Source organism: Halpernia humi (assembly GCF_900108025.1).
GTDB classification, from domain to species: domain Bacteria; phylum Bacteroidota; class Bacteroidia; order Flavobacteriales; family Weeksellaceae; genus Halpernia; species Halpernia humi.
In genome coordinates this window covers 230,686-346,028 of the sequence record NZ_FNUS01000002.1, presented here as the reverse complement: position 1 = coordinate 346,028, position 115,343 = coordinate 230,686, and the positions used below count along the sequence as shown (strand labels likewise).

At 33.2% G+C, this 115,343-nt stretch carries 113 protein-coding genes and 3 tRNA genes (2 of these 116 only partly in view); 52 read left to right on the top strand and 64 right to left on the bottom strand.

The window, feature by feature from the left end:
* Both C4S29_RS06570 and C4S29_RS06565 read right to left on the bottom strand, forming a co-directional pair.
* Positions 1-190, bottom strand: the start of a protein-coding gene (locus C4S29_RS06570) for an L-threonylcarbamoyladenylate synthase (protein WP_103913341.1). It extends 767 nt beyond the left edge of the window; 190 of the gene's 957 nt are visible here — the first part of the coding sequence; its start codon is at positions 188-190; the stop codon falls past the left edge of the window.
* A gap of 3 nt (positions 191-193) precedes the next feature.
* Positions 194-1,030 carry a DUF6671 family protein gene (locus tag C4S29_RS06565; protein WP_103913340.1) on the bottom strand — a complete coding sequence of 279 codons (837 nt, stop codon included), beginning with the start codon at positions 1,028-1,030 and terminating at the stop codon, positions 194-196.
* A gap of 297 nt (positions 1,031-1,327) precedes the next feature.
* Between C4S29_RS06565 and C4S29_RS06560 the strand changes: the two genes are divergently transcribed.
* A complete protein-coding gene (locus C4S29_RS06560) occupies positions 1,328-3,271 on the top strand; it encodes an ABC-F family ATP-binding cassette domain-containing protein (RefSeq protein ID WP_103913339.1) in 1,944 nt (647 codons plus the stop codon).
* Here the strand turns inward: C4S29_RS06560 and C4S29_RS06555 are convergent.
* Positions 3,268-4,143 (bottom strand): DUF4846 domain-containing protein, encoded by an 876-nt coding sequence (locus tag C4S29_RS06555; protein ID WP_103913338.1) that lies wholly within the window; start codon positions 4,141-4,143, stop codon positions 3,268-3,270. The two genes, C4S29_RS06560 and C4S29_RS06555, sit on opposite strands and share 4 nt — an antisense overlap.
* A 352-nt stretch (positions 4,144-4,495) precedes the next feature.
* Here C4S29_RS06555 and C4S29_RS06545 point away from each other — a divergent pair, with 352 nt between their 5' ends.
* From C4S29_RS06545 to C4S29_RS06530, 4 genes are all read left to right on the top strand, one after another.
* Positions 4,496-5,824: a hydroxymethylglutaryl-CoA reductase, degradative gene (locus C4S29_RS06545; protein ID WP_103913336.1), complete on the top strand. Its 1,329-nt coding sequence runs from the start codon at positions 4,496-4,498 to the stop codon at positions 5,822-5,824.
* A gap of 167 nt (positions 5,825-5,991) precedes the next feature.
* Positions 5,992-6,378, top strand: a complete 387-nt coding sequence (locus tag C4S29_RS06540; protein ID WP_103913335.1) for a DUF423 domain-containing protein — start codon at positions 5,992-5,994, stop codon at positions 6,376-6,378.
* Positions 6,379-6,524: 146 nt separating this feature from the next.
* Positions 6,525-6,767 carry a hypothetical protein gene (locus C4S29_RS06535; protein ID WP_103913334.1) on the top strand — a complete coding sequence of 81 codons (243 nt, stop codon included), beginning with the start codon at positions 6,525-6,527 and terminating at the stop codon, positions 6,765-6,767.
* 141 nt (positions 6,768-6,908) lie between these two features.
* Positions 6,909-7,166 carry a zinc ribbon domain-containing protein gene (locus C4S29_RS06530; RefSeq protein ID WP_103913333.1) on the top strand — a complete coding sequence of 86 codons (258 nt, stop codon included), beginning with the start codon at positions 6,909-6,911 and terminating at the stop codon, positions 7,164-7,166.
* Positions 7,167-7,311: 145 nt separating this feature from the next.
* On the opposite strand, the gene C4S29_RS06525 is transcribed toward C4S29_RS06530, so the two are convergent.
* From C4S29_RS06525 to greA, 7 genes are all read right to left on the bottom strand, one after another.
* Positions 7,312-7,385, bottom strand: a tRNA-Met gene (locus tag C4S29_RS06525).
* 51 nt (positions 7,386-7,436) lie between these two features.
* The gene (locus tag C4S29_RS06520) at positions 7,437-8,723 is read right to left on the bottom strand and encodes a TlpA family protein disulfide reductase (RefSeq protein ID WP_103913444.1); all 1,287 of its coding nucleotides are present in this window, start codon (positions 8,721-8,723) and stop codon (positions 7,437-7,439) included.
* Between the two features lie 64 nt (positions 8,724-8,787).
* A complete protein-coding gene (locus tag C4S29_RS06515) occupies positions 8,788-9,030 on the bottom strand; it encodes a hypothetical protein (protein WP_233740499.1) in 243 nt (80 codons plus the stop codon).
* Between the two features lie 31 nt (positions 9,031-9,061).
* On the bottom strand, positions 9,062-10,972 hold the full coding sequence (locus C4S29_RS06510) for a T9SS type A sorting domain-containing protein (protein WP_103913332.1): 1,911 nt from the start codon (positions 10,970-10,972) through the stop codon (positions 9,062-9,064).
* Positions 10,973-11,094: 122 nt separating this feature from the next.
* Positions 11,095-12,258: an ATP-dependent Clp protease ATP-binding subunit ClpX gene (gene clpX / locus C4S29_RS06505; protein WP_103913331.1), complete on the bottom strand. Its 1,164-nt coding sequence runs from the start codon at positions 12,256-12,258 to the stop codon at positions 11,095-11,097.
* A 38-nt stretch (positions 12,259-12,296) separates the two neighbouring features.
* The gene (locus tag C4S29_RS06500) at positions 12,297-12,686 is read right to left on the bottom strand and encodes an HIT family protein (protein ID WP_103913330.1); all 390 of its coding nucleotides are present in this window, start codon (positions 12,684-12,686) and stop codon (positions 12,297-12,299) included.
* 24 nt (positions 12,687-12,710) lie between these two features.
* A complete protein-coding gene (gene greA / locus C4S29_RS06495; protein ID WP_103913329.1) occupies positions 12,711-13,181 on the bottom strand; it encodes a transcription elongation factor GreA in 471 nt (156 codons plus the stop codon).
* A 97-nt stretch (positions 13,182-13,278) separates the two neighbouring features.
* On the opposite strand from greA, the gene C4S29_RS06490 reads away from it, so the two are divergent.
* Together C4S29_RS06490 and dtd are read left to right on the top strand one after the other, a co-directional pair.
* Positions 13,279-13,731, top strand: a complete 453-nt coding sequence (locus C4S29_RS06490) for a Rieske (2Fe-2S) protein (RefSeq protein ID WP_103913328.1) — start codon at positions 13,279-13,281, stop codon at positions 13,729-13,731.
* Between the two features lie 10 nt (positions 13,732-13,741).
* Positions 13,742-14,191 carry a D-aminoacyl-tRNA deacylase gene (dtd, locus tag C4S29_RS06485; RefSeq protein ID WP_103913327.1) on the top strand — a complete coding sequence of 150 codons (450 nt, stop codon included), beginning with the start codon at positions 13,742-13,744 and terminating at the stop codon, positions 14,189-14,191.
* Between the two features lie 256 nt (positions 14,192-14,447).
* Here dtd and C4S29_RS06480 read toward each other — a convergent pair whose 3' ends face one another.
* The 4 genes from C4S29_RS06480 to nusB form a co-directional block, all read right to left on the bottom strand.
* Positions 14,448-15,743 carry an APC family permease gene (locus C4S29_RS06480; RefSeq protein ID WP_103913326.1) on the bottom strand — a complete coding sequence of 432 codons (1,296 nt, stop codon included), beginning with the start codon at positions 15,741-15,743 and terminating at the stop codon, positions 14,448-14,450.
* A 239-nt stretch (positions 15,744-15,982) separates the two neighbouring features.
* Positions 15,983-16,303 carry a preprotein translocase subunit YajC gene (gene yajC, locus C4S29_RS06475; RefSeq protein ID WP_103913325.1) on the bottom strand — a complete coding sequence of 107 codons (321 nt, stop codon included), beginning with the start codon at positions 16,301-16,303 and terminating at the stop codon, positions 15,983-15,985.
* A gap of 10 nt (positions 16,304-16,313) precedes the next feature.
* Positions 16,314-16,790 carry a DUF1573 domain-containing protein gene (locus tag C4S29_RS06470; RefSeq protein WP_103913324.1) on the bottom strand — a complete coding sequence of 159 codons (477 nt, stop codon included), beginning with the start codon at positions 16,788-16,790 and terminating at the stop codon, positions 16,314-16,316.
* Positions 16,791-16,881: 91 nt separating this feature from the next.
* Entirely contained in the window at positions 16,882-17,790 is a 909-nt protein-coding gene (gene nusB / locus C4S29_RS06465; protein ID WP_103913323.1) for a transcription antitermination factor NusB, read from the bottom strand.
* 59 nt (positions 17,791-17,849) lie between these two features.
* Between nusB and C4S29_RS06460 the strand changes: the two genes are divergently transcribed.
* From C4S29_RS06460 to C4S29_RS06450, 3 genes are all read left to right on the top strand, one after another.
* A complete protein-coding gene (locus tag C4S29_RS06460; RefSeq protein ID WP_103913322.1) occupies positions 17,850-19,511 on the top strand; it encodes an ABC transporter ATP-binding protein in 1,662 nt (553 codons plus the stop codon).
* Between the two features lie 101 nt (positions 19,512-19,612).
* Positions 19,613-19,948, top strand: a complete 336-nt coding sequence (locus tag C4S29_RS06455) for a DUF3276 family protein (RefSeq protein WP_103913321.1) — start codon at positions 19,613-19,615, stop codon at positions 19,946-19,948.
* 204 nt (positions 19,949-20,152) lie between these two features.
* Positions 20,153-21,064 (top strand): c-type cytochrome, encoded by a 912-nt coding sequence (locus C4S29_RS06450; RefSeq protein ID WP_103913320.1) that lies wholly within the window; start codon positions 20,153-20,155, stop codon positions 21,062-21,064.
* Here the strand turns inward: C4S29_RS06450 and C4S29_RS06445 are convergent.
* From C4S29_RS06445 to C4S29_RS06420, 6 genes are all read right to left on the bottom strand, one after another.
* On the bottom strand, positions 21,061-22,185 hold the full coding sequence (locus C4S29_RS06445; protein ID WP_103913319.1) for a DsrE family protein: 1,125 nt from the start codon (positions 22,183-22,185) through the stop codon (positions 21,061-21,063). The genes C4S29_RS06450 and C4S29_RS06445 overlap by 4 nt on opposite strands.
* Before the next feature lie 166 nt (positions 22,186-22,351).
* Positions 22,352-22,425 (bottom strand) — tRNA-His (locus C4S29_RS06440).
* 38 nt (positions 22,426-22,463) lie between these two features.
* Positions 22,464-23,183, bottom strand: a complete 720-nt coding sequence (gene bshB1 / locus C4S29_RS06435; protein WP_103913318.1) for a bacillithiol biosynthesis deacetylase BshB1 — start codon at positions 23,181-23,183, stop codon at positions 22,464-22,466.
* A 70-nt stretch (positions 23,184-23,253) separates the two neighbouring features.
* Complete coding sequence (locus tag C4S29_RS06430) at positions 23,254-23,553, bottom strand: type II toxin-antitoxin system RelE/ParE family toxin (protein WP_103913317.1); 300 nt, start codon at positions 23,551-23,553, stop codon at positions 23,254-23,256.
* The gene (locus C4S29_RS06425) at positions 23,541-23,765 is read right to left on the bottom strand and encodes a hypothetical protein (RefSeq protein WP_103913316.1); all 225 of its coding nucleotides are present in this window, start codon (positions 23,763-23,765) and stop codon (positions 23,541-23,543) included. The genes C4S29_RS06430 and C4S29_RS06425 overlap by 13 nt, the downstream gene beginning before the upstream one ends.
* Positions 23,766-23,934: 169 nt before the next feature.
* Complete coding sequence (locus C4S29_RS06420; RefSeq protein ID WP_103913315.1) at positions 23,935-24,216, bottom strand: hypothetical protein; 282 nt, start codon at positions 24,214-24,216, stop codon at positions 23,935-23,937.
* Positions 24,217-24,562: 346 nt separating this feature from the next.
* On the opposite strand from C4S29_RS06420, the gene fumC reads away from it, so the two are divergent.
* On the top strand, positions 24,563-25,957 hold the full coding sequence (fumC, locus tag C4S29_RS06415) for a class II fumarate hydratase (RefSeq protein ID WP_103913314.1): 1,395 nt from the start codon (positions 24,563-24,565) through the stop codon (positions 25,955-25,957).
* Positions 25,958-26,095: 138 nt separating this feature from the next.
* On the opposite strand, the gene C4S29_RS06410 is transcribed toward fumC, so the two are convergent.
* The 9 genes from C4S29_RS06410 to C4S29_RS06370 form a co-directional block, all read right to left on the bottom strand.
* Complete coding sequence (locus C4S29_RS06410) at positions 26,096-26,806, bottom strand: hypothetical protein (RefSeq protein ID WP_103913313.1); 711 nt, start codon at positions 26,804-26,806, stop codon at positions 26,096-26,098.
* A gap of 32 nt (positions 26,807-26,838) precedes the next feature.
* The gene (locus C4S29_RS06405; protein WP_103913312.1) at positions 26,839-27,546 is read right to left on the bottom strand and encodes an ABC transporter ATP-binding protein; all 708 of its coding nucleotides are present in this window, start codon (positions 27,544-27,546) and stop codon (positions 26,839-26,841) included.
* An 18-nt stretch (positions 27,547-27,564) separates the two neighbouring features.
* On the bottom strand, positions 27,565-29,028 hold the full coding sequence (locus C4S29_RS06400; RefSeq protein ID WP_103913311.1) for a DUF5687 family protein: 1,464 nt from the start codon (positions 29,026-29,028) through the stop codon (positions 27,565-27,567).
* 47 nt (positions 29,029-29,075) lie between these two features.
* A complete protein-coding gene (locus tag C4S29_RS06395) occupies positions 29,076-30,725 on the bottom strand; it encodes a DNA repair protein RecN (RefSeq protein ID WP_103913310.1) in 1,650 nt (549 codons plus the stop codon).
* 70 nt (positions 30,726-30,795) lie between these two features.
* On the bottom strand, positions 30,796-31,701 hold the full coding sequence (gene porD / locus C4S29_RS06390) for a type IX secretion system protein PorD (protein ID WP_103913309.1): 906 nt from the start codon (positions 31,699-31,701) through the stop codon (positions 30,796-30,798).
* Positions 31,702-31,894: 193 nt separating this feature from the next.
* On the bottom strand, positions 31,895-33,094 hold the full coding sequence (gene coaBC / locus C4S29_RS06385) for a bifunctional phosphopantothenoylcysteine decarboxylase/phosphopantothenate--cysteine ligase CoaBC (RefSeq protein ID WP_103913308.1): 1,200 nt from the start codon (positions 33,092-33,094) through the stop codon (positions 31,895-31,897).
* 188 nt (positions 33,095-33,282) lie between these two features.
* Positions 33,283-33,606, bottom strand: coding sequence for a DNA-directed RNA polymerase subunit omega (locus C4S29_RS06380; protein ID WP_103913307.1), 324 nt, complete (start codon positions 33,604-33,606; stop codon positions 33,283-33,285).
* A gap of 41 nt (positions 33,607-33,647) precedes the next feature.
* The gene (locus C4S29_RS06375; protein ID WP_103913306.1) at positions 33,648-34,643 is read right to left on the bottom strand and encodes an outer membrane protein assembly factor BamD; all 996 of its coding nucleotides are present in this window, start codon (positions 34,641-34,643) and stop codon (positions 33,648-33,650) included.
* 100 nt (positions 34,644-34,743) lie between these two features.
* On the bottom strand, positions 34,744-35,370 hold the full coding sequence (locus tag C4S29_RS06370) for a TetR/AcrR family transcriptional regulator (protein WP_103913305.1): 627 nt from the start codon (positions 35,368-35,370) through the stop codon (positions 34,744-34,746).
* 80 nt (positions 35,371-35,450) lie between these two features.
* Between C4S29_RS06370 and C4S29_RS06365 the strand changes: the two genes are divergently transcribed.
* From C4S29_RS06365 to rnpA, 3 genes are read left to right on the top strand one after another with little or no spacing between them, the layout of a single operon-like run.
* On the top strand, positions 35,451-36,077 hold the full coding sequence (locus tag C4S29_RS06365) for a TatD family hydrolase (RefSeq protein ID WP_103913304.1): 627 nt from the start codon (positions 35,451-35,453) through the stop codon (positions 36,075-36,077).
* Between the two features lie 6 nt (positions 36,078-36,083).
* Positions 36,084-36,818: a tRNA threonylcarbamoyladenosine dehydratase gene (locus C4S29_RS06360; RefSeq protein WP_103913303.1), complete on the top strand. Its 735-nt coding sequence runs from the start codon at positions 36,084-36,086 to the stop codon at positions 36,816-36,818.
* Positions 36,815-37,180: a ribonuclease P protein component gene (gene rnpA / locus C4S29_RS06355; RefSeq protein WP_103913302.1), complete on the top strand. Its 366-nt coding sequence runs from the start codon at positions 36,815-36,817 to the stop codon at positions 37,178-37,180. Before C4S29_RS06360 ends, rnpA begins: the two co-directional genes overlap by 4 nt.
* Positions 37,181-37,249: 69 nt before the next feature.
* Here rnpA and C4S29_RS06350 read toward each other — a convergent pair whose 3' ends face one another.
* From C4S29_RS06350 to C4S29_RS06305, 10 genes are all read right to left on the bottom strand, one after another.
* Positions 37,250-39,019 (bottom strand): hypothetical protein, encoded by a 1,770-nt coding sequence (locus C4S29_RS06350; protein WP_103913301.1) that lies wholly within the window; start codon positions 39,017-39,019, stop codon positions 37,250-37,252.
* Complete coding sequence (locus C4S29_RS06345) at positions 39,019-39,585, bottom strand: LptE family protein (RefSeq protein ID WP_103913300.1); 567 nt, start codon at positions 39,583-39,585, stop codon at positions 39,019-39,021. Before C4S29_RS06345 ends, C4S29_RS06350 begins: the two co-directional genes overlap by 1 nt.
* Positions 39,586-39,609: 24 nt before the next feature.
* The gene (locus tag C4S29_RS06340; protein WP_103913299.1) at positions 39,610-40,899 is read right to left on the bottom strand and encodes a sigma-54 interaction domain-containing protein; all 1,290 of its coding nucleotides are present in this window, start codon (positions 40,897-40,899) and stop codon (positions 39,610-39,612) included.
* Between the two features lie 155 nt (positions 40,900-41,054).
* Positions 41,055-42,491 (bottom strand): tRNA (N6-isopentenyl adenosine(37)-C2)-methylthiotransferase MiaB, encoded by a 1,437-nt coding sequence (miaB, locus tag C4S29_RS06335; protein ID WP_103913298.1) that lies wholly within the window; start codon positions 42,489-42,491, stop codon positions 41,055-41,057.
* Positions 42,492-42,586: 95 nt separating this feature from the next.
* A complete protein-coding gene (locus C4S29_RS06330) occupies positions 42,587-43,318 on the bottom strand; it encodes an energy transducer TonB (RefSeq protein WP_103913297.1) in 732 nt (243 codons plus the stop codon).
* A gap of 9 nt (positions 43,319-43,327) precedes the next feature.
* Entirely contained in the window at positions 43,328-44,047 is a 720-nt protein-coding gene (locus C4S29_RS06325) for an energy transducer TonB (RefSeq protein WP_103913296.1), read from the bottom strand.
* A gap of 15 nt (positions 44,048-44,062) precedes the next feature.
* Positions 44,063-44,761: a hypothetical protein gene (locus C4S29_RS06320; RefSeq protein WP_103913295.1), complete on the bottom strand. Its 699-nt coding sequence runs from the start codon at positions 44,759-44,761 to the stop codon at positions 44,063-44,065.
* Between the two features lie 10 nt (positions 44,762-44,771).
* Positions 44,772-45,971 (bottom strand): diaminopimelate decarboxylase, encoded by a 1,200-nt coding sequence (lysA, locus tag C4S29_RS06315; protein WP_103913294.1) that lies wholly within the window; start codon positions 45,969-45,971, stop codon positions 44,772-44,774.
* A 226-nt stretch (positions 45,972-46,197) separates the two neighbouring features.
* Positions 46,198-47,442 (bottom strand): 3'-5' exonuclease, encoded by a 1,245-nt coding sequence (locus C4S29_RS06310; RefSeq protein ID WP_103913293.1) that lies wholly within the window; start codon positions 47,440-47,442, stop codon positions 46,198-46,200.
* A 68-nt stretch (positions 47,443-47,510) separates the two neighbouring features.
* Positions 47,511-49,031 (bottom strand): helicase HerA-like domain-containing protein, encoded by a 1,521-nt coding sequence (locus C4S29_RS06305; protein WP_103913442.1) that lies wholly within the window; start codon positions 49,029-49,031, stop codon positions 47,511-47,513.
* Positions 49,032-49,145: 114 nt separating this feature from the next.
* Between C4S29_RS06305 and C4S29_RS06300 the strand changes: the two genes are divergently transcribed.
* From C4S29_RS06300 to C4S29_RS06250, 11 genes are all read left to right on the top strand, one after another.
* Positions 49,146-49,514, top strand: coding sequence for a hypothetical protein (locus C4S29_RS06300; RefSeq protein ID WP_146063267.1), 369 nt, complete (start codon positions 49,146-49,148; stop codon positions 49,512-49,514).
* A gap of 71 nt (positions 49,515-49,585) precedes the next feature.
* The gene (locus tag C4S29_RS06295; protein ID WP_103913291.1) at positions 49,586-51,604 is read left to right on the top strand and encodes a TonB-dependent receptor domain-containing protein; all 2,019 of its coding nucleotides are present in this window, start codon (positions 49,586-49,588) and stop codon (positions 51,602-51,604) included.
* 50 nt (positions 51,605-51,654) lie between these two features.
* Positions 51,655-52,098, top strand: a complete 444-nt coding sequence (locus C4S29_RS06290) for a hypothetical protein (protein WP_103913290.1) — start codon at positions 51,655-51,657, stop codon at positions 52,096-52,098.
* Between the two features lie 183 nt (positions 52,099-52,281).
* Positions 52,282-52,662, top strand: coding sequence for a sulfite exporter TauE/SafE family protein (locus C4S29_RS06285; RefSeq protein ID WP_103913289.1), 381 nt, complete (start codon positions 52,282-52,284; stop codon positions 52,660-52,662).
* Positions 52,663-52,680: 18 nt separating this feature from the next.
* Positions 52,681-54,087, top strand: coding sequence for an MBL fold metallo-hydrolase (locus tag C4S29_RS06280; protein ID WP_103913288.1), 1,407 nt, complete (start codon positions 52,681-52,683; stop codon positions 54,085-54,087).
* A gap of 3 nt (positions 54,088-54,090) precedes the next feature.
* Positions 54,091-54,711: a methyltransferase domain-containing protein gene (locus C4S29_RS06275; RefSeq protein WP_103913287.1), complete on the top strand. Its 621-nt coding sequence runs from the start codon at positions 54,091-54,093 to the stop codon at positions 54,709-54,711.
* Positions 54,712-54,727: 16 nt separating this feature from the next.
* The gene (locus C4S29_RS06270) at positions 54,728-54,931 is read left to right on the top strand and encodes a YgaP family membrane protein (protein WP_103913286.1); all 204 of its coding nucleotides are present in this window, start codon (positions 54,728-54,730) and stop codon (positions 54,929-54,931) included.
* The gene (locus C4S29_RS06265) at positions 54,916-55,146 is read left to right on the top strand and encodes a DUF6132 family protein (protein ID WP_185116948.1); all 231 of its coding nucleotides are present in this window, start codon (positions 54,916-54,918) and stop codon (positions 55,144-55,146) included. The genes C4S29_RS06270 and C4S29_RS06265 overlap by 16 nt, the downstream gene beginning before the upstream one ends.
* Entirely contained in the window at positions 55,143-55,454 is a 312-nt protein-coding gene (locus C4S29_RS06260) for a rhodanese-like domain-containing protein (protein ID WP_103913285.1), read from the top strand. The genes C4S29_RS06265 and C4S29_RS06260 overlap by 4 nt, the downstream gene beginning before the upstream one ends.
* Before the next feature lie 10 nt (positions 55,455-55,464).
* Positions 55,465-55,659, top strand: a complete 195-nt coding sequence (locus C4S29_RS06255; protein WP_103913284.1) for a hypothetical protein — start codon at positions 55,465-55,467, stop codon at positions 55,657-55,659.
* A 52-nt stretch (positions 55,660-55,711) separates the two neighbouring features.
* Positions 55,712-56,011 (top strand): thioredoxin family protein, encoded by a 300-nt coding sequence (locus C4S29_RS06250; protein ID WP_103913283.1) that lies wholly within the window; start codon positions 55,712-55,714, stop codon positions 56,009-56,011.
* Between the two features lie 353 nt (positions 56,012-56,364).
* Here C4S29_RS06250 and C4S29_RS06245 read toward each other — a convergent pair whose 3' ends face one another.
* Positions 56,365-57,159, bottom strand: coding sequence for a DUF2797 domain-containing protein (locus tag C4S29_RS06245; protein ID WP_103913282.1), 795 nt, complete (start codon positions 57,157-57,159; stop codon positions 56,365-56,367).
* An 84-nt stretch (positions 57,160-57,243) separates the two neighbouring features.
* Between C4S29_RS06245 and C4S29_RS06240 the strand changes: the two genes are divergently transcribed.
* From C4S29_RS06240 to msrA, 8 genes are all read left to right on the top strand, one after another.
* Positions 57,244-58,272, top strand: coding sequence for a GDP-mannose 4,6-dehydratase (locus tag C4S29_RS06240; RefSeq protein ID WP_103913281.1), 1,029 nt, complete (start codon positions 57,244-57,246; stop codon positions 58,270-58,272).
* Between the two features lie 106 nt (positions 58,273-58,378).
* Positions 58,379-58,600 carry a DUF2795 domain-containing protein gene (locus C4S29_RS06235; RefSeq protein WP_103913280.1) on the top strand — a complete coding sequence of 74 codons (222 nt, stop codon included), beginning with the start codon at positions 58,379-58,381 and terminating at the stop codon, positions 58,598-58,600.
* Positions 58,601-58,705: 105 nt separating this feature from the next.
* The gene (gene secA / locus C4S29_RS06230) at positions 58,706-61,777 is read left to right on the top strand and encodes a preprotein translocase subunit SecA (RefSeq protein WP_103913279.1); all 3,072 of its coding nucleotides are present in this window, start codon (positions 58,706-58,708) and stop codon (positions 61,775-61,777) included.
* 205 nt (positions 61,778-61,982) lie between these two features.
* Positions 61,983-62,282, top strand: a complete 300-nt coding sequence (locus tag C4S29_RS06225; protein ID WP_103913278.1) for a hypothetical protein — start codon at positions 61,983-61,985, stop codon at positions 62,280-62,282.
* Positions 62,282-62,731 carry a hypothetical protein gene (locus tag C4S29_RS06220; protein ID WP_103913277.1) on the top strand — a complete coding sequence of 150 codons (450 nt, stop codon included), beginning with the start codon at positions 62,282-62,284 and terminating at the stop codon, positions 62,729-62,731. The genes C4S29_RS06225 and C4S29_RS06220 overlap by 1 nt, the downstream gene beginning before the upstream one ends.
* Before the next feature lie 636 nt (positions 62,732-63,367).
* Positions 63,368-63,766, top strand: coding sequence for a hypothetical protein (locus tag C4S29_RS14845; protein ID WP_146063266.1), 399 nt, complete (start codon positions 63,368-63,370; stop codon positions 63,764-63,766).
* A 462-nt stretch (positions 63,767-64,228) separates the two neighbouring features.
* On the top strand, positions 64,229-65,227 hold the full coding sequence (locus C4S29_RS06210) for an ROK family protein (RefSeq protein ID WP_103913275.1): 999 nt from the start codon (positions 64,229-64,231) through the stop codon (positions 65,225-65,227).
* Between the two features lie 104 nt (positions 65,228-65,331).
* Entirely contained in the window at positions 65,332-65,985 is a 654-nt protein-coding gene (gene msrA, locus C4S29_RS06205; RefSeq protein WP_103913274.1) for a peptide-methionine (S)-S-oxide reductase MsrA, read from the top strand.
* A gap of 92 nt (positions 65,986-66,077) precedes the next feature.
* Here the strand turns inward: msrA and C4S29_RS06200 are convergent, their stop codons facing one another.
* Positions 66,078-66,425: a hypothetical protein gene (locus C4S29_RS06200; RefSeq protein WP_103913273.1), complete on the bottom strand. Its 348-nt coding sequence runs from the start codon at positions 66,423-66,425 to the stop codon at positions 66,078-66,080.
* Between the two features lie 487 nt (positions 66,426-66,912).
* Between C4S29_RS06200 and guaB the strand changes: the two genes are divergently transcribed.
* A complete protein-coding gene (guaB, locus tag C4S29_RS06195; protein ID WP_103913272.1) occupies positions 66,913-68,373 on the top strand; it encodes an IMP dehydrogenase in 1,461 nt (486 codons plus the stop codon).
* 161 nt (positions 68,374-68,534) lie between these two features.
* On the opposite strand, the gene C4S29_RS06190 is transcribed toward guaB, so the two are convergent.
* Positions 68,535-69,299, bottom strand: a complete 765-nt coding sequence (locus C4S29_RS06190) for an amidohydrolase (RefSeq protein ID WP_103913271.1) — start codon at positions 69,297-69,299, stop codon at positions 68,535-68,537.
* 107 nt (positions 69,300-69,406) lie between these two features.
* Between C4S29_RS06190 and C4S29_RS06185 the strand changes: the two genes are divergently transcribed.
* The 3 genes from C4S29_RS06185 (at position 69,407) to C4S29_RS06175 (ending at position 71,435) form a co-directional block, all read left to right on the top strand.
* Complete coding sequence (locus C4S29_RS06185) at positions 69,407-69,847, top strand: DUF6646 family protein (RefSeq protein ID WP_103913270.1); 441 nt, start codon at positions 69,407-69,409, stop codon at positions 69,845-69,847.
* Positions 69,848-69,948: 101 nt separating this feature from the next.
* Positions 69,949-71,286 carry an RIP metalloprotease RseP gene (gene rseP / locus C4S29_RS06180; RefSeq protein ID WP_103913269.1) on the top strand — a complete coding sequence of 446 codons (1,338 nt, stop codon included), beginning with the start codon at positions 69,949-69,951 and terminating at the stop codon, positions 71,284-71,286.
* A gap of 75 nt (positions 71,287-71,361) precedes the next feature.
* Positions 71,362-71,435: transfer RNA gene (locus C4S29_RS06175), tRNA-Asn, on the top strand.
* A gap of 261 nt (positions 71,436-71,696) precedes the next feature.
* Here C4S29_RS06175 and C4S29_RS06170 read toward each other — a convergent pair.
* Positions 71,697-71,933, bottom strand: coding sequence for a hypothetical protein (locus tag C4S29_RS06170; protein WP_103913268.1), 237 nt, complete (start codon positions 71,931-71,933; stop codon positions 71,697-71,699).
* 185 nt (positions 71,934-72,118) lie between these two features.
* On the opposite strand from C4S29_RS06170, the gene C4S29_RS06165 reads away from it, so the two are divergent.
* From C4S29_RS06165 to C4S29_RS06155, 3 genes are read left to right on the top strand one after another with little or no spacing between them, the layout of a single operon-like run.
* Positions 72,119-73,537, top strand: a complete 1,419-nt coding sequence (locus C4S29_RS06165) for an ELWxxDGT repeat protein (RefSeq protein ID WP_103913267.1) — start codon at positions 72,119-72,121, stop codon at positions 73,535-73,537.
* A gap of 6 nt (positions 73,538-73,543) precedes the next feature.
* A complete protein-coding gene (locus tag C4S29_RS06160; protein ID WP_103913266.1) occupies positions 73,544-76,384 on the top strand; it encodes a SusC/RagA family TonB-linked outer membrane protein in 2,841 nt (946 codons plus the stop codon).
* 4 nt (positions 76,385-76,388) lie between these two features.
* Positions 76,389-77,810 (top strand): RagB/SusD family nutrient uptake outer membrane protein, encoded by a 1,422-nt coding sequence (locus C4S29_RS06155; RefSeq protein WP_103913265.1) that lies wholly within the window; start codon positions 76,389-76,391, stop codon positions 77,808-77,810.
* An 84-nt stretch (positions 77,811-77,894) separates the two neighbouring features.
* Here C4S29_RS06155 and C4S29_RS06150 read toward each other — a convergent pair whose 3' ends face one another.
* Together C4S29_RS06150 and C4S29_RS06145 are read right to left on the bottom strand one after the other, a co-directional pair.
* Positions 77,895-78,917, bottom strand: coding sequence for a T9SS type A sorting domain-containing protein (locus C4S29_RS06150; RefSeq protein WP_159969831.1), 1,023 nt, complete (start codon positions 78,915-78,917; stop codon positions 77,895-77,897).
* A 140-nt stretch (positions 78,918-79,057) separates the two neighbouring features.
* A complete protein-coding gene (locus C4S29_RS06145) occupies positions 79,058-80,074 on the bottom strand; it encodes a T9SS type A sorting domain-containing protein (RefSeq protein WP_159969830.1) in 1,017 nt (338 codons plus the stop codon).
* A 96-nt stretch (positions 80,075-80,170) separates the two neighbouring features.
* Between C4S29_RS06145 and C4S29_RS06140 the strand changes: the two genes are divergently transcribed.
* Complete coding sequence (locus C4S29_RS06140) at positions 80,171-81,343, top strand: cytochrome-c peroxidase (protein WP_233740498.1); 1,173 nt, start codon at positions 80,171-80,173, stop codon at positions 81,341-81,343.
* A 157-nt stretch (positions 81,344-81,500) separates the two neighbouring features.
* Here the strand turns inward: C4S29_RS06140 and C4S29_RS06135 are convergent, their stop codons facing one another.
* The 7 genes from C4S29_RS06135 to C4S29_RS06105 all read right to left on the bottom strand — a co-directional run bounded on the left by C4S29_RS06135 (position 81,501) and on the right by C4S29_RS06105 (position 92,178).
* Positions 81,501-82,943: a glycoside hydrolase family 30 protein gene (locus C4S29_RS06135; RefSeq protein WP_103913262.1), complete on the bottom strand. Its 1,443-nt coding sequence runs from the start codon at positions 82,941-82,943 to the stop codon at positions 81,501-81,503.
* 98 nt (positions 82,944-83,041) lie between these two features.
* Positions 83,042-84,496 (bottom strand): glycoside hydrolase family 30 protein, encoded by a 1,455-nt coding sequence (locus tag C4S29_RS06130; RefSeq protein WP_103913261.1) that lies wholly within the window; start codon positions 84,494-84,496, stop codon positions 83,042-83,044.
* 16 nt (positions 84,497-84,512) lie between these two features.
* Complete coding sequence (locus tag C4S29_RS06125; RefSeq protein WP_103913260.1) at positions 84,513-85,580, bottom strand: glycoside hydrolase family 16 protein; 1,068 nt, start codon at positions 85,578-85,580, stop codon at positions 84,513-84,515.
* Positions 85,581-85,650: 70 nt separating this feature from the next.
* Complete coding sequence (locus C4S29_RS06120) at positions 85,651-86,619, bottom strand: hypothetical protein (protein WP_103913259.1); 969 nt, start codon at positions 86,617-86,619, stop codon at positions 85,651-85,653.
* A 10-nt stretch (positions 86,620-86,629) separates the two neighbouring features.
* Complete coding sequence (locus tag C4S29_RS06115) at positions 86,630-87,622, bottom strand: hypothetical protein (RefSeq protein ID WP_146063264.1); 993 nt, start codon at positions 87,620-87,622, stop codon at positions 86,630-86,632.
* 132 nt (positions 87,623-87,754) lie between these two features.
* Complete coding sequence (locus tag C4S29_RS06110) at positions 87,755-89,257, bottom strand: RagB/SusD family nutrient uptake outer membrane protein (protein WP_103913439.1); 1,503 nt, start codon at positions 89,255-89,257, stop codon at positions 87,755-87,757.
* An 11-nt stretch (positions 89,258-89,268) separates the two neighbouring features.
* On the bottom strand, positions 89,269-92,178 hold the full coding sequence (locus tag C4S29_RS06105) for a SusC/RagA family TonB-linked outer membrane protein (RefSeq protein WP_103913257.1): 2,910 nt from the start codon (positions 92,176-92,178) through the stop codon (positions 89,269-89,271).
* Between the two features lie 228 nt (positions 92,179-92,406).
* Here C4S29_RS06105 and C4S29_RS06100 point away from each other — a divergent pair, with 228 nt between their 5' ends.
* Complete coding sequence (locus C4S29_RS06100; protein ID WP_103913256.1) at positions 92,407-93,159, top strand: NUDIX hydrolase; 753 nt, start codon at positions 92,407-92,409, stop codon at positions 93,157-93,159.
* A 189-nt stretch (positions 93,160-93,348) separates the two neighbouring features.
* Positions 93,349-95,793: a DUF5686 family protein gene (locus C4S29_RS06095; protein WP_233740497.1), complete on the top strand. Its 2,445-nt coding sequence runs from the start codon at positions 93,349-93,351 to the stop codon at positions 95,791-95,793.
* Positions 95,794-96,250: 457 nt separating this feature from the next.
* On the opposite strand, the gene C4S29_RS06090 is transcribed toward C4S29_RS06095, so the two are convergent.
* From C4S29_RS06090 to rplU, 3 genes are all read right to left on the bottom strand, one after another.
* On the bottom strand, positions 96,251-97,474 hold the full coding sequence (locus tag C4S29_RS06090) for a T9SS type A sorting domain-containing protein (RefSeq protein WP_103913254.1): 1,224 nt from the start codon (positions 97,472-97,474) through the stop codon (positions 96,251-96,253).
* A 98-nt stretch (positions 97,475-97,572) separates the two neighbouring features.
* The gene (gene rpmA / locus C4S29_RS06085; RefSeq protein WP_103913253.1) at positions 97,573-97,830 is read right to left on the bottom strand and encodes a 50S ribosomal protein L27; all 258 of its coding nucleotides are present in this window, start codon (positions 97,828-97,830) and stop codon (positions 97,573-97,575) included.
* 9 nt (positions 97,831-97,839) lie between these two features.
* The gene (gene rplU / locus C4S29_RS06080; RefSeq protein ID WP_103913252.1) at positions 97,840-98,475 is read right to left on the bottom strand and encodes a 50S ribosomal protein L21; all 636 of its coding nucleotides are present in this window, start codon (positions 98,473-98,475) and stop codon (positions 97,840-97,842) included.
* Between the two features lie 343 nt (positions 98,476-98,818).
* On the opposite strand from rplU, the gene C4S29_RS06075 reads away from it, so the two are divergent.
* The 3 genes from C4S29_RS06075 (at position 98,819) to C4S29_RS06065 (ending at position 102,208) form a co-directional block, all read left to right on the top strand.
* Positions 98,819-99,910, top strand: a complete 1,092-nt coding sequence (locus tag C4S29_RS06075) for an acyltransferase family protein (protein ID WP_103913251.1) — start codon at positions 98,819-98,821, stop codon at positions 99,908-99,910.
* Positions 99,911-100,000: 90 nt separating this feature from the next.
* Positions 100,001-100,612, top strand: a complete 612-nt coding sequence (locus tag C4S29_RS06070; RefSeq protein WP_103913250.1) for a DUF502 domain-containing protein — start codon at positions 100,001-100,003, stop codon at positions 100,610-100,612.
* A gap of 219 nt (positions 100,613-100,831) precedes the next feature.
* Positions 100,832-102,208, top strand: a complete 1,377-nt coding sequence (locus C4S29_RS06065; protein WP_103913249.1) for a tryptophanase — start codon at positions 100,832-100,834, stop codon at positions 102,206-102,208.
* Positions 102,209-102,214: 6 nt separating this feature from the next.
* On the opposite strand, the gene C4S29_RS06060 is transcribed toward C4S29_RS06065, so the two are convergent.
* Positions 102,215-102,733, bottom strand: a complete 519-nt coding sequence (locus C4S29_RS06060) for a DUF6646 family protein (RefSeq protein ID WP_103913248.1) — start codon at positions 102,731-102,733, stop codon at positions 102,215-102,217.
* A 114-nt stretch (positions 102,734-102,847) separates the two neighbouring features.
* Between C4S29_RS06060 and C4S29_RS06055 the strand changes: the two genes are divergently transcribed.
* From C4S29_RS06055 to uvrB, 4 genes are all read left to right on the top strand, one after another.
* Positions 102,848-103,390: a hypothetical protein gene (locus tag C4S29_RS06055; RefSeq protein WP_103913247.1), complete on the top strand. Its 543-nt coding sequence runs from the start codon at positions 102,848-102,850 to the stop codon at positions 103,388-103,390.
* A complete protein-coding gene (locus C4S29_RS06050; protein ID WP_103913246.1) occupies positions 103,387-103,758 on the top strand; it encodes a BlaI/MecI/CopY family transcriptional regulator in 372 nt (123 codons plus the stop codon). The genes C4S29_RS06055 and C4S29_RS06050 overlap by 4 nt, the downstream gene beginning before the upstream one ends.
* 2 nt (positions 103,759-103,760) lie before the next feature.
* Positions 103,761-105,176 carry a M56 family metallopeptidase gene (locus C4S29_RS06045; RefSeq protein ID WP_103913245.1) on the top strand — a complete coding sequence of 472 codons (1,416 nt, stop codon included), beginning with the start codon at positions 103,761-103,763 and terminating at the stop codon, positions 105,174-105,176.
* 472 nt (positions 105,177-105,648) lie between these two features.
* Positions 105,649-107,640, top strand: a complete 1,992-nt coding sequence (uvrB, locus tag C4S29_RS06040) for an excinuclease ABC subunit UvrB (protein WP_103913244.1) — start codon at positions 105,649-105,651, stop codon at positions 107,638-107,640.
* Between the two features lie 108 nt (positions 107,641-107,748).
* On the opposite strand, the gene C4S29_RS06035 is transcribed toward uvrB, so the two are convergent.
* The 3 genes from C4S29_RS06035 to C4S29_RS06025 all read right to left on the bottom strand — a co-directional run bounded on the left by C4S29_RS06035 (position 107,749) and on the right by C4S29_RS06025 (position 109,640).
* Positions 107,749-108,477, bottom strand: coding sequence for a hypothetical protein (locus C4S29_RS06035; protein ID WP_103913243.1), 729 nt, complete (start codon positions 108,475-108,477; stop codon positions 107,749-107,751).
* A gap of 117 nt (positions 108,478-108,594) precedes the next feature.
* A complete protein-coding gene (locus C4S29_RS06030) occupies positions 108,595-109,317 on the bottom strand; it encodes a hypothetical protein (protein ID WP_103913242.1) in 723 nt (240 codons plus the stop codon).
* Complete coding sequence (locus C4S29_RS06025) at positions 109,314-109,640, bottom strand: PadR family transcriptional regulator (RefSeq protein ID WP_103913241.1); 327 nt, start codon at positions 109,638-109,640, stop codon at positions 109,314-109,316. Before C4S29_RS06025 ends, C4S29_RS06030 begins: the two co-directional genes overlap by 4 nt.
* 93 nt (positions 109,641-109,733) lie before the next feature.
* On the opposite strand from C4S29_RS06025, the gene ruvC reads away from it, so the two are divergent.
* Positions 109,734-110,288, top strand: coding sequence for a crossover junction endodeoxyribonuclease RuvC (gene ruvC, locus C4S29_RS06020; RefSeq protein ID WP_103913240.1), 555 nt, complete (start codon positions 109,734-109,736; stop codon positions 110,286-110,288).
* A gap of 99 nt (positions 110,289-110,387) precedes the next feature.
* On the opposite strand, the gene C4S29_RS06015 is transcribed toward ruvC, so the two are convergent.
* The 3 genes from C4S29_RS06015 to aspS all read right to left on the bottom strand — a co-directional run bounded on the left by C4S29_RS06015 (position 110,388) and on the right by aspS (position 113,984).
* Entirely contained in the window at positions 110,388-111,323 is a 936-nt protein-coding gene (locus C4S29_RS06015; RefSeq protein ID WP_103913438.1) for a dihydroorotate oxidase, read from the bottom strand.
* Between the two features lie 178 nt (positions 111,324-111,501).
* Positions 111,502-112,116 carry an NYN domain-containing protein gene (locus C4S29_RS06010; protein ID WP_159969829.1) on the bottom strand — a complete coding sequence of 205 codons (615 nt, stop codon included), beginning with the start codon at positions 112,114-112,116 and terminating at the stop codon, positions 111,502-111,504.
* Between the two features lie 116 nt (positions 112,117-112,232).
* On the bottom strand, positions 112,233-113,984 hold the full coding sequence (gene aspS, locus C4S29_RS06005) for an aspartate--tRNA ligase (RefSeq protein WP_103913238.1): 1,752 nt from the start codon (positions 113,982-113,984) through the stop codon (positions 112,233-112,235).
* Between the two features lie 238 nt (positions 113,985-114,222).
* On the opposite strand from aspS, the gene C4S29_RS06000 reads away from it, so the two are divergent.
* Positions 114,223-114,894, top strand: a complete 672-nt coding sequence (locus C4S29_RS06000) for a DUF937 domain-containing protein (RefSeq protein ID WP_103913237.1) — start codon at positions 114,223-114,225, stop codon at positions 114,892-114,894.
* Positions 114,895-114,930: 36 nt separating this feature from the next.
* Here C4S29_RS06000 and C4S29_RS14980 read toward each other — a convergent pair whose 3' ends face one another.
* Together C4S29_RS14980 and C4S29_RS05990 are read right to left on the bottom strand one after the other, a co-directional pair.
* Positions 114,931-115,185, bottom strand: a complete 255-nt coding sequence (locus C4S29_RS14980; protein ID WP_103913236.1) for a 30S ribosomal protein THX — start codon at positions 115,183-115,185, stop codon at positions 114,931-114,933.
* A gap of 88 nt (positions 115,186-115,273) precedes the next feature.
* On the bottom strand, positions 115,274-115,343 hold the end of the coding sequence (locus tag C4S29_RS05990) for a DUF2480 family protein (RefSeq protein WP_103913235.1). Its footprint extends 440 nt past the window's final position; 70 of the gene's 510 nt are visible here — the last part of the coding sequence; its start codon lies beyond the right edge, outside the window; its stop codon occupies positions 115,274-115,276.

Below are 115,343 nucleotides of genomic sequence, written 5' to 3'. Positions count from 1 at the left end.
ATTCTTCAATACTTTTTAGATGAACAATTAAAGGATTAAAAAGTGGTCTTTTTTTTATATTAAAAATATTATTTATTGCTTTTTCACTAAAAATATTACCGGCCAAACCATAAACGGTCTCGGTAGGAAAACCAATCACACCATCATCTTCTAATATTTTAACGGCTAAATCTAAATCTTTACTAATCATTTTTTATGGATTACATATATCGCAAAATTCTGCACTTTGAACAAAAACTTTATTCGGAAAATATTCTTCTTTACTAAAACTGCATTTTTTACATGAATAAATATAACTTAAGGTTCCTTTAGTTGGAAAATGGCATTCTTCACATGGCAAACCTTTTTTAACTTCGATGACCGAAAAACCTGGTATTTTACAATTTGGGCATTTAGAATGTATCTGTTTTACCAAATCAAGCGTTGCCTTCTCAATCACTTTCATACGTGTAGGATTATAAAGCGCCCTCATATCTGTCTCTGCATACACTTTTCCGTCTTCACCACTTAATTTCTGATATGCTAAATCTAAGTCGTATGAATCTGTAATTCCTTTTACGATATTCGAAAAATCATTTTTATCTTTTCTTAAAATTAAAGCATGCGCCGGAAATCCTACATTATTTGCGAATTCATGTAATTCTTTTTCACAATTTACAAATTTCGCATTAAAATTAGTTTCAAGACTAAGATTTCGACCAATAATTTCAAAATTATTTTTTTTATCAATAAAAATAACAAATTCATCATCGGCATATGAAAAAAACACTGTTGGATGCGGCCCAAACGAACCTTCGCTCGCAACCGCCAAATCACAATTAGAATATTCCATTGCTTGAAGACATTTTTTTCTAACCGTCTTAATCGGATCTTCTTTCCGTTCAATCTCGCCAGTAAACGTACCCAATTCGTCAGTATCAAAATTGCTAGAAACTACACAATTTACGCCTAATTCTTTTTCTAGCAAAGGCGCAATCACTTTTTCCTTTTCATGTTTAGTCACAATTAATAAGGTTCGTCCTTGAAACATAAGTCTTAAATTAAATCATTAGAAATTGCTTCACAATTCCCAACAGCAACTATATAATTAAAATTTCATTTGCAAAAATGAATAAATTTATTCATTAATTATTATTTATATGTTTTATATTTCTCATAAATTACATTAATACCTTTACATCAAATTGATTGATATATATTGCATTTTATCATCAATCAAATCAATTTTAAGACATATTTAAAGATAAAATAAAAAGCATTTTCAAATCCCTTGAAAATCACTACTTTTGCAAATTCAAAAAACAGTTTAATTTTAAATTTTTAAAGCGTGCTTTCAGTTCAGGGCTTAGGTCTTCATCACTCGGGAAATTATTTATTTTCAAACGTAAATTTTACCATCAAAAAAGATGATAAAATTGGTCTTGTTGGGAAAAATGGTGCCGGAAAATCAACGCTTTTAAAAATGTTTACCGGCGGAATTAACTTCTATGAAGGCACAATCGTTCCCGAAGGAAATATTACCATCGGTTTTTTAAAACAGGATTTAGATTTTGTAAAAGGAAGAACCGTTTGGGACGAAACCATGCAGGCTTTTGAACAAATCAATTTACTTAAAAATGAACTGGATGAAGTTAATGAACAACTAGCAACAAGAACCGACTACGAAAGTGATGATTATGCGCAACTCATCCAAAGAATGACGGATTTGAATGATTTGTTGATGCATCACGACGCTTATAATCTTGAAGGCGACGTAGAAAAAGTGCTTTTTGGTCTCGGTTTTAAAGCCGATGATTTCAAAAAAATTACTGATGAATTTTCCGGCGGTTGGAGAATGCGAATTGAACTGGCAAAATTGTTACTTCAAAAAAATGATTTATTACTTCTCGATGAGCCAACCAACCATTTGGACATGGAATCCATCATTTGGCTGGAAGATTTTCTTAAAACTTACAATGGCGCGATTGTTTTGGTAAGTCACGATAAACAGTTTATGACGTCGGTTTGCAACCGCACTTTTGACATCAATAATAAAAAAGTGGATGATTATAAAGCCAATTATTCCAAATATTTGGAACTAAGCAAAGAGCGAAAAGAAAAGCAGATTCAGGCGAAGAAAAATCAGGATGTGGAAATCAAGCAAATGGAAGACAACATCAACCGTTTTCGCGCGTCTGCTACCAAATCTTCTTTTGCCCAATCTTTAATTAAAAAATTAGATAAAATTGAACGCATTGAAGTGGATAACGAAGATGTTTCTAAATTCAATATCCGTTTCGTGCAAAGCATTGTTCCCGGAAAAGTGATTTTTGAAGCCAAAAATTTAGGAAAATCATACGGCGATAAACAAGTTTTTGATGGCGTAGATTTCTTTGTAGAGCGTGGTGAAAAAATTGCTTTGCTTGGACAAAATGGACAAGGGAAAACCACTTTAGCCAAAATTTTATCGGGTGAAATTAAAGATTATACTGGCGAATGGAATCTTGGTCACAACGTAAATATTGGTTATTTTGCACAAAACCAAGAAGAAGTTTTAACGCCAAATAAAACCGTTTTAGAAGAAGCGGAAGACGCTGCAACCGAAGAAACGCGACCAAGAGTTCGGGATTTATTGGGAAGTTTTCTCTTCCAAGGCGACGATGTAACGAAAAAAACGAAAGTACTTTCCGGTGGGGAAAGAAACCGTTTGGCTTTGTGTAAATTACTTTTGCGTCCGTTCAATGTTTTAATTATGGATGAGCCGACGAATCACCTGGATATTCAGTCCAAAGAAATTATAAAACTGGCTTTAAATAAATATGAAGGCACTTTAATTGTGATTTCCCACGACCGTGAATTTCTTCAAGGTTTGGCTGATAAAATCTTCGAATTCCGTGATGGAAGAATGAAAGAATTCCTTGGTAACATTGATGAATACTTAGAATACCGACAAAAGGAAAGCATCCGAGAGATTTCTGCGGAACGTTCTAAATTGCAATTGGAAAAAGATGCAAACTCGGTTTCTGCGAAAAAAATTGCAGTTGAAAAACCATCAACCGACAACCACCAACCGACAACTTTAGTTAGCAAAGAGCAGAAAAATCTCATCAATAAAATAAAAAAAGTAGAAGAAAAAATTACAGAATTGGAAACTGAAGTTGAAACTTTAGAAAAATCTTTTACCACAGAAAATCCTTCAGAACAAACTTTAGAAAATTACAATTCTAAAAAAGAAGAATTGAATTTGGCTTTGGAAGAATGGTCGTTTTTGGCGGATCAAGTTGAGGTTTAAAAACTCCTAAAATTAGTAGGTTTAAATAAATACCGTGCAGTTTCTGTTTCGGTATTTTTTGTGTCTAATTTATACCAAGGCGAAATTTCTGGCTGAAAAGAATTTTTCACAATATGAATGGATTGAGCAGGTGTATAACCTTCGCCAAGCAAAAATAATTTTTCTTTTTTATCATTTTCCGCGACTGCTGCAATAAAAACGACGTGTCCCGGACTTCCTGCTGTGATTAAAATATCACCAGTTTTTAAACTCGAAGTTTTTAAAACAGGAAAAGTTTCTTTATTTAATGAAATAGTTCCCGCATAATTAAAAATTAAATCTAAATATTTTCTGAAATTTTGGTAAGAATCATCAAATTTTTCAGTTGTTTTAAAACTTACTTTGTTTCCATTTACAAAAGCACGAGCGCCGTTCTTGTAATCATTCCAGGTCATCAAATCGCCGTTGGTAAAATGGAATTTTATGTCATTAAATTGTTTGGTTTTATAAAGATATTCAGCTCTCAATCTAATAACAGCATCGGCGCATTGTTGCAAATCTTTTGTTCCAGTATCAATATCAAAAATAGCTTCATGCAAATTTTGAGTGGAAATTGGCGCTCCATCATATTTTAAAATCTTACTTCCGTATGGTTTAAGTTTAAAATTTTCAATAAAAGCGCCAAAACTGCCTTCTTTTTCAGTATTTAATTTAAAATTTTCTGGCGGAAAAAATCGGTCTTTTATGGTTAAACCGTTTTTATTAATTAAATTTTTAACTTCTGAGGTTTCTTTTATTTGAGAACTTTTAGAGATATTTGAAACAGAATTTGATTCTTTTTTATTACAATTTATAAAAATCAAAAATAGAAGTAAAAGCCGTAAATTTTTCATGTTTAAATTTAATGAAAATAATCTTCAAAACGAGTAACCTTGTAAAGGTTTAAAACCTTTACAAGGATTTTCAAAACGTTAAATTCCAGTTAAAATTGCTGCGAATATAGAAGTAAAAACCAAAAGTTTTTCATATTTAAATTTAATGAAATTTTTTGATTGATTTATATTTGGATGATTTATTTTTTAAAAGAGTATTTGACATTCCGAAGAAATTTAGGCGGCTTAGATTCCTTCGGAATGACAAAATGGTGGTAAATTTAGACAAATTGAATCATCTGAATTTTAAACTAAACCTTAATCTAAACCTCATCCTAAAATTCCTTATCTTTGAAATTCAAATTCAATTTCTATGAATCACACGCCGGTAGAAGGTTTTTCTAAATTATCAAAAGAGCAAAAAATCGATTGGTTATTACAGGAATATTTAAATAATAACGAAGATTACAAAAAAGTTTTAGAACAGTATTGGAATGAAGATGCAGCCTTGCAAAAACTGCACGATGAGTTTTCTGAAAACACCATTTCCAATTTTTACATGCCTTACGGAATTGCGCCAAACTTCCTCATAGACGGAAAATTACTCGCACTTCCAATGGCGGTTGAAGAAAGTTCTGTCGTTGCAGCGGCGTCAAAATCTGCAAAATTCTGGTTGAATAAAGGTGGTTTTAAAACTACCATCATCAATACAGAAAAATTGGGTCACACGCATTTTATCTTAAATGTTGAACCGCATAAAGTGTTGCATTTTTTTAATTTTAAATTAAAGAAAAAATTGTTTGAAGCCACAGAAGCGATTACCAAAAATATGCGAAATCGCGGCGGCGGCATTTTAAATATAAAACTGATTGACAAAACCGCAGATCTAGAAAATTATTTCCAACTGAAAGCGAGTTTTGACACGGTGGATTCGATGGGCGCAAATTTCATTAATTCTTGTCTTGAACAGTTTGGAAAAACTTTGAAGGAAGAAGTTTCAAAGAATGATGAATTCACGGAAGAAGAAAAAAATTCTTTACAAATTGTGATGAATATTCTGTCGAATTATACGCCGCATTGCATTGTAAGAGCCGAAGTTTCCTGCAAGATTGAAGATTTAAAAGACGACAGCGGAATTTCTAATGAAGAATTTGCTTGGAAATTTAAACAAGCCGTAACCATTGCAGAAATTGAACCTTATCGCGCGACCACGCACAACAAAGGCGTAATGAACGGCGTAGATGCAGTCGTAATAGCAACTGGAAATGATTTTCGGGCAACGGAAGCGTGCGCACATGCTTTCGCCGCAAAAACGGGAACTTATAAAAGTTTGACGCATTGCACAATTGATAATGGAATTTTTAGATTTTGGATCGATTTGCCTATTTCTGTCGGCGTTGTCGGTGGTTTAACTAATTTGCACCCTTTGGTGAAATTTTCTTTGTCGCTTTTGGGAAAACCTTCCGCGCAAGAATTGATGAGTATTTTGGCAGTTTCCGGTTTGGCGCAAAATTTTGCTGCGCTGCGTTCTTTGGTGACGACGGGAATTCAAAAAGGGCACATGAAAATGCATTTGCTAAATATTCTAAACCAAATGGGCGCAACGGAAGATGAAAAAGCCCATTTCGTGAATTATTTTAAAGATAAAACCGTGTCTCACCATGAAGTTATTGACGAGTTTAACAAAATGAGAAATCAATAATATGTTTGGATTAATATTAAGTTTCGCGATTCTTTCTTTCGGATTTTATTTAAGAGCCACTACAAATCCTGGCTTTCAAAGTTCTAAAAAATTCGCGTGGATTTTTATAGTATTGGGAATTCTCACATTTATCGGCAAACTAACCCTAATGTTTTTAAAAAAATAGAATGAAAACTTTTACATTAATATTCGGTGCCGTTTATGGCTTAATTTCAGTAATTCTTGGTGCTTTTGGTGCGCATTTATTTAAAAAAATGCTTACGATAGAAAAACTTCAAAGTTTTGAAACTGGTGTTCGTTACCAAATGTACGCGGCTTTTTTCCTGTTAATCATCGGCTTTTTCTTGAAATTTGAATCAGGCACGGAAAAGTGGATTTCCATTTTAATGATTGCGGGAACATTTCTTTTTTCCTTCAGTATTTATCTTTTGGCATTTAATGAAACCATCAATTTACCCTCAAAAATAATTGGTCCGATCACACCACTTGGCGGACTTTTTATGATTATTTCCTGGGGAATGTTGATTTGGTATTTTGTGAAAAATAAGTTTTGATGAAATTTTTAATTTGCTTTGTTTTCTTATTATTTTTTGGAACCACTAATTCTCAGAAAAAGGTAAAGAATGACTATAAATCAAAAGAAATCAATTGAATCTTTTCTTATAAAAAAGATATAAAACATCTATATATTGTAGATAGTTTGATACTTTATAAAGATAAAACATTTTATAAATCTAATTTAAATGTACATTATGATGAAATTAGCAGAGATGATTATTATGGGAATTGGGAATTATCACCAAATAAATTATTTTTAGAAATTACGAGATGTGATTCTTGTAAAAAATATTATATGCCATCTCAAATTATTTATCAAATAAAACAAGACAAACTGATTCCATTTGAACACAAATATGAAATTTTAAAATTACAATCTAGATAAAACTTTCTCGACTAAATTAAGTTGCCTTAAAAATCTGAAAATCAAATTTTATATAATTTATTTACATAAAATCTAATGCAAGTACAATCTTTTTAAGTACTTCTTTTTTACTTACAATAACTATTGTTTCATTGAAATCATATGTTTTATATTTTTGGCATCAATAAGCGACTAAAAGGAAAAGTAGAGCGAAGCATTTACTTTGAAGGCGAAATGTCTAATGCGGTTATAAAAGTATACCGCTTTTATTTCGAATTATTTTTTATTCCGTTATTTCCTTTGCACAAAACGTACAGCATTTATATACCAAAAACCGACACTTACTTTGAAAATAATTATTTTTCTAAAATGCCGGCAAAATTATTAGATATATGTAAGGATGCTGGCAGAAATTTTTAAGTTAAATACGGTTTAAACTTTGTAATTTTTCCAGATAAACAAATAACATGACACTTGAGTTCCACCGCAACTAATTTAATAACTACATTTATTAAATGAAAAATCCGCATATACTTAAAATAAATATAATGCGGATTAATTCTTGTAGCGAAGACGGGAATTGAACCCGTGACCTCAGGGTTATGAATCCTGCGCTCTAACCGACTGAGCTACCTCGCCTTATTTTTCGGTGGTGCAAAGATAAAAAATTATTGCGAGTTAAAAAATATATTATTTTAAATTTAAGAAATTAAGCACATCGCCCACATGATTGGGTTTTGCTATGATTTTATTATCTTGATCTAAAATATAATAAGTCGGTGTGGCGTGTACATTATAGGTTTCTGCGTAGGTGCTATTCCAGCCGCGAAGTTGAGCATCATTTATCCATGGTAAATCTTTAATTCTTCTCTCGTAAGAATCTTTGTCATTATCTACTGATAGGCCAATAATTTGGATATTTTGTGCCTTCATTTGCGCATATTTTTCTATTAATTTGGGAATTTCTGCTTCGCAATGTGAACATGTAGATGCCCAAAACAATATTATTTTTTTTGATGCTTTTACGTCATAAATAGATTTTGCTTTTGTATTGAAAGCATTTGTAAAAGTATAGTTCGCGAATTTAGCACCTATTTCCAAATTTTTACTGATGGCAATTGTACCTGCAAGCCTATCATTTATTGTGCATTTTAAATTCATGGCTTCGGCTAGATACTTCGCTTTGAGGTCTGCCATATCATAAGTATCAAAAATCTCGATTAATTCAGACAAAACGGTTTGGCCACGAGGTGTTTCAATATTAACGGCATTCAAAAGATTATCTATTGATTTAGAGACATCTGCTTTAGGTGCATTATTAAGGTAAGATACCAAAATAGGCTTTAATAGAGAAGAGGTTTCAAGCATTTCGCTAGAATTTGCAATAAAATTAATGATGTCTTTTTCTTCTACTTTTGGTGTTGTAGCGTCTGGCGCTAAAAACTTTTTATAATTTGAATTGTAAAAATCTATAAAAGGATGTTTACTTGCATCATAAGTAATATTTTGAGATAATCTCACAATTTCTTCGTTGATTGCAGTTTTAAAAGGTGACTTTGAAGTATAAAAATCATTCATTTGATAAAGAGCTGGCAAAATAATTTCCTTTTTACGCTGAATATCTTGAATATCATTCATAGTTTTGTTGGTTTCGTCAATATAGTTGACTTCTGATATTTTGTCTCCTTTCATCAGATATGAAGCTTCTATATTTTTATTTTCAGAGATTAGGTTTACCGAATTATTACCTTCAGGAATATAAACGCGAAGCATTCCTACATAAGAATCTGGGACTTTAAAAACCCATTTATTTTTGCTATTCACTGCCTTAGAAGAGAGTACGTCTTTAGACCCATTTAAAGTATATAAATATGCGTCTGAACCAGCCTTAGATTGTGCAGAACTCAAAGTAACTGTGAATTGTGCGTGTATGATAGCAGAAATAAATAATGCTACTAAAATAATTAAATTTTTCATGCTGTAAATATAAAAAATCCCACAGAAAATTCTGCGGGATTTAAAGTTAAAGTATCTTAAATAATTAATTTTTAACAAATTTAATTTTTTTGTAAAAATAGCCAATTAAAAAAACTGCTGATAAAAAAAGTACTATCTGATACATATCAATTGGTGAGGCTGCAATACCAGGTCCACCTGTTCCTCCTCCTCCAACACCTGGGGCTGGTGGCGGGGCAATTGGTTCACTTGCACTTAATGTGTTAAATAATATACTAACAAGTAGTAATAAAAAAACGCCTATTTTATTTGTAAAATTCTTTTTCATTTCGATTTTCTTAATGTGTTTCTATTACTATTTATCTTATTATTTTTGCAACTGCTATTTCTCCTTTTTCAGAAGTTGCTGTTACCACGTATGCTCTATTATCTTTGTTAAGTTGTATAACAAAATCTTGAGCAGTAGAAACATTTTTCTTTGAAAGAACTAATTTTCCACTTGCATCATAAACTTGGATTTGTGCTTTGTTCCAATTAGGATCGAATCTCACAATGTAATTATCGATTGCAGGATTATAAGTAATTTGTGTTCTATTCGCTTTTATAGTGGCGCCATCTGTACCTAGAACACCATCTGGTTTGCCATAATACAAAGAATAGTTATCTGCAGTTACAGGGATAGACTCGCCTTGTGAAATTTCTGCCACTGAACCATTTGCTGCTCTATAATAGAAACCCACACCAGTTGAAAGATCAGAATTACCATCGGGCAATAGCGCTTCATTTTCTCTAATTTGAAATTTTAGAGTTTTAATACCTGTGTTATAAAGCATCATCGGAACTGCTTTTCCTTTAAAGTTTTGCTCATTTACCTCGTTGATATACAACCAATATTTGTTTTCATAATTTGGATCAATACCACCATCGGTTGCATTTTCTTCAAAAGTCCCTATTACATTATCAGAGTTATTTACAACCTGCGTATTTAAAGCTGGATTATAGCCAGAAACACCATTGTTATAAACCACAAAGTAAGTGCGGCCCATTTCATTGCCATCAGCATCAAGAGCTATAACGCCTAATTGTTTTACTGTAGAAGTATTTGCGTTTGCATTTCTTGCTGCAGTTACCGAATATGCAGTTGCAGGATTTCTTGCTGTATCTTTAAACCTTCTTAATTTATCAAAATTCAAATTTAATGTAGCGGGTGCAACGGCAGCATTACCATCTGCAAGTTTAATAACGAAAGTCTGCAAAGGTCTAATAATTAAATTATCATAATCACCTACTGCAACACGAGGGTTACCTGTTGAAAATGTAAGATATTGTCCGGTTGTACTAAAAGTTCCCGTTGTATTACTTCTAATATATTTACCAGGTGAAAATCTAATACCTTGAATATTGCTGATGTAATTACCATCGTTTGTAAGATCGCCTCCAGTTTCAACTTTATATATACCAGATAAATCTATATTAGTTAAATAAGGATTGGAATACTGATAAATATTTTTACCGTAATCACCTGTCCATGCAGTTGCAACAAAAGGATCTTGCAAGTAACTGTTAAAATATTCATTATAAATATTTTTTCCAAATCCATTTGTACCAAAACTAGGTACATTTGAATTTGCACCAGTCAAAGTTACAGAGACACCTTCCGCAACGGGTCTACCAACTAATTTAAAAACACCAGTAGGACTACTAAAAGGTGTTGAGAAATTAATTCCTTTTGTACCCAGCATATAATAGGCCGCTGGCTCTGTCATTGCAGTATATACATCAGTATTTGCTGCCACAACATTGGGCGCATCATACTTCAAAATTTCGTTTTGTGAATATCTAATGTTAGAAAAACTTTTACCCAGTTCACTCCCTAACGAATATAGTGTTTTTTGATAAAACGGCATTCCACTTTGTTGGTAAGAACCACCATCTTCGCCTCTATATTCTTTGGTTAAGTTACCCGATAAATTAGTTTGCGTAATGCCACTAATATAAAGTTGCCCATAGTTTGCAGCATCTGTATATTTCAGCACAAAATTAGTTGCTGCTGCGGTTTGAAATTTATCTGCGGAAGAACCAACAATCATTATGTTACCATAATTATCAACTTCTCCGCTTCCAACTGTCTGAAAACCGCCGCCGTTATAGACTAAAGCATTGCTTTGAACCGTAACTAAAGCACTATTTCCTACGTAAGTTAACGGAACTTGCGCACAAATGCTAATGCCAAATAAGACTGCGCTTACTGATAATAAATATTTTTTCATCTGATTGTATTTTAAAAACAAAACTCTTAAAAGAGAATATATTTAGCTACAAAAATATAGTATTTTTATTAATCAGCAAAATATTAAGTCAAAATTATGGCTAAAAGGGTCTAAACACTGTTTTAAAGCTGTAGATTTTTATCTAAAGTGTCTATATCATACATATAATTTTCTAACACTTTTTCTGTTGTTCCCCGCAAACCTCTTGCGCCCAATCCTTTTTCTAAAGTCTCTTCTACAATTTTCATTATACTTTCTTTTGAGAAATTTAGATTTACACCATCCATTTTAAATAGTTCAACATATTGATTTACGATTGAATTTTTTGGCTCAGTCATAATTCTCATCATTGTTTCTTTTGTGAGTTTATCTAAATATGTAATAATCGGGAAACGGCCCAAAAGTTCTGGTATTAATCCAAATGTTTTTAAATCTATTGCGTTTAACTGGCTTAATATATAATCTTCCTCCTCAATTTTATTTAATTTTTCTGCGCTAAAACCTATCGCTTGCTTATTGAGTCTTCGTTCGATAATTTCCTTAATCCCATCAAAAGCGCCGCCTGCGATAAACAGAATATTTTGCGTATTCACTTGTATGTATTTTTGGTCTGGATGCTTTCTTCCCCCTTGTGGCGGTACATTCACAATACTACCTTCCAAAAGTTTCAGCAAACCTTGCTGCACGCCTTCACCAGAAACATCCCTCGTCAAACTTGGATTATCAGATTTTCTCGCAATTTTATCAATTTCATCTATAAACACGATTCCCTTTTCCGCCCTTTCCACATCAAAATCCGCCACCATCAAAAGCCTAGATAAAATACTTTCCACATCTTCTCCCACATAGCCCGCTTCCGTTAAAATCGTGGCATCCACAATACAGAAAGGCACATTTAATTCCCTTGCTATTGTTTTTGCTAAAAGCGTTTTTCCCGTTCCAGTTTCGCCAATCATAATGATGTTGGATTTCTCAATCTCCACTTCCCGATTCTCATCTTTCGCGTGCAACAATCTTTTATAATGGTTATAAACAGCTATAGACATTTGCTTTTTTGCCTGCTCTTGCCCGATGACGTATTGATCTAAAAATTTCGTGATTTCTCGCGGTTTTTTTAGTTCCTCTAAATTTTCGGCTGGTGCAAACTTGCTTTTCCCTTCGCCTTCTTTTACAATTGCGTGCGCTTGTTCGATGCAGTTTTCGCAGATAAATCCTTCTTTGCCAGAAACCAGCATTTGCACTTCATTTCTTTTTCTACCGCAAAAAGAACATTGGTTTGAATTCATAATATTTTTAAATTAAAAATCAGCCATTCAACTAATTTTTATGCATTTTTAATTAAGTTTTTTGTTCGTTCGTATTCATCTTTTGAAAATTTTAAACGAACATTTTTAAAATTCATATCATCCATTTTATTTAATGGAATAAGATGAATGTGTGCGTGAGGAACTTCCAGACCTACTACGGCAAGCCCAACTCTTTTACAAACAATTGCTTTTTCTATTTTTTTCGCGACTTGTTGCGCAAAACCAAACAATTCTTTAAAATCTTCACTTTCAATATCAAAAATTTTATCGGTTGGTTTTTTGGGAATTACCAAAGTATGACCTTCCACCAACGGCATTGCATCTAAAAAAGCCAAAAATTTCTCATTTTCCGCAATTTTATAGGCAGGAATTTCACCGTTGATGATTTTTGTAAAAATTGTTTCCATTTTTTAATCTCTATTTTCAAAAAATTAAATGCTAATATTTAAAATTTCAAAGGATAATTTATTACCATTTGGCAAAACTATCTCTGCAGTTTCTCCAATTTTTTTGTTTAATAAACCTTTTGCAATCGGTGTACTGATGGAAATTTTCCCCACTTTAATATCACTCTCATTATCGGGAACCAAAGTGAATTTTTGCTCTTTTTTTGTGTCTTTATTCAATAAAGTAACCGTCGTCAACATAGAAACTTTTGACGTATCGAGATTCGTTTCATCTATAATTTTAGCATCTGCTAAAATATTTTTTAGTTTAGAAATACGCATTTCTAGCATGCCTTGTGCTTCTTTGGCAGCATCGTATTCAGCGTTTTCAGATAAATCACCCTTATCGCGTGCTTCTGCAATTTGCTGTGTAATTCTTGGTCTCTCAATGGTTTCCAACTGCTCCAATTCGGTTTTCATTTTAGTAAAACCTTCCTGTGTTACATAATTTGCCATTTCTTTTTTTGTTTAATGTGGATAAAAAAAATAATCCGACATTTGCCGGACAATATCTTTTCTTGATTTGTAGTTACAAAGATATAAATTTATTTTAATGAAAACGAATACTTACCATTTTATAAATACAATAATACTGATTTTCAGCGCTTTAATAATCACTAATGCTTGTGGTAACCGAGAAGAAACAGTAAGTTGCTTCCCAAACTCACCCATAAATGTGACTTTAAATTTAAGCCTTCCTGCTTATCAAAACCTTCAAAATGTGGGCGGCTATATTTATGTAAATGAGCAAAGTAGCGGCACGAGAGGTTTAATTGTCGTTCGTTCTACCAATTCTTTTAAAGCGTACGACAGAAATGCACCACACATTTGTCCGGATACAAACACCACTTTAGAAGTTCGAAACACTACAAAAATTGTTTGCCCAAAAGACGGCGCAGAATGGATATTAATTACGGGTGAACCGGTAAAAATTTCTCAAGTTCCACCAAAAACTTATCCTGTAAATTATGATTCTTCTACGAATACTCTAACTATTTATAATTAAATTTAACTAAATGAAAACCGTTATCCAAAGAGCTTCTGAAGCAAAAGTAGAAGTTGAAAACAAAACTGTCGGTAAAATTTCAAGAGGTTTTCTGCTATTAATTGGCGTGGATGAACAAGACGAAAAAGAAGATGCGGATTGGCTCATTCGAAAAATATTAGATTTAAGAATTTTCAGCGATAATGAAGGAAAAATGAATCTTTCCATAAAAGATATTTCCGGTGAAATCCTTTGCATTAGCCAATTTACTTTAATCGCAGATTACAAAAAAGGCAACCGACCTTCTTTTATAAAAGCTGCAAAACCACAAAAAGCCTTAGATTTATTTAATTATTTTAAAACCGAAATTGCAAAATCTGGTTTAAAAATTGAAAGTGGCATTTTCGCGGCAGATATGAAAGTGTCTTTGGTAAATGATGGACCGGTCACTTTGGTTTTTGATAGCAAAACGAAAATTTAATTTAAAAAAATATTTTTAGAAATAAGATTTAAAATAGTACTTAGAAAATTAAGTTTTAAAAGAAAAAATTTACTTGTATAATTAAACCACCATTTTGAATTTCCGTAGGAATCTAAGCCTTAAAAATATTGCATATATTCCAACGGAATAAAGATAATTCTAACCTTGCTATTAAAAACAAAACTTTACGCGTCCGTATTTAAACCAGAAAAAAACCTGTGTCATCTGCAAAACTTGCGAGAGCATATTTCCAAAATTATTTTGAATTTTTTGAACGATGTTTCTGATAAAAATATTCCGCTACAAAGCAAAAAATAATAATTCCTGCAGCAGTAAAAATCCCCACTTGATTATCGGAATACTGTTCAATAATTAGAGAAACAACGGCAATTCCACACAAAATAAAACCAATTAAAGGAATTACTTTATTACCGTTAATATCTTCAGATTTTTTAAAAGCCACAAAATTTACCACGCCAAAAATTAAAATAAATGAAATACTTCCGGCTGTAGAAATACTTTCGATTTTTAAAATATTGGTTAAAATTAATGTAGAAACTGCGGTAATCATTAAGCCAATCGGTTTTGCCCAAAACTGGTACAGAAAATTTTTTGGTAATTCTTCGTCTTCGGCAATTTCGTAATTCACGCGACTACCGCCCAAAAGTGACGCATTTATCGCCGAAAAAGTGGAAATAAGTGCCGTTATTGTGATGATTACGAAACCCGTTTGTCCCAACATTGGTTTTGCGGCTTCGGCTAAAACGTAATCTTTTGCCGTGGAAATTTCTTTAAAAGGCAAAGTTCCGACCGTAATAATAGCAATTAAAATATAAAGCAAAATCACAAATCCCACGGCAATATAATAAGCACGCGGAATATTTTTTTTCGGATTTCTAATATCCGGTGCTGCATTAGCAATGAGTTCAAAACCTTCATAGGCCACAAAAATCACCATTCCGCCGGCAAATAATTTGATGGGATTTTCCCAGTTTTGAATATTTAATTGAGATATATTTTCATTTCCAATCAAAGCATAAGCGCCCAAAGCTACAAAAGTGACTAGAATTACTAATTTTATCACAACCGCAAAAGATTCTACTTTCCCGACAATTTTGATGCTGTAATAATTAATACCAGTCGCAAAAATAATAATAGCTGAAGCATAAATATGAAAATTCATTCTACCTTCCGGAAAAATTTTAAATAAATTGGGCGCATAAGAGCCAAACGCCGAAGCGTAAAGCGATAGCATAATGATGTAACTGATCCAAAGCAAATTATTCACGCCACCCGAAAAAACTGTTTTCCCAAAACCTTGATTGATAAATTTCACAGTTCCACCATTATCCGGATAAGCGCCTGAAAGTTTTACATAACTGTAGCAAGTAAGCATCGCCAAAATGCCTGCAACCAGAAATGCAACGGGCGTTCCACCTTTTGCAAGTGAAACAGCCAAGCCAAGAACTGCAAAAATTCCGCCGCCTACCATTCCACCAATTCCGATGGAAATGGCTTCTAATAAACCAATTTTTTCTGAATCTTTTGCCATTTTATGAATTTTAACCTTTACAATTTAAGAGAAAAAAATGGAATTTTACCATTTAGGATTATTAAGTTGCGGAAAACTTTAAATTTATTTCTAACTAATATTTAACCCTAATTTTATCATTCTTTATTAAAGATGACGAAAATACTTTTTAATAAAAAAATTCCAACACATTTCTGTATTGGAATTATTTTAGTAACGCACTAAAGAACAAAAATTTGTGACTTTGTGGTTTAAAAATCTTATTTTTTCACTTCCGTCGTGTCAGGAAATCGCTGTTGCGTAAATTCTCTAGAAATTGCTGCTTTTTCAAATTTTATTTTGCCAGCCATTGTTTCAATAATTACGCCGTCTTCCATCACTTGTGCAATTCTGCCTTGAATTCCAGACGTCATTACCACTCTTGAACCTACTTTTATAGTTTCTTGGAAGGTTTTTTCTTGCTTCTGTTTCTTCATTTGTGGGCGAAGGATAAATAAATAGAAGCCTGCAACCATTGCAATTAAGGGCAATAATAACGACTGTAATCCTCCTCCTGCTTGTAAAAATATTGTTGAAATCATTTTTTTATTTTTATTTTTTAATATTTGCCGTAAAATTTAGTGCAATTGGTGCTTTGCTTACATTTGCGAAAACGTTCGCCGTTTTGTGAACCACACCCTCAAAATTTTCTGAATTAAATTTTAATGTGATCTTTCCTTTTTTTCCAGGTAAAATTGGCTCTTTCGTGAATTCTGAAACCGTACAGCCACAAGTTGGGCTTACCTGAGAAATGATTAGCGGATTTGTGCCGGTATTCGTAATTTCATAAGTATGGCTTTTTACATCGCCTTTTTTAATGGTTCCAAAATCAAAAGTATCTTCTGAAATCGCAACGTTGGTTAAAGGTTTAGATTGCGCCTCTTTTGCTGCTGCCTCATTTGGATTAACCGGTGATGCCATCGCAGTATCAATATGCAACTGATCAGCAGGTTCGCTTTTTTTCTTACAAGATTGTGCCATTGCAACTACTAAAAAACCTATTGCTAATGCTTTAATTGTACTTTTCATATCTAGATTTTATTATTTTTAATGGTCGTATATTTATAACCTAAATCTTCATTTTTGTTTGTTCGCACATTTTATAATGGCAATTTCAAGACTAAACTCTGTTTTTATCTTTTATGTATTTATCTAAAATACCGTTTACAAATATATTAGATTTTTCGGAGGAAAATACCTTAGAAATCTCAATATATTCATTCATAATTACCGCCGATGGTGTGAACGGAAAATAATCCATTTCTGTGATGGCGGCGATTATTATTATTTTGTCTATGAGTGAGATCCGCTCCAAATCCCAATTTTGCAAGCGCTCTTTTACTTTTTCTTCTGATTCTTGCAAATGGCTGATGGCATATTTCAATAAATTTTTTGCAAAATCTACATCTTCATCATTTTTGAACATTTTGATTAAAGTGTGGCTGCTTTCGTTGGGTTTAAGAAAACCAACTGTTTTTTGTATCATTGAATTTGCGATGTGAAAATCATCAGCCCAACTCAATTCTTTTTCTTCTAAATGCTCATGAAAATGTTCGTTTTCTGCAATGTAACGCAAAAATAATTTCCCAATAAATTTTTGGTCATCTTCAAAAGAGTAAGAATTTTCATCTGACATAAAATCTTGGTAGCGTTTTCCCGCTTTTATGCGCTGAAAAGTTCTCACCAATAAATCATCATATAAATCCCATTTTAATTCTAAATGCTTGGAAGTGAAGGATAAACGCTCCGTATTTTCTTCCAATTGCTGCAAAACTTTATTATTGATAAACTTTTGATTGGGATTAATGGTGGATTCTGTTTTGATGAATTTATGTTTGCCAATTTCTATCTGCTGCTCTGCAACATTTTTTAAACCCACTAAAAAATTAAGTTCATAAATATAAAGATGATATATTTTTTCTATCTGCGAAATCATATTTTTTTCCAAAATATCTGCCGCAATTGGGTTTTGATAAAAAGAATAAAGTGTTTCCACCACTTTCTCGCGAATTTGTCTTCTGCCTAACATTCAATGAACTTTTTTGATGCTGCAAAGATAATATAAAAATTTGTAATTTTGCCGTTCTTATGAATGCTTTAAAAACTCTAAATCCCTATTTTCTTAAACATAAACTCCTGCTTTTTTACGGGTTTATATTCATTATTTTAAGCAATTTTTTTAATATTTACAAGGTTCATTTCATTGGCGATTCTGTAAACGAAATTGCTAATTTTAAGAATACAGGTTTTAATGAAACCGTTCTAATTAATGTAGGCATCATCATTGGCTCTTCACTTCTGACGGGCTTTTTCACTTTTATGATGCGCCAAACCATCATTGTTGCTTCTCGAAAAATTGAATATGAACTAAAAAATAAAATATATAGACATTATCAGGAAATTTCTATCACCGATTATAAAAAAACCACCATCGGAGATTTGCTCAACCGCTTGAGTGAAGACGTTGTGGCGATTAGAATGTATCTCGGCCCTGGTGTAATGTATATTGCTAACCTTTTGGTATTGGTCTCTATCACTACATTTTATATGTTGCGAACGGATGTTTCTATGACTTTATGGACCTTGATTCCGTTGCCCATATTATCTTACGCTATTTATAAAGTGAGTTCCATCATCAATAAAAAATCCAAAATAAAGCAAAAAAGCCAATCGGCAATTTCCACTTTTGTGACGGATAGTTTTTCGGGAATTCGCGTGATTAAATTTTTTGCAAAAGAAAAATACATCGAGCAAAATTATAGCGATAAAGTGCGAGATTACCAAGACAAATCTTTGGATTTAGCCAAAACTGAAGCCTACTTTTTCACCATCATTATTTTTGTAATTGGTTTGCTTAATGTCGCAATTCTATTCATTGGCGGACAAAAATATATTTCTGGACAAATGAATGTCGGCACGATTGCAGAATTTTTTATGTACATCAATATTCTTATTTTTCCGTTCTCTATGCTCGGCTGGGTAACTTCTATTAACCAAAGAGCCGATGCCTCAATGCAACGCGTGAATGAATTTATGGATATGAAATCCGAAATTATAAACACCAATTCTGCCACTTACGACATCAACGGAGAAATCGAATTCCGAAATGTTTCTTACACTTACCCAAATACAGGCATTAAGGCTTTAGACCATTTATCTTTTAAAATTGGCGCCGGAAAATCGCTTGCCATTATGGGGAAAACTGGAAGCGGAAAATCTACAATCGCCTTACTTTTGAGCCGATTAATTGATCCAGACGAAGGTGAAATTCTCATCGACGGGCGCAATTTAAAAGACCACAATCTGAAAGTTTATCGCAATAACATTGGTTATATCCCACAAGAAAGTTACCTTTTTTCGGATACTATCGAGAATAATATTGGTTTCGCTTTAGACCATCCATCACATAAATTAGTAGAAGAAGTCGCCAAAACTGCCGATGTTCACAATAACATTATCGGTTTTAAAAATAAATATGATACGATGGTGGGCGAACGCGGCGTGATGCTCTCTGGAGGACAAAAACAGAGAATTTGCATCGCAAGAGCCTTGATAAAGCAGCCTAAAATTTTGATATTTGATGACTCACTTTCCGCTTTAGACACCGAAACAGAAGAAAATATTTTGAAAAATATTGACGAAAAAATCAATAACACCACCAACATTATCATAACGCACCGAGAATCCAGCGCAAAAAGAGCTGATAAAATTCTCCATTTAACGCCTATAAACGAGCTTGAATTAGTTTAATATTTTGATATTCAATTATTTAAATAAAATTTTAAAATAATTTTGAGATTAAAAGAATTCTTTTATATTTGTTAAAACAAGTTTGCAAAAAATAGCGAAAAATGAGCGATTACAAAGAAAGAAATGAAAATGAAATTTTCACAAAAGTTTTAAAAGCAGGAAGGAGAACCTATTTTTTTGATGTGCGAGAAACCAAAGCCGGCGATTATTATCTGACAATCACAGAAAGTAAAAAAAGTTTCGGTGAAAACGGTGCTACTTCTTTCGAAAAACATAAAATTTACCTTTACAAAGAAGATTTTGCCCAATTTGGCGAAATGTTCACCGAAGCATCCGATTTTATTATAGAAAATAAAGGCGAAGACGTCATCTCGGAAAGGCACGACAAAGATTTCAAATCAAAATCTTTCACCATAGATTCTGAAGACGAAATTTAAAAAATACAAAGAGCATTTAATTTATTAGATGCTTTTTTTTATGGCGGACCATTCGCGCTATCCGCTATATCCTGCCGACGCGGGGATGCCGCTCCTATCGCGGCCGCAATTGGTTGCTGATTTTATCATCTTTTTTTTAAACCAAAATTAGATTTGTATCAAATATTTAATCAAAAAAAACTAAATTTACTTTAAATAAAAAGTATGAAAAGTTATTTTCTAGTGCTATTTCTCACAGTATTTTCTTGTTCCAAGAAAGCGGAATCCATTTCTAATTCAGAAATGCAACCTTCTGAAATACAAAAAAATATAGTTTACGGAAAAGAACTTATTCTCAATACATCAAAATATTTTGGACCAAACGGAAGTATTTCCCAACATTCAAATGGCATGAATTGCACCAATTGCCATCTTGATGCGGGAACAAGAGATTTTGGAAATAATTATAAAGCCGTTTTTGCGAATTATCCAAAATTTAGAGCAAGAAGTGGGAAAATAGAATCTTTAGAAAAAAGAATTAACGACTGTTTTCAGCGGAGTTTAAATGGCGAAGCATTGCCCAAAAATAGCCCAGAACTTCTCGCAATGATGGTTTATATTAATTCTGTCGGCCAAAACGTTCCAAAAAACACCACGCCAAAAACCTCTGGCATTACAAAATTAAAATTATTAACAAGAGCCGCAGATCCAGAAAAGGGAAGTATCGTTTACAATCAACAATGCATGCAATGCCACGGAAACAATGGGCAAGGCGTTTTGTCGCCAAATAAAACGGGCGATTATTTTATATATCCGCCACTTTGGGGTAAAAATTCTTATAACACTTCTGCCGGACTGAATAGAATAAAAAATCTTTCTGGTTTCATTTATGAGAATATGCCTTACAATTTGGCGAGTCACAACAAACCAATTCTTACGCAGGAAGAAGCGTGGGATGTTGCGGCTTATATTATTTCTAAAACCCGCCCTGAAAAATTCTTCAAGGAAGATTGGCCTAATCTAAAAACCAAACCAATTGACTACGCTTTTGGACCTTTCGCAGATTCTTTCACAGAAAAACAGCATAAATACGGCCCGTTTCAGGCCATGGATGATTTTAGAAAAAAGAATAATTAATCTTTATCATTTAATTGATAGAGCACAAAACCTTGCGTTTGATAGTTTGAAAGCGCCGTTTTTGCAGAAAATGCTTCTTTCACGTTTTCTGTAATATCATTTAATGTCAAGCCATCCCAAGTCATTAATTGTCCGCAAACCACAAATTTCACACCTTTGCTCTGCATTTGTTTTATTAATGATAAATTAGGATTTTCTACTTTATATTTTTCTTTGTACGAATTATTATTCAACAAAAAATCAATTGCGCTTCCGTGCACGACTACTACTATATGCAATTTCTCTGGCGAAATGCCTGAAGCAACATGGAGATTCATAATTCTACCGGCTTCTATCAAAGAAGAATTTTCATTTTTAAAAGCGGTTTCTTTAGTGTTTTTAGTACTAAAATTGGTAATTTCAAACAGAATTTTATAATCTTTGGAAACATCTGGCAAATCATTTACTTCTTTTGGCTTCACCACAGAAATCCACATTGGACCAGTAATAAAAGGTTGAAAAAACTCGACGATGTAATCTTTCACAATATTTTTTCCTAAAGGTAAAATGGCGCTATTTACCCTTTTTTGACTTTCAAAAGCGATTAATTTCTTTGCATCTGTATAAGATAAACTATCAGTTTTCTTTTTAGAAAGTTGATCTATAAAACCATTAGCCATTTTTTGAAAAGAACTTACCATTTTTTCATCAAAATACTTTGCAATATTCGTCTTGGCTGGACCATTCATTTTATTAAAATCTCTCGAAAAATTTTCTGTAAATGTCTTTTTAAATTGATTTCCTTGCGTGGGATCTGCAATCATAGCTTCTGCAAAACTCTTGAAAGGCAAACTTTCTTTCGGGAAATTTTCATTTTTAGAATAATTTTCTAAACCTTGATAATTTTTCTGCAACAGATAAATCGTTTCTGCACCATCCGAAAATGTTTGTGTTTTTTCATTAATTTCGAGTGGCGCGATTTCTAAAACTAGATTATTGAGGTTTTTTTCAAAATCTTTTGGGTTAGAAAATGACGCAGAAGGGAAATAAAATTTTTGATTTTCTTTTGTATTTTCCTTCGTTTGAGCAAATATAAAGCAAGAATAAATCGAGAAAAATAAAAAAAGTAGTTTGGTTTTCATAAGGCAATTTTTAATAATCAAAGGTATGGCTAATTTTAAATATTTTTATAAAAATTCGATTCAATTAGAAAAACCAAAGTACTAAGTAAAAATCTAAAATAAAAGAGCAATACAATATTATAAAAGCATAAAAAAAAGTGTCCCGAAAGGAACACTTTTTATTTTGGGTGGATGATGGGGCTCGAACCCACGACCTTCGGTACCACAAACCGACATTCTAACCAACTGAACTACAACCACCGTTTTTCAGAAGTGCAAATATAGCACTTTCTTTAAAATCAACAAACAATTCCGTCAAAATTTTTGAATGCTAATAACTTTTCTGTTGTAAATCCTTCTGCGAAATCTACACCCGACAACCTACCCAAATCTTGGGCTCTGTAAGTGAGACTTTCTAAGAAATCCTTTGTTGCAATTGGTGTAATTGGCTCTGTGCTTTCTGGGTCGTAAAACTGAGTTTTATAAGCCAAACACGCTTCTATTTTTTTATCTATAAAATTAGAAATATCATACACAAAATCTGGTGTAATGTGTTTCCATTGAATGTAATGAAAAATTTGCTTCGGTCGCCAAACTTCTTGATTTTCGCCGTTCAATTCTGTTTCTATTTTTTTTAATCCTGCAAGAAAACAAGCATCAGAAACCAATTTCGCGGCTTTCGCATGATCCGGATGCCGATCATCAATCGCGTTACAAAATAAAATATCTGGTCTATATTTCCGGATAATTTTTACGATTTGCATTTGGTATTCGTCAGAATTTTTTAAAAAACCATCCTTCATTCCTAAATTTTCTCTGTGAGAGATTCCTAAAATTTCACATGCCGCTTTTGCTTCTTGCGCTCGGGTTTCGTCGGTTCCGCGCGTGCCGAGTTCGCCGCGGGTTAAATCTACAACTGCAACGCTCTTTCCTTCTGAAATTAATTTGGCAAGTGTACCGCCGCAACCTAATTCTACATCATCTGGATGTGCGCCAATGGCTAAAAAATCTACTTTCATTGTGTAAAGATAATTATTTTGAAAACAAAAATCCACTCAAAAAATTTGAATGGATTTAATATTTTGAAAACTATAATTTCAAATCTTCAGGATTCATTTTATTTGCCCAAAAAGAAATTATTTCTATAATATTTTCATTGATTCTATAAAAAATAGAATAATTGTATAAAACTAACACCCTTCTAACTTCATCTTTTGTTCCTTCTACAATTTGTCCAATTAATGGATTATCTTTCAAAAGTGATTCGGTGTAAATCACCTCATTAACTATTTTTTTAGAATAGGTTGTAGATTTATTGTTCTCTATCCAAAATTCTAAAGTCTCGAAGTATTTTTCTTCGGCTTCATCTGTCCATTTTACTTGGAACACAAAAGTTTTGCTTTACGATGAACATTTTCACTGGAATTTAACAATCCATTTTTAGCCTGATTTAAACCTTTTTCTATTGATTGCATTTCTTGTTCAGAAACGTTCACTTTTTGATTAGTCTCTGTATTTTCAAAAGAAATTTTCATTTTTCTTAAAAGACTTTCAAGTAAAGATTGCTCTTCTTGTGAAGATGTTTGGATAAGAATTGCCATAATTTTAAATTATTTTGTAAAGATAATTAATTTCTTTTTTATAAAAACAAAACTAAATTGTTTTAAAAGATATTCTACTGTAAAACAAAAATCCACTCAAAACATTTGAATGGATTTAATATATAGAGTTTCGCTTGTGGCAATTCTTGCATAGCGAAGAATTGCTTTTTTAATGCGCTGCGTGCGAATCGTGCAAATAAGGACCGTGTCCTTTTGGTTCGTTGTAAATTACCTCGTAACCTTCTTTTTCGTATAATTTTTTAAATCTAACTTCTTCCGGATCAAAAGGTTTAGACTTTCCAAAATATTCCCAAAGTCCTTCTGTTAACCACAATGGAATAACAAAACCGAAAAACATAAAAATACACCAAAATCCAACTAGGAACATTGCTACAAAGTAAACCGTCCATAAAAATTGGTAAAAAGGCCAAAAAGCAGATAACATTATCATTGTAATAGAATTTAGGCAAAAATACTTTAAAATTTCTTTTAGGCAAAAGTTTTAGATGCAAAATTTATCATTTTGTTTAGATTTTAGAAATGTGTAAATTCGTGCTGGAAATTTTTCGCCAATTTAAAATGTTGAAAAATAGAAAAACCCTCGAAATTTAGCCCCGATTGAAGTGGAAATCCTTTTTATTTTTTTTAAAATAAAAAGATTGTAGCGGAAAGCGGGACGAAACTTGAAACAATAAACAAACGTCTTGCTCCTAATAATTAAAATAAAAAATAACTTTAACCGGAGGATTTGCAATTTTTCAACAGATTGCTTCGTTCCTCGCAATGACTAAAACAATATGAATTTAAGAACAGAACACGACACGATGGGCGATGTGCAAGTGCCAGCAGATAAATTTTGGGGCGCACAAACCGAGCGATCCAGAAATAATTTTAAAATTGGCGAAGAAGCCTCTATGCCGAAAGAAATAATTGAAGCATTTGCGTATTTGAAAAAAGCGGCGGCTTTTACCAATGCAGAATTAGGTGTTTTATCCATTGAAAAGCGTGATGCAATTGCAAAAGTTTGTGATGAAATTTTAGAAGGAAAATTAGCCGACCAATTTCCGCTTGTGATATGGCAAACTGGCTCTGGAACGCAATCTAACATGAATGTGAATGAAGTAATTTCAAATAAATCCCACGTAAATTCTGGCGGAAAATTAGGCGAAAAAGCAGAAGTTCACCCGAATGATGATGTGAATAAATCGCAATCCTCAAACGACACTTTCCCAACAGCTATGCACATTGCAGCCTATAAAAAAGTAGTGGAAACTACAATTCCCGGTGTTGAAAAATTACGCGCGACTTTGCATGAAAAAGCAACAGCATTCAAATCTATTGTAAAAATTGGTAGAACGCATTTGATGGACGCAACGCCACTCACTTTAGGCCAAGAATTTTCTGGTTATGTGGCGCAATTGGATTATGCTTTGAAAGCGATAAAAAATACTTTGGAGCATTTGCACGAACTCGCACTGGGCGGAACTGCGGTTGGAACTGGCTTGAACACACCGAAAGGTTATGATGTTTTAGTAGCGAAATATATTGCAGATTTTACTGGTTTGCCTTTCGAAACGGCACCAAATAAATTTGAAGCTTTAGCAGCGCACGATGCAATTGTGGAAACGCACGGCGCGCTGAAACAATTGGCGGTTTCTTTGTATAAAATTGCGCAGGATATTCGTTTTTTGGCTTCTGGACCGCGTTCTGGAATCGGTGAAATTCATATTCCTGAGAATGAACCGGGTTCTTCTATTATGCCTGGAAAAGTAAATCCAACACAAAATGAAGCACTAACAATGGTTTGCGCACAAGTTTTAGGAAATGATGTGACGATTTCTTTCGCAGGAACGCAAGGAAATTATGAACTGAATGTTTTTAAACCTGTAATGGCTTACAATTTTCTACAATCTGCGCAACTTCTAGGCGACGCCTGTGTGTCTTTTAACGACCATTGCGCCGTTGGAATTGAACCAAATTTGCCAAGAATAAAAGAGTTAGTTGACAAATCTTTAATGCTTGTAACGGCTTTGAACACGCACATTGGTTATGAAAATGCCGCAAAAATTGCAAAAACAGCACACAAAAACGGAACGACTTTAAAAGAAGAAGCCATCAATCTTGGACTTTTAACCGCTGAACAGTTTGATGAATGGGTGAAACCGGAAGATATGGTGGGTGGATTGAAGTAGGTTTAGGTTTAGGTTTAGGTTTAGGTTTAGGTTTAGACAAAATTAAAAAAAGCGGATTAAAAATTTTAATCCGCTTTTTTTTGTTTTCTAATACAATATTAAATTAAACATAAAATCATCTATCTTTCACAAACACTTTTAATTAGTCTTATTAGTCCATGTGGCTATTACATATAATTTATTGCGGATAATTACTTTTAAAACAGTTTCATTATCTAAAATCTGAAGTTTATATTGATAATTATTTTTTTGAACTATTTTCCAAGTTGAGATTAATTTTTGATTCTGAATTATATGGTTTAAAGATGCTCTTGTGCCAACTTCGGGTATTATATCAACAAATGAATCCGAAATAAACTCTTGGTATTCAAAATCATTTAAATTATCGATTGTATTAAACCCGATGAAATTCGGTGTCTGAATGTATGGATTAGAAAGTTCATAACTCATATGACCGAAAACTAATTTGCTAAGAACTTTTTTCAAAACTGATTCATCAAAATGAATAGTTAAAACACCGTTGTTTTCAGTAATATTTGCCTCTATTTTATTTTTTAAATATTTTTTTTGATTTAGAATATTTTTGATTTTTTTTCTTTCAATTTTTTCAATATTTTTTGTTCCAGCAACTAAATATTCAATAATACAAGCGAAATATTCTTCATCAGTGGAAAAACTTTGGTTGCAATCGTAACAACAAAATACAATAGGAAGATTCTCTGGAAAAGGTTCGTCTAAAAGAACTTTTGATGGAATATGATCTTTTGTTTTATTATTTTTAAATGAATTTTGACAATAACAACAAATATTGTCATATCTCTCGTCATTTTGCGGATGCACTTGTTGCATGATTCATATAGAATTATTTTTAATAAAATTGTCTAAACTACAACCGATTCCGCGAAAAAACTTTCCAATTCTTTCAAAGTTTCTGGATTGGTTTGGATATCTTTCACCAACTCACCTTTGTTTAAAACGACAATTCTATTGCTCACTTCCGTCGTGTGCGCTAAATCGTGACTGGAAATAAGAAATGTAACCTGAGAATCTTGCGACCATTTTCTAATTAAATTTTTAAGTTTAATTTGTGTGGAAGGATCAAGGTTTGCAAAAGGTTCATCTAAAATAATAATTTCTGGTTTGCCTATTAATGCGCCAACAACGCCTACTTTTTTCTGATTTCCCTTAGATAAATCTCTTACATATTTTCCAGCATTAATAATTTCTCCATTAAAAAAATCTGAAAATTGTTTTAAAAATTCGTCAACTGAGGCTTTATTTTCACCGCGAAGTTCACCGATAAAATAAAAATATTCTTCTGGCGTGAGATAACCAATTAAAAAAGATTCATCTACAAAAGCAGACACTTTGGTCTTCCAGTTTTCGGATTTTGCTACATTTTCGCCATCAATTAAAATCTCACCAGAACTGGCCTGAATTAAATCTAAAAGCAAAGAAAAAAGCGTCGTTTTTCCCGCACCATTATTTCCCACTAAACCAAAACTTTCGCCTTTAGGAATTTCAAGATTTTGAATGTTTAACACTTTTTTATCGCCGTAAACTTTTGAAATATTTTTTATAGAAATCATAATTTTAGTTTTTTGTGTTTAATCTAATTTTTTGAACGCAGACAAAGTTGAATATTTTTCAGTTTTATAAGTTTTGACAATTAAATCAAAAATTTTATCGCGTAAAAGGAAACCAATAAAACCAATAATCGCAATTGCAATAACCGCTGCAGTTAAACCCAAGAAATATTTCACGCCTAGAAAAACACCAATCGGAACCAGAAATTGCGGGATAATTAAAAGGAAATTTTTAATATTAAAATTATTTTGTCCGTTAGAAAATCCTTTCGCTGCAGAATTCAAATCAACTGGTCTTTTGTTGAAAGCACCTGCAAAAAGCGTCACATAGGCATTCACACCCAAATTATACAAACCTGCCGCGAAAATAGCGAAGTAATATTCCCAACCTTGGTAAAATCCATAAACGGTTGCAAGAAGCATAGAAATTATTGTTGCAATTACAACCAACCACCATTTTGCCTTTAAATATTCTTTATAAGGCACATTTTGCGTCATCATCAAGGAATAATAAGAACTGTCCCAAGCAGGCACTTTTTGCCCGAAAACAATCATAAAACCGCCAGTAATAAAAATCCCAGGAAAAATAGGTGGAATTACGTTTTTACTACTTATGAAAAACAAACCGTAAAACAAAAAGAAAACACCACTTAACGCGGCTCCTTTTGCGGCTTTACTTCGTTTTATCAATTTTAAATCATTATTTAAAAATGTTCCAACTGCACCGAATTGATTTAAAAACTCAATATTTTCTGTCTTTCCAACAGATTTTTTAAGTTCTAAACCTTTGTCTAAATACAAGTTACTTTTAATGAATTTAAAAACTAAAACACCGAAAACAATTGCAATTACCAAAGGAATTAAAAACAGAAAATGAAGATTATAAAAATTCAGAAAAAACTGTTCTGAAAAAGAAAAAATATCTATTATTTTAAAATATTGCAGCGCTGCAAAACTGATCAATACTGCAAAAACTGCGTACATCAAATAATCATTTTTGTTGATGATAATGTTGATAAATGTATTAATCACAACCAATGAAAGTGCTGCAACAACCAAACTGAAAACAGAAACAATCGGGAAAGTGCCGTGAAAAATCAAAAGTGCCACAAAAGGAATAAGAAAAAGCAAAAACGCCCAACTAAAAAAAGAACTTAAAATTTTCACCAAAGTATATCTGGTAATAACATTTTTCTTAATATTCTGCGTGAGCAAAGGCTTTACATTATTTGTAGGCATTTGCTGCCAAAGAAATTTTAAAACCAAATCGCCAACAAAAATAGCCAAAAAATATCTAGAAAATAAATTGATGGGACCTTTTCCACCTTCTATTCCAAAATAAAACAGCCCAAAAGCAGCGCTTATTAATATTCCCGAAAAATAAAGCATTAAAAAAACGGTTGCAATTTTCATCGCAATTCCTGACGCAAAACGCGGGCTTCGAAAAAAACTCTTTATTTCGAGATTGAGAAATTTTTTAAACATTTGATATTTAGTTTATTGGTTGCAAAATGATAAAAAAAGTTACAAATTTACCCTATCAATTCTTTCGCTTGCAAAACAGCCGCTTCCGTAATCTTGCTACCAGAAAGCAATTGCGCAATTTCTTGCAATTTTTCGGCTTCGTTTAAAGAAATGATATTCGATTGCGTTTTGCCCGCAATATCTTCTTTCACCACTTTGTAATTATTGTTTCCTTTTGCGGCCACTTGCGCAAGATGCGTGATCACAATTAACTGTAAATCTTTCGCCATTTCCTGCATCACATTTCCCATTTCTTCGGCAATTTTCCCAGAAACGCCTGTGTCGATTTCATCTAAAATTAAACTTGGTAATTCAGAATTTTCTGCCATTATTTTTTTAATTGAAAGCATCACACGACTTCTTTCGCCACCAGAAATTGCGTTTTGAATAGGCATTAAAGGAAAACCAGAATTCGCCTGAAATAAAATCTGAATACTTTCTTTTCCAAAAGTAGATAATGTTTCAGTTGGAATTAATTCTACTTCAATCTTGGCTTTTTCTAAACCCAATTGTTTGATGATTTTTTCAATTTTTTTAATGAAAATTGGGATGATTTTTTTACGGTTTTCACTTATAATTTTAGCAGACTTTTCTAAATCTTTTTGAGAATTTACTAAATCCTCATTCGTTTTGGCAATTTCATTTTCTAAATCTAAAAATTGGGATTGATTTTCTGAAATCTGATTTCGAATCTCAATTAATTCTTCAACAGAATTTACGTTGTGTTTTAGAAATAAAGAATTTAATTTGTTGGTTTTAAGGTTTAATTCTTGCAATAATTCGCCGTTAATATCCATGTTTTCGGCTTCATCTTCCAGTTCCAAAATTAAATCTTTCAGTTCCAGCCACACTTCTTCTAGACGTTGTTTCGGGTTTTCGAATTGGTGAGAAAGTTGTGAAATTTTATTTAATTTATTTCGAACTTCAGAAAGTTGTGCGAAAATTCCTAAATTTTCTTCCTCAAAATTTTGAATAATTTGGGCTAAATTTTCAGAAATTTCTTCCGCATTTTCTTGCGTATTGAGTTGATCTTGCAATTCCTCAAAATTGACTTGGTCTAAATCTGCCTCAAATAACTCATTAAGTAGAAAATCTTTGTAGTCTGCTTCTTTGTTTCCTTCTGCAAGTTGTGTTTTAAGTTTTTCTAAATGGCGTTTTAACTTTAAATAATCAGAAAATTGTTGTTGATAATTGGGCAATAAATTTTTATTTTCTGAAAGTCCGTCAATAATTTTAAACTGATAATCTTCATTAAAAATATTAGAAGTTTCAAACTGGGAATGAATGTCAATCAGCCTTTGCGACAATTCTTTCAAAATATCCAAAGTCACCGGAATGTCGTTTATGAAAGCACGAGATTTCCCGGTTGGTAAAATTTCACGGCGAATAATGGTGTGAGAATCGTAATCTAAATCGTGGTTTTCAAAATAATTTTTAAAATTATCATTTAAGTTAAATTCTGCTTCAACTATACTTTTTGAATCTGAATTTGATATGGATTTTAAATCTGCTCTTTCACCCAAAATTAAGCGAAGTGCACCCAAAATAATAGATTTTCCTGCGCCTGTTTCGCCAGTAATAACTTGTAAACCATTGTGTAAATTGATTTCAAGGCGGTCTATTAAAGCAAAATTTTGGATGAAAATTCTTGTGAGCATTCTTTATAACTGCAAATTGAGGTTAAGGTTGAGGTTTAGGAAAAGATTTTTTGGCTTTTTACTTTAGGATTTATTTCCACTTGTTCCATTTGCTTTCAATATCTTTCGGATCAAACGTGGACATTAAAGATTTGAGGTCGTTCATATTCACAGAACCATTATTATTGGTGTTGAAAATATTAAAAATTTCATCTTTTTTGGTATCGATAAATAAATTAAAAGGATAGTTTAGTTGAAAATTATTTTCATAAGTTTTCAATTGCATCAGTGAATTTGCAATATTTTGTTTCGCCGCGCTTTGATCCATTTTGCTTAAGTTATCTAAACCGGAGCGGTGATATACGTAAAAAGTATTACGCAAAACATTGCTGTTTTCATTTAAAATACCATCTATTAATCCTGCTCTCGTTCTCGGTCCTTCTACTACAGACCAACCACCAAAGTTTTGATTTTGAGAGTTTTGCGAAATTTTTTGCGCCTTCAAAAAATAATCTTGACCGCCACGAAACTTAAAACTATCGCCATCGTATCCTAAAATAGTGTAAACATAAAAACTTATCACGTCAATCAAATTTTTACCAGAAAACTGTCTTTCATTAAAAATTAAATTTTCATTTTCAATATAAGTAAACGAAAAATTGGTGTCGTTTAAATTTAAAAGTGGGCTTTCGTAGGTAGAGCCAAAAACTGGGCGAACGGCTTGCACCACGATGCTTCCTTTAAAGGAATTATTCGCTGGTCTTTCTGAAATAATGATTGAAAAATTACATTTTATTTTTTCAAAGTTTTGCAATTTTTTGCCCGTCCAACTGGTGTTGTTGATGAAATCTCGCAAACTTTTTTCTAAAGTTTTAAAAACCTGCACATTACTGCCGCCAATTTGGCTGTAATTCACTTGCACATTTGCTAATAGTTCTTGCGCAGAAAATGAAACAGAAAGGAAAATGAGTAGGAAAAACGTTGCAATTTTCTTCATTTATTTTTTTAAATTTTAAAACGGAAATATAAAGAAATTATTTGATTTTTCGTTTTGATAATCGATAAAATTTACGCTCGAAGATTGCGTGGATTATACAGATTTGCTATTTTTCTAAAACCATTATTCTACGGTATCTGTAAAATCTGCGAGAAAATGAAATAAATTATTTGATTTTCTTTAATCTAAAATTTTATTTCAAAATCTGGGTTTCTGCAAAGTCGAATATATCTTTGGCTACCGCTTTCTTAGATTTTAAAGAAAAATCTAAAATTTCATTTTTAGTAATTATTTTAATTTTATTGGTGTCTTTTTTAAAGCCTGCGCCATCATCTTGCAAAGAATTTAAAACAATCATATCTAAATTTTTCTTATTTAATTTTTGCTTGGCGTTTTGTTCTTCGTTATTTGTTTCCAAAGCAAAACCAACTAAAAATTGATGCGTCTTTTTCTCGCCCATCGTTTTTAAAATATCCGGATTTTTCACTAGTTCTAAAGTCATAAAATCTTCTGATTTTTTAATTTTTTCTGATGCTATTTCTTTTGGCGCATAATCTGCAACCGCCGCACTTGCAATGGCAATATCTGCACTTTCATAATACTCGAAAACTTTGGCGAACATTTCTTTTGCAGAGGTAATTCGGTGCAGTTCTATATTCTTATTTTCAATTTTTTGCGAAGTTGGCCCCGAAATAAGAATCACTTTTGCACCGCGTTTTGCGGCTTCTTCTGCTAAAGCAAAACCCATTTTTCCCGACGAGTGATTGCCGATAAACCGCACAGGATCGATGGCTTCATAAGTTGGGCCGGCCGTAATTAAAACTGTTTTTTCTGATAATTTTTTTTCAACCTTAAAAAATGAAATAATTTCATTTAAAATGCTTTCGTTTTCTGCTAATCTTCCTCGCCCTTCTAGCCCACTTGCCAATTCGCCAAATTCTGCAGGAATTATAAAATGCCCAAAATCTTCTGCTTTTTCTAAATTTTGCTGTGTTGATGGATGCTTATACATATCCAAATCCATCGCAGGCGCAATAAAAACGGGTGATTTTGCAGACATATAAACAGCGAGCAGCAAATTATCGCAAGCTCCATTTACAATTTTGGAAAGTGTGTTTGCCGTGCAAGGTGCTATCAAAATTAAATCTGCCCAAAGTGCCAATTCCACATGATTGTTCCAAGTGCCATTTTCTGAGTAAAATTCTGAATAAACGGGATTTCTTGAAAGTGTTGAAAGTGTTAATTTTGAAACGAAATTTTCTGCTGAAGGCGATAAAATAATTTGAACTTCTGCGCCCAATTTTATAAAATCTCGCACCAGAAAATTCATCTTATAAGCGGCGATTCCACCACAAATTCCTATTAATATTTTTTTACCTTTAAGTGAGGTCATATTTTAAAACTTGAGGACGAATTTACTTAAATTAAAATTAATTGAAGTAAAACAAAAAATTTAACATTAAGATTTTTGAATGGACTTAGTTCATAAGAGATGATGAAATTAATAATTTTCGCAAGCTACGACGCAAAAAAAATCCCAAAAGAAAACTATTGGGATTGATATTTATTAAAGAAAAAATATTATTCTTTTTCTTCTGTTTTGCGAAAATAAATTTCATCATCTAACCATTCTTTGATGGCGATAGAAGTTGGTTTTGGCATTTTTTCGTAATGCTTAGAAATTTCTATTTGCTCTCTATTTTCAAAAACCTCTTCCAAAGTGGCGTTGTGCACCGCGAATTCATCTAATTTCCCGTGCAATTCTGACCGGATTTCTGCATTTATCTGCTCTGCTCTTTTACCCATAATGACGATGGCTTCATAGATAGAGTTTACTTTTTTCTCGATTTTATCTTTATCGTAAGTGATGGTGCTTAATTCTGCTTGCGAATCTTTTATGCTCATTTTGAAGATTTTATTTTATTTGAAGTGTGCAAAGATACAACTTATCTTCTAATTTTAAAAGTAGCTGCTGGTTCTGGTGTTTGCAATTTTGCGCTGTCTCTTCTCATTTTGTTTGCCTTACTTTCTGCTTTTATTTGTGCTTTGGCCTGAGATTTTTGAGTTTCTTCTGCATCCAATTTTTCTTGGGAAACCTTTTGTTTCTTGGCAAACTCGGCTTTTTTTGCTTCAATTTCTGCTTTTATTTTTGCAAATTTTACTTTTTCAGCATTTAAGTCCTCTCGAAATTTAATTGCATCTGCAGAATATTCAGTATTTGGTAATTCGTTTTCCACAGTTTTGGTGTAGGCCAAAGCATTTGCTATACGTTCTTCTTTTAAATCAAATACAGAATTTAGCGCCAATTCATATCTAGATTTCATAATGTAATCCATGATTTTTGGTCTAAGTTTAGTCGCTGGGAAATCATTTAAAACATTTTCAAAAGTCACGTTTGCTGCTTTGTAATCAGCCATTTTAAAATATTGACGTGCATTTTCGTAGGCTTTAAATTCTAGTTTGTAAGACAATTCATCAATTAATTGGTTGATGTTTTTAGAGCGTTCAGAATTGGGATAAGTATTTAAAAAATCTTGTAACTCATTAATTGCCAATTCTGTGCTGGTTTGGTCTAAATTATAATCCATAGAACCCTCATAATAACAAAGCGCAGATAAATAAGACGCTTCTTCTTTCCGAGGATCATCAGGAAAATTTATAGCAAAATTCTTGAATTGATGACCCGCTAGTTTATAATTTTTATCATAATAATTGGCGTAAGCAGAATTAAAAACAACGTTTGGCGCGTCATCTGTGCCCGCAACCAAATTTGGAAGACGATCATATAAAGCAAGCGCGTCTTTCCATTTCTTTTTTGCAAAATTATCATTTGCAACTTTCAAAATAAACGCTTTATCTGCACTTTTCATTGCTTGATCTTGAAGTTTATTACAAGCAGTGAGTGCAAAAAAAGCAACAATTACGAGGATATATTTTTTCATAAATTTTAATATAAAAGCGCGAAAAAAGTTCGCCCAACTTTCAATCTGCAAAAATAGAATTTTTTTACCAATCCTTTTCTATTTAAGATACTTTAACTTTTTATTGTGGATTATAACCTAAAACTGCAAAAATTGTTGTCAGTAGATTTTCCTGAACTTTGCGTTCCGCATTGCTAAAATAAGCCTCTTCACTATCTCTGACGTACAATTCATAGAAATTTTTATTTCGAATAACAAAAAGTGAAGAACCCAAAATAATTGTTAAAATATCTTCCGCTTTTGGCATATTTGTAAAAACACCACTTGTTACTCCTTTTTTTACCACATCTTCTAATTTTGAAACACAAAGTTGGTAAAATGCCAGCAAATCATCTTTCAAATGTTCTGTATGGCGCAATTCCTGAGTTACAAAACCATGGAAATAATTATATTTAAAAAGTTGACGAATTAAAAACTTAATAAGTTCCTTCATCTGCATTTCTGGTCGGCCTTCTTTAATAGTTTCCGAAAATTCAGAAAAACCTTCTCTTGTTCTTTGCACCCGATATTGGTACAAATAAGACATCATTTTTTCTTTGGATCCGAAATAATAAGAAATCATCGCTACATTAATCTGCGCTTTTGAACAAATATCTCGAACAGAAGTACCCTCAAAACCCTTTTTAGCAATCAGTTCTTCTGCTACGTCTAAAATATGTATCTGTTTTTCAGTAAATTTTTTTGTCATTTATTGCCTTTTTGTAAAGTTATAAAAAATTGCCAATAAACAAACAACTGTTTAAATTTCATTTTTTTTATCTTTGATAAATGAGATTTTTTAATTTTCACAAACACCAATCTTCGGATTTTGGGATTTACAACTTAAGTTTGGGCGAAGAAATTCCCGATTTTATGTTTTCCGCAGGCATTCACCCAAAAGATATTTTAGAAGATTTTAAGGCTCAATTTTCTTGGTTAATGACTGTTGCAACGCACAAAAACTGTGTTGCAATCGGCGAATGCGGTTTAGATGCTTTGATTTCGTTTTCAGATGAATTGCAAAAAAAAGTTTTTCAGCAGCAAATAAGTTTGGCTAATGATTTACAAAAACCCATCATTATTCATTGTGTTCGAAAATTTCAAGAACTTCCAAACTTTAAAAAAAATGCTTCAGTTCCGATGGTGATTCACGGCTTTAACAAACGGGAAACAATTGGTAATAAATTATTAGCCGAAGGTTTTTATTTAAGTTTTGGTAAATCTCTCCTTCAAAACGTAGATTTGCAAGAATTTTTTAAAAAAGTTCCGATAAATAAATTATTTTTAGAAACGGACGCTTCAGAAATTGAGATTAATGAAATTTATCAAAAAGCATCAGAACTAAAGAATATTTCATCTGAAAAACTAAATTTGCAAATTGAAGAAAATTTAGAAGAAATCGGAATTTTAATTTAATATTTTATGGAAAAAGATTGGCTAGAACGCACAGAACTTTTAATCGCAAAAGACGGCATCAACGCCCTTTCAAAAGCGAAAATTTTAGTAGTTGGTTTGGGCGGTGTAGGTTCTTTTGCGGCAGAATTTTTAGCCAGAGCTGGAGTTGGAAATCTCACAATTGTAGATGGCGATACGGTGGATTTAACCAATATCAACAGGCAACTTCCGGCACTTCATTCCACAATCGGGAAAGATAAAGCGGATGTGATGGAAGCTCGTTTAAAAGACATAAATCCAAGATTAAATATCGAAAAAATAAATCGTTTTTTAGAACCGCAAGAAATGGCTGAATTGCTTGATAATCATAACTTTAATTACGTTGTAGATTGCATTGATAGTTTGAGCCCAAAAGTAGAATTATTAAAAATTGCAAAACGAAAAAAAATAAAAATTGTAAGTTCCATGGGCGCAGGCGGAAAACTAGATCCAAGCAAAATAATTGTGCGCGACATTAGTAAAACCAACCATTGTTTTCTCGCAAAACAGGTGCGAAAAAGATTGAAAAAAGAGAAAATTAATAAAGGAATTCGTTGTGTTTTTTCCACCGAAATTCAGGAGGAAGAAAGTTTGCATCTCACCGATGGAAAAAATTATAAACGATCTTTTTATGGCACGATAAGTTATATTCCGGCACTTTTTGGCTTGTTTGCAGCGGCAGAAGTCATCAATTATTTAATAGGAAAACAAGAAATAAATTGAAAAAATTCGGCTATCCGAAAGCGGAAAAATTAAAGCAAAAAAAAGAAATTTCCCTTCTGTTTGAAAAAGGAAAATGGCAAACTTGTGGCAATTTGCGCATCATTTTTTTAAAAGAAAATCTGTCCGAAAATCTGCAATTTGGTGTTTCTGTTTCGAAAAGATTTTATAAAAAAGCAGCAGATAGAAACCGAATAAAACGGCTTTTACGAGAAGCATTTCGTTTAAATAAAACTGAATTTAAAAAAGCCTTTGGCGAGAATTCTTCTGCAATGTTGTTCTATATTTCGCCAACAAAACCGAAACATTTTTCTGAAATAGAAGACAATTTTTTGAAACTTTGTATTGCGAAAAAAAAATCTTGATGTAGAAGTCAAATTAGAATTTAGATTTTCATTGAAAATATTTCAAAACATAAAAGAACCATTAACGTTTCATCTAACTATTTTTTTACGTAGTTCAGTGATTTCGATTAACTTTTTCGAAAATTTTTCAGCTTTTTCTGGTTCTTTTTCTATCAAAAGTTCAAAGGCTTTTTGCGCTTTTGCGTAGAGTTTTTGGTCCAAATATAAATTCGCCAAAGTTTCCGTCATAAGATGCGAAATATTATCGCCTTTATCTTTCACTGTAAAACTAGATTCTTCTTTTAATTTAGAAATTTTTGGCTCTTTTTCAATAAAAGTTTCGATGGCTTTTTGCTTAACATCTACTTTTCTCGGCTGCTGTTCTGAACCTAATTTAAGCCAATTTTGCCAAGTATTTATAAAAGTTGGAATATTGCTTATTTCCTGATTATCAATTTGTTCGGAAGCCGCTTCCGTAGGAAGAACGCTTATATTTTCATCTTGCTTTAAAGATAAATCTTCTGGTTTTTTTTCTTCTAAATCTTCAGTTTTAGCAATATTTTCGTCCTCATAATGGGACGACTTTTCAATTGGAATATTTTCTGCAATTATTGCTTCATTTCCAAAATTCATTGGTTTCCAAGTGGTGGAAATTTCAGTTTCTTGGTTTTTATTAATTTCACTTTTCTCAATTTTTTCAACAGTTTTTGGTGTTTCGTCGTGCAGAATTGAGGTAAAATCTATTCCATTATTTCCCAAAAACTCTTCATCATCTTCAATATTTTTGGAAGTAGATTTTTTCATTTTAGCATTCACTTCTGCAATTAATTTTTGCATTTCTATTTCGTGTTTGCTCGCTTTATTTTCAGCTTTATAATTTGTAATTCCTTCCTTTTTTACTTCAATCTTAAAGTTGGGTAAAAATTCATTTGAGCCATGAAAACTAAGTTGTGAAGGATCATCAACCACGTCTTCTTCCGTTTCTATTTTTTCTTCATTAATGATAGTTTCTGTGGTAAATTTGCGGGTTTCTTCTGTGGAAAAATTTTTAGAATTATCGTGTTCTTCTTGATGTAAATCATTAGCCAAAATATTTTCAGGCTTTAAATTGGCATCAATTCCGTGAAAACTTAATTGAGAAAATTGCTCTAAAACGGCTGTTTCAGAATCTATTTTTTCTTCATTAATGATGGTTTCTGGTGTGAATTTTCTTGTTGTTTCTTCCGAAGGATTTTCTGTTTCTTTCTTCTGTAAGTCATCAACCAAATCATTTTTAGTTTCAAAAACTTCATCATAATTTTCACTATCTGAAAACTCGCCAGAAAGACCATCTTTTGAGGCAATAACCAAAGTTCCGGATTCTTGGCTGGCTTCTAAATCTACGCTTTCCGGTTCCTCTTTCATTAAGTTTTCTTCACCTTCGAATAAAATTCTGTTGATTTCTCCATCAATATAAACTGGTTTTGGTGATTCAATCGAAATTATTTCTACTTCCTGAAACTTTTCTGCTTGTGTTGAACTAAATTTTTCAACTTTAGAATTATTTGCTTGCTCCTCTTCACTTTTAAGCTCTTTTGCTTCAGTAAGTTTTAAAGTATTTTTTTGTGTTAAAAGTGTGCTTTTTTCGGTTTCTTTTTGGTGAATGAGATGGTACAAAATCTTTTTATCTGTTGTATAAGCAGCAGTTTCGGATAGTTTTTCGGGATATAAATCTTCATTAAAACGGTGCGTTGCTAAAAGTTGCAATGTGCGATAACTTTGGATATAAGGATGATGTAAAATTTCTTTTTCTAGAATTTCAATATCGTTAGAAACCAGTGCTTCTGGGTTTTTTATAATTTCTAAAAGTCTATTATTCATTACCAATTGGCTACAATATCGTTAAAAATTTTATTGATGATTCTTTCATTCACCACTTTCACTTGCGTTGTTTCGATCTGATTAATATCCAAATCACTACTAAAAACGGCTTCATCAGTATAAGCACGATCAAAACTTTTAGATTCCTCCCCTTTCACGTGATTTTCGTAGTGCACTTGCACCGTGATTGTTAATTTATTTTGTGCGGCTTGCAAATTCCCGCCGGTTGCAGCGTCTGGCGTTGAAATTGTGGTTGGCGAAATAGTGTAATTTGTTATTTGCCCATCTAGTAAAATATCTGGGTTTGTTTTAGTGCCCTTCAAAGTGGTGCGCTGCAAAAATCTATTTTGCAAATCGGTAGAAAACTGTTGCGCCAAACTTGGATTTACTAAAGCCGCATTGTTAGGAAAATCATTAATCTGAATGGTTTTGGTTTCTGGGCTTAATGATGAACCTGTAAAACTGTAACAATTTTGAAGTAAAAAGGCAAAAGAAAAAAGTAAAAAGCACTTTAAAGCCCTTTTAATCGCGTAATATCGTACATTTTTAAGTCTATTATTTAACATCTATTCTCTATTATTCTAAAAATATTATTCTTCTAAATTGTATTGCTTTATTTTTCTGTACAAAGTCCGCTGCGAAATACCGAGTTCGTTTGCTGCTTTATTTCGTCTTCCTTTGTGTTTTTCTAAAGCTTTTACAATAAGTTCTCGCTCGTTGTTTTGCAAAGAAAGAGAGTCTGTTTTAGGTTCTTCAATTTCAATATCTTCAATTTCTTCGTAATTATCAGCCTCTTTTTGATGCGTATTTTGCGAATTAAAATTATTAGAATTATTGGCGTTTTCAAAATACAACAACGAATTTGCGTTTTGCGGTGGCGTTTCTGAAGTATAAATTCTATTAATTAGGTTTTTTTCTTGGTTGCTAAATTCTTCTTTATTTTTATTTTTAATAAGTTCCGAAGTTAAAGATTTTAAATCATTTAAATCTGTTCGCATATCAAACAAAATTTTATACATAATTTCGCGTTCAGAATTAAATTCTGATGAAGAATTTCCACTTGGAGAATTTTTTTGAATTACCGCAGGAAGTTGGTTTTGGATGGGAATATATTCTGCTAATTTCACGCCGTTTATTTCCCTGTTTTTTTCAACCACCGTCATTTGCTCTACCAAATTTTTCAACTGGCGAATGTTTCCCGGAAATTGAAAATGTTCTAAATATTGAATGGCGTCATCCGTTAATTTCAGTTCTGGCATTCTATATTTTTCGGCAAAATCTATGGCAAATTTCCGAAATAAAAGATGAATATCACCTTTTCTTTCGCGCAAAGCAGGCATATCAATTTGCACTGTATTTAAACGGTAATACAAATCTTCGCGAAATCTATTATTTTGAATGGCGCTCATCATATTCACATTGGTTGCCGCCACAATTCTCACATTTGTTTTTTGAACTTGTGAAGAACCGACTTTCATAAATTCGCCGCTTTCTAAAACCCTGAGCAATCTTACTTGCGTTTGCAAAGGCAATTCTCCCACCTCATCAAGAAAAATTGTGCCGCCATCTGCGACTTCAAAATAGCCTTTTCTGGTAGAAGTTGCGCCCGTAAAAGCACCTTTTTCGTGGCCGAAAAGCTCGGAATCTATCGTGCCTTCTGGTATTGCGCCACAATTGACAACGATGTAGGGTTGATGTTTTCTGCGAGATTCTCCGTGGATAATTTTTGGAATAAATTCTTTACCAACGCCGGATTCTCCCATTACTAAAACTGAAATATCTGTCGGCGCCACTTGAACGGCTTTTTCTAAAGCGCGATTAAGAACTGGATAATTCCCGATGATGCCGAAGCGGTTTTTTATGGATTGTAGGTCTGTCATTTTCTAATAGATTTCAGATACATTTTTCTTTTAATAATTTAAAAAAATCTTAATTTGAACCACTCTGCAGCCCGACTTGAGCGGAAATCCTTTTTGTGGAGCGGAGCGGAACAAAAAGATTGGGAGCGGAAGGCGGAAATGCTGCCCAAAAAGATTTACAAAACCGTTTCTCCCAAAAGTGTTCCTTGTGTGTTTCCATGAACAAAAACAGACACAATGTCGCCCAATTTTTGTCCTTCCATTTTATCGAAAACACAAACTGCGTTCTGGGAATTTCTGCCTTTCCATTGGTTTTTATTTTTCTTAGAAATGCCTTCAATTAAAATTTCGTGTACTTTTCCTACGTAACTTGCCATTCTTTTTCGGGATAATTCGCCTTGTAGAGCGATTACTTCTGCCAATCTTCTTTGTTTTACATCGGCTGGAATATCGTCTTCCATTTTCTTGTGAGCGGGAGTTCCTGGTCTTTCGGAATATGCAAACATATAGCCGTAATCGTATTCTACTTCCTTCATTAAAGATAAAGTTTGTGCGTGATCTTCTTCAGTTTCTCCACAAAAACCGATAATCATATCTTGTGAAAATGCTATATCGGGAACTATTTCTTTGGCTTTTTTTATCAAAGCCAAATATTCTTCGCGCGTGTGTTGGCGATTCATTTTTTCTAAAATCCGGTTACTTCCGCTTTGCACAGGAAGGTGAACGTAATTGCAAATATTATCGTGTTTTGCAATCATGTGAAAGACATCTTCCGTCATATCATGCGGATTGGAAGTGGAAAATCTAATGCGCAATTCTGGGACTGCAACGGCAACCATATCAAGCAATTGCGCAAAATTTACCGCTGTTAACTTTTGCATTTCAGTTGCTTTTTCAAAATCTTTTTTCGGACCTCCACCATACCAAAGATAGGAATCTACATTTTGCCCAAGAAGTGTGATTTCTTTATAATTATTTTTAGCCAATTCTTTACATTCTTCTATTATGGAATGTGGATCTCTGCTTCTTTCTCTTCCTCTGGTAAAAGGAACTACGCAAAAAGTACACATATTATCGCAACCTCTTGTGATGGTTACATAGGCAGTAACGCCACTTCCACCGAGACGAACGGGATTGATATCGGCATAGGTTTCTTCTTTGGAAAGAATGACATTGATGGCGTCTCTTCCGTCTTCTGTTTCTTTCAAAAGATTGGGTAAATCTCTGTAAGCATCGGGGCCAACCACCAAATCTACCAATTGTTCTTCTTCTAAAAACTTGGTTTTCAAGCGTTCTGCCATACAACCTAAAACACCAACTGTAATATTTGGTTTTTCTTTTTTTAAATTTTTGAATTGTGACAAACGCATTCTCACTGTTTGCTCGGCTTTTTCGCGGATTGAGCAAGTATTTAATAAAATTAAATCTGCTTCTTCTACATGCAAAGTGGTGTTGTAACCTTGCTCATTTAAAATGGAAGCCACGATTTCTGAATCAGAGAAATTCATTTGGCAACCGTAACTTTCCAAAAATAATTTTTTGCCGTTTTCAGGTTTTTCAGCGATTGCAAAGGCTTCTCCTTGTTTGGTTTCGTCTATATATTTTTCTTGCACTTTTCTTTGATATTAGATTTTAGACGTTAGATTTTAGGCTAAGTTCTAAATAATTTAGAATGCAAAGATAGAAAAATTAGGACAGAATGGCAGAATTATTTTTCATAGTAAGTTGTAGAAAAACCGAGTGGAATAGAAATTTTAGATTTTATAGGAACACCCTGAAATGTTGCCGGAATCCATTTATGGTTGAGTCTTTTCAAAGTTCTAAACACTTCATTTTTAAAATTTTGGTTAGCAACTTCGGGTTGTAAACTTGGCGAAACAATTTCGCCATCTTTATCAATATAAAAATCCAGATAAAAGCGGCCTGTTAAATCATAATCTACAAATAAACTTTGGAAGGTATCATGAAATTCTTGTGATCCTTTTTCTTCGCCGCCTTTAAATTTTGCAGGCGTGTAAAATTGATACGGTTTGTAACCGCGCCGAAAGTTATCAAACAAATCATCGGGAAAGATAATTAATTCTACTATGGAAGCGAATTTCTGGTTTTTTACAACTGCGGGATTCCATTTTTTATCTTTTAAATTTATAGCCAAAGTTCTCGATAAATTATAAGCACATTGGTTTGCTGCAATATTTGCCGTATCAAAATCTTTCACCAATTTTATAGTGCCTTCTTTTGTTAGAAGCAATTTTAACTGATAAATTTCTTTTGGATTAGCACATTTTTCAATTTTTTTATCTAAAATTATTTGGTGTATGTCGCTGTATAATTTAGAAATTCCGCCTTGGTAGAAATCTTTTTTGTAAGGATATTTGTCTAAAATCTGGGCATTAAACAAAAATGGCAAAAAAAGGAATAAAAAATATTTTTTTTTCATCGGGTAAATTTAATTCGTTTGAAAAACTAATGGCAAGCGAAATTTTGAAGCAATTGGTACGTCTTGAGATTTTGCTGGCGTCCATTTATTTCGGATGGATTTTATAGATTTAATGACCATATCATCAAATTCTTGTAAGCCGGAAGACTCTGCCAGTAAAACATTACTCATTTTTCCATCTGCTTCTACCGTGAAAGTGACAACTAATCTAAAAGTGCCATCAAATGTAAACCGAGACAAATCGATATTTTGAAAAACTTTTTTTCTAAATTTATTCATTCCGCCTTCGTAAGACGCTTCCGTAAAATCGCGAAATGGATAATAACCTTCTGTATAATTGCCAAAAAGTTGCGATGGAATGATATAATAACTTGTTTGAGCAATTACTTTTTTATGATCTACAGTCGCGGCTTGCCAACCATGAAGGTATTTTGCAACTTCTCTAGCCAAATCAAAAGAGCACTTATTTTTTGTGGCATTATCGGGGTTTTCATCCTTCACATATTTGATAGAATTATCTGGAAAAACCAAAACATGCAAGGCATAATATTCACTTTTGTTTTCGCACGGCTTTAGGTTTTTGGCTATTAAAATTTGATTAATCTCTTTATATAATTGCAAAACGCCGCCGTTATAAGCGTCTTGTCCTTCAGGGTATTTTTCTAAAACATCTTGTGAAAAACTTAGAATTGAAATAAAAATAAAAAATAGTGCAGAGATTTTTTTCATTTGTTTTTTATTGTATTATTCAGAAATCACAAATGGCATTCTAAAATTAGAAATAATAGGATGTCCTCTAAATTTTTCTGGACTCCATTTAGTTTTAATTTGTTTTAATGCAATAATAATGTTTTTTTGAATTTCTGAATCTATATTTTCTGAATTTGCTGTAATGTTGAACATATTTCCTTCCTTATCAATTTTGAAAGAAATTTCATATTTAATATTTTTTTTGAATTTTTTTTGAATTTTTAAAAAATTATCAATAAATTCTTTCTTAAAATCTCCAATTCCATTCGGAAAATCAGCATATTCTGTAAGGCTTTTAACGGTGTAACCATCTTTGAAGTTTTCGAAATAATCAATCGGATAAAATAGCACAGTAGTTTTACCGTGAGATTCGGGAATATATTTCCATTTATTAAGTTTATTTATTTCATTAAAAGCTTTTACAAACAATTCTTTAGCACAATCATTAGATTCGTTTACATCATAATTAATAATTTTAGCATGGTTTTTCTTATCTATTTCAATATGTGCCAAAAACATTTCAGATTCCTTATTATTGCACGACTTAAAATTATTTTTTACCAAAACAGTGTTTAAATCTTTATAAAATTGAAGTGTTCCATCTTGATAAGGAATAAATCGATCCGGCAAACCATCAAATTGCGCATTACAAAATGCTGTAATTAGAAAGAAAATTAGAGTAATTCTTTTCATAAAATAGGTTTTAAATTACCTCAATCTGATTTTTCAATAAATCTTCAAACTCATCTCTCTTTCTAATTAAATGCGCTTTTCCATCGAGCCATAAAACTTCTGCTGGTTTTAAACGGGAATTAAAATTAGAACTCATTTCAAAACCATAAGCGCCGGCGTTTCTGAAAACCAAAATATCATGCTCACGAACTTCATTTATTTTTCTATCCCACGCAAAAGTATCGGTTTCACAGACGTTTCCGACTACGGTGTAAATTCTTTCCGCACCTTTTGGGTTAGAAAGATTTTCTATTTTGTGGTAAGAATCGTAAAACATTGGGCGAATTAAATGGTTAAATCCAGAATTAATTCCCACAAAAGTGGTGGCCGTTGTTGGTTTTATCACATTAGAATTCACGATGAAATGACCACTTTCACTTACCAAAAATTTTCCCGGTTCAAACCAAAGTTGAAGTTTTTTTCCTTGTTCTTTATTAAAATCAGCCAAGGCTTTTTCTACTTTTTTGCCTAAAGATTGAACGTCGGTTTCCAAATCGCCGTCTTTGTAAGGCACTTTAAAACCGCTTCCCATATCCAAATATTTTAAATCTGGGAAATTTTCTGAAATATTAAATAAAATCTCTAAACCTTGCACAAAAACATCCACATCTTTTATCTCGCTTCCTGTATGCATGTGAAGTCCTTCTACAAGAAGATTTGTAGATTTCACAAGCCGTTCTATGTGTCTTAATTGATGGATAGAAATCCCAAACTTCGAATCAATATGTCCCGTAGAAATTTGATAATTTCCGCCCGCAAAAATGTGCGGATTGATACGCACAAAAATCGGATAAGAGTTTCCGTATTTATTTCCGAATTGTTCTAAGATTGAAATATTATCAATATTAACGTGCACTTTCAGCGCAACGGCTTCTTCAATTTCGGCAAAATCTACACAGTTTGGCGTGTATAAAATTTTATCTGAAGTGAAGCCCGCCTTTAAACCCAACTTTACTTCGCTAATGGAAACGCAATCTAAAGATGCGCCCAAACTCTTAATATATTTTAAAATATTAATATTGGTTAAAGCCTTTGCAGCGTAGAAAAATCGCGTGTTTTTAGTGAAAGAATCCGTCAGTTTTTTATACTGATTTTTGATAGATTCTGCATTGTAAACATAAGTGGGCGTGCCAAATTCTTGCGCGATTGAAAGTAGGTTTTTATTAGTCATTTTAATTGTTTTTTAAAATTAAAAAGCAGGCTACAAATGAGCCTGCTTTAAAAATATTGTTAAAATATCGGCTCTTAATCTACATAGATTGCTTTAGAAGAAAACTTTTTCCCCTTTGCAGCAAATTGTTTTATAGATTTAAGAACTTTCATTTTGTTGTTTTTTAAAATTTTTGTCAAAAATAATTTTTTTTCTTCAATAATAAACTATTTAGCCCAAAATTTTATTAATCTTCAGAGATTTCAATTGCTCTTGGAAGCGGAAAGATTTCAAAATAATTTTTTAAAAGTGCTAATTTTAAATAATTTTCTACCAATTTTGGCTCAAAAGAAACATCAATTTTTAACTTATTTATCTTTTCTCGCGATTTTATTTGATGGTGCAATTCATAAAAACCATAACTTTTTAAAGCGCCGTTTTCAATAATTAAAAAGGATTTTTCGCCAATAGTTCGGCCTTCCGAAAGCCAAAGTTCATTTCGACCTTTTAGATGTATTACTTTTTTAAATTTTTCAACATCTTGAAAGTCTGGATTATCTTGCACATATTTCAAAACTTTCGATGCTTGTGAAAAAGTTTTTAATTTTAAAAAAGGTTTAATTTTTTTCTGGGTCGACAATCTTTTTATCGCATATTTTTCTTCGATGTAAAATAATCCAAAAAGCGCACGTTCATCTTTTGTGATTTTTTTATTGAGCATCATTATTCTTGCAAGAACCTCATTACCAACCAATTCGTAATGAATTTGGGATGTGAGTTGCTGAACGACATTCCATTTTTTGGCTTTTGAGTTTAAAATATTTTTTGAAATTCTGTATAAATCTGTGAAAAAATCCAAATACAATATTTTGCCTTTATCATCTTGAAAATAGACAATACCTTTTTTGGACGGTAAATTTTCTAATAGAATTTTAATTCTATTTGAATCCGTTTTTGCGCGCGCTTCTTCTTGCTGTTTTTGAATTATTTCTGCAGATTGATCTTTTAGCATCAACAATTTAAATAAATCTAAAGTTGCTCTCGCATCGCCTGCAGCGCGGTGTTTGTCGGTTAAAGGAATACCAATAGATTTGCAAAGTTTACTCAAAGAATAACTTTTTTCATCTGGAATTAATTTTCGCGCCAAAGGAATCGTATCAATCGTTTCGCGTTCAAAATCAAAACCCAAAGCGGAAAAAGATTGGCGCAACATTCTATAATCAAAATCTACATTGTGACCAACGATGGTAGAATTTTCTGTAATTTCTACGATTCTTTTCGCAATTTCGTGAAATTTCGGTGCGGTTTTCACCATGTTTTGGGTAATTCCAGTTAATTTCTGCACGTAAGGTGTAATCTCACTTTGTGGATTTACCATTGAAATAAACTGATCCAAAATCTGATGACCATCGAATTTATAAATGGCAATTTCCGTGATTTGTTCTTCCCGAAAAGCCGCGCCATTGCTTTCTATATCTATAATTGAGTACATTATTTTTTTTGAAAACCTGAAATATTAAATATAACTTTCAAGCAAATACGATTTTTTTAAATTAAATTCTATCTTCTTTTTCCCGTAATCATTCCCAACACAAATTTTGCGCCTTCTCTTGCTAAAGTGGACATAAAATTTTGCCCTGCGCGGCTCCCAATTACTTCCTGAAAAATACTTGGTTGCGCTTTTGTAACTGTTGCTTTTACTTCTGGCGCAGCAGCTTGCACGGCTTGCTCCATTCTAGTTGTGAGCATTTCGTAAGCAGAATCTTTGTTGACAGATTGCTCATATTTTTGAACTAATGCAGATTGATTTGTTAAAGTTGCAACTTCTGCGTCTGTTAAAACATCCATTCTACTTTCTGGCGAAATGAGAAAAGTATGAACCAAAGGTGTCGGGATTCCTTTTTCATTTAAAGCGGTGATAAATGCTTCCCCAATTCCCAGATTTTGAATAAGTTGCCCTGCATCATAATACTCTGTAATCGGATAATTTTCTACAGCTTTATCTATTTCTTTTCTATCTTTTGCCGTAAAGCCACGCAATGCATGCTGAATTTTCATACCCAATTGGCTCAATACGTTTTCTGGAACGTCGCCGGGAACTTGTGTTATAAAATAAATCCCCACGCCTTTAGAACGAATAAGTTTTACCATTGTTTCTATCTGCGCCAATAAAGTTTTTGAGGCCTCATTAAAAATTAAATGCGCTTCATCGATGAACATTACAAATTTTGGTTTCCCAGTGTCGCCTTCTTCGGGAAAAGTCATATAAATTTCTGCAAATAAAGACAACATAAAAGTGGAAAATAACTGCGGCTGATTTTGGATATCCTGAACTCTTAAAATATTAACAACGCCTTTTCCATCGCGGGTTTGCAATAAATCGTGCACATCAAAACTCGGTTCACCAAAAAATTCTGTGGCGCCTTGTTGCTCTAAAGCCACAATTGAGCGTAAAATTGCGCCCAAAGAAGCCGGAGAAATGGAACCATAGTTTTGTTTTAAATCTGCTTTTCCTTGGTCGTTATCGGTTAAATATTGTAATAATTTTTTTAAATCTTCAAGGTCAATTAAGGGCAATCCTTTATCGTCAGAATATTTAAAAACAATAGACATAATGCTGCTTTGCGTATCATTAAGATCCAAAATTTTACTTAAAAGCAAGGGGCCAAATTCTGTTACAGTTGCGCGAAGTTTCACCCCTTTTTCGCCAGAAATAGTCATCAATTCTACAGGAAAACTTTGTGCTTCATAGGGCAAACCTGTTTTTGCGTATCTTTCTTTAATGATTGGTATATCTGCGCCAGGCTCTGCAATACCAGAAAAATCACCTTTTACATCCAAAACCAAACTCGGGATGCCTTTATGAGATAATTGTTCGGCAAAAACTTGCAAAGTTTTAGTTTTCCCAGTTCCTGTTGCACCAGCAATTAAGCCGTGTCTATTAATTGTTTTTAATGGAATATTTATATCCACTTCTTTCACTACTTCTCCGTCTAGCATTGCCTTTCCCAAGGTAATAAACTCACCTTTTGCCGTATATTTCGCTTGAAGTTCTTCAATAAATTTTGCTTTATCTGCCATATTTGTGATTTTTAAAAGTTTAAATTTAGACAAATTTAGAATAATGCTCCTAAAAAAGTTATATTATGAGTTAAGTCATTTAATCGTAATTATATTTCTGCTTAAATTTGGCCGATGAAAATTTTCGTTTCATATCTAATGACTTTCATGATTACTTTAGCAAGTTTTCAAAATCTTTTCTTTTTGGTAGATTATCATTTTAATAGAGATTATTATGAAGCACTTTGCGTAAATAAAGACAAACCTGAAATGCATTGTAATGGTAAATGTGAATTGCGAAAAGAAGCAAGCCAATCAAATTCTGAACAAAAAACACTTAAAACAGGTTTTGATTTCACAATTACCATTCAAGAAATTGAAACTTACATTTTCGAAAAGCCATTGTTTCTTAAAGAAAAAGCCTCTGTATTTTCTCGGTGGAACGCCACTCTACACGCTGGCTTTTTATCTTTAAAACCTCATCCACCGCAAAGTTTTATTTAAAAAAAGAAGTATTCTGCAGCTTTATTAAAAAGTGCAGATAAAATTTAACGTCTAATTTTAAATAAACAAAAATGAAATTAAACTCAAAAGGTTTAACCTATATTTCCGTGTGCTTGGGCTTTTCTTTGCCACAAATAATCTCTGCGCAAATCGCAAAAGACAGCATTACAAAAGATATTGAAATGGTGAAAATCACCCGACAAATCTCTACTTTCAACAATAAAAAAAATTTAGAAACCAACAATTCAGATTTAATAAACCACGATGCGGGAAAATTTTTAGAAGCTTTGCCTGAGATTTCTGGTATTAAAAAAGCGGGAAGTTATGCCACAGATCCTGTTTTGCGCGGTTTTAAATATGAACAACTCAATATCGTTATAGATGGCGTTGCAAGCGCAATAAACGCCTGCCCAAGTAGAATGGATCCTGCAACGAGCCAAGTGCCCATGAATATTGTGAAGGAAGCGGAAATCTACAAAGGTCCGTATCATTTTCGGCAAGGTTCGGCTTTTGGTGGTACTATAAATTTTGTGACCATTCCGCCAGTTTTTACAGATTCACTTTCAACGAAAGCAAGAATAACTTCTGGCTACGAAAGCAACGGAAATGTTTTGAGAGATGAACTTTCTGCAACGCTTTCTTCTAAAAAAATAGTTTGGGATTTATTTGGCTCTTACCAAAAAGGAGACGATTATAAAGATGGAAATGGTAATAAAGTTCCCTCTTCATTTTTGCGCTATAATCTTGGCACAAAAGCCAGTTTTAAATGGAATGAAAATAATCTCACTACTTTTCATTTAAATACAAACCAAGCGAGAGATGTGAAATTTGCGGCTCTAGCAATGGATTTGCTTTACGATAAAACGTGGATGTTGCAAGCGCGCCACAATATGACATTTAAAAATTCAATCGTTAAAAATCTAGATTTTAATTCTTTTGCCTCATTCGTAAAACATTCTATGGGAACCCCCGACAGAAGTATGATTTCTAACGTAGAAACCAAAACTTTTGGCGGAAGAGCGGAAGCAAAATTAGCTTGGCAAAATAATATTTTCTACACCGGATTAGATTATAAACATGAACAAGCAGAAAATATCAGTTCACAAATGCCAACAATGGGCGGAATGATGATGCAAGATGGAACGAGTTGGCAAAATTCTTATATCAACCAAATCGGCTGGTTTAATGAATTTCACCACAATTTCCTTAATAGCAAATTCACGGCTTCTTACCGATTAGATTATAACCAAGCAGATGCAAAAGATTTGTCTAAATTATTTCAAACTTTATATGGCACAGCAAATACCGATCAATTAAATAACAGTTTAAGTTTGGCGTATTCACAAGAATTAAATGCAAAGAGTAAATTATCATTATTAATCGGTCGAGCGCAAAGAAGCGGTAGCCTAACGGAAAGATTTATCAATCGTTTTGCAGGCGGCCTAGATGCTTACGAATTAGTAGGAAACCCAAATCTGAAAGCGGAAACCAACAATCAAACCGATTTAATCTACACATTTAAAATAAATAAAATATTTTTCCAGACCGATGTTTTTTATTCGTATTTGCAAAATTCTATTTCAGGAAAAATTATTCCTTTAAAACCTTTAAATATGAAAGCGCCTGGCACAAGACAATACCAAAATCTTGGCAACGCTTATAAAACTGGGTTCGAAAGCCGTGTAAACTGGAATTTTCTACCAAAGTTAAATTCTGAAATGGCGGTGGCTTATACTTATGCTGAAGAAATTTCTACTAAAAATCCATTGCCAGAAATTGCACCGTTGGATTTCCGATGGAAATTGCAATATGACATTTCGCCCATCGTTTTAGCCCTGAAATATAGATTTGTAGCCACACAAAACCGCATCAATCCAGACTTTGGTGAATTGAAAACACCAGACTTTTCTTTGGTAGATTTCTCAGCAAAAATGAATGTATTTAAAAACGCACAGGTTAATTTTGATGTAACTAACATCTTCAATCGCGCCTATGCAGAATATTTAAACCGCACATTATCAACCGATAAAATGCAGAGAATTCTAAATCCTGGCAGAAGTTTTAATGTAAATTTTTCTTATCAATTTTAAAAAATCGAACTATTTAAAAATGCTTAAATTTGGTAATTGACAAAATCAAAATGAGCAAACAAAAACTTTTAAATAAAATTATTGACGAGCAACAAAAAATCATCGAAAATCTTGAAGTGAATGTGGAACGGTTCCGCAAAGCTTCAGATTTAGATGAAGATTCTACGCTCAACCCGCAAGATTTTTCGCACCAAACGGAAGCCAAAGACATGCAATTGCGATTTGAAAAAATGCTAAATTCTTCGCGAAAAGATTTGAACTTTCTAAAAAATCTTTCGCCAGAGAAATTAAACAGAATTGAAAAAGGCAGCATGATTGAAACCGAAAAAAAATATTTTTTCGTGGGCGTTTCTACGGCAAACTTTAAATTCGAAAACAAAGAAGTAATTTGTTTCTCAGAAGAAGCACCAATATTTAAAAAATTAAAGAATAAAAAAATAGGAGACACTTTTAAAATCGGAGAAAATGAGTTGAAAATTTTAAATATTCAATAAATAAAATCTAAAAGAAAAGTAAGATTTAACCATTTAAAATTGGGAAACTATTTAATTTCAACATTTTTTAATTAGAAATAAATAGATATGTGATTCTTGTTACAGTAATCTAAAGATTTAAGTTGCAAATTTGCAATAACAACAAATTTCTTGCAATATTAAAGTTTTTTTTAAATAAAAAATATGGAAACTCAGCAAATAATTTACGTCATAGCAATTGGAATTATTGCAGGTATTTTAAGCGGACTTTTAGGAATTGGCGGTGCAGTTTTAATCATTCCTGTTTTGGTTTTATTGCTAGGTTTTTCCCAACAAATGGCGCAAGGAACAACTTTGTTAATGATGGTTCCGCCTATTGGCGCTTTGGCGGCTTGGCAATATTACAAAGAAGGAACTGTAGATTTTAGAGTCGCTGGGCTTTTAGCACTTGGTTTTTTGGTTGGTGGTTATTTTGGCGGGAAATTTGCCAATGAAATTCCGCAAACCATTTTAAAAAAATTATTTGCGATTTTATTGTTAGTCATTGCATTAAAAATGTTATTTTTAGATAAAGCACTTAAATAATTTAAAAAATTAAATAAAATGAAGATAGAACAAATATACACAGGATGTTTGGCGCAAGGCGCTTATTACATTGTTTCAGAAAAAGAAGCGGCAATTGTAGATCCGCTAAGAGAAATCCAGCCCTATTTGGATCGCTTAAAAAAAGATGGCGTAACTTTAAAATATATCTTTGAAACCCATTTTCATGCAGATTTTGTGTCTGGCCACGTAGATTTAGCAAAAGCAACAGGCGCAAAAATTGTGTACGGACCAACCGCTGCCGCAGATTTTGAATTTATTTCAGCAAAAGATGGGCAAATTTTTGATGTTGGAAATATTAAAATTAAAGTATTACACACGCCTGGCCACACTTTAGAAAGTTGCACTTACCTGCTTATAGATGAAAATGGAAAAGACACAGCCATTTTTTCGGGAGACACTTTATTTTTAGGTGATGTTGGCCGGCCAGATTTAGCACAAAAAGCAGGACATATCACACAAGAAGATTTGGCAGGAATGCTTTATGATAGTTTACAAACTAAAATAATGCCTTTAGCAGACGATGTGACAGTTTATCCGGCTCACGGCGCCGGTTCGGCTTGTGGCAAAAATATGCAGAAAGAAACCGTTGATACTTTAGGAAATCAAAAGAAAACAAATTATGCTTTAAAACAACCAAATAAAGAGCGTTTTATTGTAGAAGTTTTGGATGGTTTGACGGCTCCTCCAAAATATTTTGGAATGAATGTAGCAATGAATAAAGGCGGCTACGAAAGTTTCGAAAGCGTCCTAAAAAAAGGAAAACAACCGCTTTCTGCAGAAGACTTTGAAACTGTTGCAGAAGAAACAGAAGCCTTAATTTTAGATACTAGAAATGCAGCAGAATTTTATAAAGATTTTATCCCAAATTCCATCAACATTGGTTTGTCGGGCGATTTTGCGCCGTGGGTAGGCGCCATGATTGTAGATGTAAAACAGCCGTTGCTTTTGGTTACAGATGAAGGATTAGAAGAAGAGGCCATTACCAGATTATCCAGAGTTGGGTTTGATAATGTGATTGGTTATTTAAAAGGTGGATTTCAAACTTGGAAAAACAGCGGAAAAGAAACAGATCAAATTAATAGAATTTCTCCCGAAGAATTTGCAAAACAATTCAACGAAAACAGCAAAGTAATTGACGTGAGAAAAGCCAGTGAATACGAAGCAGAACACGTAAATGAAGCCTACAGCAAACCATTGGATAATATTGCAGATTGGGCCGGAAGCATAGATAATGATGAGCATTTCTTTTTGCATTGTGCAGGCGGTTACAGAAGTATGATTGCGGCAAGTATCTTAAATTCTAGAGGGAAACGAAACTTTACTGAAGTGGAAGGCGGTTTCAAAGGAATACAACAAACTGAAAAAGTGCCAACTTCGGATTTTGTATGCCAAAGTAAAATTTAAAAAATGTCTGAAGAACTGAATTGCGGTACTCAAAAAAAAGAGCAAATTTTAGACAAAAATTTTTGGAATGAGCGTTGGGAAAATGAAGAAACCGGTTGGGATATTGGTTACACTTCTCCTGCAATTGAAAAATACATGTTGCAGTTTCCAAACAAAGAGGCAAGAATTTTAATCCCAGGTTGTGGAAATGCACATGAAGCCGATTTTTTGACAGAAAATGGATTTCAGAATATCACGATTTTAGATATTTCTCCTTTCGCAGTAGATATTTTGCAAAAGAGATTTAGTGAAAAACCCCAAATAAAGGTGATTTGCGAAGATTTTTTTCAACATGTGGGAACTTATGATCTTATGATAGAACAAACATTTTTTTGCGCCATTCCGCCCATAGAAAGAACGGAATACGTAAAAAAATCCGCCGAACTTCTTTCTGAAAAAGGAAAAATTATAGGGCTTTTGTTTAACAAAACTTTTGAAAAAAAAGGACCGCCATTTGGTGGAAGTGCAGGTGAATATCATTTTTTATTTAAAAAATATTTTAAAATAGAAACAATGGAAGAATGCTACAATAGTATTCCTGCAAGACAAGGAACAGAACTTTTCATTAATTTTAATAAAAAATAATCTTAAATAATTAGATATGAAATCAAATATGGGCGGTTTAGATCGAATTCTTAGAATCATCATCGCCATTGTTATAGGCTTTTTGTATTACAACGGAACAATAAGTGGAACTTTGGGAATTGTTCTCTTAGTTTTTGCTGGTGTTTTTGTTCTTACCAGTTTTGTGTCATTTTGCCCACTTTACACACTTTTCGGAATTAATACATGCAAGAAAAATTAATAAAATTTGTTCGTGAAAATCGGCTCGGTTTAATTGGAGTTTTGGTGGGCGGTATTTTAGGATTTGCTTACTACCACTTCATTGGCTGTGCAACGGGAACTTGTCTTATTACTTCAAAACCTATAAACTCTTCCGTTTATGGAATGTTTTTGGGGTATCTAATATTTTCGATTTTTGACAAAACTAAACAACAAAAAAATTCAACAAATTTATGAATTGGCTTAAAAAACTTTTCGGTGGTAGCACAGTAGATTTTCCATCATTAATGCAAAATGGCGCGCAAATAATAGACGTTAGAACTACGGCAGAATATAGCGGCGGACACATCCGAAACTCTAAAAATATACCGCTACAAAATCTTTCACAAAATTTAAAGAAAATTAATAAAAACAAACCTGTGATCACCTGCTGTGCGAGTGGAATGCGCAGCGCTTCCGCAAAATCTATTTTAGAAAAAAACGGTTTCACAGAAGTTTATAATGGCGGCGGCTGGAGAAGTTTAGAACAAAAAATATTGAAATAAATTTAAACAAATGAAAAAATATATTAGCGGTTGGGATTTACGCCGAATAATTTACTTAATTGGTGGTTTATTTTTTATTGCTTTGGCAGTGAAAGACCAAGTTTGGTGGATGGGTTTAATCGGACTTTATTACGCCGGAATGGCGGTTTTTAAACTCGGTTGCGCTGGTGGAAATTGCGCAGTTCCTTATACTGAAAAGAAATAATTTTTTTAAAAAGTCTATCATCTATTCGTCTATCATCTAAAAATCTTTAAAAATGTCAGCAAAATTTCAAGAACTCATACAATCTGAACGCCCAGTTTTAATCGATTTTTTCGCCACTTGGTGTCAACCTTGCAAAGTGCAATCTTCCGTTTTAACAACGGTAAAAGCAAATATTGGTGATAAAGCCAGAATTATAAAAATCGATATCGATCAATATCCTGCGATTGCCTCGCAATACGGCGTTCGTGGCGTTCCGACTATAGCCGTTTTCAAAAAAGGCGAATTATTGTATAAAGAAAGCGGCGTGCATGATGTGAACCGTTTGACGACTTTATTAAATTCCTATGTTTAGTTTTTTACAAAATTTATTTTCAGAACCGGCAGAACCATTAACTTTATTTAGTTATTCTGATATTTTAATTTTAATAATTCTAAACATTCTATTTTATTTCGTTTATTTAAGAAATAAAGTAAAACTTGATTTTTTACAAAAAATCTGTTGGTTTTTACTTTTTTGAATTGCAATTCCCACTATTTCTAATAAAATCGAAGTTCATAATGTTTATAATAAATTTACAATGGTTGATGGATTTAATCTTTGGTATTGTTTTTTAAAAATTCCAGTTTGGTGGTTTGTGGGGTTTTTAAATTATTTTTTAATCAGAATATTAAAATCAAAAATCTAAGCAAAATGAATGAAAGATTTTACTCCACTTCCAATTCCACCACATAACCTTCGTGCCCTCTCATATTAATAAAATTTCCACCTTCGAAAGACAGATATTGTCCTTTAATACCTTTTAAAACGCCTTCAAATTCTGGTTTTTTATCTAAAGTGAAAGAATTAATGCTTTCTGGTGCTTCATAAGGAAAATCTAAACGCTGGATTTCGCCATCAATTAAATGAAATTTTTTAAATTCTTCCGGGAAATAATCTTTCACTTTTTCTTGAAAATCTTTTAAATCCAAATCGTCTTCAAAATCATCTTGCAACATTTTTCGCCAATTGGTTTTATCTGCGAAATACTCTTTCATGGCGACTTCTATCATTCCTGCTTCGTAGCGGTTTTCCGTGCGCGCAATTTCCAACGCGAAAGTTGCGCCTTGGTCAATCCATCTTGTTGGGATTTGCGATTCCCGCGTTACACCCACTTTTACATCGCCTGTGTAAGCCAAATAAACGATGTGCGGTTGCAATTGAATACTTTCTTCTACGGCCAAATCCCTTTCGCCAATTCCCAAATGTGCGGTGGAAAGTTCTGGTCTAATGATGGTTTCACTTGCATAAGGCGACTCAAAAAAACAATTTTTGCAAAATCCCATGCGGTAGATTTTTTCATTTTTTCCGCAGTTCACGCATTCATAACCAATATGTTTTAGGCTAATTTTTTTATCAAATAATTGGTTCATGTGAATTAAATCTCCCGAAAGATTCAAGTAATATTGAATTGGTTTTCCATTTTCAGTGATCATTTTTAGGATTTGCCCAGAGAATTTCATTTGATTTTTTTTGTAAAAATAAGAATTTTATTGTGCATCACTTTACGTTTTGTTTTTCTTATTTTTGCTATATTAATATAAAATATGAATTATCTTGTAACAGGCGGAAGCGGTTTTATCGGTTCGCATTTAGTAGAACAACTTTTAAAAAAAGGACATTCTGTCATTAATGTTGACAATTTTGATGATTTCTATGACTATAAAATTAAAATAAAAAACACTTTAGAATCTGTCGGAAATTATGTGGAATTTAGTTTTCAAGATAAAAATTCTGACATTGAAAAACTACAACTTTTAATTAACGATGAAAATTACCAAATTCATAATCAAGACATTAGAGATTATGATGGTTTAGAAAAAATTTTCAATTCAAATAAAATAGACTTAATCATTCATTTGGCGGCTTTAGCAGGCGTTCGTCCGTCTATTGAGCGACCTTTGGATTATCAAGAAGTAAACGTAAAAGGCACGCAAAATTTATATGAATTGTGCCAGAAATTTAATATCAAAAAGTTCGTTTGCGCCTCTTCTTCAAGTGTTTATGGTAATAATGAGAAAGTTCCTTTTTCTGAAACCGATAATGTAGATCGCCCGATTTCGCCTTATGCTGCGACTAAAAAATGCAGTGAAGTTTTAGGACATGTTTATCACAGTTTGTATAATATTGATATGATTTTGTTGCGCTTTTTCACAGTTTATGGCCCGCGACAAAGACCAGATTTAGCGATTCATAAATTTTCTAAACTAATCACAAACAACGAAGAAATTCCTTTTTTTGGCGATGGTTCTACGGCGAGAGATTACACTTTTGTAAATGATATTATTGATGGTGTTTTAAAAGCCATACTTTTTTTAGAAAAAAATGATAAAGTTTACGAAATCGTCAATCTCGGTGAAAGTGAAGTGATTACATTACGCGAAATGATTTCTACCTTGGAAAACACATTAAATATAAAGGCAAAAATCAAACAACTTCCAATGCAAAAAGGCGATGTGGAAAGAACAAACGCCGATATTTCTAAAGCCAAAACACTCTTAAATTACGAACCAAAAACCAACTTCCAAAATGGCATAAAAATCTTCGTGGAATGGTTTTTGAGAAATCGATTTTGATTTTTAGAAAAATTAATTAAAATAAAAATCAAAGATTGTTGAAAATCAGGGACAAAAAACTTTTTTATGTCATCTAATTTTCTATTTTTGCAAAAAATATAATATTATGTACTGGACATTAGAATTGGCTTCATATCTTAGCGACGCACCTTGGCCGATGACCAAAGCAGAACTTATTGATTACGCAATCCGCACAGGAGCACCAATGGAAGTAGTAGAAAACCTTCAAGCCATTGAAGACGAAGGCGAAGTGTATGAAAGTATAGAAGAAGTTTGGGCAGATTATCCTACGGATGACGATTTCCTTTGGAACGAAGACGAGTACTAAAAACTCAAGCCGCATGCTGCAGTTTGCTTTCTGCCCGTGCGATTCACTAAAAAAGCAAAAATGACTGTTACAAAAATATTTTCGCAGTCTTAAGATTTAATAAATATGGATGTTTTAAGTAAGGTTCTTAAAGGTTTTTTGGGCGATAAAAATACCAAAGACTTAAAAGAAGTACAAAAAGTTTTAAAAAAAATAAAAGCAGTTGAACCAGCAATCAGTGCACTTTCTGATGATGGCATAAGAGAAAAAACCGCTGAATTTAAAGAAAAATTAAAAACGGCGACCGCAAATTTTACTTCCCAAATCGAAGCGGCCAAAGAGTCGATAAAAAATTCTACGAACGTAGACGAGAAGGAAGGCTTTTTTACTAAAATAGAAAATTTAAAAAAAGAATCTTACGAAGTTGAAGAAAAAGTTTTAGGTGAAATTCTACCTGAAGCTTTTGCAGTTATTAAAGAAACGGCGCGAAGATTGTCTCAAAATGGAGAAATCCGAGTGACAGCAAATGATCGCGATAGAGAACTTGCAGCAACAAAAGATTTTGTAAAAATTGATGGAGAGCAAGCGGTTTGGCTTAATGAATGGAACGCTGCCGGAACTGCTATAAAATGGGATATGGTGCATTATGATGTACAATATATTGGAGGTGTGGTTTTACATTCAGGGAAAATTGCGGAAATGGCAACCGGTGAAGGAAAAACTTTAGTAGGAACTTTACCAATTTATTTAAACGCTTTGACGGGTCGCGGCGTTCACGTTGTAACCGTGAATGATTATTTAGCAAGACGTGATAGCGCGTGGATGGGCCCAATTTATGAATTCCACGGATTGTCTATAGATTGTATTGATAATCATCAACCCAACTCTGATTCTCGTAGAAAAGCCTATCAATCTAGCATCACTTATGGTACTAATAACGAGTTTGGCTTCGATTATTTAAGAGATAACATGGTGACTTCTCCTGAAGAACTCGTTCAAGGAGAATTAAATTTCGCTATTGTAGATGAGGTAGATTCTGTATTAGTAGATGATGCAAGAACACCTTTAATTATTTCTGGCCCTGTTCCACAAGGCGATAGACAAGAATTTGATTTGCTAAAACCAAGTGTTGATCGTGTTGTTTCAATTCAAAAGAAAACCGTTTCAGCCATATTTGCAGAAGCAAAAAAATTAATTGCTGCAGGAAATACAAAAGAAGGTGGTTTTAAATTACTACAAGCGTACAGAGGTTTGCCAAAATCTAGACCTTTAATTAAATTTTTGTCAGAAAGCGGGCACAGAACACTTTTGCAAAAAACCGAGGCGCAATATATGCAAGATAACAATCGCGATATGCCGATTGTAGATCAAGATTTATATTTTGTAATCGACGAAAAAAATAACCAAATCGACCTCACCGACAAAGGTGTAGAATATATGTCAGCAGGAAACGAAGATCAAAATTTCTTTGTTTTAAATGATATCGCAACAGATTTGGCAGATTTAGAAAACAAAAATCTTTCTAAAGAAGAAGAATTTGAAGCCAAAGAAGAATTATTCCGAGAATTTGGAATAAAATCTGAAAGAATCCATACTTTAAATCAATTATTAAAAGCCTACACATTATTTGAAAAAGATGATGAATATGTAGTCATTGACGGCGAAGTAAAAATTGTGGATGAATCTACCGGCCGTATAATGGAAGGAAGACGCTATTCTGACGGACTTCACCAAGCAATTGAAGCCAAAGAAAATGTGAAAATTGAAGCAGCAACCCAAACTTTTGCTACAATTACGCTTCAAAATTATTTCCGTATGTATAATAAACTCGCCGGAATGACGGGAACTGCGGAAACTGAAGCCGGAGAACTTTGGGAAATTTATAAGTTGGATGTGGTGGTAATACCAACTAACAAGCCTATTATAAGAGACGACAGACAAGATTTGGTTTACAAAACCAATCGTGAAAAATATGCCGCAGTTATAGAAGAAATTGAAAAATTAACCGCCGCAGGAAGACCAGTTTTGGTGGGTACAACTTCGGTTGAAATTTCACAATTACTATCTAAAGCATTAAGTTTAAGACAAATAAAACACAATGTTTTAAATGCAAAACTACACGCCAGAGAAGCAGAAATTGTTGCCGAAGCAGGTGGAGAAGGCGTTGTAACGATTGCTACAAATATGGCAGGACGTGGAACGGATATCAAACTTCTTGGCCACGTAAAAGAAAATGGTGGTTTAGCAATTGTGGGAACAGAACGCCACGATTCTCGCCGTGTAGATAGACAACTTCGTGGTAGAGCTGGCCGACAAGGAGATCCGGGAAGTTCACAATTTTATGTGTCTTTGGAAGATAACCTTATGCGACTTTTTGGTTCTGAAAGAATTGCCAAAATGATGGACAGAATGGGCCATAAAGAAGGTGAAGTCATTCAGCATTCTATGATTTCAAAATCCATTGAGCGCGCACAGAAAAAAGTAGAAGAAAACAATTTTGGAATCCGAAAAAGATTGTTGGAGTATGATGACGTGATGAACAAACAGCGCGATGTAATCTACAAACGAAGAAAAAATGCATTGTTTGGCGATCATTTGAAATATGATATTGCTAATATGATTTTCGATGTAGCACAATCTATCGTTTCAAAAAACAAATTAGCCAATAATTATAAAGATTTTGAATTTGATATCATTAAATTCTTTACTATGGAAGCGCCAGTAAATGAAGAAGGATTTAAAAATATGCAAATTCCGGCTTTGACGAATCTTTTATTTGAAAAAGCACAAGAAGATTACAACCAAAGACTGCAACTTTTAAAAGAAAAATCGTTCCCAATCATTGAAAACGTGTACAATACGCAAGGTTCAATGTTTAAAATGATACAGGTTCCTTTTACAGATGGCACAAAAACAATGACCATTGTAACCGATTTAAAAGAAGCGTTTGAGACCAAATGTGAAAGTTTAATTAATGATTTTGAAAAAAACATTTCCCTTTCCATCATTGATGAAAACTGGAAACTTCACCTTCGCGAAATGGATGATCTTCGTCGTTCTTCACAAGGCGCGGTTTACGAACAAAAAGATCCGCTCGTAATTTACAAACAAGAATCTTTTTACCTTTTCAGCGAAATGGTAGAAAATGTGAATAAAGAAATTATTTCTTTCTTGTACAAAGGCGAGATTCCGGCGTAAAAATTTTTAACTTCCACTTTGCCAAAGTTTTAAAGCATATAATCTTTACTTTGGCAAAGTTTATTATAAAACTCTTCCTTTTTGGAGGAGTTTTTTTATTTATATTTACGATTAAAAATAATTATAAATATTTGTAAATAGTTGAAAATGGTAGTTGCGGGTATTTATGAGTTACCTGCAAGTTTAAACAAATATTACTGCTAAAATGAATAGACATCCTGAATTTTACCGAATCACAGAAAAAATTTACAAATTAATAATAGAAAAAAGCAAAGAACTAGAAAAGAAAGGAGGAACACCACCAACAACCTATGACATTAAAATATCTAAAGATTTGTTTTCCGAAAGAGAGTGGAAATTCATGACAGAAAATGAAAATAAGTTTAAGTTTTCAATAGATTGGGGTGGAAAAATTAAAACTTATAATGTTTATAAAATTGAGGACAATCATCTTTGCTCAAATGAAACTAATGTTTTTGGAATTGCTACAAATTATGTTGACTAATGAATCAAGTTTTTAGATTTATTGCTGAATATTGGTCGCAGATTACTGTAGTTATTGGAGTTATTGGCTTTATAGTTAAAACTTTACTTGATTATAAAATTAAAATTAGAGAACATCGTTCAAAATATTTTTATGAAATAAAAGCAAAGAAAATCCTTGAACTCTATGACAATTTAATTAAAATTCAAATTATTATTGATAGAAAAAGCAAGGGGGAATTCCAAAGTTTTGAACAAAATATTTTTGCAAAAAGAAAAGAACTAGACAAATACTATTGGGAAAGCAGTTTGTATCTTTCAAATAAAACTAAACATAGTTTTGACAACACATTAAAAATGTTAAAACTATTTGAAAGTAAGGGTTTTATGACCGAATTTCCAAAATTTGAAAAAGCATATCAATCACTAATTGACTTACTTAAAAAAGAATTTAAAAATCAAATAAGATAAACCCGCAGGTAACATCGGTTTTGCAATATGCGGGCTGAAGTTCTCTTGCGTTGAAATTTTTGTAAAATAATCCGCAAAAAAAATGTTTTTTTTCTTCGTTCAGTTTTTGTATAACTATTTGATTATCAAAGCCCGCACATCGCAAAGCCGTCTAACGTTGGCTACAAGTCTATCAAAACGCTATGTATGAAAGAATTAATGAATATATTGTCCACTCGAGAAATTTCGATTTTAGTTTGGTCAATTATCATTTTCTCGATTTTAATTTATATTGCAAGAAAGGAATTCTTAAATGTTCTAAAACTTCTATTAAACTACAAAATTCTATTTCCTTTAATTTTCTTTTTTTTATACAATTTCGTAATTGTATACGTTCTCAAAAAAATTAGTTTTTGGGATTACAATCTTCTAAAAGATACTCTAATTTGGTTATTTTCTTCGGGAATAATCGTATTCTTTAATGCAAATAAAATATCTAGCACAAACTACTTTACTAAAATACTTAAAGACAATCTGAAAGTCATAATATTCCTTGAATTCTTATTGAACTTTTACACTTTTGGAATTTTAACAGAACTTATTTTGGTGCCTATTATTTCATTTATTGTCATACTGTATGAATACTCAAAACATTCAATGAAAAACAATCCTGAACATATAAAAGTGAATAAATTTTTACATTTTACACTTTCAATTGTAGGCATCATTTTCTTAATTAATATTTTTTTTAGGACTTTTAACGGATATGACAAACTATTTACAAGCGACAATATTAAAACTATATATTTACCAATTATTCTGACTACAATATCTTTTCCTTTTTATTATTTTTTGGCTCTCGGAATGATTTACGAAGAGTTTTTTGTAAGAATTAATTTTATGTTTAGTGATAGTAGGATAAAAAAAGATGTTAAAAAACAAATTCTGCTAAAAGCCAATTTTAGAATAAATAGACTAACAAACATTAAAAATAATTTTGAAAAAAATAAAGCATACGAAAAAAATATTGCTGAATATATTAACTCAATAAAGTAAAAAGACCTGCAGATAACATCGCTACCCATTGCACAACCCAAAAATATTCAAGATTTTAAAAAAATATAAAACAAAAACCAAACTCTTTTAAAGCGATTTAAGAGAGTTTTGTTTTTTGGCGCAAATATTCATTTTTTAATTCTTTCAACCGTTTTCTTGGAATAATAGCACACGAGCGTGCCGCTCGCACCAGAAAAAAAAAGAAAATTCTCAATCTAATTTCTACAAACTTTTCTTCACTTCAAAAAACCGATTCCCAGACTTTTAGCCCTGATCGAAATGAAAATCCCCGCCGCGGCGGGATTGTAATGTAGAGCAGGTATCATCTTCTGAAAATACGCACTTGTGCTGCTCCTAAAAAATAGAAAGCATGAGATTTTCCCAATTTATTTAATAACTTTCCAAATTTTCTCCACCAAAATAAAAATTTTTAGTAACTTTCATCTTCAAAACTAAAAAAACATGTCATTAGTGAATCTATCTAAGCAAGTAGCGCTAGGAATTGATATCGGCGGTACAAATACTAAATTCGGTTTGGTAAACCATCGCGGAGAAATTTTGGAACGCGGCCATCTAAAAACCGAACAATATGAAAAGGTGGAAGATTTTATTGATGAATTGTATAACGAAATAAAGCCTCTATTAGACAAATGCTGCAAAGACAGAGAGTTTGAAGGAATTGGCGTAGGCGCGCCAAACGCAAATTATTATAAAGGAACCATTGAAGATGCCCCCAACTTACGATGGAAAGGCATAATTCCCTTTGCAGATATGATGTCTAAAAAATTTGGTACCAATTGCAAAATTACCAATGATGCCAATGCAGCGGCATTAGGCGAAATGCTTTATGGCGCGGCGCGTGGCATGAAGGATTTTATTATGATGACTTTGGGAACTGGCGTGGGAAGCGGGATAGTTTGTGGCGGTAATTTAATATATGGGCACGATGGATTTGCTGGCGAACTCGGTCACACCATCGTAAAACCAGGCGGCAGAAAACATTGGAGCACGGGTTCTGAAGGCTCTTTAGAAGCATATGCATCGGCAACAGGAATTGCAATCACTGCAAAAAAAATGCGCGTAGAATTTCCAAACTCAATGCTTAATAATTTTCCTGAAGAAGAAATAAATTCTAGAGTGGTGTACGAATGCGCTGCAAAAGGAGATGCTACATCAATTGAAGTTTTTAGATATACCGGGCAAAAACTAGGTGAAGCCTTAGCAAATTTCGTAATGTTTTCTTCACCAGAAGCCATTTTACTTTTTGGTGGTGTTATAAAAGCGGGCGATTTTATTTTGAAACCTACCAAACTTCACATGGAGCGAAATCTTTTGCCTATTTTCAGAAACAAAGTGAAACTTGTCTTTAGTGAGTTAGATGAGGCAGATGCGGCAATTTTAGGCGCAAGTGCTTTGGTATGGGAAAATAATTATTCGCAACCGCCACAGATAAACTCTTAAAATTTGTTTTAAAAATCTTAATGTTTAGCACAGGTTTTGCATTTTTTTCTGAAACTATTTTACTGTAAAATTCGTACTTTAAAGTGTAAACATCAATTTTTAAAATGAAAAAAATTCTCACACTCTTTATGGCCGTTTTGCTGGTTTCATGCAATGGCCAAAGCAAAGAAAATAGTAATACACAAATGGCAAACCCAACAGCCGATAAACCAAATTTAGAATATGTAACCGTTGGTGGCGGATGTTTTTGGTGCGTTGAGGCGCCATTAGAATCGGTGAAAGGAATAGAATCTGTAGTTTCTGGATATTCTGGCGGTTTTGTAGCCAACCCAACTTACGAGCAGGTTTCTACCGGAGAAACCGGTCACGCCGAAGTGGTAAGAATAGGTTTTGATCCAAAAGTTATTTCTTATAAACAAATAATGGATATTTTCTTCTTCCTGCACGATCCTACAACGCTTAACCGACAAGGCGCAGATGTAGGTCCACAATACAGATCTGTGGTTTTCTACAGCAATCAAAAACAGAAAAAAGAAACCGAAGAAGCGATGAAAATTTCTGAAGCATCAGGAAGATGGAGCGGTAAATACGTCACCCAAATCGTTCCTTTTGAAAAATTTTATCCAGCCGAAAAATACCATCAAAATTATTACGACAAAAACCCACAACAACCTTACTGCAGCATTGTTATTGGCCCTAAAATAGCCAAGTTTAAAGAACATTATGGCAAATTAGGTTGGTTAAAACCAAATTCTTAAATACAAAAAGAGGCTTCAATAAAAGCCTCTTTTCTTTTGTTTAAATCATTTGATAATCGCCTCACTTTCTAAAAGTTTTAAATTAAAAAATTTCACGCTTGAAAATTAAATTCATCACTTTCATTGACCGGAATATCGCGCAAAAATTGATCAAATCTATCTCCCGGATAATTGCTTTCTGCACCATAAGAATCGATAAGCATTCCCTTCTGCCCTTCCTTATCCGAAACCACATAAAGAACCGCTTCATCATCAGGATTACTATCGCCTTCAAAACGAAAACTCTTTAAAATTTTTAAATCTGCTGGCTCGTAATTCTTATCGAAATCCGTCAACTTCATCTCCCCTTTTTCATTCATCGAAAACGCTTTTACCACGCCTTTTTGCGCGAGTTTGTTCATCACTTGGCTCATCGTTAGCATTGGTTTTGGTTTTTCCATATTTTTAGAATTTATAGCGTTAAAATTGCAATTTTTATTCCATTAAAAACCTTTGATTTTTTTTAGAAGCTAATCCTGCTATCCGTTCCTATCTTTTTTTTAGAACGTTTAGTTTATAATTAGCCAGTTTTTCGATAAAAAAAAGGATATCCACTTCTATCAGGGCTAGTTACAATTTCGTATTTTTTGAAATTTTTATTTATAAAAATAATATTTAGACCTATTGCGAATTTGTTTAAATTCCTGAAAATCAAAGAAAACGCAAAAACTTAATTTCAATGCTTAAGAAAAATCAAAAATATTTCAACTTTTGCGAAGTTAAAACACTGCTCCATAAGTCCTTAAGAATTTGTAAATGCGTTATTTGTGTCTATTTGTTTACTACATTTCTAAATGCACAACAGATAATTTAGGTATTTCACTATTTTTATTCTTGCTTTATTTTCATATTCTTTCAAAAAACTTTAATTTTGCCGAGAAAGTAACGATGTCTATACACTCCAAAATCGTAGAAACAGCCATCACTTTTGATGACGTGCTTCTCATACCTTCTTTTTCTGAAGTTTTACCTTCGCAAGTTTCTCTAAAATCCCGACTTTCTGATAAAATTACGCTCAATGTTCCCATTGTTTCTGCCGCGATGGATACGGTTACCGAAGCCGAAATGGCCATTGCCTTGGCAAGAGTGGGTGGCTTAGGATTTATTCATAAAAATATGAGTATTGAAGAACAAGCCGCACAAGTCAACCGCGTAAAACGATCAGAAAACGGAATGATTTCCGACCCAGTTACTTTAACCAAAAACCATACTTTAAAAGAAGCCAAACTTTTAATGGAAAATTTTAAAATATCTGGTTTACCAGTTATAGATTCTGAAAATAAATTGATTGGCATTATCACCAATAGAGATGTAAAATATCAGGAAAATCTAGAAATGAAGGTGGAAGAATTAATGACAAAAGAAAATATCATTACATCCGACAAGCACGCCACTCTAGAAACAGCCAAGCAAATTTTATTAGAAAACCGCATCGAAAAACTTCCAATTGTAGATGCTGAAAATAAGTTAGTTGGCTTAATTACCATAAAAGATATTGACAATCAGTTAGAATATCCAGACGCCAACAAAGATGAAAAAGGCCGACTAATAGTGGGCGCCGGTGTTGGAATTGGCGACGATACGATGGAACGCATTCAGGCTTTGGTGGACGTTGGTGTTGATATTATCGCGGTAGATTCTGCACACGGACACTCAATTGGTGTTTTATCAAAAATAAAAGAAATACGCGCAAAATTCCCAGATTTAGATATCGTTGGCGGAAATATTGTTACCGCTGCTGCTGCTGAAGATTTAATAAAAGCGGGCGCAAATGTATTGAAAGTTGGCGTTGGTCCTGGTTCTATTTGTACAACTAGAGTTGTTGCAGGAGTTGGCGTTCCACAGCTTTCTGCCATTTATAACGTTTTTGAAAAAGCAAAAGAATACAATGTGGCTGTTATAGCAGATGGCGGCATAAAATTATCTGGTGACATCGTAAAAGCCATTGCAAGTGGTGCAAATGCAGTAATGCTTGGTTCACTTTTAGCAGGAACAGATGAAGCGCCGGGCGAAGAAATATTATTACAAGGTCGAAAATTCAAATCTTACCAAGGAATGGGCAGTTTGGCAGCAATGAAACGTGGCGGAAAAGAACGCTATTTTCAAAGTGAAGCCAAAAAATTTGTACCAGAAGGCATAGAAGGGCGCGTGCCGCATAAAGGAAAATTGCAAGAAGTTATTTTCCAACTAACAGGTGGTTTGCGCGCAGGAATGGGCTATTGTGGCACAAAAAATATTGAAAGTCTGCAAAAAGACTCTAAAATGGTACAAATTACCGGAAATGGTTTGAAGGAATCTCATCCGCATGATGTGATTATTACGCAAGAAGCGCCGAATTATTCATTATAAATATTTTTATTTGAGGTTTAAAAAATGAGTTTATTTGAGTCAAATAACCAAGGTTTATTTTTAATGCAAATTTTCGCATTATTATTATTTCTTGGATGGAGTTTTTACTTGAGTAAAAAGATTTTGGTAAGAATGTTTAAACATTGGAAAAATAAAAAATTTTAAAAATTTATCTCAAAATCATCACCATCTTTTAAAAATGGAAATTTTTCACGGAAATTTTGAAGTTGATTTAAATCTAATTCCGCGGAAACAATTTCACTTGAAAGTGTAGAAATTACTTTTCCTTCCGCATCAAAACAGTAAGAACTTTCGGGATAAACTAAATTTTTTCCGTCTGTTCCAATTCTGTTTAGGCCAAAAACAAAGGATTGGTTTTCTATGGCGCGCGCTTTTAGCAGAGTTTCCCAAGCAGAAATTCTAGATTCTGGCCAATTGGCAACGTATAAAATTAAATCAAAATCATTTCTATTTCTGGCAAAAACGGGGAATCTCAAATCGTAGCAAACTTGCAGTAAAATTCTAAAACCTTTAAAATTTACAATTTTTCGGATTTCACCTTTTGTGTAAACTTTATCTTCGCCAGAATAAGAAAATAAATGGCGTTTATCATAAAATTCAAATTCACCATCGGGTTTTACAAAATACATTCTATTAAAATATTGCTCATTTTCTTGAATGGACACGCTTCCACAAATTGCTGCTTTTTTTTCGTTGGCTAATTTTTTTAACCAATTTAAAGTTTCGTTATTTTTATCTGCAATTTCTTCCGCATCCATACAAAAACCCGTGCTGAACATTTCTGGAAGCAAAAATAAATCTGCCGTCTCATGTTTTAAAATACTTTCTATTTTAAGAAAATTTGCGGTTTTATCTTTCCATTTTATATTAAAATTAATGGCTTTTATGTTCAATGTGTTTTTCATCTTAAAAAAGAGTTTAAACTAAAAATATTTTAGTTAAATTTTCGTTTATGTTTTTAATGGAGCGATTATTGATATGTACAAAATAACAATAAAAAAATAAGAATATTATGAAAAAATTAGTTTTAGTCTGTGCATTATTTATGGCGAGTACTTTGGCTTATGCGCAAGCATGGAGCGGAAAAGGAGACCAAAAAATCCAAGTGGGTTTTAATAGTTATGGCTATGGAACTGGAATAACGGGGACTTATGATTATGGCTTAAGTAATATTTTATCTGTAGGTGCAGGTGCAAATATTTATTTTAGTGGCTACAAAGACAATAATAAAGACAATAATTTTTTTGTCTTTGGTAGATTAAATGCGCATTTACAAAAACCTTTAAATTTACCTTCAAAATGGGATATTTATCCTGGCATTGATGTAGGAGTATTAGGAAAAGATTTTGGTATCGGAGCGCACGTTGGTGTTCGATATTACTTTAATCAAAATGTAGGAATTTACTTAGAAGCAGGAAATAATGGAAGCATCGGTGTTTCTTTTAACCTATAAAAGCAGAAATTTATAAATAAAAAAGACCTTCCGTTTGAAGGTCTTTTTTATTGGGCAAACTTTTTAGAATGCTTATATTTGCAATCTTATTAAAAAAATACATGAATTTAATACAATTATTTCAATTTATACTGAGTATTTCGATACTTGTAATTCTGCACGAACTCGGCCATTTTATTCCAGCAAAATTATTTAAATGCAAAGTAGAGAAATTCTATCTTTTTTTTGACCCGGGCTTTTCAATTTTTAAAAAGAAAATCGGCGAAACCGAATATGGCATCGGTTGGTTGCCATTCGGCGGTTATGTGAAAATCGCGGGAATGGTAGATGAAAGTATGGATAAAGAGCAACTTGCACAACCCGCGCAACCTTGGGAATTCCGAAGCAAACCAGCGTGGCAAAGACTTATTATAATGCTTGGCGGTGTAACGGTAAATTTCTTTTTGGCATGGTTCATTTATTCTGCATTATCTTACTCGCAAGGGGAATCTTATCACGATTTAAGTAAATTTCAAGGTGGTATTTCAGTTTCTGCTGCAGGTGAAAAAATGGGTTTAAAAAATGGCGACGTCATATTAAAAATTGATGGCAAACCGGCAGAACGCTTGGAGACTTCCACAATTAATTTGCTTTTTGCTAACCAAGCAACTGTTTTAAGAAATGGTAAAGAAGTAAGTTTTCCTATTAATGAAAACGGCGTTGCAGATGTTCTCAACCAAAACGAAGTTCGCGGCTATTTCGCAACGCGTTCTCCTGCGGTGATAGATAGTTTCGCTGCAAATAGCAATGCAAAAATTGCAGGTTTAATGGTGGGTGATAAAATTATTGGAATCGATAATAAAAAAATAAATTATACTGATGAACTAAGCAAAGAATTAGAGCAAAATAAAAACAAAACAGTTTCGATTGAATTTCTTCGGAATAATGTCCCACAAAAAGCGGATGTGAAAGTTGATAATAAAGGGAAACTGAATGTGGTTTTAGGTGGCAAAACGGCGCAAGAAATTTTTGAAAAAACAGCCACCACTAAACATTATACATTTTTTGAGGCTATTCCTCGCGGTTTTCATCGCACGATTGATGTGTTAACGATGCAAATAAAACAATTTAAAATCGTTTTTAACACTACAACAAAAGGCTACAAAAAAGTTTCTGGCCCAATTGGTATAATTAAAATGATGCCAACTTCGATTGATTGGACGGCTCTTTGGAGTTTTACGGCGATGTTTTCTGTATGGCTTGCATTTCTAAATTTAATTCCAATACCAGGTTTAGATGGAGGACATGTGGTTTTCACGCTTTGGGAAATAATTACTGGAAAGCCAGTTCCGCAGAAAGTTTTAGAAAATGCACAAATGATTGGCGTGATATTTTTAATCGCTTTAATGGCACTTATATTCGGTAATGACATTATAAAATGGATAACTGGAAAATTTTAAAATTTATTTAAAAAAATGTTTGGTGCTTATTGTAAAACTTTTTATATTTGCACCACGTTAAAAACAACGCAACCTTCCTCTTTAGCTCAGTTGGTTAGAGCATCTGACTGTTAATCAGAGGGTCCTTGGTTCGAGCCCAAGAAGAGGAGCAAAGGTAATCAACCACTTACATTTTTGTAGGTGGTTTTTTTGTTTTGTTTTTAAAATAAATCGGGTTTAATAGTTATTGAAAGTAATTTCTAACAATGATAGATATAAGTTTTTTACACATGAAAAGGATAGTATTATTGAAATAATCTTATTCGTCTTGGAAATTGGTAGTTTTTGATAAAAAAATCTTAACTGTAATTTAATTTTTGCGCTCGCTTTTAAAATTTTAAATAAATTCCAGACGATAAGAATATAGAAATTTACGTCACAAATAAAACGATTGAAAGCACAAAAAATGAAGTCAAAAGCCCCAAAATTAAAAGACAGCCAAAAGACGTTTTATTATAAACTTTATTGTACATCGCCTTCTTGGGATTCGTGAGCCAACCATTGCCGCGTGGTGCTTTGAAACCTAGATTGTGACGAATAAATCTTGCGGGAGATGTTCTTGCCGCAATTCTTTTTTTGAGTGTAGGTACACGGAAACCAAATTTCATAAAATTACAATTAGAATTTAAAAATACTGAAAAATTTTATTTAATTATTAATTTTTGCTTGACTTCAAATTTTTGATAAATTGAGTGGCCTATTTTAAGAACTTTTAATGTTAATTATTTATCCAAATTTGCAATACGCTGATTTTTTCCTATTTTTGAAGTTTATTAATCTTTAAAATATCATTATGAAAAAAATATCTATCCTCATAAGCACAGTTTCTTCATTATTCATATTCTCGCAAGTGACTTTGGTAAAGGACATTAATCCAGGAACTTCCAACTCTAACCCAGGATTAACAATTGAGTATAACGGCAGTTTATACTTTAAAGCAAGTGATGGAACGAACGGCACAGAACTTTGGAAAAGCGACGGTACAACTTCTGGAACTGTAATGGTATCAGATTATAGATCTGGTTCAGCAAGTTTTAATCCGCAACAATTTGTGGTTTTTGATAATAAATTATTTTTCCAAGGAAACGATGGCACAAATGGCGCAGAAGTTTATACTTATGATGGCACTACTATCAGTTTGTTTGCAGACTTAAAAACAGGTTCAGGTTCTTCAGTTCCGCAAAATTTTGAGGTTATAGGTAGTAATCTTTATTTCAAAGCACAAGAAGCGACTTCTACAAACAACAAAATTTACAAAACCGATGGAACAGCCGCACCTACAGTAATAGATCCTACTTACAACATTGCATTTGGAATAGAAAAATTGGGGACAGATCTTATATTATCTGCGTCGCCTTCAAACTCATATCAACTTTATAAATGCGACGGAACAACTTATACATTAATTAAAACTATAAACCCCTCAGGATCTGCTTCACCAACAAATTTTTATTCTGATGGTAATAAAGTGTATTTTTCTGCTGATGATGGTACAAATGGAAAAGAACTTTGGGCAACCGACGGAACTTCAGCAGGGACTGCAATGATAAAGGATATTTCGTCGAGCCCAGGTGCAGACAGCTCACCAAATCATTTTTTCTCTTTCAACGGCAAAATCTATTTTTCAGCAAATGATGGCACAAATGGCACAGAACTATGGGTAACAGATGGCACAGATGCAGGCACTTCAATGTTAAAAGACATTAATGTAGGCTCCGGAAATTCAAACCCTTCAGATTTTTTTGCTTATAATGGTAAATTATATTTTACCGCAAATGATACAACAAATGGAAATGAATTGTGGGAAACAGATGGAACCAATGCTGGCACTAAACTTTTTCTAGACATCAATCCTGGAAGTGCTAGTTCTTCACCTACAGACCTAATTTTATTTAATGGTGAGGTATTTCTAAATACGAATGATGGCACTGTTGGTAAAGAATTTTACAAAATTGATTCTTCAGTCCTAGGTACCGCCGATGGAATTGCAAAACAAACCAGTTTTTACCCAAATCCATCAAATGGAAAACTATTTTCTAATGCGAAGAAAGGTTTTATATATCAAGTTTATGATGTAAAAGGTGCTCTTTTAAAATCAGGAAAATCTACCGCAGGAAATTTAAACCTAAACTTACCAGATGGCATTTACATTTTAAAATATACTATTGGTGAAAAATCTGCTGCAACAAAAATTGTAATTAAAAACAAATAATATTGAATGAAGAAAAACATTTGTTTGCTTGGTTTACTTTTTACATCAAGTTTAATTTTTGCTCAAAAATCTAAAAAAGACAGTGCAGAATCGCGTGAAAATAAAATAGATGAAGTTATCATAACCTCTTCTTACGGTACAAAAAAATTAAAAGAAGAAGTAGTAGGCTCCATTTCTACCATTACATCAAAAGAAATTAATACCGCGCAACCATTCGAAAGCATTGATAAAATGATCACCGGATTGGCGCCTGGCGTGCAAATCTCTTCAGGCACGGAAGTAGGTGCAAACGTAAAAATCAATATCCGCGGTTTGGGAAGTATTGTAGCATTAAACAACAGTAATGTAGGTACTTCCACGCAACCATTAATAATTGTAGATGGTATAATTTTAAAAGAAGACCGCCCGTTTGATGCAACTTTTTTTAATGGAAGCGCTGGATCCGAATACAATATCAATAGTTTGGCGAGAATTTCTACAGACAATATTGAAAGTATTAACATTCTGAAAGATGCCGCAGCAGTTGCACTTTATGGGGCAGATGCTGCAAATGGCGTCATCCTAATTACTACAAAAAAAGGCAGAAAAGGAAAACCACAATATTCGTTTAGCACCCAATATGGTATTTCCCAAAGTATTAATAAAATGAAATACCTGAGTGGGCCGCAATATGCGCAAGTTTATAATGCTTACCAAAGTAACAACGGCGTAGCGGCGGGTTTCCCGTATAATGGTGTAGATGTAAATTGGTTTGACATCATGAACCAAAATGGCGACTATTATAAAACTAATTTCGGCGTAAGTGGAGGTGCTAAATATTTCACCTATCGCATGGGGATAAACTACTCTAATAATAATGAATCTAAAGTTTTGAATACCTTTCAAAAGAAAGGTATTGATACTTCACTTGGATTTAACTTTGATAAATTAAAAATTAATTTATTTGGCTCTTACACCAATTTAGTTAAAAACCAGCCCAATACTTATTTTAATTTTATTTTAGCGCCCACATTTTCTGTCTATAATGATGATGGAACCTTTCACTCTACCGGTTATAACGGAATCCCAAATCCTTTGGCTGCGGCCAACCAAAACATAAACCTTACGGAAAACAATTCTGTACTTTCTAGTATAAATGTAAGTTATGATTTATTAAAAAATCTAAAATTAAGTTCAATTTTTGCTGTAGATTATTCCCACCAAAAAGATGTAGACTGGAAATCTGGTTTGAACGGATCTGGCCGGGGAAATGGCACTTTTATAATAGATGGCGTTAGATATCCTAAAAATGGCTCAAGTAGGCTTTATAAATCGGATGCTTTTAAATGGAACTGGAGCGCACAAGCCTATTATGAAAAAGATTTTGCTGAAAAAAACCATATAGATCTATTGGCTGGGATTGAATTGCGAAAAACACATCAGGATAAAATAGGTTTTCTGGGTGATAATTTTATTAATGCCGATGTATATCAATTGCCATGGCAAGCCGCGCAATATGCATCAAGCTCTGGAACAATAACCAACGGATTTAGAACGGTAGAACTAACCGATAAAGACGCGGGTAGAAGTCTATTTACGCAAATTAATTATGATTTTGCCAAGAAATATTTCGCCTCTTTCACCATAAGAAGAGATGAAAGTTCTGCTTTCGGCTCCGATAAAAATGCTGCCGTAAACGGAGGTTTAGGACTTTCTTGGAATTTGAGCAATGAAAACTTTTTAAAAAACAGCAATTGGGTAGATTTTTTACGGTTGCGAACTTCCGCCGGTATAACAGGGAATTCGAGAATTGGCTCTTACCGCTCTTCTGGGCTTTACAATATAAATTTCACAGGTTTTTCTTATGATTATAATTATGCAACGCCAGATACAAGTGCACCACCAAATAAAGAATTGAGTTGGGAAAAAAATGCTAAATACAATATCGGAATTGATTTTAATATCTTTAAAAAATTAGAATTTACCATAGAAGTTTACCGCAATAATATTTCTGATATGATTGTTTCTCGTAACGTACCTTTAGAAACTGGCTATAATTCCGCACAAATAAATGGTGCTTCTATGTACAACCAAGGTATAGAATTTAACGCAAAAGTCGATTGGTTTAAAACTAAAAATTTCACTTGGAGCAGTATGTTTAACATTTCCAAAGTGGTGAACAAGGTTACATCCTTAGTTGGATTAGGAAGTGACTATTCGACTTCAGAAAACGCGCGTGCGCAGAAAATTGGCACTTCAACTTCTGCTATCTGGGGTTATGTTTGGGATGGTATAAACCCAGCAAATGGCGATGATACTTATTTAATAGATGGTGTGAAAACAGATGGTAAAAGTGTAAATAAAAGTTCCGATAAATGGCAAATCATTGGAAATTCGCAGCCAGATGCTTATGGTGGATTTAGAAATAATTTTAGAATTGCAAAACGATTTACTTTAGGCTTCCAGATTAATTTTGAGATTGGTGGTGATGATTTGGTTATGCCGGAATTAATAGACCATTATACCATTTTATTAAACAGAAATATGAGCATTAATGCTTTAGATTATTGGACACCCCAAAATCCAAATGCAATTAACCACGCACCAAGTAACAAAGCCACTTTTATTTCTAACAGCACAAAATATCTGTACGACAACACCAATGTAAAGCTTCAAAATGTAAGTCTAGGCTACTCTATTCCGATAAAAAAAGGCGTCATTAGAACTGCCGATTTATTTTTAAATATCTCCAATGTTGCCTATTGGTACAAAGAAAAATCACCACAAGATAGAAATGGAATTCGCGAACTTCAATACTTATATCCGGAGATGCGAACCTTTAGTTTTGGATTTAATATGAATTTTTAAAAAAATGAAAAAAATAATAATTTTAGCATTTGCGCTTGGTTCATTAAGCAGTTGTAAAGATTTTTTGAGAATTGAACCAGTACAGCAGATTTCTATTAAAACAGAACTTTCTACTAAAAAAGGAGTTCTAGAAGCACTCAATGGTGCGTATTATAATTTAAGAAGTACAGAATTTACAATGGCAGCGTTCACTTATGGCGATTTGCTTTCAGGCAACTTAAATTTTTCTCCAAATTCTGGCATCAATCCGGGCGTGGTTTCTCCACCAATCAATGTGGATTTGCTTTATGATTTTGATGATGACAAAAACAGCAGTGAACTGGCATATTTTTATGGTGATTCTTATGCTCTAATTAATAATCTGAATTTAATATTAGAAAATCTAGATGCAGTTCCAGACGCTACCACAGAAGAGAAAAATGAAATAAAAGCAGAAACTTTGGCGCTTCGGGCCTATGTGCATTTTCAACTTTATAAAATTTATGCTCAAAACTATACTTATACACCAGATGCTTCTCATATGGGAATTGCGTATGTAAATAAAACTTTAAAAGTCGGTATAGACTATCCCGCAAGAAACACGGCCAAAGAAACATTTAATTTTTTGGAAGCAGACGTCAACGAAGCCATACCACTTTTTCAAAATTCGCCAGCAATTCCTGCGGGAGAAGCCAAAAATTTTATGTCAAAATATGCCACAGAAGTTTTAGCCGCAAAGATTGCACTATGGAAAAATGATTGGCAAACCGCTTTCAACTATAGTGATGATATTATAAAAAATTCTGGAATTTCTTTAGCCCTATCCGCAGATTATCTTTCAACATTTGCAGTAAAAGAAAGCATTTTAGAACTGCCCACAACAGCCGATGATTCATCCTATTTAGATGCGCTATACAATTTTGGCAACGGTACTTATTCAGAATTTACACTTTCGCCAGATGTTTTTAATTTATTCGAAACAGACGATACACGCAAAATGTTGTACGAAAAGCAAAGTTTAAATACCAAAGTGGGAAGTGCAACGGTAAAATTAGATTATCTCTTCCCTACCAAATACAAAACGGGTACAAAAGGATTAATTTATAGGTTATCCGAAGTTTATTTTATTCGTGCAGAAGCAGCACTACATCTCAATAAAATTACAGAAGCCACGCAAGACGTCAACAAAATTCGCAACAGAGCCGGCTTAGCAGATTTAAATATACCTTTAACTATTGATGTTTTGCTAAATGAAAAAAGAAAAGAATTCCCGATGGAAAACAAATACTTTTTCGATTTAATGCGAAATCATAAGAATGTCGTACGAAATTCTGGGTGTATTTCTACCAATTGTAGCCCAACTTATCCAAACGATAAATTTGTGGCGCCTATCCCGCAGAGCGCCGTAGAAATTAATAGTAATATAATACAAAACCCTGGATATTAAGAATTGAAGAAAAAATTTTGGATAATTACCAAAAAAGCGATTCAAAAATTTTTGAATCGCTTTTTTATTAAATTAGACTGAAAATTACTCTTTGATGATTTTTTCAGTATAAACTTTACCATCGGTTTTGATATTTAAAATATACATACCTTTTGGAAGGCTATTTATATTCACCACAGTGTTTGGTTTAGTTTGAAACGTTCTAACTAAAGCACCCGTTGTAGAATAAATTTGTACATCTGCATTTCCAGAAGTCAGCATTTTAAAATTATCCTTAACCAAAGTGTTAGAAATTAATGATTTTTTTGAAACATTAAGGTCTGAAACTGCCAAATTAGATCCTACTACATCTGTCCATTTTGTGCCTAATCGAAACTCATCCAGTTCCATTGTTCCTATTTTTGAAGCTTCTCTTAAAGCAAAACTATTTATACCTGATAATTTAGAAGAAGTTCCCGCAGAACTTGAAAATGTTGGCGCAGGTTCTGTCGCAGAAATTGTAGGATTTACAAAAATTGAAGTTGTGCCATTTGTACCCGTCATATCGTATTTTAATACTACAAGATAAGTTGTTCCTACAGCATAATCTGGCGGAACCGCTGGGAAAATATCGCTCGGGGCAATCGTTCCTCCCGTTGTGTTTACAATACCTAAATTAAAAGTATTTGCCACACTTCCCTGCCGTATAGAAAGTCTAGATACAAAACCTGATGACCCCAAACTCGACCCTGAATTTGGCGAAAAATGCCCAAAATAACCAGGAGGATAAGCGTAGGAATTGGGTTGCATACTCGATACATCTGTTACTTTCAATAAAAAAGAAACATAAGCGGTTGTGGTTGCAGTTGCTGAAAATGCTAAATTAATATCCTCGGAATTTGCATCAGTAATCATAATTCTATTGCCTGTGGAAGGCGAAAAACCTGTATAAGACAAACTGTTTCCAGAATCGGATGCTGTAACAAGCTTTTGAATTTGATCTGCTGTTCCACTGTGTGAAACCCAACCTTCAGATCCGTTCACATTTCCTGTTCCAGCAAAACCACTATATTGCGCGGCATATAAACTTCCTACTAAAATAAGGCCTAAAAAATTATTTCTTTTCATAATAATTGTAATTAAAGTTAAAAATATCATCAAATTTACAAAATTTTAAATATTTATTTATTAAACTGATTTTTGCAACTATTTTAAAACAAAAAAGCGACTCAAAAATGAGCCGCTTGATTTATAATAAATCTAAAAAATTACTCTTTAATAATTTTCTCTGTTGACAATTTACCGTCAGTTACAATTTTTAAAATATACATTCCTTTTGGTAAGTTGTTGATGTTGATCACTTCATTAGATTTTGTTTGAAGTGTTCTTACCAAAGCACCAGTTGCAGAATAAATTTGCAAATCTGCACTTCCAGATGTAAGCATTTTAAAATTATCTTTAACTAAAGTATTAGAAATCAAAGACTTTTTAGTAGCAGAAAGATCGGAAACAGCAAGATATGCAGGTGTTACAGATGCCCAAGTGGAACCAACTCTTACTTCATCTATTTCCATAGAACCAATTTTTGAAGCCTCTCTTAAACAAAAACTTAAAACCGATGCTAATTTCGTAGAAGTACCAGCAGAACTGCTTATGATAGCGGCGGGCTCTGTACCGTTTATAACCGGATTTACGAATAATGATGTTTTACCGCTAGTTCCTGTCATGTCATATTTTAGTACAACCAAATATGTTGTGCCAACTGCATAATCTTGCGGAGATGCAGGGAATATTTCTGAAAGCGGAATTGTGCCGCCAGTTGTGTTTACAATTCCTAAATTAAAAGTATTCGCCACACTTCCTTGTCGAATGGATAATCTTGAAACAAATGTACTAACTGATGTCCCAGAAGTTGGCGCAAAATGTGCAAAATAAGAAGGTGCAAAACCATAAGTATTTGGCTGCATATTTGAAACATCGGTTACTTTTAATAAAAAAGAAGCATAAGCAGTTGTAGTTGCAGCTGCTGAAAACGCAAGATTGATATCTTCAGAATTTGCATCAGAAATAAAAGTTCTATTCCCTGTGGATGCCTCCAAATCCGCATAGGACAAACTGTTTCCTACATCAGAAGCCGTCGCCAATTTTTGTATTTGATTTGCAGTTCCACTGTGTGAAGCCCAACCCTCTGAGCCGTTTACATTTCCTGTACCAGCAAAAGCACTGTACTGTGCAGAACAAAAACTACCTAATAAAATTAAGCCTAAAAAGTAATGTTTTTTCATAAAAAAAAATTTATAATTAATAATTGCAATAATACGCATTAAAAATATTTAATTGACAAATTTATTTCCGTAATTTTAGCAATTATTAGAGAATATATGAAAAAGTTTATTAGTGGTGCATTCCTATTGAGTTGCGCGAGTTATTTAATGGTCAACTGTATAACAACGAATTCGGTCACAAAACCTGCTACAGCTGAAAACAATAATCCTATTGATTTATTAAGAAAGCTATACAGTTCTGGCGATTCTAAAAATTGGCCAAAACCAAATTTAGATGAAAGCAGCAAGATTGGCTTTGTAGATATTGGGCACTTGCCAGAAGTGCAATTTCCAGCAGATAATCAATACAGTAAAGAAAAAGAAGAATTAGGAAAAACTCTGTTTTACGACCCAAGATTGTCGCAATCTAACCAAATCGCTTGTGCGTCTTGCCACGATCCAGAACTCGCTTGGACGGATAATAAAACACTTTCTTTTGGCCATAATAGGCAATTAGGCTCCAGAAACGCCATGTCTATTCTAAATTCCGCTTACGCAACTTCACTATTTTGGGATGGGCGCGCAAAGTCTCTAGAAGATCAGGCACAACAACCAGTTACAAATCCCGTAGAAATGAATGAGCATCTGGATTTGGCAGTAGAAAAAATTGCAAAAATAAAAGGGTATCAAGATTTATTTAAAAAAGCATTCGGCTCTTCAGAAATCAACGAAGATAAAATCACCAAAGCGATTGCGACTTTCGAAAGAACCATTAAAAGTGGCTCTACAAAATTTGATCGGTTTATTGATGGCAAATCTGAAGTCTATTCTGATAGTGAAGTGAATGGGCTAAATTTATTCCGAACAAAAGCGCGCTGCATTAATTGTCATAACACAGGTTATTTTTCAGACAATAAATTTGAAAATGATGGTACTGCACTTTTAGGATCAAAACTTGAGGATTTAGGTCGATATAATGTAACTAAAAATTTAGCCGATTTAGGTAAATTCCGCGTGCCAACCTTAAGAGAAGTAGCCAGAACTGGCCCTTGGATGCACAATGGCTCATTCACTCCACTTCGCGATGTGCTTACGTTTTATAATGCCGGAAACCCTGAAATAAAAAACAAAGATATGGCAACTATTAACGGCGTAAAATACAAATCTCCGAAGTCTAAAAAATTACAGCCACTAAATTTAACAAAAGATGAAATTGAAGATTTAGAGGCCTTTTTGGAAACTTTAAGTTCTAGACCGCAAAGAATTATAGTGCCTGAACTTCCACAATAAATTTAAAAGTTAATCTTTTGTTAAATATATTTTAAAAGCACATTTTATCGCACTTTACCATTAATAATACTTGGCAAATAGTTTCTAAGAACAATCTTTAAATTCTTGAAAATTAGATCCTACCTTTACAAATATTAAGACTTTCAAAAAGAACTTTTTACAAAATAACGGTTTGTATAGAGTGTGCAGGCGCAACTACTTTTGCTGCTTTCCCATTTATCCACAGGTTTACAGGTGTTTCGTTGTCGCTTTCATTCATTAGAACGGTAACTAATTGCCCGTTTGTATTTAAGAATGAGGTGGACTGGATAAAATCTCGATTGCTGGTATTCCCTACTCTTTGAGCGCCAGATTTAATGTATTTTGAAAATTGCCCGATGTAATAATATTCATAAGTATAATGAAGTTTTCCAGTGTTTGTGTCGGCAATAATGGGTGCAAAACAGAAGTTGCCAACGTGGTTAGGGCCGCCTGTTTGGTCTAAAAGAATATTCCAATCCGTAAAACCAGATGAGCCATTATTGAAATCATTTATCATATTTTTTCCGTACAATTCACCTAAACTAACGTCGTATATTTTAGAATAGTCAAAAAGTTCCTTGCAACCTTCTGTGAAAAGCAAAAACTTATCTGGAAAGGCTTTATGCGTTTCTGCAACATTATTAAACATCGGCTGGCTTTTAGTCCAGGTTTCATACCAATGAAAACCAATTCCAGAGGCATATTTCAGGGCTTCTTTCGTATTTAAAGTCGTGGTTGCTCTTTGATAGATTAAATCTCTGTTGTGATCCCAAATTATTACTTTTTTATCTTTCAGCCCATTTTCCCAAAGCGTTGGTCCAAGATTATTGGTAAGAAAATCTCTTTCTTGGTCGGCTGTATAAATGCAACTTTCCCAGATTTGTTTTGCCATCGGCTCATTTTGGATGGTTAATCCCCAAATATCTAAACCTTCTTTTTGATAGGCTTTTATGAATTTTACATAGTAATTTGCCCAACTTTGGTAATATTCTTTTTTTAATGCGCCACCGTGCAACATATCGTTATTGGTTTTCATCCAAGCGGGTGGACTCCAAGGTGAAAAATATAGTTTAAAATCTTTGCCAATATATTCCTGAGCCAATTTTATCAAAGGGATTTTATATTTTCTATCGTGAGAGATATCAAAAGAATTAAGGGCTTTATCATTTTCTTTAACATAAGTGTAAGAATCTGTAGAAAAATCGCAAGAATTCATGTTAGTTCTAACGAGGGAATAGCCAAGACCGTCCTTTCCAAAATAGGCTTCTAAAAATTCCTTCTGTTGCGCTTTTGGTAGTTTTGCAAATGTTTCTGCCGAAGCATCTGTAATTGCACCACCAATACCTATTAGCTTTTGATATTTAAAATTTGGATCTACAAAAACACAAATATCCGTTTCTGAAGGTTGAGGGAAATCTATAAAATTAACCTCTCCTTTGTTTGTTAATTTATCATTGGTTTTAGAATCCGTCATTACAACTTCAGCAGATTTTTTTACCTTATTTTTCCAAAAATTTTGAGCAATGGAATGATTAAATATTAAAAGTAAAAAAATTGGTGTTATTTTCTGAATTTTCATTGGGACGTTTTTTTGTTATTGACTAGCAAATTCATTGCATTCTGGAAGTTTAAATATATTTAAAACTTCTGTAAAATTTGACGTTTTTTTGCTCTTTTTTAAAAAATATAGGTCGCAACAGATCCACCATCTAAAATGGTTGTAGCCCATTTGCCATTTATTTTAATGTTGAAGGCCTGCACAGTTGCTGCATCATTCTCCACAATAAGCACTGTCTTTCCATCGGGTGTTTTAAAACCAACGTTGCTGAGCGTTCCACTTTGCGAAGTTGCGACACGAATTGATCCTTGCGGTACAAATTTAGAAGCATGTGCGATGATATAATATGCTACATTTTTAGTATAAGATTCTGATGAATTGATCGTAATGGCGCCTTTGCAAACTGTGCATCCACCGTTGGTGTGTGGCGAAAAGTTAGGGTCGTTCGCAAGATTCCATTCTAAAGCAGTTTTACTCCAATTTCTCATAGAGCCAATAATTACATTTTTAAGATGCCATTTTAAATCACCAGCAAAATCTCCTGTAGAAGCAGTATATTGTTCGGTAAAATATACATTTTTAGATGGAAATGCATCATGAACGGTGGACAATGCAGAAATATCACCAGCATATAAATGAAATGCAGAACCGTCTATAAAAGGATTTGCAATTGGATCTCCTAAAATAGAAAGAGAATAATTAGTCACATCACAATTGTGATCATAATTAATAATTTTTGTTGAAATACCAGCGCTTTTAAAGGCAGGTCCTAAATTATTTTTAATAAAATCTGCCTGTTGTGGCGCCGTCATCACCAAACTTGGATTATTATTTGGATTTAAAGGTTCATTTTGCGGCGTTACGGCATCAATCATAATCCCATTTTGCTGCATCGCTTTTATGTATTTTACAAAATAATCTGCGTACACGCTATAATATTTTGGCAAAAGACTTCCTCCCACGGTATTTCCATTATCCTTCATCCAAACCGGTGAAGACCAAGGCGTAGCCAGGATTTTAATTTTTGGATTAATTGCTAAAATTTCTTTTAATAAATTAATAAGTGGCAAATCCTTATCCAAACTAAATTTCGTGAGGTTAAGATCTGTTTCACCCGCAGGAATATCATCGTATGAAAAAACAGAACTGTTTAAATCAGACGCGCCAATGCTAATTCTAAGATAACTCACTCCAATAGAAGTGGCAGAATTTCCAAATAAATCTTGTAGTAATTCTTGCTTTTTTGAAGGTGTGAGTTTATTAATTACTTCCGCGCTTCCACCTGTTAAAGTATATCCAAAACCATCCACGGATTGAAAGGTTTGGCTGGTATTGATATCAATATTTTGATAATTATTAGAATCCGAACTAAAAGCCAAAACAGAAGTCTGCTTTTGTAATTTTACAGATTGATCAGATTTTGTAAGCCAAACATCTACTTCGTTCGTCACTGTTGTTGGCGGTTTAATTGGATCTTTAGGCGATGGATCTGTGGTTCCACCTGAACAACAAATTACACTTATTAAAACAATAAAGTACAGTAATGGCTTCGATACTATTTTGCCTTTTATCATTTTTTATTTTTTTAAATTATTGATAAACTCTTATATAATCTACCTCCATGGTTGCCTTGGTAACTGAAGGATCTACTGCTCCACCAAAATTACCTCCCATTGCGACATTTAAAATCAAGAAGAAATTTTGGTTGAATGGTAAACTTGGGTCATTGTTAAAAGTATAATACAACTGATTATCTAAGTAAAATTTAATTGTTGTTGAAGTCCATTCGGTAGAATAAATATGAAATTCTGTAGTTGCTGTTGGGTTAGTTGTAGTTCCGCCGCTACCATTTGCGCCAAAGTGACCTGGATAATGCAAAGTGCTGAAAATTTTATTAAGTTGATTTCCAATATGTTCCATATAATCTATTTCTCCACAAGCGGGCCATGGTGTGGTGTTAATATTATCTCCTAAACTCCACAATGCAGGCCAAGTTCCACCACCAGATGGAAGCTTTGCTCTAATATCAACTCTTCCGTATTTAAAGGAATATTTACCTTTAGTTAATATCCTTGCAGATGTATAAGGGCTTCCTTGGTAATTTTCTTTAATTAAATTAATTTTTAGCGTTCCGTTACTCACGCTTGCATTTTCTAATCGATTGGTATAATATTCTACTTCATTATTTCCCCAGCCTCCTGCACCTAAATCATAACCCCATTTTGAGGAATCTGGTGCGCCATCTATAGAAAACTCATCAGACCAAACTAGTTTCGGAGCAACGTAAACAGTAATTTGTTTATTAGTGGAGACAAAATTAGTTCCGTTATAAGCCGATGCGTAAATGGTATAAACATTTGTTCCTAATTCTTTAAAAGTATAGGTAAAAGAACCCGTAGTAGAAGTTAAAGTTTCTGTGCCAATAAGAAGTTTGTATGAGTTTGCATTATTTGCATTCACAGAAAAATTAACAACCCCAGTTCCATCGCCGTTTGGAAGTGTGCTTGAACTACCAACTATAACATTACTAATTGTAATATTAGTAGGGGTATTGCTTTCAGGAGCGGCAGAATTTCCGCTGCCGCTTCCTGAGCAACTTGAAATGAAAAAAATAAAAAGAATAAACGCGTAATAAATCCCTATTTTTTTTGAAACCATATTTTATTTTGTTTTAAAAGAAATACAGAGTTAATTATTTTAATTAACTCTGTATAGTTTAATTTTTTGGTTATGGTTTTGGTTTTAATCTAATGTACCAAGCATTACCAGGTTCAGTTCCTTGAACTCTTAAATATAAAGTATTTGGCGTAATCTCTAAGATTTCGTATTCTTTCTTAGTCGCGCCATATCCAATAAAAGTGGTGTTGCCATCCAATAAAATACTTGCATTAGTGGTTGTAGCACCTGGCGTATTTACTAGGCCAGAAGAGGACGCAGAAAAGAAAAATGCAGTAGTCCCTCCTGCATAAGGATAACAACCTTCATCTCCAGAAGCAGGAATACCAGTAATACCAGCAAGCGAACCTGTTTTAGTAAATGCGCCGTCTGGTGTTATTGAACTCATAGAATAGGTATTTTTTGCAACGACGGTAAATTTAAAACTCGCGCTGTAAAAACAATTACAACAAGATGCTTTTTCATAAGGTGCCGCTGAATACCATTCTGGCGTATAAGATGTTGTAGTGTATGGGCCTACACCGAAGTGCCCTGCAGTACCCGCATCTACTACCCATGTTTTAGAAGAATCGTTCGTAAGATCAGTAACAATGGTCGGATCAACATTATAGACACTTTTTACGGTAATATCTTTTGTTTCAACTGTAGATGAACCGCCTCTTCCATAGGCTACCACGGTTACTCTATACGTAATATCTCCTGGTGTAGCAAATGTTTTTGTAACGCTTGCGCCATCAGCACTGTTAGGCATCACATCTAAAGTGGGTGTTGCATTCACATCAGAAACTACACTGTAACCAATTTTATAGTTGAGTGCATTGTTTGCGACCGCTGTGATATTTACCACCCCGCTTCCATCTCCATTAGGGGTTGCAGTGCTTTGCCCAACAATTGAAGTTGTGATTTGTAGATTACTTGGAGCAGTGAGATCTCCCAGAGAATAATTCTCGTCTTTACAGGCAAAAATCGCCAAAAATAAAGCAAGTAAAATACCAAAAGTTTTTATAATTTTTTTATTCATGATATAAATATTATTTAGTTTGAGTGATATTATCGACATATACAATTTCGCCGCTACCATTTGCAGCTAAATTATATTGGAAGACATATTGGTTAAATATTTTGCCAGCAGGAATTCCAGCGGCAGAGAAGTCAAAAGTTAACTCTTGCCATTGATTGGCTACTGTAATTGGCACGTCGATACCTGGCGTATAACCGTTACCATCTTCTAACTGAAAATGCAAACTTTTACCAATTTCTGAACTGTAAACCATGATTTTAAATTTACTTCCGTTGTCAATATTAATAGGTACACCATTCGGACTTGCAAGCGGTGTATAAGTCCCTGCCCAAACTTCAGCTCCTACATTTTTAGTGATTCTCCATACTTTCTCACTTGTATTAATACCTGTTTTTGAAGGATTATCAACAACAGCGACATCTGCGCCCCCAAAACTTCCTCCTCCATTATAGTTTTGGATTGGGTTTTCATAAGTTACTGGTAGTGAGAATGGTCCGAAAACAACAATTGGAAATGTTTTTGAACTAGTAGCAGCACCACCACTTAATGCCTTAACTGTAAGTGTATAAACACCAGGAGCGTAATTATGCATTCCTGTAAATGGATTTCCAAGTGATCCTGTTAAAGTAGTAGGTACTTCGTTTGCACCACCATCGCCCCATAAAACTTGAATCCCATTCGCGTTGTCTGCTGTTGCAGAAAGACTTAAGGTTGTTCCTGAAAAACTTTGCTCCAGTTTTATATTAGTTGGTGCAGAAAATGTAACAACTAAAGGATATGTAGTGGTAGTTTCTTCACCAGAAAGACTGTAGGTTTTGATTGTTACAGTATAATTACCTTCTGGATAAGTATGAGAGGTACTTTGCCCAGGTAATACATCCGCAGATGAAGAGCCACCAGTGCCATCACCAAAAAGAACGGTAGATTTTGTAATTCCTTCTCCGATTGGTGTTATTTTGACATTTCCTGAATTATTAGTACTAATGTCAAAAATCTTATTCAAATTAGCACTTGTAGCCGAACTTAAGTCTGGCGCGTCACCCAAACCATTTACATCACAACTAGTAAACGAAACTAAACTTATTGCAACTAAACTTATTATTAATTTTAATTTTTTCATTGTTATAATAATTTATTAATAGTTAGGGTTTTGAACCATTTTCGTATTTTGTAATTCAGAATACGGAATTGGGAAAATTTCATTTTTACCAGCTTTGAAGCCTCTGCTTGCTAATACAGTTGCAGCATCACCCCATCTTACTAAATCAAAAAAACGATGGCCTTCACCTGCTAATTCTGCTCTTCTTTCATTTTTTATCGCTGTCATAGAAACTGGAACTAAAGGCATACCGGCTCTCTTTCGTACTGCATCTAGAAGTGCTTGTGCTCTTGTACCACTTGCGCCTAGTGCTTCTGCTTCTAGAAGATAAGTATCTGCTAGGCGTATGATATAGGTGTCTTGCTGATAATTCAATTCTGTTGCACCTAAACCAGTTGTTTTGTCCGAAGTTCTAGGTACGAATTTGTTTAAAAAATAACCGGTGTCTTTATATCCTGGGATATATTTCGCATCGCCTGAAGCTGATAACGCTTTTAAATCTAAAACAGTTGCTCCAAATCTTTTATCATTTTTCATAAAATCGTAAAAATTTTGGGTAAAAACATTAAAACTCCAGCCCGATGGTAAATCTGGAGCTGCACCTGTTATTTTAACATATCCACGTGGCCCAACCATTTGATTAACAGAATCACCTTCATCTTGACCTTGTCCCCAAAATTCAAATGAAGAATTTCCTGTATTTGTATGGGCAACTTCAATAATTGATTCTGAATTCCATTTATTTGCAACTACCCATAAATCACTAAAATTATCTAGTAATTTATAACCATATTTACTTGTCCCTCCGGGCGTTCCATTCACTTCTGCTAATTGTGCTGCGGCTAAAGCGGGCTGCCCATCATAAAGGTAAACTTTACCTAGTAATGCTTTGGCTGCGCCTTGGCTTAAACGTCCTTTATCGGGAGAAATTATTGGCAAATCATTGATTGCTTCTGTTAAATCTTTTTCGATTTGTTTATAAACATCTTTAGGATCTGCTTGTGTTGGCGTGTAAATATCACCAGCATCTAAAGGTTCCAAAATAAGTGGAATATTTTTAAACATCCGAACCAAATTAAAATAATATAAGGCTCTAAGTGTTTTTGCTTCAGCCGTGTAGCGTGCTATTTTGCTAGCATCCATGGGTACACTTGGTAGTTTTTGAAGCAAAATATTTGCTCTAAATATTCCTTGATAATGATAACTCCAAAAACTTGCAGGTACGGTATTTGCGTTTTCTGTATAATTAGAGAAACTTTGAATTCCTAAACCATCTGTCTCTCCACCACCACCTGCATATTGGTCGTCAGATCCTGCATTCATCATTGTTATCATATTTTCGAAGCCTACAGAGTTTTTCCCTATTACATCATAAACCGCCACTAACCCCGTATAGGCTTCTGCTTCACTTTTATAGTAATTTGAGGTAACTGCCTGTCCGTCTGCAGGAACATTTAAAAAATCGCTTGAGCACGATGAGAAACTGATGACCGCTAAACTAGAAAAAAGTATGGGTTTTATTAAATTATATTTTTTCATTTTTTTCATTTTTAAAATTGAGCATTAATACCAAAAATAAATGTTCTAGCCTGTGGATAAAAACCTTTATCAATACCTAAAGTTGTACCTCCAATTTCTGGATCGTAGCCGGTATATTTAGTAAGGGTAAGTAGATTAGATCCAGAAACATAAATTCTGATTTTTTGTGCGTGGATATTTTCTGTAAGTGATTTTGGTAAAGAATAACCAAAAGAAACTAATTTTAAACGAAGATAATCACCATTTTCTAGATAAAAATCAGACATTCTAGTAAAGTTTCCGTTAGTATCGTTACTTGTTAATCTTGGGTAATCGTTAGAAGTTCCCTCGCCTGTCCATCGACCTAAGGCTCTTGTTTGATAATTTGCAGTACTTACATCTAAACGTCTTAAACCTTGAAAAATCTTATTTCCACCAGCACCTTGGAATAGCGCTGAAAGATCGAAACCTTTATAATCAAAATTTAAAGTTAGTCCATAATTAAATGTTGGTAAGCCTTGACCTAAAAACACTTTATCGGCATCAGTTATAACACCGTCTCCGTTGGTATCTTGCCAGCGAAAATCTCCGGGTTGCGCGTTTGGTTGTATTAAGGCGCCGCCTGCTCCTGTGTAAGCCTTTACATCTGCCCAGTTTTGGAAAATACCTGCTGTTTTGAAGCCATAAAAACTGCCGTAGGGTTGGCCTACAATTAATCTTGTTAAACTTCCTTGCAAAGATTGAAATCCATTTTCATCATAATATTCTGCGTCACCCAAGTTAGTCACCTCATTTTTCAGAGTTGAGAAGTTACCGCTGGCAGAAAAATTAACGTTTCCAAGGCTTTTTCTGTAGTTTACTTCAAACTCAAAACCTTTATTGCTCATGTCTGCGATATTTCCATAAGGATTGTTGGCAACACCTACATAACCAGGAACGGCAAATTGTCTTAAAATTCCCGCAGTTTTTTTATCGAAATACTCTGCGGTAACATTAATGTTTTTAACTAATCTCATGTCAACACCAATGTTAGTTTGAGTAGTTTGTTCCCATTTTAAATTTGGGTTTGCGATTGTTGCTGGAGCAGCACCAATTTGAATTAAATCATTAATAAAATAATTATAATTGTAGGCTAAAAGAGACTCATATTGATTGGCCGCCAAGGCACCATCGTTTCCATTTACCCCATAGCCGAATCTTAGTTTAAGCATCTGAACAATTGAATTGTCCTTCCAAAAATTTTCTTTTGAAACTACCCAACCAACTGATCCGGAAGGAAAAATTCCATATTTATTATCCGGTCCGAAAAGTGAAGAGCCGTCTCTTCTTATAATTCCTGTGAATAAATATTTTTCTTTATAGTTGTAATTTAATCTTGCAAATAAAGACGTTCTATGCACTGGTATAAAATTATAACTATAGCCTCTTTTATTAGCTTCCGGGATTGAAACATTAAAACTAGCATCTACCCAACTGTTTGATGGTAATCCAGTATGTGTAGCACCCACTGTGTTTCCCATTCCATTTTCATAAGTTCCTTGCCCAATTAAGAGGTTAAAATCATGATTCCCTAATTTTGTTTCATACGTTAAAGTATTTTCAACACTCCAATCAAATCCTGTAGAGGCAGTTCTTGAAAGTACATTATTGGCAGTATTACTAGAATTTGCATTCAAATAATACAATGGTGTGAAAGACTGACCTCCCCACCACGCTTTTTTACCATTAACTGTTGTCTTAAAATTTAAGCCTTTAATTAATTTTACACCAACGTAAGCACTCCCAATAAATGTATCAGAATAGCCAAAATTTCCTTTTTGTGTTTCGATATACGCCAAGGGATTTACGATTTCTTGCCCAACTACATTAGAAATACCGTACGCATTACCATTTGCATCTCTTACTATATTAGGTTGTAAATAATTTGGATTGCTATTCAATACCACCGGATCAGTTTCAATGATTGGTGTAAGTGGATCTAGCATAATAGCGTCACTTAGCACACCACCGAATTCACTATTACTCGTTCCAATTCCTACGTTTCTTTGATGGGTGTAAAAAACACTTTCTCCGACAGTAATTCTATCAAGAAATGTATGATTAGAGTTAATTCTAAACGATTTTTTATCATAATTAGAAATTGGTTGCGCAACAATACCTGCTGTATTTTGGGTATTAAAAGAAAGATAAAAATCTGAATTTTCGCTAGAGCCACTAATACTTAGTTCATGGTTAGTTCCCATTGCATTATTACTGAATACCTGCTTTTGCCAATCAGTCCCTACTCCTAATGATCCGATATTTGTGTATAAAACGCCGCCGCCGCCAGCTAGAGATCTTTCATTCATCAAAGCAGCATATTCCGTAGAATTCAATAATTTTAAGGTCTTTGCAGCCGATGACGTACTAATAAAACCATTATAAGAAATATTCATTCTCCCCTTCCTTCCTTTTTTGGTGGTAATAAGAATGACACCTTTTGCCGCTCTAGTTCCGTAAATAGCAGCAGATGCAGCATCTTTTAGGATTTCCATAGATGCTATATCCGCTTGGTTTATGTTTGCGATATCTGCATTTTCTAATGGTACACCATCAACCACCCAAAGAGGATCATTCGCGCCTCCAAAGGTTGTAATACCACGAACCCTAATGGTAGCACCAGAACCTGGCGCACCAGAATTCGCTGCTACAGTTACACCAGAACTTCTACCTTGCAGCATTGTACCTACGCCACCATTCGGAACTTTTTCCAAATCTTTCGCAGTTACTTGTGAAATAGCGCCCGTTACTACACTTTTTTTCTGTTTACCGTAACCCACATTTACAAGAACTACTTCCTCAATTGTTTTTTCTTTAGTACTATCTTGTTTAACTTGGGCATTCGCACCTACAAACGCCACCATACAAGACAAACTAAAAACACTTACCAAGTTTCTTTTCATAATTAATTATAGTTAATTGTTTTTGTCTCAAATTGAGATAACGAAGATATTACAATTTTTCATAAATTATCATAATTTTTTATTTTTTTTCATAATTTTTTTAAAAAATCAAAAAAACGGTTGTTATACTGAAAAATTATTGTAAATCACTATTTAACTTTGTTCTATTAAAAAATTATATTTTTGTGTTTTTAAAAGAAAATAGCAACATATTCTCATATTTATAAAATGGAAAGCAACAAAACCAAAGAAGACTTCTATTTGGAACAATTAGTACAAGCACAAAACTATTTAAGCCACGTTTCTGTAGACTGTGTGATATTTAGTTTCGTTGAAAAAAAATTAAAAGTTTTACTAATAAAGTACAACGATTCTAATCTCTGGACTCTGCCCGGAGGTTTTGTTGGGGCAACCGAAGACCTTAGAGATGCCGCCGCACGTGTTTTGTTTGAAAGAACCCGTTTAGAAAATATTTTTTTGGATCAGTTTCATACTTTTGGTAGAAATAATAGGGTGAAAAAAAGCGATCATGAAGCCATACTAAACAATAAAAACTTAAAAATACCAGAAGATCATTGGATTTTTCAAAGATTTATTAGTGTTGCATATTGCAGTTTATTAGATTATTCTAAATTGAAGTTTTATGAAGAAGACGATTTTTCAAAATGGTTTGATATTGATGATTTACCAAAATTTGCCTTTGACCATCAAAGAATATTTGATTACGCTTTGGTACACTTAGGTAAAAATATCGATACCAATATAGTTGCAAACAATCTACTTCCAAAAAAATTTACCATTAAAGAATTACAAATGCTTTACGAAACTGTTTTAGGTGTGGAGTTTAGAAGAAATAATTTTCAACGTAAAATATTAAGTTTAAATATATTAAAAAGAGAAAAAAATCCCGACGCCGATTTTCCAGACAAAATGCCTTACTATTATAGTTTTATTAAAGGGATAGAAAGCATCGACTTTTAAACAAGATTATAAAATTATTCCAGATTTAGCACAATAAAAATAAACGTTAATCTTTGCTAAAAGAAGCGTATAAATTTTTTTTTCTTTTAAATTTGCAAGTCATTAGCAAAAATGCAGAAATTCTTTGTGGCTAAATATTTTTTAAGCCTAATTTTACTTTTTTCAATCTCATTACTCCACTGTCAATTTATGATCAGTGGCATTGTCATAGATTCGAGTCAGCAAAAACCACTTGCCGATGTTGCTATTTTTAGCAATAATAGCAATATTCCCACTTTTTCGAAAATGGGGAAATTCAGCCTTTCTTCAGATTCTGCTATTCGCCAGTTGCGTTTTGAGAAAAAAGGTTTTAAAACAAAAACCCTCAATATTTCAACTAATAATAATCAAAACATTAAAGTATTTTTAGAGTCTGACAATGTAGAAAATATTGCCGAAGTCGTCATACAAATGACGGCAAAAAAATATAAAAACAAAAAAGAAAATCCCGCTTATGCCATTATGCAGAAGGTTTGGGCGCATAAAAAGAAAAATGGTTTAGACAATTATAAAACCTACCAATACAAAGAATACGAAAAAATTCAGTTTGATCTGAATAATATTGATAGTACATTTATGAAGAAAAAAATCTTCAATAAATTAGACTTTGTATTTAATTATGCAGATTCTGCCGCAAATGGTAAATTATCTTTACCAATGTTTCTCAATGAATCTGTTTATAAAATCTACGGTGAAAACCAACCCGAAAAAAAATTAAAAAAAGATTTAGTTGCCCAAAAAACTTCTGGTTTTCAAGACAACCAAATTATATCAACTACAGCGAAAAACCTCTACAAAGAAATCAATATTTATGATAATACACTGAATTATTTTAATATCGGTTTCCAAAGCCCAGTTTCTACAGACGGTTTCAGCACTTATGATTACAATTTAATAGACAGCCTTTCCATTCGCGGTGAAGATTGCTATCATATAAAATATTTTCCCAAACGAAAAGATGTTTTGGCCTTCACAGGAGATTTATTCATTTCAAAAGACACTTATGCTGTCGTAAAAGCGTCCTTAAAATCAACTAGAAAAATGAATGTGAATTTCGTAAATGGCGTTTTCACAGAATTAGAATTCGATAATCCCGACGAAAACACTTTTCTTCCTTTAAAAAATACCACGCAATTTGATCTTTCTTTAATTAGCAAAAACAAAAAATCGCGAGGGATGCTCGCAAAAAGAACGGTGGAATACTCTGATTACCAATTTAATAAAGAAATTGCTGCGAAAAATTTTGAAAACACAATCCCAAAAACAACAGCAGAACTTACAAAATCTGAGAGTTATTGGGAAAACAACCGTTCAGATTCTTTAAATATTGAAGAAAAAGGCATTTATAAAATGCTTTCTCAACTGCAAGAAGTACCAAAGTTTAAACGTTTTGTGAAAATATATGGCGTGCTTGCTACTGGCTATTACAATGTAGGAAACGCCATAGATATAGGGAATTTGTATTCCACTTTTGGTAATAATATCATTGAAGGAAACCGCTTGAGACTAGGCGCGAGAACTTATTTTTCGGCAAGTGATGATTGGCGAATTCAAGGTTATGGCGCGTATGGCTTCAAAGACCATCAATTCAAATATGGCGTGGAAGCAAAATATATGTTTAATAAACTCAACCGTTTCCAAGTTGGCATTGGTACACGGCGCGATATTTTGCAACTCGGCGTAGGATTGACGGGAGATGACGGCATTATGAGTCGATCTTTTGCATCTTCTACCCTCTTTTCTCGTGGCGATAACGCCTCCTTAAGTTCAAGCACTCAAACTAGTATCTATTCTTCTATAGAACCTTGGAAAAATTTTCAAATTAGATTAGATGGTACTTTGCAAAGTATAAAATCTGCCGATAATTCGCTCTTTGATTTGAGATACAATTACAACAATCAAATTCGGAAAACAGTAAATGATTCGCATCTAACTTTAAGTCTCATTGCAAATCCCGGTGCGCTATTTTCTGAAACAGGTATCGATCGGTATTCTCACACCACGCTTTCACCGACATTTGTGCTAAAATACACGCGCGGTTTGAGAGGTTTGTTTAATGCAGATTTTAACTACAATAAATTACAATTTCTTTATACGCAGCCAATTTTAATCGGCGTTTGGGGTAAATCTATTATCAATTTAGAACTGGGAAAAACTTTCGACGCCTTGCCTTTAGCATTGCAAAATATCATCCCTGGAAATCAATCTTACAGTCTCGTTCCCAATACTTTTTCGCAACTTAATTATTACGAATTTGTTGCAGATACTTATTCAACTTTTAATATTGAACATCATTTTAATGGAAAAATATTGTCTTATATTCCATTAATTAAAAAATTAAAACTTCGTGAAGTTGGTATTTTTCGAGCAGCATACGGAACTTTGAGTGACGCATCGAAAGCGATAAATTTAAGCAAAGTTCAATATTCAGCACCGTCAGAACATGTTTATTATGAATATGGTTTTGGTTTAGAAAATATTGGCTTCGGAAATCTGCGCATTCTGCGGGTAGATTTTATCTGGCGCGGAAACTATCTCAACAATCCCAATATTTCAAAATTTGGAATAAAAGCAGGCATTCAGGTGAATTTTTAGAAAACGTTTACCTTTTTTAATATAATTCTTTTCTTTATTTAAAGACCTTTTTCGCACTGCGATTATAAGCATCACATTGTTTTTTAGTATTTAAAATTACACACTTCAGAACTTTCACAAATTAGAAATAAAAATAATCTCTTCCAAAAATTGAAAGAGATTGTTTTAAAAATTATAGAACTAAATATTCTATACTTTAGACTATTACTATAAACCTGAGTTCGAATAATAATTTTTTGAAAAACATCAATAGGAACGGGCTTTAGCCCGTTTTATAAGGTTTTAAATAAGAATTGGCTTTAGCCAAAACCTAATATACGTTTTGGCTAAAGCCAAATGACGTGTTACATTACATCTTTCATCGGGCTAAAGCCCGACGCAATTGATATTTTTAAGTTATTGATAGTTAATACTTTGAAAATTGAATAATAATCGAACTCAGGTTAAAAGTATCAAATTATTTCTTTATAATTTTAAAATTCTTCAATCCTGTTTCAGTTTTAACACTTAAATAATACAAGCCTTTTTGTAAATTTTTAATATCAATTTGGTTAGAATTTATTGCTTTCGAAAAAACCAATTTCCCTGAAGCATCAGAAATAGTAACGGTGTAATTAGTATTATTTCCTTTATTATTTTTAATATAAATATAATCTGAACTTGGGTTTGGGAAAATTTCTACATCTGCTTCAGATTTAGCCAAATCATTCACACTCAAAGCCGAATTAGTAGCCAACCAAACTGTGGCGTTCAAAAGCAGCGGCTTGTGATTTCCGTTGGCATCTGCTGTGTAGCCGTTGTAAAGTGAATCTCCGGTGTCGCCAGTGCCATCATCTGGAACTGAACTGTCGCCTAAAGCACAAACTTTTCCTGAACCATAAGTTGATGTGGCGAACATTACATTTACCAAACCAGTCGTAGAAGCGCCCGATCTAAAAACCAAGCCTTGCACAGAAGGATTATCTGTAGTATTCAAAGTCATCGTGGTACCATTAAAAAATTGCATCTCGGTAGGCGCTCCTGAAGCGCCATGCAAAATTGGATTACTCGGCAAAGAGGCAAAATTTGTGGTACTTCCTGAGATGTTTGCCAAATCAAAACTAATTCCGAAAGGATCTGATTGTATTGAATTTGTGGTAAAAATATCGTTCCAAATGTGTGGTGAATCCCAACCATCATTATTTCTATCACTAATGTTATGGTCGCTAATAATAAAAAGTCCGCCACCATTTTTCACAAAATTTATCAATGCATCTCTTTCACTTAAAGGAAATCGAAAGTTAGGTTCGTCTATCACAAATACTTTGTAGTTGGATAAATCTTGCGCGTTGTTTGCGTCTCCGTAAGTAATTTTTCCCGTATAAGGCAAAGTTTCTACGGTATAGCCTAGTTTTACTAAATCTATCGCCCATGCACTTAAAGCACCATTCCAATAAGTTTCTGGCGTTGATGAAGTGATGCCACTTTGCGCAGGTGTAGGAATCATTTGTGGGTTAGAATCACTTCCACTAGTCACCATTGTTCCAGAAGAAGTTGCTTTCAGATTGTGTACATCGGCATCTATTACCCAATCGGCATTGCTTGCCATTTCTGCTTTGGTAGCATCAAACAAAATTTTTACTTGCGCTTTTGCCGAAAAAACAATTGAAAATATAACAATTAATAATAATTTGAACTTCATTATAGATTTTTAAAAGATTATTGAAAAAAAAGAGAACGCTTATAAAACAAAAAAATCCCGAAAAATCGGGATTTTAATATGTATAAAACGCCTATAACTTATGCGTTTGGCTCGATTGATACGAAAGATCTGTCGTTTGCTTTTTTGCTGAAAACTACAGTTCCATCTACTAATGCATGCAAAGTATGGTCTTTCCCCATACCAACGTTTAAACCAGGATGGTGAGTTGTACCTCTTTGTCTTACAATAATATTACCTGCAATTGCTGCTTGTCCACCGAAAATCTTTACACCTAATCTTTTAGAATGAGATTCTCTACCGTTTTTGGAACTACCTACTCCTTTTTTGTGTGCCATTTTAAGGGATTATTTTTTAAGTTCGTTAAATTTTGTGATATTCTTTTCAATCGCTGCATCTACATCTTCATGTGTAAGAATTTTTTTTCCTAATTCTTCTTTCACTTCTTTGCCCAAAGCAATAAGAGTTTCTCTATTTTCTTTGGATTGGGAAAGATTATTTTTCTTCAAGTGATAGTTCAATTCATGATCTTCACCAAAGTTTACAGTTGCTCTATCTCCTGTTGCTGCAGAAGTTTTTGTTTCTTCTTTTGCAACTTTTGCTACTGGTTTTTCAGCTTTTGGAGCAGCATCTGCTTTTGCTGTTTCTTTTTTCGGAGCTTTTTTCGCGCCATCAAAACCTGTAATTCCGGTAATTTGAATTTGCGTTAAAGATTGTCTGTGTCCGTTTTTCTTTTCGTATCCTTTTCTTCTTTTTTTCTTGAAAACGATTACTTTATCCGCTTTCAGATGGTTAAGGATTTGGGCATCTACAGTGATACCTTTTACAGCCGGGGCGCCAATTGTGGTTGCTCCGTTTACAGTAAGAAGAACTTTTTCAAAAGACACTTTCGCGCCTACATCTCCTTTCAAACGGTTTACAAACAACTTCTGGTCTTGCTCAACTTTATACTGAAGCCCTGCTATTTCTACAATTGCAAACATTGTTTATGGTTTATTTAATTAATTCAGGGTGCAAAAGTAAGAAATAAATTTGAGTTATCCACAATTCAATTTTATATTTTTCTCTAAATTTTTACAATCTTAAATTTCTTAATCTAAATAAACGCAGTTTATCCGTTATTTTCAACTTTATGGAAAATAGAAATTCTTTCATATATAAATAATGCAAGAAAGCAATAGATTGATTTTAATTAAAATTATTAAGCATAAACACTTTAAAACCCCAATTTCTCAATGCTGAAAAAATATTTTCAACATTTAAACAGGCTTAAAACTTTAACTAAAATCAATTATTTTTTAATTAAATTTGATTTTCAAAACAACTATGAAAAGAGACCTCTACATTGATTTTGCAAAAGGTATTGCTACGCTTTCCATTATCTTTATCCATACCGCGTATTGGTCTGGGCAATATTATATTTCACCAGAAATCCGGATATTTTCTTTGGTTTTTGATGTTCCTGTTTTCTTCGCCTTAAGTGGCCTCACTTCTGGTAATAATGTGGAAAAAACATTATACAGACTATTGAAATTGCAAATCACTTATATGATTTTTGTAACATTTCTCTTCTTTTTAGATTATTTTTTCAAAGTTTTCGGACTTCATTTTTTTGATCTGAATTGGCTGAAAGATTTCTACGCCACTTTCGGTTCCAAATATGTACCTGTAAATATTTCAGATGTTCCACAATGGCAAAATCTCGGTAATTGGTATCTTCATCAATACACTAATGCGGATACTTTCCCAGTAGTAATGGGTAGTTTTTGGTATCTGAAAGTTTATTATATTTTGACGGTTTTTGGCGTTTTAATTTTGCGTTTTTTCCCAAAACACATCTGGTGGTTTATTGCGATATGCCTCGGTTCCACTGCTCTTTTCAATCTATTTCCACAATATTATCCCACGGGGCAAGTCGGTTATGTGGCTTACTATCTCGCGGTTTTTTTAGTGGCACATCAGTTAAAAGGAAAAAAAATACCAACGAAATTTGTTCCTATTTTATACGGAACTTTAGCCATTTTACTAGGAATTCTATTTTATACTTTCGGGAAAGAGGCCTTTTATTTAATGAATCGGCAGAAATTTCCACCCAAAACTGCCTATATTCTTTGGTCTTTCTTTTCATTAATAACAGTTTTCGTTCTATACAATAGATTAAAAATCAATATAGACAATGCCATAAACTATATCGGCAGAAATGCGATTTTCTTCTATTTCGCCCAAGGCATGAGTTCTTCTTTAGTATATTTCGCAGTTGTTCCTTTAAAAGAACATTTCAATTGGGTTGTTTTGATGATTTTAATTTATCTATTTAATGTTTTGCTTGCCGTTGGAATCGCCATTAGTTTAAAAAAACTCGATGCTTTTGGCTGGAAAATATTAGGCTATTTACAAACCAAAACTGCAATTAAATAGATTTTTTTTGGAATTTTGTGAATTTCGGCAATTTCTCAAACCTAAAAATGCAGATTTAAAAAATAAAATCTAATTTTGCCAAACATTACCATGAACAATAACAATAACTACTTAAAACTTTTCCTTCGGTCTTTTTTGCAAGGCTTGGTAATTATTGGTCCAATCGCTGCAACCATAGGTATTATCTGGTATTTTATTTCGGGTATTGATAATTTAATCCCTTCACTTTCCGCACAATTTCCTGGTTTGGTTTTTATCATCGTTATATTAGGAACTGCATTTGTGGGATTTATTGGTAATAAATTTATTATCGGAAAAGTAATTGTTGATAGTTTTGATTATGTTTTAGAACACACACCAGGCATTAAATTTATTTACACTTCCCTAAAAGACGTCATGTCTTCATTTGTGGGTGACAAGAAAAAATTCAACATTCCTGTTTTGGTTCAGACTTCAGCCACACCAGAAGTTTGGCGCGTGGGTTTCCTCACACAAAGTGATTTGTCTTCCGTTGGTTTTCCCGGCTATGTTTCCGTTTACTTACCTCATTCTTACGCCGTTTCCGGCTGGGTAGTTTTTGTTTTAGCCTCCAATATCAAAATTTTAAAAAATGTAGATGCTGCAAATGCAATGAAATTTGCCGTAAGTGGTGGTGTTGCGGGCTTCCATTCCGATGCAGCCGTATTCAAAGCGCCAGAATAGATTTTTAAATATTTTTGGGCAGCTATTCCGCCTTCCGTTCCCAATCTTTTTACTGTCATTGCGATCGAAGCGATGCAATCCGTTGAACATTTTTGCAATCGCAATAACAGTAAAAAGGATTTCCACTCAAGTCGGGCTGCAATTTTCCGCGATTTCCAACTTTATTTTTAAGTTGAAAATTTCGCCACTTTTCTACTTTTTACTTTAAAAATATAATATATGAAACTCCCATACGCAGAACCTTACAGAATAAAAATGATTGAAGAAATTCATCAATCAGAACCAGAACAAAGAAAAAATTGGATAAAAAACGCACATTTTAATTTATTTAATTTAAAAAGTTCACAAGTTTTTATCGATCTCCTTACCGATAGCGGAACAGGCGCAATGTCTGATAAACAATGGAGCGCATTAATGTCTGGCGACGAAAGTTACGCTGGTTCTCGCTCCTTCGATGAACTTCATCAAACGGTAAAAACCTTAACCGGATTTCCCTTCCTTTTACCTACTCACCAAGGAAGAGCAGCGGAAAATATTTTGTTTTCAGTTTTGGTGAAAGACGGCGATTTTATTCCTGGAAATTCACATTTTGACACCACAAAAGGCCACATCGAAATGCGAAAAGCCCACGCGATAGATTGCACCATCGAAAAAGCCTTTAACGTAGATGATCTTTTTCCATTTAAAGGAAATATTGATCTGAACAAATTAGAAGATGTTTATAAAAACAATCCAAAAGAAAAAATTCCTTTTTGTTTAATTACAATAACCTGTAATTCTTCTGGCGGCCAACCGGTTTCTCTAGAAAACATTAAAGCCGTAAAAAAATTATCAGACCAATACGGAATTCCCGTTTATTTTGATGCCGCTCGCTTTGCAGAAAACGCTTACTTTATTAAAACCCGCGAAAAGGGACAAGAAAACCGCACAATAAAAGAAATTGCCAAAGAAATTTTCTCTTACGGCGATGGAATGACGATGAGTTCTAAGAAAGATGGTTTGGTAAATATTGGTGGTTTTATTGCTTTAAACAACGAAAAAGTTTTTCAAGAAGCCTCAAATTTCACCATCATTTTTGAAGGATTTATCACTTATGGCGGAATGGCTGGTCGCGACATGGCGGCTTTAGCAGTCGGTTTAAACGAAGCCACGGAATTTGAATATCTAGAAAGCAGAATTTCTCAGGTAGAATATTTAGGCAAAAAATTGATGGAATATGGTGTTCCGATTCAAAAGCCAATTGGCGGCCATGCGATTTTTATTGATGCTTTAAAATTTTTACCTCATCTGAAAAGAGAAGAATACCCTGCACAAACTTTAGGCATAGAACTCTATAAAGAAGCTGGAATTAGAGCCGTAGAAATCGGTACTTTATTGGCAGACAGAGATCCAGAAACCAGAGAAAACCGCTATCCAAAATTAGAATTGCTGCGCCTTGCAATTCCACGCAGAACTTATACTAATAATCACATGGATTACATTGCCGTTGCTTTAAAAAATGTTTTCGAGCGTAGAAATGAAATAAAATCTGGCTACAAAATTATTTGGGAACCCGCAATTTTAAGACATTTTACCGTGAAATTAGAGGAAGTTTAAGTAAAATCAATTAGGTTCGTGATGCAAATCGAAGGTTAAACCAGCAAGTATCGCAAATTGATTATTTAATGGATTAAATTTTTCAGTAGAAGAAGTGTATTTTTGAATCACAAACTGACCTTCTGTGAATAAACCAATGCCATTATTTAAATAATAGCGAAGCCCTAAATGCCCACCAAAATTTCTTAATCCAAAGTCTAAACCCGGATAAAAATCCATATTTATTGGCATTCTGAAAACTTTCCCTAAACTGGCATTAACCCTTGCCTTTACATCAAAACGGTCTTGAAAATCTGGTTCTAAACCATCAATATCTTTTACATTGTAAAGGTAGGCTACTTGTAAACCTACCGAAATATTTTTCCCTAGGCCATAATCCATCGTTGCAACAGCACCCATCGTGTTATTTCTTTGGAAATCGAAACCCAATTGGGCTTTTAAATCTGTTCTACCTAGGTAAGCGGTGGTTTGAGAATTTGCAATATTTAACGTGAACAGGAGCAATCCTGCAAAAAAAATTTTCATTGGTTTTTAGTTTAAAAACGTAAATATAGTAATACGTTTTAAAAAAAAATAAAAAAATGCAAATAATTAATTTTTTTATTCTACATTTGTAGAACAATCTAATTATTTGTAGAGATGAAAGTTTTAAAATATTTAGCAATTACCATTTTATGCCTCTTACTTTCAAGTTGTGCAGCCAAATATAAAAGTGGAGGTTATTATTTCTTGGATAAAAATCAGAAAAGTTATTACGGAAACGACGCGCAAAAACTTTTCATCTTACTTTCTGACAAATTCGCTTACGACAAACAAGAATTTAATTGTGAAAAAATCAGTGAAAAGGATAAACAATTGCTAGCAGATTTTAATTTAAAACCAAAACATTTACTGTTTTCTTACCATTCCAATTCTGGGCGAGAATCTATTGCTTTTTTAGAAAATGGAAATCCCAACAAATTCAAGTCTTACAAAAAATTAGATACCGAAAATTTCAATATTTACTATAAAACTAAAATCACCAAAAGAAATATTTACCGCGAAAATATTTATCCGTTTCGAAACAAATACATCCACGTTTTAGAAAAATCACCTATTTTTTTCGATAGAAAAAAAGATTCTACAAGCGCTCACAAGGCGAAAATTTTCCCCTTAATTTTAAACAAAAAACCACTAGAATGAAAAATCAGAAATTAACCGAAACAGAAAAAATTTTAATGGATCTGCTTTGGGAAAAAGAAACTGCTTTTATGAAAGATTTATTAGAAGCCTTTCCCGAACCAAAACCTGCGCCCACAACTGTTGCAACGCTTTTAAAACGGATGCAGAATAAAAATTTGGTTGGTTACAAAACCTTCGGAAATTCCCGTCAATATTTCCCAAAAATAGAAAAAGGAAAATATTTTACCGGCGAAATGAAAGGTTTAATAGACCAATTTTTTAATAATTCGGTAACGCAATTTGCTTCATTTTTTACGGCAAACGCAAAATTGTCGCAAAAAGAACTGAAAGAACTTCGCGATATGATTGATGAACAAATAAAAGATTGATTATGGAAACTTATATTTTTAAAATAGTGTTGTGTTCCAGTTTATTTATATTATTCTATAATCTGGTTTTAAAGAATGAAAAATTATTAAAATTTAACCGATTTTATCTAATTGCGACTTTGCTTATTTCGCTTGCGATTCCTTTTCTTCACTATGAAATTGCATCCGTTGAGGTTCAAAAAATATCTGGCTTGCAATTTGGGGAAAGTGAAAATACAATTCAAAATATTGCAATAAAAAATTCAATTTTTACTTTTCAAAATGTGATTTTTACACTATATTTTTTAATCATTTTCTTTCTTTTAATTAAATTTCTACTGAATTTATGGCAAATAAACAGAGAAATTTCCAGTAATGAAAAAGTGAAAAATGGTGCTTTCTGGTTGATTTTAAAAAATGAAAAAACAGCACCGCACAGTTTCTGGAAATATATTTTTATCAATAAAAACGACTTTCAAAAAGGGAATATTAATGAAAAAATTATCCTCCACGAAACGGCACACTTGGAACAAAAGCATTCTTTAGATTTATTATTTATAGAGTTATTTTTAATTTTCTTTTGGTTCAATCCTGCTTTTTATTTATACAAAAAAGCCATTCTTACCAATCACGAATATTTAGCAGACGACCTTGTTTTAAGTAAATCTGGAAACGTTTCAGAATATCAAAACTTACTATTAACCCAACTAATTTCAGAAAAAATATTTTTTAGCAATTCTTTTAATTTAATTAACACCAAAAACCGAATAAAAATGATGACAAAAACCTTATCAAAAACCGCAAAACTAAAATCTTGGATGAGTATTCCGCTTGTAGCGATTGCTTTTTTTACGTTCGCAGAAAAAATCCCAGCGAAAGAAATTAGCATAAAATCTACAAGAGAAATTTCTTTAAATAAAATTGATTTTATAAATGAAACTAAAATCCACTATTTAAAAAGAGAAAAAGACACTATAAAAAAGGACACGTTAAAACCCATGAAACAAATTTTAGAAAAAAAACCTGAAATTGCGCCACCCGTTCCACCTGTTAAAATAAAAACTAAGGATAAAATAGAAAGTCCTGTCGCGCCACCACTTCCTCCAATTGCAGATAAAATAGATGAAAGCGCAGAATTTCCTGGTGGCATAAATGCATTAAGAACACAAGTTGCCAATACATTCGATATATCAAAAATGTCTGGTAATGAAGGTTTAATTAAATCTACAATTTACTTCAAAATCGATGAAAAAGGTGTTGCATCTAATTTTAGAGCCGAAGGAACAAACGAAATATTTAATGCCGAAGCAATCAGAGATTTAAAATTCGTAAACGATGGAAAAATTTGGAAACCAGCAATTCTTGACGGAAAACCTGTCGCGTCCGTCTACAAATTACCTTTAACGATGAAGTTTGAATTTGCTCAACAATCAAAATAAATTGAAAAAGAGCGAAAAAATTTTTCGCTCTTTTTTTATTTAAAATTTAAACTTATTGAATTTCTATTTAATAAAATTGAATATTTTATGCGGCTTTTTTATCCATAGAAATCGCAAAGATAGAAATCAGAAGATTAAACCTTGACAAGGATTTTAAGACCGAATTCCTATAATTTTGTCATTAAAATTCCTTTAAAAGATTGAACTCCCACGGAGTTCTTTTTCAATATTGTTCGTTTTTTCTACAAAGATATTGCTCCTACGGAGCATTTTTATTTTTCGGAAAATTCAAAGATAAAATGGTATCACCTGAAAATTACAGTTGAGATTCCAACGAAATTTCAAATTTTTGGGAGATTTAACTTTTATTCCAAAACTCTAAAAATGTAATCTAAATCTTTTCTCTTCCTTTTTTTCGTAATTTTGTAAAGAACAAAAAATAAATTTTGTTCTTTTTCTTTTTTCTATCAATATGAAATTTCAATTAGAATCTGCATATAAACCAACCGGCGATCAACCACAAGCAATTGAAAGTTTAGTAAAAGGTTTAAATATCGGCGAAAAATACCAAACACTTTTGGGCGTAACTGGTTCTGGAAAAACTTTTACGATTGCAAACGTGATTAATGAAGTGCAGAAACCCACTTTGATTTTAGCGCACAATAAAACTTTGGCAGCGCAATTGTTTATGGAATTTAAAGAATTTTTTCCAAATAATGCCGTAGAATATTTTGTGAGTTATTATGATTATTACCAACCTGAAGCCTATATCGCCTCATCCAACACTTATATTGAAAAGGATCTTTCCATCAATGAAGAAGTAGAAAAATTAAGACTTTCCGCTTCGGCAAGTTTGCTTTCGGGCAGAAGAGACGTGTTAATTGTGGCGTCGGTTTCCTGTATTTACGGTATCGGAAATCCATCGGAGTTTAATAAATCTCTAATTGAAGTTAAAAAAAACGAGAAAATTTCTCGCACAAAGTTACTTCACGCTTTAGTTAGTGCGTTGTATTCCAGAACTTTAAATGAGTTTCAGCGCGGCACATTTCGTGTAAAAGGAGATGTTGTAGATGTTTATCCTGCTTATGCGGATAATGCAATTCGTTTTCAATTTTTTGGTGATGAAATTGAAACCATCCAAAGTTTTGATCCCGTTTCTGGAAATGTGATGTCTGATTTTGATGAAATAAAAGTGTATCCAGCCAATTTATTTGTAACTTCAAAAGAAACGATGATCGGCGCCATAAAGGCGATTCAGGATGATTTGGTAAAACAAGTTGAATTTTTTAGAGCAATTGAAAAACCTTTTGAAGCCAAACGTTTAGAAGAACGCACAGAATTCGATCTGGAAATGATAAAAGAACTCGGCTATTGCAGCGGAATTGAAAATTATTCCCGCTATTTAGATGGAAGAACGCCTGGTTCTCGCCCGTTTTGTCTGTTAGATTATTTTCCAAAAGATTTCTTGATGGTCATTGATGAAAGTCACGCTACGATTCCGCAAGTTCACGCGATGTATGGCGGCGACAGAAGTCGGAAAGAAGTTTTAGTAGAACACGGCTTCAGGCTTCCTGCAGCGATGGACAATCGTCCGCTAAAATTTCCGGAATTTGAAGACATGCAAAATCAGGTAATTTACGTTTCTGCGACGCCGGCAGATTATGAATTAGAAAAATCTGGCGGAACTTATATTGAACAAATTATCCGTCCAACAGGGCTTTTAGATCCAGTTATTGAAATTAAACCTTCTTTAAACCAAATTGATGATTTAATTGAAGAAATCCAAAAAAGAGTTGAAATCGATGAGCGAACTTTGGTCACGACTTTAACCAAAAAAATGGCGGAAGAATTAACGAAATATTTTACAAAATTCGGCATTAGAACACGTTACATTCACTCAGATGTAGAAACTTTAGAAAGAATCCAAATTATGCAAGATTTACGTTTGGGCGTTTTTGATGTTTTGGTTGGTGTCAATCTACTACGAGAAGGTCTCGATTTACCCGAAGTTTCTTTAGTGGCGATTTTAGATGCAGACAAAGAAGGAATGCTGCGTTCGAGACGTTCTTTAGTTCAAACCATTGGTCGTGCAGCGAGAAATATAAATGGAAAAGCCATTCTTTACGCCGATAAAATCACAGGTTCTATGCAAAAAGCCATTGATGAAACCAATTATCGACGAGAAAAACAAATGGAATATAACACCAAACATGGCAAAGTTCCGACTGCATTAAACAAAAAAATCAGTGAAACTTTAGTGGGAAGAAGTAAAGATTTCCCAGATCCGAAATACACACAAAAAGATTTGCTTCAAAAAGTAGCTGAAGAAAAAGCGTCTTACGGCGAAAACACAGATGTTCTGATTGCCGCCAAGAAAAAAGCGATGGAAAAAGCGGCGAAAAATCTAGATTTTATTGAAGCAGCGAGATTGCGGGATGAAATTGCGATGTTGAAAACGGATTAGATTTTTAATTTTAACGCAAAGACGCAATTTCATATAATTTGGATTATTTTAAGGCGCAAGGCAAATATTGAAAACATTTTTTTCATTTCTTCTTGCCTTAAAAATTTTTCAACTTGGTTTTAAATATTTCAAAAAGGGTTTTACGCTTTTTATTTGTTTTAAATATTTTTCTTGCGATATTAAAGAATAACTTATTCCGCCGAAGACCAAAAGTTGAGATAAAAAAACAATTACTATCTTCAAATCTGTAATTCCTGAAAAATTAAATGAAAGCATTTCTTGAAATTCTTTAGGTTCATCAAAAAATTTCGAAAAAACATTAATCATCGGTGAAATGACTAAAAAAAATATAAAAATGCCGTTTTGGTGTAAAGTAAGAATTTGTGAGTGGTATTTTTTAGGCAAACGGAATTCTTTGTAATGTCTAATATAATTAATTGATGCATACAATAGTGGAAGAAAAATTGCCGTAATAAAGAATGCTTGAAAGAAATTGACATTGCTGAAATTAGCAACTAAAAAAATGATAAAAACAGAAGGAATCACAAATTTTAGCGATTGCAAAATATTGGCTCTTTCAATTTGCTTGGTTATTTTCCGCATAAAATCTGTTGAATCAATGAGACTAAATTCTCCTTTCCAGGACAAAGTCAAATCTTTTCGCCAGTTTTCTTTTACCTCTTTAAAAGCCTCAGGAAATTGCAAATCATTTTCTCTTTCCAAATGATAAATTTCAGAAATAAAATGATCCTGTACTTCGATTAAAATATCAATCGGAAGTTTTTTGGATAAGAGATAATCGCAGATTTCGGTTTCTTGTGTTTTGGTTATCATCATTATACTTTTCAACCTTGTCAAGGTTTAAAACCTTGACAAGGATTTTAAATTCAAATTATTCTATCTAAAATTAAACTTACTATTTGAACTGCTATTTTAAAGAAAAATGCAACCATGTTAAAGTTTAAAATTTATTTTCTGTTCTAATATTTTTAAAGATTTCTTGTACTCTAAAAAATAGAGAAAACCGTAAATCCAGCCGAAAACAAAAATGTTAAATATTGTAACTGCTTGAATTGCTTCAAAATTGATACTTCCATCAAAAATTATTTTATGAATAGCGATATAATATTTCTCAAATCTTTCGTTAAAATTGTACAAAACAAAATTTCCAATCCAAAGCGTGCATAAAATAAGATTATTTCCTCCATTTTGCACAAAACTAATATTCCTTTTTGCTCTAGTTGGAAAGGTTGATTTTAATATCTTAAAATTGGAAATCAGTAAAATGGCAAAAACAACTGTTATAATGAGATTAACAGAAAATATAAAATTTGATGCTGCAGTTTTACTATAAAAGATTAGTGCAGTCGAAATTATACAGTAAATTCCAAAAGTTAAACTCGCTTTTTTAAATATCTCAATGTCAGACATATATGCAGTTTCTCGATGTATTTTCGTAATATTTGGCCAAAAATAAAATCTTTTCTTCATCACCAAATCCGCTTTCCAAGATTCTTTAACCTCTGAAAAAGCCATCCCAAAATCTTTTCCTTCAACTTCTGTTTTATAATTCATTTGCTCTGAAATATGATCTAAAATCTCAACTTTTAAATCTAAAGGCAAATTTTTCCCATTTAAAAATTCGCCAAATTTTCGGCTTTGTTCTGAAGTAATCATACGTTAAAAATGCTATTTAGATTAAACAGATAACTTTTCATTTCTACTTCCTGCTCGCTTTGTTGGCGTTTTCCTTTGTTGGTTAGGAAATAATATTTCCGATCGCGGCCGTTTACATTTTGCAATTCGGCGTAGATTAAACCTTCGTTTTCTAATTTATGCAAAAGCGGATAAAGCGCGCCTTCCGTCATTTCAAGTTCGCCTTTTGTGAGTTCTTTTGCACGCTGCATAAGTTGATAACCGTACATTTTCACTTCCGTCGAAAGCAATTTCAAAATAATATTTTGAAGCGTTCCTTTATATAATGCATTTTTTTTAGCCATAATATTTTTTAATACCTTACAAAGTTATGCATAATTTTCTTATGTATTAAAATATTTTAAACTTTTTAAAACTTAATCTTTAAATTTGCCCTAATGCAAAGCGAAAAAATTATCTTAGGAATTGATCCCGGAACTTCAATTATGGGTTTCGGCTTGATTTCTATTAAAAAAAATAAATTAGAATTAATTTCCATCCACGAATTGATTTTAAAAAAATACCCCAACCACGAGACGAAACTGAAAGTAATTTTCGATCGAACTTTGGCTTTAATTGATGAATTTCATCCGGATGAAGTGGCTTTGGAAGCGCCATTTTTCGGGAAAAATGTTCAATCTATGTTGAAGTTGGGACGTGCGCAAGGCGTAGCAATGGCGGCGAGTTTACACCGAAATATCCCGATTTGTGAATATTCTCCCAAAAAAGTGAAAATGGCCATCACTGGAAACGGAAACGCGAGTAAAGAACAAGTCGCGGGAATGCTGAAAAATTTATTTAATTTAAAAGAATTACCTTTAAAATCTTTGGATGCTTCTGATGGTTTGGCGGTTGCAGTTTGTCACCATTTCAATTCTGGCAATATTTCTGCTGAAAAATCTTACACTGGTTGGGATGCTTTTTTAAAGCAAAACCCGGAACGCAAGCGGTAAATTTTATCTCGCAGATTACACAGATTGCGCAGATCAATGAATTAAAAATCTGCGAAATCCGGGACCGCATTCATTAAAATAATTTAAAATAAAATCAATCTAAAGACTTTTTAGTTTACCGCGAAATTCATCAATAGAATTGTATCCTTTTTGATTCATAATTTCTGAAAGTTCCGTTAAAATTTTGTCAAAAACTTGAACGCCATTTCTTGCTAAATGCGTTCCAATTTGCACCATTTCTGCGCCGCACAATAAATGTTCAAAAACGTCTTTTCCACTTTCTACGCCGCCACAACCAATTATTTTAATATTTTTATTTAATCTTGTGTAAAACGCGCGAACATTTGCCAAAGCCGTTGGTTTCACATAAGCGCCGCCAATACCGCCAAAACCGTCTTTTGGTTTTATGACTACACTTTCATTTTCAGTATCAATGTATAAACCGTTTCCCACAGAATTGATGCAATTTACATAAGCCAACGGAAATTGATTTAAAATTTCTGCCATTTCATCAAAATGGGCAAAATCAAAATAAGGCGGTAATTTTACACCGAGAGGTTTTTTAAAAAACTCAAAAGCCTTTTCTAAAATTTTTTCTGTCGCTTCAAAATCATAACCAATTTGCGGTTTTCCGGGCACATTTGGGCAAGATAAATTGAGTTCCGTTAAACCTTTAAAATCACTGTCATTCAGTTTGTGAAGCATTTCCAAATTATCTTCCATCGACATTCCTGCAATCGAAAGAAAATTTATTTTTCCCGGATTTTCTTCTTGAAATTTTAAGGAATAATTCAAATAAAAATCAAAACCCAAATTCGGCAAACCCATAGAATTGATGCTTCCGAGCGGCACTTCTACATATCTTGGCGACGGATTTCCTTCGCGTAATTGCGGCGTCGCACTTTTGGTAACGAAACTTCCTGATGATGAATTTTTCATTTCATCTAATTTTTCAGCGTTTTCACACCAAACGCCAGAAGCGTTCATTAGAGGATTTTCAAATTCAAATTGGGCGATTTTTGATTTTAATTCAATCATATTAATTTTTAAAATAATTTAATTTAAATATATAAAAAAAGCGGGCAAAAAAACCGCTGATAATTTAATCCTTAATTTTCAAACTCAATTCATCCAACTGCAAATCCGCAATTTTTGAAGGTGTATCAATCATCACATCGCGTTCGGAATTATTTTTTAAGAATTTTTTTTAATATCAACTCCACTCATTAGGTTTTGTCAAAATATAACCAAATTTATTTTTGATTGCTTCTTCTAACTGTGATTCTTTTAAGGTTTTTCGACCAATGACCATTGATCCTTTTGATTGATTTTTTAAAGCAACACTATTTCTTTTTGGTGGAAATGCTACAAATACTCTTTTGTCTTTGAATTGAGAGTTAATCACTTTTAAAGGCGGGACTAAATCACTATCACCTGAAATCAATATAGCCATATCAAATTTGTTATTAAAAGCATCAATCAAAATTTGCGTTGCTATATTTACATCAGTCATTTTTTCTTTTGGATTTGCCCAAACATTTCCACATCTTTTGCATTCCTCAGTATTAAAATTATATTGACCATATATTATATCTACGTTTTTTACTTCCAATGCTTCTAAATAAGTAGATTGCCTTTTTTGTTTATCAGGATTTCCATTAACTCTGCTAGTAAAATAAATGACCTTTTCTAAAATTTGATTACTATTAATGATATTCTCTGCGAGTAATTTTACATTAAGCCAGCGTAAATAATCAAAACCAGCCTCCATTAATCCAAAATATAGATTAAATCCATCAATGTAAACAATTACTCTTTCTTTTTTCATTTTTTTTAAATTTAGTTTCATATATGAAACTATTTCTTATCTTTGCACCAAGAACATCACAAAAGATAGCATCTTTTGTCCGACGCTTTCATTTATTTGAGAGCGTTTCTTTTTTTCTATTTTAAATTCAATTTAAGTTCTAATTCATCCAACTGCAAATCCGCAATTTTTGAGGGCGCATCAATCATCACATCGCGTCCGGAATTATTTTTTGGAAAAGCAATGTAATCTCTAATTACTTCATTGCCGTCTAAAATGGCTACTAATCTGTCAAAACCAAAGGCCAAACCTGCGTGCGGCGGCGCGCCATATTTAAAGGCGTTCATTAAAAAGCCGAATTGCGCTTCCGCATCTTCTTTTGTAAAACCTAACAAATCAAACATTCTCGACTGCATTTCTTTATCGAAAATCCGTACAGATCCGCCACCGATTTCGTTGCCATTTAAAACCAAATCGTAAGCATTTGCTCTGGCTTTTCCTGGATCTGTTTCCAATAAATGTTCATCTTCCGGTTTTGGTGCCGTGAATGGATGATGCATTGCGTGAAATCTTTCGGTTTCTTCGTCCCATTCCAAAAGTGGAAAATCTACCACCCAGAGTGGTGCAAATTCTTTTGGATTTCTCAAATTTAATTGATTCCCCAATTCCATTCTCAAAGCGGAAAGTTGGGTTCTCACTTTTAAAGTTTCGCCGGACATTAACAAAATTAAATCGCCTTGTTTTGCGCCGAATTTTTCTACAATTTTCTTTAAATCTTCTTCATTAAAAAATTTATTTACGGAAGAAGTAATTACGCCATCATTTTGAAATTTGATCCAAATTAATCCAGAAGCGCCTATTTGCGGGCGTTTTACCCAATCTGCCAAAGCATCAATTTGTTTTCTGGTGTAGTCTGCACAATTTTCTACATTAATTCCTACAACCAATTCTGCATCATCGAATATTTTAAAGTCTTTACCTTTAACCAAATCATTAACCTCAACAAATTTCATATCAAATCTGATGTCCGGTTTGTCGTTGCCGTAAGTTTTCATGGCATCTTCAAAAGTCATTCTCGGGAATTTTCCGAAATCTTTTCCGGTAATATCTTTTAATAAAGTTTGCGTCATTCCTTCGAAAATTTCCAGAACATCTTCTTGTTCTACAAACGCCATTTCGCAATCTATTTGTGTGAATTCTGGTTGTCTGTCGGCGCGAAGATCTTCATCACGGAAACATTTTACAATTTGAAAATAACGGTCCATTCCGCCAATCATTAACAATTGTTTGAAAGTTTGCGGCGATTGTGGTAACGCATAAAACTGTCCTGGATTCATTCTACTTGGAACGACGAAATCTCGCGCGCCTTCTGGTGTAGATTTAATTAAAACCGGCGTTTCAACTTCTATAAAATTTTGATCTGATAAATAATTTCTTACTTTTTGAGCCATTTTGTGACGAAAAATCAACTTTTCACGAACGGTATTTCTTCTAATATCCAAATAGCGGTATTTCATGCGAAGTTCTTCGCCACCGTCGGTTTGATCTTCTATGGTAAAAGGCGGCACCAAAGATTCATTTAAAACCGTTAATTTTTCAACTAAAATTTCAATTTCACCTGTCGCGATATTTGGATTTTTTGAAGTTCTTTCGATAACGTTTCCTTCAATTTGAATCACAAATTCCCGACCCAATTTCCGAGCCTCGTCTAATAATTCTGAAGATGTTCTTTCTGCATCGAAAACCAACTGTGTAATTCCATAACGGTCGCGAAGATCGATCCACAAAACAAAACCTTTGTCTCTAATGGTTTGTACCCAGCCGGAAAGTGTTACTTTCTGACCAATTTGCTTACTTGATAATTCTCCGTTTGTATGAGATCTGAACATTTAAAATTGATTTAATAAAGATTAATTTTCTACCGCTTTTTCCATTAAAACTGATAATAGAAACTTGCCTGCAAAGATAAACTTTTGAGCGTGATTTCAGAAATTTTGAAAATATGAAAGTGCTGTTTAAAACATTAACCGAAATTTTAACTAAAAATTATGATTATATAGAATTTTGAAACGAAATAAATTTTTAATTTTAATGATTATTAACTTTTTTAAATAAAAAACACAAATTATGAGTTTAATTGATCTCATTACCGGAAATGCCGGTGATCAAGTAGCAGAGCAAGCCGGAAATAAGTTCGGAATTAGTAAATCCCAAGTCATTGCACTTCTTGCAGTTGCTGCACCATTAGTAATTTCCTATTTGAAGAAAAAATCGCAAGAAAATCCTGCAGAAGCAGATAACTTAAATGCTGCATTAGACAAAGACCACGATGGAAGCATCTTAAATGATCCTTCACAAGCAGTGAACAGACAAGCGGAAGGAAGTTCAATTTTGGGACACGTTTTTGGCGGCGACCAATCGCAAGTTGAAAATCAACTATCCCAAAGTACAGGGATTTCTATGGATAAAATTGGGCCGATTTTAGCAATGTTGGCACCCGTAATTATGGGTTATCTTGGCAAAGAAAAACAATCCAACGGCGTAACGTCTGGCGGCGGATTAAGCGATTTACTAGGCGGAATATTAGGAAATGCGTCCCAACAGGCACAAGGGCAATCTACAAACCCAATCAATGATATTTTGGGAAGTGTTCTTGGCGGTGGAAGTTCTAGCCCAGATTCAGGAAATCCTTTAAGTAATATTTTAGGAAGTGTTCTTGGTGGTGGAGGCCAGCAACAACAATCTGGCGGTGGCGGCCTTTTAGGCGGATTGCTTGGCGGCCTTTTAGGCGGAAAATAATTGATTAATAGAATTTTTATATCAAAAAACCGAAGATTATTCTTCGGTTTTTTTTGCTTTATCTGCTTTCGGTTTTGCAGTTTTAGTTTCTTTTTCTTCTGGCTTTTTAGCAGCAACTTTGGCTTTTGGCTTGGCTACACTTTTTGCAGTTTCCTTGGGCTTTTTTTCTACTTTCTCTTTTAGTTCTACGGAAGAAACGTAGAGCGGAGTTGATGATTTTCTCATTCTCGATTTGCCATAACTTCCCGCTATTATTTTACCGCGTTTAGATTTTTTATCGCCTTTTCCCATAATGTTTTGATTTAGTTATGATTTAGTTTTGACGAAGTTAATGATTTTTTTTTATCTAAACCTTAGACGAAGTTCGAAATTGCAAACATTAATTTTTAAAAATCGGAACATTAGAACAAGCCTCACCAAACATTAAAGATTTCACCAAAGGTTTTAAC

Coding starts and splice junctions, on each gene's coding strand:
- C4S29_RS06565 (WP_103913340.1), bottom strand. CDS start 1,030: ATGTTTCAAGGACGAACCTTATTAATTGTGACTAAACATGAAAAGGAA.
- C4S29_RS06555 (WP_103913338.1), bottom strand. CDS start 4,143: ATGAAAAATTTACGGCTTTTACTTCTATTTTTGATTTTTATAAATTGT.
- C4S29_RS06545 (WP_103913336.1), top strand. CDS start 4,496: ATGAATCACACGCCGGTAGAAGGTTTTTCTAAATTATCAAAAGAGCAA.
- C4S29_RS06540 (WP_103913335.1), top strand. CDS start 5,992: ATGAAAACTTTTACATTAATATTCGGTGCCGTTTATGGCTTAATTTCA.
- C4S29_RS06530 (WP_103913333.1), top strand. CDS start 6,909: ATGTTTTATATTTTTGGCATCAATAAGCGACTAAAAGGAAAAGTAGAG.
- C4S29_RS06520 (WP_103913444.1), bottom strand. CDS start 8,723: ATGAAAAATTTAATTATTTTAGTAGCATTATTTATTTCTGCTATCATA.
- C4S29_RS06515 (WP_233740499.1), bottom strand. CDS start 9,030: ATGAAAAAGAATTTTACAAATAAAATAGGCGTTTTTTTATTACTACTT.
- C4S29_RS06510 (WP_103913332.1), bottom strand. CDS start 10,972: ATGAAAAAATATTTATTATCAGTAAGCGCAGTCTTATTTGGCATTAGC.
- clpX (WP_103913331.1), bottom strand. CDS start 12,258: ATGAATTCAAACCAATGTTCTTTTTGCGGTAGAAAAAGAAATGAAGTG.
- C4S29_RS06500 (WP_103913330.1), bottom strand. CDS start 12,686: ATGGAAACAATTTTTACAAAAATCATCAACGGTGAAATTCCTGCCTAT.
- greA (WP_103913329.1), bottom strand. CDS start 13,181: ATGGCAAATTATGTAACACAGGAAGGTTTTACTAAAATGAAAACCGAA.
- C4S29_RS06490 (WP_103913328.1), top strand. CDS start 13,279: ATGAAAACGAATACTTACCATTTTATAAATACAATAATACTGATTTTC.
- dtd (WP_103913327.1), top strand. CDS start 13,742: ATGAAAACCGTTATCCAAAGAGCTTCTGAAGCAAAAGTAGAAGTTGAA.
- C4S29_RS06480 (WP_103913326.1), bottom strand. CDS start 15,743: ATGGCAAAAGATTCAGAAAAAATTGGTTTATTAGAAGCCATTTCCATC.
- yajC (WP_103913325.1), bottom strand. CDS start 16,303: ATGATTTCAACAATATTTTTACAAGCAGGAGGAGGATTACAGTCGTTA.
- C4S29_RS06470 (WP_103913324.1), bottom strand. CDS start 16,790: ATGAAAAGTACAATTAAAGCATTAGCAATAGGTTTTTTAGTAGTTGCA.
- nusB (WP_103913323.1), bottom strand. CDS start 17,790: ATGTTAGGCAGAAGACAAATTCGCGAGAAAGTGGTGGAAACACTTTAT.
- C4S29_RS06460 (WP_103913322.1), top strand. CDS start 17,850: ATGAATGCTTTAAAAACTCTAAATCCCTATTTTCTTAAACATAAACTC.
- C4S29_RS06455 (WP_103913321.1), top strand. CDS start 19,613: ATGAGCGATTACAAAGAAAGAAATGAAAATGAAATTTTCACAAAAGTT.
- C4S29_RS06450 (WP_103913320.1), top strand. CDS start 20,153: ATGAAAAGTTATTTTCTAGTGCTATTTCTCACAGTATTTTCTTGTTCC.
- C4S29_RS06445 (WP_103913319.1), bottom strand. CDS start 22,185: ATGAAAACCAAACTACTTTTTTTATTTTTCTCGATTTATTCTTGCTTT.
- bshB1 (WP_103913318.1), bottom strand. CDS start 23,183: ATGAAAGTAGATTTTTTAGCCATTGGCGCACATCCAGATGATGTAGAA.
- C4S29_RS06425 (WP_103913316.1), bottom strand. CDS start 23,765: ATGGCAATTCTTATCCAAACATCTTCACAAGAAGAGCAATCTTTACTT.
- C4S29_RS06420 (WP_103913315.1), bottom strand. CDS start 24,216: ATGATAATGTTATCTGCTTTTTGGCCTTTTTACCAATTTTTATGGACG.
- fumC (WP_103913314.1), top strand. CDS start 24,563: ATGAATTTAAGAACAGAACACGACACGATGGGCGATGTGCAAGTGCCA.
- C4S29_RS06410 (WP_103913313.1), bottom strand. CDS start 26,806: ATGCAACAAGTGCATCCGCAAAATGACGAGAGATATGACAATATTTGT.
- C4S29_RS06405 (WP_103913312.1), bottom strand. CDS start 27,546: ATGATTTCTATAAAAAATATTTCAAAAGTTTACGGCGATAAAAAAGTG.
- C4S29_RS06400 (WP_103913311.1), bottom strand. CDS start 29,028: ATGTTTAAAAAATTTCTCAATCTCGAAATAAAGAGTTTTTTTCGAAGC.
- C4S29_RS06395 (WP_103913310.1), bottom strand. CDS start 30,725: ATGCTCACAAGAATTTTCATCCAAAATTTTGCTTTAATAGACCGCCTT.
- porD (WP_103913309.1), bottom strand. CDS start 31,701: ATGAAGAAAATTGCAACGTTTTTCCTACTCATTTTCCTTTCTGTTTCA.
- coaBC (WP_103913308.1), bottom strand. CDS start 33,094: ATGACCTCACTTAAAGGTAAAAAAATATTAATAGGAATTTGTGGTGGA.
- C4S29_RS06380 (WP_103913307.1), bottom strand. CDS start 33,606: ATGAGCATAAAAGATTCGCAAGCAGAATTAAGCACCATCACTTACGAT.
- C4S29_RS06375 (WP_103913306.1), bottom strand. CDS start 34,643: ATGAAAAAATATATCCTCGTAATTGTTGCTTTTTTTGCACTCACTGCT.
- C4S29_RS06370 (WP_103913305.1), bottom strand. CDS start 35,370: ATGACAAAAAAATTTACTGAAAAACAGATACATATTTTAGACGTAGCA.
- C4S29_RS06365 (WP_103913304.1), top strand. CDS start 35,451: ATGAGATTTTTTAATTTTCACAAACACCAATCTTCGGATTTTGGGATT.
- C4S29_RS06360 (WP_103913303.1), top strand. CDS start 36,084: ATGGAAAAAGATTGGCTAGAACGCACAGAACTTTTAATCGCAAAAGAC.
- C4S29_RS06350 (WP_103913301.1), bottom strand. CDS start 39,019: ATGAATAATAGACTTTTAGAAATTATAAAAAACCCAGAAGCACTGGTT.
- C4S29_RS06345 (WP_103913300.1), bottom strand. CDS start 39,585: ATGTTAAATAATAGACTTAAAAATGTACGATATTACGCGATTAAAAGG.
- C4S29_RS06340 (WP_103913299.1), bottom strand. CDS start 40,899: ATGACAGACCTACAATCCATAAAAAACCGCTTCGGCATCATCGGGAAT.
- C4S29_RS06330 (WP_103913297.1), bottom strand. CDS start 43,318: ATGAAAAAAAAATATTTTTTATTCCTTTTTTTGCCATTTTTGTTTAAT.
- C4S29_RS06325 (WP_103913296.1), bottom strand. CDS start 44,047: ATGAAAAAAATCTCTGCACTATTTTTTATTTTTATTTCAATTCTAAGT.
- C4S29_RS06320 (WP_103913295.1), bottom strand. CDS start 44,761: ATGAAAAGAATTACTCTAATTTTCTTTCTAATTACAGCATTTTGTAAT.
- lysA (WP_103913294.1), bottom strand. CDS start 45,971: ATGACTAATAAAAACCTACTTTCAATCGCGCAAGAATTTGGCACGCCC.
- C4S29_RS06310 (WP_103913293.1), bottom strand. CDS start 47,442: ATGTACTCAATTATAGATATAGAAAGCAATGGCGCGGCTTTTCGGGAA.
- C4S29_RS06305 (WP_103913442.1), bottom strand. CDS start 49,031: ATGGCAGATAAAGCAAAATTTATTGAAGAACTTCAAGCGAAATATACG.
- C4S29_RS06300 (WP_146063267.1), top strand. CDS start 49,146: ATGAAAATTTTCGTTTCATATCTAATGACTTTCATGATTACTTTAGCA.
- C4S29_RS06295 (WP_103913291.1), top strand. CDS start 49,586: ATGAAATTAAACTCAAAAGGTTTAACCTATATTTCCGTGTGCTTGGGC.
- C4S29_RS06290 (WP_103913290.1), top strand. CDS start 51,655: ATGAGCAAACAAAAACTTTTAAATAAAATTATTGACGAGCAACAAAAA.
- C4S29_RS06285 (WP_103913289.1), top strand. CDS start 52,282: ATGGAAACTCAGCAAATAATTTACGTCATAGCAATTGGAATTATTGCA.
- C4S29_RS06280 (WP_103913288.1), top strand. CDS start 52,681: ATGAAGATAGAACAAATATACACAGGATGTTTGGCGCAAGGCGCTTAT.
- C4S29_RS06275 (WP_103913287.1), top strand. CDS start 54,091: ATGTCTGAAGAACTGAATTGCGGTACTCAAAAAAAAGAGCAAATTTTA.
- C4S29_RS06270 (WP_103913286.1), top strand. CDS start 54,728: ATGAAATCAAATATGGGCGGTTTAGATCGAATTCTTAGAATCATCATC.
- C4S29_RS06265 (WP_185116948.1), top strand. CDS start 54,916: ATGCAAGAAAAATTAATAAAATTTGTTCGTGAAAATCGGCTCGGTTTA.
- C4S29_RS06260 (WP_103913285.1), top strand. CDS start 55,143: ATGAATTGGCTTAAAAAACTTTTCGGTGGTAGCACAGTAGATTTTCCA.
- C4S29_RS06255 (WP_103913284.1), top strand. CDS start 55,465: ATGAAAAAATATATTAGCGGTTGGGATTTACGCCGAATAATTTACTTA.
- C4S29_RS06250 (WP_103913283.1), top strand. CDS start 55,712: ATGTCAGCAAAATTTCAAGAACTCATACAATCTGAACGCCCAGTTTTA.
- C4S29_RS06245 (WP_103913282.1), bottom strand. CDS start 57,159: ATGAAATTCTCTGGGCAAATCCTAAAAATGATCACTGAAAATGGAAAA.
- C4S29_RS06240 (WP_103913281.1), top strand. CDS start 57,244: ATGAATTATCTTGTAACAGGCGGAAGCGGTTTTATCGGTTCGCATTTA.
- C4S29_RS06235 (WP_103913280.1), top strand. CDS start 58,379: ATGTACTGGACATTAGAATTGGCTTCATATCTTAGCGACGCACCTTGG.
- secA (WP_103913279.1), top strand. CDS start 58,706: ATGGATGTTTTAAGTAAGGTTCTTAAAGGTTTTTTGGGCGATAAAAAT.
- C4S29_RS06225 (WP_103913278.1), top strand. CDS start 61,983: ATGAATAGACATCCTGAATTTTACCGAATCACAGAAAAAATTTACAAA.
- C4S29_RS06220 (WP_103913277.1), top strand. CDS start 62,282: ATGAATCAAGTTTTTAGATTTATTGCTGAATATTGGTCGCAGATTACT.
- C4S29_RS14845 (WP_146063266.1), top strand. CDS start 63,368: ATGAAAAACAATCCTGAACATATAAAAGTGAATAAATTTTTACATTTT.
- C4S29_RS06210 (WP_103913275.1), top strand. CDS start 64,229: ATGTCATTAGTGAATCTATCTAAGCAAGTAGCGCTAGGAATTGATATC.
- msrA (WP_103913274.1), top strand. CDS start 65,332: ATGAAAAAAATTCTCACACTCTTTATGGCCGTTTTGCTGGTTTCATGC.
- C4S29_RS06200 (WP_103913273.1), bottom strand. CDS start 66,425: ATGGAAAAACCAAAACCAATGCTAACGATGAGCCAAGTGATGAACAAA.
- guaB (WP_103913272.1), top strand. CDS start 66,913: ATGTCTATACACTCCAAAATCGTAGAAACAGCCATCACTTTTGATGAC.
- C4S29_RS06190 (WP_103913271.1), bottom strand. CDS start 69,299: ATGAAAAACACATTGAACATAAAAGCCATTAATTTTAATATAAAATGG.
- C4S29_RS06185 (WP_103913270.1), top strand. CDS start 69,407: ATGAAAAAATTAGTTTTAGTCTGTGCATTATTTATGGCGAGTACTTTG.
- rseP (WP_103913269.1), top strand. CDS start 69,949: ATGAATTTAATACAATTATTTCAATTTATACTGAGTATTTCGATACTT.
- C4S29_RS06170 (WP_103913268.1), bottom strand. CDS start 71,933: ATGAAATTTGGTTTCCGTGTACCTACACTCAAAAAAAGAATTGCGGCA.
- C4S29_RS06165 (WP_103913267.1), top strand. CDS start 72,119: ATGAAAAAAATATCTATCCTCATAAGCACAGTTTCTTCATTATTCATA.
- C4S29_RS06160 (WP_103913266.1), top strand. CDS start 73,544: ATGAAGAAAAACATTTGTTTGCTTGGTTTACTTTTTACATCAAGTTTA.
- C4S29_RS06155 (WP_103913265.1), top strand. CDS start 76,389: ATGAAAAAAATAATAATTTTAGCATTTGCGCTTGGTTCATTAAGCAGT.
- C4S29_RS06150 (WP_159969831.1), bottom strand. CDS start 78,917: ATGAAAAGAAATAATTTTTTAGGCCTTATTTTAGTAGGAAGTTTATAT.
- C4S29_RS06145 (WP_159969830.1), bottom strand. CDS start 80,074: ATGAAAAAACATTACTTTTTAGGCTTAATTTTATTAGGTAGTTTTTGT.
- C4S29_RS06140 (WP_233740498.1), top strand. CDS start 80,171: ATGAAAAAGTTTATTAGTGGTGCATTCCTATTGAGTTGCGCGAGTTAT.
- C4S29_RS06135 (WP_103913262.1), bottom strand. CDS start 82,943: ATGAAAATTCAGAAAATAACACCAATTTTTTTACTTTTAATATTTAAT.
- C4S29_RS06130 (WP_103913261.1), bottom strand. CDS start 84,496: ATGATAAAAGGCAAAATAGTATCGAAGCCATTACTGTACTTTATTGTT.
- C4S29_RS06125 (WP_103913260.1), bottom strand. CDS start 85,580: ATGGTTTCAAAAAAAATAGGGATTTATTACGCGTTTATTCTTTTTATT.
- C4S29_RS06120 (WP_103913259.1), bottom strand. CDS start 86,619: ATGAATAAAAAAATTATAAAAACTTTTGGTATTTTACTTGCTTTATTT.
- C4S29_RS06110 (WP_103913439.1), bottom strand. CDS start 89,257: ATGAAAAAATATAATTTAATAAAACCCATACTTTTTTCTAGTTTAGCG.
- C4S29_RS06105 (WP_103913257.1), bottom strand. CDS start 92,178: ATGAAAAGAAACTTGGTAAGTGTTTTTAGTTTGTCTTGTATGGTGGCG.
- C4S29_RS06100 (WP_103913256.1), top strand. CDS start 92,407: ATGGAAAGCAACAAAACCAAAGAAGACTTCTATTTGGAACAATTAGTA.
- C4S29_RS06095 (WP_233740497.1), top strand. CDS start 93,349: ATGATCAGTGGCATTGTCATAGATTCGAGTCAGCAAAAACCACTTGCC.
- C4S29_RS06090 (WP_103913254.1), bottom strand. CDS start 97,474: ATGAAGTTCAAATTATTATTAATTGTTATATTTTCAATTGTTTTTTCG.
- rpmA (WP_103913253.1), bottom strand. CDS start 97,830: ATGGCACACAAAAAAGGAGTAGGTAGTTCCAAAAACGGTAGAGAATCT.
- rplU (WP_103913252.1), bottom strand. CDS start 98,475: ATGTTTGCAATTGTAGAAATAGCAGGGCTTCAGTATAAAGTTGAGCAA.
- C4S29_RS06075 (WP_103913251.1), top strand. CDS start 98,819: ATGAAAAGAGACCTCTACATTGATTTTGCAAAAGGTATTGCTACGCTT.
- C4S29_RS06070 (WP_103913250.1), top strand. CDS start 100,001: ATGAACAATAACAATAACTACTTAAAACTTTTCCTTCGGTCTTTTTTG.
- C4S29_RS06065 (WP_103913249.1), top strand. CDS start 100,832: ATGAAACTCCCATACGCAGAACCTTACAGAATAAAAATGATTGAAGAA.
- C4S29_RS06060 (WP_103913248.1), bottom strand. CDS start 102,733: ATGAAAATTTTTTTTGCAGGATTGCTCCTGTTCACGTTAAATATTGCA.
- C4S29_RS06055 (WP_103913247.1), top strand. CDS start 102,848: ATGAAAGTTTTAAAATATTTAGCAATTACCATTTTATGCCTCTTACTT.
- C4S29_RS06050 (WP_103913246.1), top strand. CDS start 103,387: ATGAAAAATCAGAAATTAACCGAAACAGAAAAAATTTTAATGGATCTG.
- C4S29_RS06045 (WP_103913245.1), top strand. CDS start 103,761: ATGGAAACTTATATTTTTAAAATAGTGTTGTGTTCCAGTTTATTTATA.
- uvrB (WP_103913244.1), top strand. CDS start 105,649: ATGAAATTTCAATTAGAATCTGCATATAAACCAACCGGCGATCAACCA.
- C4S29_RS06035 (WP_103913243.1), bottom strand. CDS start 108,477: ATGATGATAACCAAAACACAAGAAACCGAAATCTGCGATTATCTCTTA.
- C4S29_RS06030 (WP_103913242.1), bottom strand. CDS start 109,317: ATGATTACTTCAGAACAAAGCCGAAAATTTGGCGAATTTTTAAATGGG.
- C4S29_RS06025 (WP_103913241.1), bottom strand. CDS start 109,640: ATGGCTAAAAAAAATGCATTATATAAAGGAACGCTTCAAAATATTATT.
- ruvC (WP_103913240.1), top strand. CDS start 109,734: ATGCAAAGCGAAAAAATTATCTTAGGAATTGATCCCGGAACTTCAATT.
- C4S29_RS06010 (WP_159969829.1), bottom strand. CDS start 112,116: ATGAAAAAAGAAAGAGTAATTGTTTACATTGATGGATTTAATCTATAT.
- aspS (WP_103913238.1), bottom strand. CDS start 113,984: ATGTTCAGATCTCATACAAACGGAGAATTATCAAGTAAGCAAATTGGT.
- C4S29_RS06000 (WP_103913237.1), top strand. CDS start 114,223: ATGAGTTTAATTGATCTCATTACCGGAAATGCCGGTGATCAAGTAGCA.
- C4S29_RS14980 (WP_103913236.1), bottom strand. CDS start 115,185: ATGGGAAAAGGCGATAAAAAATCTAAACGCGGTAAAATAATAGCGGGA.